101 protein-coding genes, 1 tRNA gene and 2 pseudogenes (2 of these 104 cut by a window edge) are annotated in these 113,699 nt (G+C 64.7%); 54 read left to right on the plus strand and 50 right to left on the minus strand.

Annotated features, from left to right (window positions below; all coding sequences use genetic code 11):
- The 7 genes from ispE to ACNA0R_RS17825 all read left to right on the plus strand — a co-directional run.
- Nucleotides 1-849 carry the 3' portion of a 4-(cytidine 5'-diphospho)-2-C-methyl-D-erythritol kinase gene (ispE, locus tag ACNA0R_RS17795; protein ID WP_415827379.1) on the plus strand. Its footprint begins 78 nt before the window's first position, so only the last 849 of its 927 coding nucleotides appear in the window; the start codon falls outside the window, past its left edge; it ends in the stop codon at nt 847-849.
- Nucleotides 850-923, plus strand: a tRNA-Gln gene (locus tag ACNA0R_RS17800). It begins immediately after the preceding gene.
- A gap of 143 nt (nt 924-1,066) precedes the next feature.
- A complete protein-coding gene (locus ACNA0R_RS17805) occupies nt 1,067-2,017 on the plus strand; it encodes a ribose-phosphate pyrophosphokinase (RefSeq protein WP_415827380.1) in 951 nt (316 codons plus the stop codon).
- A gap of 117 nt (nt 2,018-2,134) precedes the next feature.
- Nucleotides 2,135-2,755 (plus strand): 50S ribosomal protein L25/general stress protein Ctc, encoded by a 621-nt coding sequence (locus ACNA0R_RS17810; protein ID WP_415827381.1) that lies wholly within the window; start codon nt 2,135-2,137, stop codon nt 2,753-2,755.
- A gap of 111 nt (nt 2,756-2,866) precedes the next feature.
- On the plus strand, nt 2,867-3,463 hold the full coding sequence (gene pth / locus ACNA0R_RS17815; protein WP_415827382.1) for an aminoacyl-tRNA hydrolase: 597 nt from the start codon (nt 2,867-2,869) through the stop codon (nt 3,461-3,463).
- 2 nt (nt 3,464-3,465) lie between these two features.
- A complete protein-coding gene (locus ACNA0R_RS17820) occupies nt 3,466-4,233 on the plus strand; it encodes a CPBP family glutamic-type intramembrane protease (protein WP_415827383.1) in 768 nt (255 codons plus the stop codon).
- Between the two features lie 214 nt (nt 4,234-4,447).
- Nucleotides 4,448-4,765: a hypothetical protein gene (locus ACNA0R_RS17825; RefSeq protein WP_415827384.1), complete on the plus strand. Its 318-nt coding sequence runs from the start codon at nt 4,448-4,450 to the stop codon at nt 4,763-4,765.
- Nucleotides 4,766-4,781: 16 nt separating this feature from the next.
- On the opposite strand, the gene ACNA0R_RS17830 is transcribed toward ACNA0R_RS17825, so the two are convergent.
- On the minus strand, nt 4,782-6,065 hold the full coding sequence (locus ACNA0R_RS17830; protein WP_415827385.1) for a TIGR03862 family flavoprotein: 1,284 nt from the start codon (nt 6,063-6,065) through the stop codon (nt 4,782-4,784).
- A gap of 127 nt (nt 6,066-6,192) precedes the next feature.
- Here ACNA0R_RS17830 and ACNA0R_RS17835 point away from each other — a divergent pair, with 127 nt between their 5' ends.
- The 4 genes from ACNA0R_RS17835 (at nt 6,193) to ACNA0R_RS17850 (ending at nt 11,801) form a co-directional block, all read left to right on the plus strand.
- Nucleotides 6,193-7,392 (plus strand): ammonium transporter, encoded by a 1,200-nt coding sequence (locus ACNA0R_RS17835; RefSeq protein WP_415827386.1) that lies wholly within the window; start codon nt 6,193-6,195, stop codon nt 7,390-7,392.
- A gap of 202 nt (nt 7,393-7,594) precedes the next feature.
- Complete coding sequence (gene ychF / locus ACNA0R_RS17840) at nt 7,595-8,686, plus strand: redox-regulated ATPase YchF (RefSeq protein ID WP_415827387.1); 1,092 nt, start codon at nt 7,595-7,597, stop codon at nt 8,684-8,686.
- A 194-nt stretch (nt 8,687-8,880) separates the two neighbouring features.
- Nucleotides 8,881-10,527: a carboxylesterase/lipase family protein gene (locus ACNA0R_RS17845; protein WP_415827388.1), complete on the plus strand. Its 1,647-nt coding sequence runs from the start codon at nt 8,881-8,883 to the stop codon at nt 10,525-10,527.
- A gap of 134 nt (nt 10,528-10,661) precedes the next feature.
- A complete protein-coding gene (locus ACNA0R_RS17850) occupies nt 10,662-11,801 on the plus strand; it encodes a Fic family protein (RefSeq protein WP_415827389.1) in 1,140 nt (379 codons plus the stop codon).
- Between the two features lie 9 nt (nt 11,802-11,810).
- On the opposite strand, the gene ACNA0R_RS17855 is transcribed toward ACNA0R_RS17850, so the two are convergent.
- The 6 genes from ACNA0R_RS17855 to ACNA0R_RS17880 form a co-directional block, all read right to left on the minus strand.
- Complete coding sequence (locus ACNA0R_RS17855) at nt 11,811-13,013, minus strand: MFS transporter (protein WP_415827390.1); 1,203 nt, start codon at nt 13,011-13,013, stop codon at nt 11,811-11,813.
- A 196-nt stretch (nt 13,014-13,209) separates the two neighbouring features.
- Nucleotides 13,210-14,871 (minus strand): efflux transporter outer membrane subunit, encoded by a 1,662-nt coding sequence (locus ACNA0R_RS17860; protein ID WP_415827391.1) that lies wholly within the window; start codon nt 14,869-14,871, stop codon nt 13,210-13,212.
- 11 nt (nt 14,872-14,882) lie between these two features.
- Nucleotides 14,883-16,001: an ABC transporter permease gene (locus tag ACNA0R_RS17865; RefSeq protein WP_415827392.1), complete on the minus strand. Its 1,119-nt coding sequence runs from the start codon at nt 15,999-16,001 to the stop codon at nt 14,883-14,885.
- A 58-nt stretch (nt 16,002-16,059) separates the two neighbouring features.
- Nucleotides 16,060-17,217: an ABC transporter permease gene (locus ACNA0R_RS17870; RefSeq protein WP_415827393.1), complete on the minus strand. Its 1,158-nt coding sequence runs from the start codon at nt 17,215-17,217 to the stop codon at nt 16,060-16,062.
- The gene (locus ACNA0R_RS17875; RefSeq protein WP_415827394.1) at nt 17,214-19,175 is read right to left on the minus strand and encodes an ATP-binding cassette domain-containing protein; all 1,962 of its coding nucleotides are present in this window, start codon (nt 19,173-19,175) and stop codon (nt 17,214-17,216) included. The genes ACNA0R_RS17870 and ACNA0R_RS17875 overlap by 4 nt, the downstream gene beginning before the upstream one ends.
- Entirely contained in the window at nt 19,175-20,194 is a 1,020-nt protein-coding gene (locus ACNA0R_RS17880; RefSeq protein ID WP_415827395.1) for an HlyD family efflux transporter periplasmic adaptor subunit, read from the minus strand. Before ACNA0R_RS17880 ends, ACNA0R_RS17875 begins: the two co-directional genes overlap by 1 nt.
- 148 nt (nt 20,195-20,342) lie before the next feature.
- On the opposite strand from ACNA0R_RS17880, the gene ACNA0R_RS17885 reads away from it, so the two are divergent.
- From ACNA0R_RS17885 to ACNA0R_RS17895, 3 genes are all read left to right on the plus strand, one after another.
- On the plus strand, nt 20,343-21,017 hold the full coding sequence (locus ACNA0R_RS17885) for a CerR family C-terminal domain-containing protein (RefSeq protein WP_415827396.1): 675 nt from the start codon (nt 20,343-20,345) through the stop codon (nt 21,015-21,017).
- An 84-nt stretch (nt 21,018-21,101) separates the two neighbouring features.
- Nucleotides 21,102-23,783 carry an AsmA family protein gene (locus ACNA0R_RS17890; protein ID WP_415827397.1) on the plus strand — a complete coding sequence of 894 codons (2,682 nt, stop codon included), beginning with the start codon at nt 21,102-21,104 and terminating at the stop codon, nt 23,781-23,783.
- Nucleotides 23,780-24,163 carry an MOSC N-terminal beta barrel domain-containing protein gene (locus tag ACNA0R_RS17895; protein WP_415827398.1) on the plus strand — a complete coding sequence of 128 codons (384 nt, stop codon included), beginning with the start codon at nt 23,780-23,782 and terminating at the stop codon, nt 24,161-24,163. Before ACNA0R_RS17890 ends, ACNA0R_RS17895 begins: the two co-directional genes overlap by 4 nt.
- Nucleotides 24,164-24,249: 86 nt before the next feature.
- On the opposite strand, the gene ACNA0R_RS17900 is transcribed toward ACNA0R_RS17895, so the two are convergent.
- The 4 genes from ACNA0R_RS17900 to ACNA0R_RS17915 all read right to left on the minus strand — a co-directional run bounded on the left by ACNA0R_RS17900 (nt 24,250) and on the right by ACNA0R_RS17915 (nt 27,095).
- Complete coding sequence (locus ACNA0R_RS17900) at nt 24,250-25,464, minus strand: benzoate/H(+) symporter BenE family transporter (RefSeq protein WP_415827399.1); 1,215 nt, start codon at nt 25,462-25,464, stop codon at nt 24,250-24,252.
- Between the two features lie 80 nt (nt 25,465-25,544).
- Nucleotides 25,545-25,796: a YfhL family 4Fe-4S dicluster ferredoxin gene (locus tag ACNA0R_RS17905; protein ID WP_415827400.1), complete on the minus strand. Its 252-nt coding sequence runs from the start codon at nt 25,794-25,796 to the stop codon at nt 25,545-25,547.
- Between the two features lie 105 nt (nt 25,797-25,901).
- Nucleotides 25,902-26,405, minus strand: a complete 504-nt coding sequence (coaD, locus tag ACNA0R_RS17910) for a pantetheine-phosphate adenylyltransferase (protein WP_415827401.1) — start codon at nt 26,403-26,405, stop codon at nt 25,902-25,904.
- A 54-nt stretch (nt 26,406-26,459) separates the two neighbouring features.
- Entirely contained in the window at nt 26,460-27,095 is a 636-nt protein-coding gene (locus ACNA0R_RS17915) for an RsmD family RNA methyltransferase (RefSeq protein ID WP_415827402.1), read from the minus strand.
- Between ACNA0R_RS17915 and ftsY the strand changes: the two genes are divergently transcribed.
- Complete coding sequence (gene ftsY, locus ACNA0R_RS17920; RefSeq protein ID WP_415827565.1) at nt 27,094-28,410, plus strand: signal recognition particle-docking protein FtsY; 1,317 nt, start codon at nt 27,094-27,096, stop codon at nt 28,408-28,410. The genes ACNA0R_RS17915 and ftsY overlap by 2 nt on opposite strands.
- Before the next feature lie 180 nt (nt 28,411-28,590).
- On the opposite strand, the gene ACNA0R_RS17925 is transcribed toward ftsY, so the two are convergent.
- Nucleotides 28,591-30,387, minus strand: coding sequence for a CYTH and CHAD domain-containing protein (locus ACNA0R_RS17925; protein ID WP_415827403.1), 1,797 nt, complete (start codon nt 30,385-30,387; stop codon nt 28,591-28,593).
- Between the two features lie 133 nt (nt 30,388-30,520).
- On the opposite strand from ACNA0R_RS17925, the gene ribBA reads away from it, so the two are divergent.
- From ribBA to ACNA0R_RS17955, 6 genes are all read left to right on the plus strand, one after another.
- Complete coding sequence (ribBA, locus tag ACNA0R_RS17930) at nt 30,521-31,699, plus strand: bifunctional 3,4-dihydroxy-2-butanone-4-phosphate synthase/GTP cyclohydrolase II (protein ID WP_415827404.1); 1,179 nt, start codon at nt 30,521-30,523, stop codon at nt 31,697-31,699.
- 88 nt (nt 31,700-31,787) lie between these two features.
- A complete protein-coding gene (gene ribH / locus ACNA0R_RS17935; RefSeq protein WP_415827405.1) occupies nt 31,788-32,321 on the plus strand; it encodes a 6,7-dimethyl-8-ribityllumazine synthase in 534 nt (177 codons plus the stop codon).
- Nucleotides 32,305-32,793 carry a transcription antitermination factor NusB gene (nusB, locus tag ACNA0R_RS17940; protein WP_415827406.1) on the plus strand — a complete coding sequence of 163 codons (489 nt, stop codon included), beginning with the start codon at nt 32,305-32,307 and terminating at the stop codon, nt 32,791-32,793. Before ribH ends, nusB begins: the two co-directional genes overlap by 17 nt.
- Before the next feature lie 33 nt (nt 32,794-32,826).
- The gene (thiL, locus tag ACNA0R_RS17945; RefSeq protein WP_415827407.1) at nt 32,827-33,792 is read left to right on the plus strand and encodes a thiamine-phosphate kinase; all 966 of its coding nucleotides are present in this window, start codon (nt 32,827-32,829) and stop codon (nt 33,790-33,792) included.
- Nucleotides 33,793-33,824: 32 nt separating this feature from the next.
- Nucleotides 33,825-34,331 carry a phosphatidylglycerophosphatase A family protein gene (locus tag ACNA0R_RS17950; protein WP_415827566.1) on the plus strand — a complete coding sequence of 169 codons (507 nt, stop codon included), beginning with the start codon at nt 33,825-33,827 and terminating at the stop codon, nt 34,329-34,331.
- A complete protein-coding gene (locus ACNA0R_RS17955) occupies nt 34,328-34,867 on the plus strand; it encodes a CinA family protein (protein ID WP_415827408.1) in 540 nt (179 codons plus the stop codon). The genes ACNA0R_RS17950 and ACNA0R_RS17955 overlap by 4 nt, the downstream gene beginning before the upstream one ends.
- A 105-nt stretch (nt 34,868-34,972) precedes the next feature.
- Here the strand turns inward: ACNA0R_RS17955 and pyrF are convergent, their stop codons facing one another.
- On the minus strand, nt 34,973-35,791 hold the full coding sequence (gene pyrF / locus ACNA0R_RS17960; protein ID WP_415827409.1) for an orotidine-5'-phosphate decarboxylase: 819 nt from the start codon (nt 35,789-35,791) through the stop codon (nt 34,973-34,975).
- Nucleotides 35,792-36,142: 351 nt separating this feature from the next.
- On the opposite strand from pyrF, the gene ACNA0R_RS17965 reads away from it, so the two are divergent.
- A complete protein-coding gene (locus tag ACNA0R_RS17965) occupies nt 36,143-39,373 on the plus strand; it encodes an autotransporter outer membrane beta-barrel domain-containing protein (RefSeq protein ID WP_415827410.1) in 3,231 nt (1,076 codons plus the stop codon).
- A gap of 64 nt (nt 39,374-39,437) precedes the next feature.
- Here ACNA0R_RS17965 and ACNA0R_RS17970 read toward each other — a convergent pair whose 3' ends face one another.
- Nucleotides 39,438-39,833, minus strand: coding sequence for a diacylglycerol kinase (locus ACNA0R_RS17970; protein ID WP_415827411.1), 396 nt, complete (start codon nt 39,831-39,833; stop codon nt 39,438-39,440).
- Between the two features lie 233 nt (nt 39,834-40,066).
- On the opposite strand from ACNA0R_RS17970, the gene ACNA0R_RS17975 reads away from it, so the two are divergent.
- The 10 genes from ACNA0R_RS17975 (at nt 40,067) to ACNA0R_RS18020 (ending at nt 50,850) form a co-directional block, all read left to right on the plus strand.
- On the plus strand, nt 40,067-40,816 hold the full coding sequence (locus ACNA0R_RS17975; protein WP_415827412.1) for a FadR/GntR family transcriptional regulator: 750 nt from the start codon (nt 40,067-40,069) through the stop codon (nt 40,814-40,816).
- 167 nt (nt 40,817-40,983) lie between these two features.
- On the plus strand, nt 40,984-42,012 hold the full coding sequence (locus ACNA0R_RS17980; protein ID WP_415827413.1) for an L-idonate 5-dehydrogenase: 1,029 nt from the start codon (nt 40,984-40,986) through the stop codon (nt 42,010-42,012).
- 65 nt (nt 42,013-42,077) lie between these two features.
- Entirely contained in the window at nt 42,078-43,052 is a 975-nt protein-coding gene (locus tag ACNA0R_RS17985) for a sialic acid TRAP transporter substrate-binding protein SiaP (RefSeq protein WP_415827414.1), read from the plus strand.
- Between the two features lie 14 nt (nt 43,053-43,066).
- The gene (locus ACNA0R_RS17990) at nt 43,067-43,678 is read left to right on the plus strand and encodes a TRAP transporter small permease (RefSeq protein ID WP_415827415.1); all 612 of its coding nucleotides are present in this window, start codon (nt 43,067-43,069) and stop codon (nt 43,676-43,678) included.
- Between the two features lie 31 nt (nt 43,679-43,709).
- Nucleotides 43,710-45,116, plus strand: coding sequence for a TRAP transporter large permease (locus ACNA0R_RS17995; RefSeq protein WP_415827416.1), 1,407 nt, complete (start codon nt 43,710-43,712; stop codon nt 45,114-45,116).
- Nucleotides 45,117-45,141: 25 nt separating this feature from the next.
- Nucleotides 45,142-45,897 (plus strand): SDR family oxidoreductase, encoded by a 756-nt coding sequence (locus tag ACNA0R_RS18000; protein ID WP_415827417.1) that lies wholly within the window; start codon nt 45,142-45,144, stop codon nt 45,895-45,897.
- A 156-nt stretch (nt 45,898-46,053) separates the two neighbouring features.
- Nucleotides 46,054-46,917 carry a fumarylacetoacetate hydrolase family protein gene (locus ACNA0R_RS18005; RefSeq protein ID WP_415827418.1) on the plus strand — a complete coding sequence of 288 codons (864 nt, stop codon included), beginning with the start codon at nt 46,054-46,056 and terminating at the stop codon, nt 46,915-46,917.
- Nucleotides 46,918-47,012: 95 nt separating this feature from the next.
- On the plus strand, nt 47,013-48,554 hold the full coding sequence (locus ACNA0R_RS18010) for a UxaA family hydrolase (RefSeq protein ID WP_415827419.1): 1,542 nt from the start codon (nt 47,013-47,015) through the stop codon (nt 48,552-48,554).
- A gap of 26 nt (nt 48,555-48,580) precedes the next feature.
- Nucleotides 48,581-49,792 (plus strand): D-mannonate dehydratase ManD, encoded by a 1,212-nt coding sequence (gene manD, locus ACNA0R_RS18015; protein WP_415827420.1) that lies wholly within the window; start codon nt 48,581-48,583, stop codon nt 49,790-49,792.
- Nucleotides 49,780-50,850: an Ldh family oxidoreductase gene (locus ACNA0R_RS18020; protein WP_415827421.1), complete on the plus strand. Its 1,071-nt coding sequence runs from the start codon at nt 49,780-49,782 to the stop codon at nt 50,848-50,850. Before manD ends, ACNA0R_RS18020 begins: the two co-directional genes overlap by 13 nt.
- A 51-nt stretch (nt 50,851-50,901) precedes the next feature.
- Here the strand turns inward: ACNA0R_RS18020 and ACNA0R_RS18025 are convergent, their stop codons facing one another.
- The 6 genes from ACNA0R_RS18025 to ACNA0R_RS18050 all read right to left on the minus strand — a co-directional run bounded on the left by ACNA0R_RS18025 (nt 50,902) and on the right by ACNA0R_RS18050 (nt 57,627).
- The gene (locus tag ACNA0R_RS18025) at nt 50,902-52,422 is read right to left on the minus strand and encodes an ABC transporter substrate-binding protein (protein ID WP_415827567.1); all 1,521 of its coding nucleotides are present in this window, start codon (nt 52,420-52,422) and stop codon (nt 50,902-50,904) included.
- A 183-nt stretch (nt 52,423-52,605) separates the two neighbouring features.
- The gene (locus ACNA0R_RS18030) at nt 52,606-53,232 is read right to left on the minus strand and encodes a GntR family transcriptional regulator (RefSeq protein WP_415827422.1); all 627 of its coding nucleotides are present in this window, start codon (nt 53,230-53,232) and stop codon (nt 52,606-52,608) included.
- Nucleotides 53,233-53,294: 62 nt separating this feature from the next.
- Nucleotides 53,295-54,986, minus strand: coding sequence for an ABC transporter ATP-binding protein (locus tag ACNA0R_RS18035; RefSeq protein WP_415827423.1), 1,692 nt, complete (start codon nt 54,984-54,986; stop codon nt 53,295-53,297).
- Entirely contained in the window at nt 54,983-55,804 is an 822-nt protein-coding gene (locus ACNA0R_RS18040) for an ABC transporter permease (protein ID WP_415827424.1), read from the minus strand. Before ACNA0R_RS18040 ends, ACNA0R_RS18035 begins: the two co-directional genes overlap by 4 nt.
- On the minus strand, nt 55,801-56,745 hold the full coding sequence (locus ACNA0R_RS18045; RefSeq protein ID WP_415827425.1) for an ABC transporter permease: 945 nt from the start codon (nt 56,743-56,745) through the stop codon (nt 55,801-55,803). Before ACNA0R_RS18045 ends, ACNA0R_RS18040 begins: the two co-directional genes overlap by 4 nt.
- A gap of 24 nt (nt 56,746-56,769) precedes the next feature.
- Entirely contained in the window at nt 56,770-57,627 is an 858-nt protein-coding gene (locus ACNA0R_RS18050) for an alpha/beta hydrolase (protein ID WP_415827426.1), read from the minus strand.
- A gap of 192 nt (nt 57,628-57,819) precedes the next feature.
- On the opposite strand from ACNA0R_RS18050, the gene ACNA0R_RS18055 reads away from it, so the two are divergent.
- A complete protein-coding gene (locus ACNA0R_RS18055; protein WP_415827427.1) occupies nt 57,820-58,734 on the plus strand; it encodes a YihY/virulence factor BrkB family protein in 915 nt (304 codons plus the stop codon).
- A 99-nt stretch (nt 58,735-58,833) separates the two neighbouring features.
- A complete protein-coding gene (locus ACNA0R_RS18060) occupies nt 58,834-59,991 on the plus strand; it encodes an FUSC family protein (protein ID WP_415827428.1) in 1,158 nt (385 codons plus the stop codon).
- Here the strand turns inward: ACNA0R_RS18060 and ACNA0R_RS18065 are convergent.
- A complete protein-coding gene (locus tag ACNA0R_RS18065) occupies nt 59,988-61,571 on the minus strand; it encodes an ABC transporter substrate-binding protein (protein WP_415827429.1) in 1,584 nt (527 codons plus the stop codon). The genes ACNA0R_RS18060 and ACNA0R_RS18065 overlap by 4 nt on opposite strands.
- A 16-nt stretch (nt 61,572-61,587) precedes the next feature.
- Nucleotides 61,588-62,733, minus strand: a complete 1,146-nt coding sequence (locus ACNA0R_RS18070) for a C45 family autoproteolytic acyltransferase/hydolase (RefSeq protein ID WP_415827430.1) — start codon at nt 62,731-62,733, stop codon at nt 61,588-61,590.
- 236 nt (nt 62,734-62,969) lie between these two features.
- Between ACNA0R_RS18070 and ACNA0R_RS18075 the strand changes: the two genes are divergently transcribed.
- The 3 genes from ACNA0R_RS18075 to ACNA0R_RS18085 all read left to right on the plus strand — a co-directional run bounded on the left by ACNA0R_RS18075 (nt 62,970) and on the right by ACNA0R_RS18085 (nt 67,501).
- Complete coding sequence (locus ACNA0R_RS18075; protein WP_415827431.1) at nt 62,970-64,430, plus strand: hypothetical protein; 1,461 nt, start codon at nt 62,970-62,972, stop codon at nt 64,428-64,430.
- 96 nt (nt 64,431-64,526) lie between these two features.
- A complete protein-coding gene (locus tag ACNA0R_RS18080) occupies nt 64,527-65,924 on the plus strand; it encodes a hypothetical protein (RefSeq protein ID WP_415827432.1) in 1,398 nt (465 codons plus the stop codon).
- Between the two features lie 41 nt (nt 65,925-65,965).
- Nucleotides 65,966-67,501, plus strand: coding sequence for a hypothetical protein (locus ACNA0R_RS18085; RefSeq protein ID WP_415827433.1), 1,536 nt, complete (start codon nt 65,966-65,968; stop codon nt 67,499-67,501).
- A 175-nt stretch (nt 67,502-67,676) separates the two neighbouring features.
- Here ACNA0R_RS18085 and groL read toward each other — a convergent pair whose 3' ends face one another.
- The 4 genes from groL to ACNA0R_RS18105 form a co-directional block, all read right to left on the minus strand.
- Nucleotides 67,677-69,320 (minus strand): chaperonin GroEL, encoded by a 1,644-nt coding sequence (groL, locus tag ACNA0R_RS18090; RefSeq protein WP_415827434.1) that lies wholly within the window; start codon nt 69,318-69,320, stop codon nt 67,677-67,679.
- Nucleotides 69,321-69,380: 60 nt separating this feature from the next.
- A complete protein-coding gene (gene groES / locus ACNA0R_RS18095; RefSeq protein WP_086063141.1) occupies nt 69,381-69,668 on the minus strand; it encodes a co-chaperone GroES in 288 nt (95 codons plus the stop codon).
- Between the two features lie 517 nt (nt 69,669-70,185).
- Entirely contained in the window at nt 70,186-71,823 is a 1,638-nt protein-coding gene (locus tag ACNA0R_RS18100; RefSeq protein ID WP_415827435.1) for a hypothetical protein, read from the minus strand.
- A gap of 96 nt (nt 71,824-71,919) precedes the next feature.
- Nucleotides 71,920-73,095 carry a dsDNA nuclease domain-containing protein gene (locus ACNA0R_RS18105; protein WP_082988329.1) on the minus strand — a complete coding sequence of 392 codons (1,176 nt, stop codon included), beginning with the start codon at nt 73,093-73,095 and terminating at the stop codon, nt 71,920-71,922.
- A 146-nt stretch (nt 73,096-73,241) separates the two neighbouring features.
- Here ACNA0R_RS18105 and ACNA0R_RS18110 point away from each other — a divergent pair, with 146 nt between their 5' ends.
- Together ACNA0R_RS18110 and ACNA0R_RS18115 are read left to right on the plus strand one after the other, a co-directional pair.
- The gene (locus ACNA0R_RS18110) at nt 73,242-73,805 is read left to right on the plus strand and encodes a hypothetical protein (protein ID WP_415827436.1); all 564 of its coding nucleotides are present in this window, start codon (nt 73,242-73,244) and stop codon (nt 73,803-73,805) included.
- 356 nt (nt 73,806-74,161) lie between these two features.
- Nucleotides 74,162-74,632, plus strand: coding sequence for a GIY-YIG nuclease family protein (locus tag ACNA0R_RS18115; RefSeq protein WP_415827575.1), 471 nt, complete (start codon nt 74,162-74,164; stop codon nt 74,630-74,632).
- 261 nt (nt 74,633-74,893) lie between these two features.
- Here the strand turns inward: ACNA0R_RS18115 and ACNA0R_RS18120 are convergent.
- Together ACNA0R_RS18120 and ACNA0R_RS18125 are read right to left on the minus strand one after the other, a co-directional pair.
- Nucleotides 74,894-75,068: pseudogene (locus ACNA0R_RS18120) on the minus strand (integrase); the annotation flags it as partial.
- Between the two features lie 49 nt (nt 75,069-75,117).
- Nucleotides 75,118-76,208, minus strand: a pseudogene (locus tag ACNA0R_RS18125) (IS3 family transposase).
- 239 nt (nt 76,209-76,447) lie between these two features.
- Between ACNA0R_RS18125 and ACNA0R_RS18130 the strand changes: the two are divergent.
- On the plus strand, nt 76,448-77,080 hold the full coding sequence (locus ACNA0R_RS18130; RefSeq protein ID WP_415827437.1) for an AbiU2 domain-containing protein: 633 nt from the start codon (nt 76,448-76,450) through the stop codon (nt 77,078-77,080).
- A 43-nt stretch (nt 77,081-77,123) separates the two neighbouring features.
- Nucleotides 77,124-78,089 (plus strand): restriction endonuclease, encoded by a 966-nt coding sequence (locus ACNA0R_RS18135; RefSeq protein WP_415827438.1) that lies wholly within the window; start codon nt 77,124-77,126, stop codon nt 78,087-78,089.
- A 242-nt stretch (nt 78,090-78,331) separates the two neighbouring features.
- Here ACNA0R_RS18135 and ACNA0R_RS18140 read toward each other — a convergent pair whose 3' ends face one another.
- The gene (locus tag ACNA0R_RS18140; RefSeq protein WP_415827568.1) at nt 78,332-78,883 is read right to left on the minus strand and encodes a tyrosine-type recombinase/integrase; all 552 of its coding nucleotides are present in this window, start codon (nt 78,881-78,883) and stop codon (nt 78,332-78,334) included.
- 318 nt (nt 78,884-79,201) lie between these two features.
- Between ACNA0R_RS18140 and ACNA0R_RS18145 the strand changes: the two genes are divergently transcribed.
- A complete protein-coding gene (locus tag ACNA0R_RS18145; protein WP_415827439.1) occupies nt 79,202-80,911 on the plus strand; it encodes an AIPR family protein in 1,710 nt (569 codons plus the stop codon).
- 423 nt (nt 80,912-81,334) lie between these two features.
- On the opposite strand, the gene ACNA0R_RS18150 is transcribed toward ACNA0R_RS18145, so the two are convergent.
- The 5 genes from ACNA0R_RS18150 to ACNA0R_RS18170 all read right to left on the minus strand — a co-directional run bounded on the left by ACNA0R_RS18150 (nt 81,335) and on the right by ACNA0R_RS18170 (nt 86,827).
- Nucleotides 81,335-82,486 carry an XAC2610-related protein gene (locus tag ACNA0R_RS18150; protein WP_415827440.1) on the minus strand — a complete coding sequence of 384 codons (1,152 nt, stop codon included), beginning with the start codon at nt 82,484-82,486 and terminating at the stop codon, nt 81,335-81,337.
- 423 nt (nt 82,487-82,909) lie between these two features.
- The gene (locus ACNA0R_RS18155; protein WP_415827441.1) at nt 82,910-83,401 is read right to left on the minus strand and encodes a hypothetical protein; all 492 of its coding nucleotides are present in this window, start codon (nt 83,399-83,401) and stop codon (nt 82,910-82,912) included.
- A 430-nt stretch (nt 83,402-83,831) separates the two neighbouring features.
- The gene (locus tag ACNA0R_RS18160; protein WP_415827442.1) at nt 83,832-84,713 is read right to left on the minus strand and encodes a hypothetical protein; all 882 of its coding nucleotides are present in this window, start codon (nt 84,711-84,713) and stop codon (nt 83,832-83,834) included.
- Complete coding sequence (locus tag ACNA0R_RS18165; protein ID WP_415827443.1) at nt 84,706-85,806, minus strand: type IV toxin-antitoxin system AbiEi family antitoxin; 1,101 nt, start codon at nt 85,804-85,806, stop codon at nt 84,706-84,708. Before ACNA0R_RS18165 ends, ACNA0R_RS18160 begins: the two co-directional genes overlap by 8 nt.
- Before the next feature lie 112 nt (nt 85,807-85,918).
- Nucleotides 85,919-86,827 (minus strand): LysR substrate-binding domain-containing protein, encoded by a 909-nt coding sequence (locus tag ACNA0R_RS18170; RefSeq protein ID WP_415827444.1) that lies wholly within the window; start codon nt 86,825-86,827, stop codon nt 85,919-85,921.
- Between the two features lie 140 nt (nt 86,828-86,967).
- On the opposite strand from ACNA0R_RS18170, the gene ACNA0R_RS18175 reads away from it, so the two are divergent.
- Nucleotides 86,968-87,948, plus strand: coding sequence for a tripartite tricarboxylate transporter substrate binding protein BugE (locus ACNA0R_RS18175; RefSeq protein WP_415827445.1), 981 nt, complete (start codon nt 86,968-86,970; stop codon nt 87,946-87,948).
- 70 nt (nt 87,949-88,018) lie between these two features.
- A complete protein-coding gene (locus tag ACNA0R_RS18180; RefSeq protein WP_415827446.1) occupies nt 88,019-88,894 on the plus strand; it encodes an N-formylglutamate amidohydrolase in 876 nt (291 codons plus the stop codon).
- A 32-nt stretch (nt 88,895-88,926) separates the two neighbouring features.
- Here the strand turns inward: ACNA0R_RS18180 and ACNA0R_RS18185 are convergent, their stop codons facing one another.
- From ACNA0R_RS18185 to ACNA0R_RS18255, 15 genes are all read right to left on the minus strand, one after another.
- Nucleotides 88,927-89,946, minus strand: a complete 1,020-nt coding sequence (locus tag ACNA0R_RS18185) for a histone deacetylase family protein (protein ID WP_415827447.1) — start codon at nt 89,944-89,946, stop codon at nt 88,927-88,929.
- 25 nt (nt 89,947-89,971) lie between these two features.
- The gene (locus tag ACNA0R_RS18190) at nt 89,972-90,676 is read right to left on the minus strand and encodes a GntR family transcriptional regulator (RefSeq protein WP_415827448.1); all 705 of its coding nucleotides are present in this window, start codon (nt 90,674-90,676) and stop codon (nt 89,972-89,974) included.
- Nucleotides 90,673-91,689, minus strand: coding sequence for a DMT family transporter (locus tag ACNA0R_RS18195; RefSeq protein WP_415827569.1), 1,017 nt, complete (start codon nt 91,687-91,689; stop codon nt 90,673-90,675). The genes ACNA0R_RS18190 and ACNA0R_RS18195 overlap by 4 nt, the downstream gene beginning before the upstream one ends.
- A 34-nt stretch (nt 91,690-91,723) precedes the next feature.
- Nucleotides 91,724-92,740, minus strand: a complete 1,017-nt coding sequence (locus ACNA0R_RS18200) for a 2-hydroxyacid dehydrogenase (protein WP_415827449.1) — start codon at nt 92,738-92,740, stop codon at nt 91,724-91,726.
- Between the two features lie 10 nt (nt 92,741-92,750).
- Nucleotides 92,751-94,445, minus strand: coding sequence for an ABC transporter ATP-binding protein (locus ACNA0R_RS18205; RefSeq protein WP_415827450.1), 1,695 nt, complete (start codon nt 94,443-94,445; stop codon nt 92,751-92,753).
- Nucleotides 94,442-95,284: an ABC transporter permease gene (locus ACNA0R_RS18210; RefSeq protein ID WP_415827451.1), complete on the minus strand. Its 843-nt coding sequence runs from the start codon at nt 95,282-95,284 to the stop codon at nt 94,442-94,444. The genes ACNA0R_RS18205 and ACNA0R_RS18210 overlap by 4 nt, the downstream gene beginning before the upstream one ends.
- Before the next feature lie 29 nt (nt 95,285-95,313).
- Entirely contained in the window at nt 95,314-96,288 is a 975-nt protein-coding gene (locus tag ACNA0R_RS18215; protein WP_415827452.1) for an ABC transporter permease, read from the minus strand.
- A gap of 10 nt (nt 96,289-96,298) precedes the next feature.
- Nucleotides 96,299-97,864: an ABC transporter substrate-binding protein gene (locus ACNA0R_RS18220; protein ID WP_415827453.1), complete on the minus strand. Its 1,566-nt coding sequence runs from the start codon at nt 97,862-97,864 to the stop codon at nt 96,299-96,301.
- A 72-nt stretch (nt 97,865-97,936) separates the two neighbouring features.
- Complete coding sequence (locus ACNA0R_RS18225) at nt 97,937-98,728, minus strand: class II aldolase/adducin family protein (protein ID WP_415827454.1); 792 nt, start codon at nt 98,726-98,728, stop codon at nt 97,937-97,939.
- A gap of 466 nt (nt 98,729-99,194) precedes the next feature.
- Nucleotides 99,195-100,073 carry a sugar phosphate isomerase/epimerase family protein gene (locus ACNA0R_RS18230; RefSeq protein ID WP_415827455.1) on the minus strand — a complete coding sequence of 293 codons (879 nt, stop codon included), beginning with the start codon at nt 100,071-100,073 and terminating at the stop codon, nt 99,195-99,197.
- On the minus strand, nt 100,066-101,259 hold the full coding sequence (locus ACNA0R_RS18235; protein WP_415827456.1) for a dihydrodipicolinate synthase family protein: 1,194 nt from the start codon (nt 101,257-101,259) through the stop codon (nt 100,066-100,068). The genes ACNA0R_RS18230 and ACNA0R_RS18235 overlap by 8 nt, the downstream gene beginning before the upstream one ends.
- A gap of 8 nt (nt 101,260-101,267) precedes the next feature.
- Complete coding sequence (locus tag ACNA0R_RS18240; protein ID WP_415827457.1) at nt 101,268-102,086, minus strand: shikimate dehydrogenase family protein; 819 nt, start codon at nt 102,084-102,086, stop codon at nt 101,268-101,270.
- A complete protein-coding gene (locus ACNA0R_RS18245) occupies nt 102,083-103,687 on the minus strand; it encodes an acyl CoA:acetate/3-ketoacid CoA transferase (RefSeq protein ID WP_415827458.1) in 1,605 nt (534 codons plus the stop codon). Before ACNA0R_RS18245 ends, ACNA0R_RS18240 begins: the two co-directional genes overlap by 4 nt.
- A 207-nt stretch (nt 103,688-103,894) precedes the next feature.
- Nucleotides 103,895-104,536, minus strand: a complete 642-nt coding sequence (locus ACNA0R_RS18250) for a TetR/AcrR family transcriptional regulator (protein ID WP_415827459.1) — start codon at nt 104,534-104,536, stop codon at nt 103,895-103,897.
- 102 nt (nt 104,537-104,638) lie between these two features.
- Nucleotides 104,639-105,127: a MaoC family dehydratase gene (locus ACNA0R_RS18255; RefSeq protein ID WP_415827460.1), complete on the minus strand. Its 489-nt coding sequence runs from the start codon at nt 105,125-105,127 to the stop codon at nt 104,639-104,641.
- Between the two features lie 110 nt (nt 105,128-105,237).
- Between ACNA0R_RS18255 and ACNA0R_RS18260 the strand changes: the two genes are divergently transcribed.
- The 6 genes from ACNA0R_RS18260 to ACNA0R_RS18285 all read left to right on the plus strand — a co-directional run bounded on the left by ACNA0R_RS18260 (nt 105,238) and on the right by ACNA0R_RS18285 (nt 110,167).
- Entirely contained in the window at nt 105,238-106,299 is a 1,062-nt protein-coding gene (locus ACNA0R_RS18260) for an ABC transporter ATP-binding protein (RefSeq protein WP_415827461.1), read from the plus strand.
- A 141-nt stretch (nt 106,300-106,440) separates the two neighbouring features.
- The gene (locus ACNA0R_RS18265; protein ID WP_415827462.1) at nt 106,441-107,691 is read left to right on the plus strand and encodes an ABC transporter substrate-binding protein; all 1,251 of its coding nucleotides are present in this window, start codon (nt 106,441-106,443) and stop codon (nt 107,689-107,691) included.
- A gap of 61 nt (nt 107,692-107,752) precedes the next feature.
- Nucleotides 107,753-108,640, plus strand: a complete 888-nt coding sequence (locus ACNA0R_RS18270) for a carbohydrate ABC transporter permease (protein WP_415827463.1) — start codon at nt 107,753-107,755, stop codon at nt 108,638-108,640.
- Complete coding sequence (locus ACNA0R_RS18275) at nt 108,640-109,491, plus strand: carbohydrate ABC transporter permease (RefSeq protein WP_415827464.1); 852 nt, start codon at nt 108,640-108,642, stop codon at nt 109,489-109,491. The genes ACNA0R_RS18270 and ACNA0R_RS18275 overlap by 1 nt, the downstream gene beginning before the upstream one ends.
- 63 nt (nt 109,492-109,554) lie before the next feature.
- A complete protein-coding gene (locus ACNA0R_RS18280) occupies nt 109,555-109,707 on the plus strand; it encodes a hypothetical protein (protein WP_415827465.1) in 153 nt (50 codons plus the stop codon).
- 4 nt (nt 109,708-109,711) lie between these two features.
- Entirely contained in the window at nt 109,712-110,167 is a 456-nt protein-coding gene (locus tag ACNA0R_RS18285) for a YaiI/YqxD family protein (RefSeq protein WP_415827466.1), read from the plus strand.
- A gap of 47 nt (nt 110,168-110,214) precedes the next feature.
- Here ACNA0R_RS18285 and ACNA0R_RS18290 read toward each other — a convergent pair whose 3' ends face one another.
- Nucleotides 110,215-110,889 (minus strand): GntR family transcriptional regulator, encoded by a 675-nt coding sequence (locus ACNA0R_RS18290; protein ID WP_415827467.1) that lies wholly within the window; start codon nt 110,887-110,889, stop codon nt 110,215-110,217.
- Between the two features lie 106 nt (nt 110,890-110,995).
- Here ACNA0R_RS18290 and ACNA0R_RS18295 point away from each other — a divergent pair, with 106 nt between their 5' ends.
- The 4 genes in view from ACNA0R_RS18295 to ACNA0R_RS18310 are tightly spaced (at most 28 nt apart) and all read left to right on the plus strand, a layout consistent with a single transcriptional unit that may run on beyond the window.
- Nucleotides 110,996-111,709, plus strand: coding sequence for an HAD-IA family hydrolase (locus tag ACNA0R_RS18295; protein WP_415827468.1), 714 nt, complete (start codon nt 110,996-110,998; stop codon nt 111,707-111,709).
- A 28-nt stretch (nt 111,710-111,737) separates the two neighbouring features.
- A complete protein-coding gene (locus ACNA0R_RS18300) occupies nt 111,738-112,625 on the plus strand; it encodes an amino acid ABC transporter substrate-binding protein (RefSeq protein WP_415827469.1) in 888 nt (295 codons plus the stop codon).
- 19 nt (nt 112,626-112,644) lie between these two features.
- Nucleotides 112,645-113,355: an amino acid ABC transporter permease gene (locus ACNA0R_RS18305; RefSeq protein WP_415827470.1), complete on the plus strand. Its 711-nt coding sequence runs from the start codon at nt 112,645-112,647 to the stop codon at nt 113,353-113,355.
- A 3-nt stretch (nt 113,356-113,358) separates the two neighbouring features.
- A protein-coding gene (locus tag ACNA0R_RS18310) for an amino acid ABC transporter permease (protein ID WP_415827471.1) crosses the window boundary here: on the plus strand, nt 113,359-113,699 show its 5' portion. 322 nt of this gene lie beyond the right edge of the window; only the first 341 of its 663 coding nucleotides appear in the window; its start codon is at nt 113,359-113,361; the stop codon falls past the right edge of the window.

A 113,699-nucleotide genomic window follows, 5' to 3' on the forward strand; every position in this document is an offset into this window, starting at 1 on the left:
CACCTGTTGCAGACGGTTTTCCGCTTCATCGGCCTGGCCGACACCCTGGATTTCGAATCGCGTGCCGACGGCAGGATAGAACGCGTCGATCCACTGCCGGGGGTGCCGGCGGAGAGCGACTTGACCGTGCGCGCCGCCCGCGCGTTGCAGGCGGCCACGGGTACGCGGCAGGGCGTTTCCATCGCGCTGGAAAAGCGCATCCCCATGGGGGGTGGCCTGGGTGGCGGCTCCAGCGACGCCGCCAGCACGCTGATGGCCTTGAATCGCTTGTGGAACACGGGCTTGTCGCGCGCCGAGCTGATGCGCCTGGCGCTGCCCCTGGGCGCGGACGTGCCCGTCTTCGTGTTCGGCCAGTCGGCCTTCGCGGAAGGCATAGGCGAAGCGCTCACCGCCGTGCCGCTGCCCGAGCGCGCCTATGTGGTGGCGCAGCCGGATGCCAGCGTGCCGACGCCCGTCGTGTTTGGCGATCCCGATTTGACAAGGGATACCGCATGTATCACAATAGCGGACTTTCTCGCTTCGACTGATTCCGGTGCGCTGTTTGGCCGGAACGACATGGAGCCTGTGGTCTACAAGCGTTTCCCGGAAGTCCTCCGGGCCGCTGAATGGCTGGCAAGCTCCGATGGTGGAATCGTTGCGCGGATGTCGGGTTCCGGTGCGTGTCTGTTCGCCGAGTTCCCCGATATGCCGGCGGCGGTTTTGGCGGAGCGAAAAATAGCCGCTACAATGCGCGACGCCGGTAAAATGGCGGATAAGTCGCAGGCAGATGAGCCGCCTGTGCGGTTCCGGTTGGTGCAGGCGAGTCCTGGGTTGATCGAGCATCCGTTGCGGCACTGGATTGCAAGCTAGTGGGGAGTCGCCAAGTTGGTTAAGGCACCGGATTTTGATTCCGGCATGCGAAGGTTCGAATCCTTCCTCCCCAGCCCAACATATATATATAGAAAAAGCTGTTGAACACGCCCGCCTTGCCGGCCCAGGTTCAGCAGCTTTTTTTGTTCGTCCGAAACGAACCATTCGACACGACCCGTTCGGAACGACCTGTTCGAAACGACTTAGCGTCTGCACCATGACAAAAGACAGTTTCATGATTTTCACCGGCACCGCCAACACGCGGCTGGCCGTGGATGTGGCCAATCATCTTGATATGTCGCTGGGCAAGATGACCGTGGGCCGTTTTTCCGACGGCGAAGTCATGGTGGAAATCAACGAAAACGTCCGCGGCAAGGATGTCTTCGTGCTGCAGCCTACCTGTGCGCCGACGAACGACAATCTGATGGAAATCATGGTCATGGTGGATGCGCTGCGCCGCGCGTCCGCTGGCCGGATCACCGCCGCCATCCCGTATTTCGGTTACGCGCGCCAGGATCGCCGTCCGCGCTCCGCCCGCGTGGCCATTTCGGCCAAGGTCGTGGCCAACATGCTGCAGGTCGCCGGTGTCGACCGCGTGCTGACCATGGACCTGCATGCCGACCAGATCCAGGGTTTCTTCGATATCCCGGTGGACAACATCTACGCCGGTCCCATCCTGCTGGGCGATATCTGGCGCCGCAATTTCGCCAACCTGGTCGTCGTGTCCCCGGACATCGGCGGCGTGGTGCGGGCGCGCGCGCTGGCCAAGCAGCTGGAAGCCGACCTGGCGATCATCGACAAACGGCGTCCGCGCGCCAACGTGTCGGAAGTCATGAACATCATCGGCGAAGTCGACGGCCGTACCTGCATCATCATGGATGACATGGTCGATACCGCCGGCACGCTGTGCAAGGCCGCCCAGGCGCTGAAAGAGCGCGGCGCCGGCGCGGTGTATGCCTATTGCACCCACCCCGTGCTGTCGGGCGGCGCCGTGGACCGCATCCAGGCCTCCGACCTGGACGAGCTGGTCGTCACGGACACCATCCCCTTGTCGGAGCAGGCGCGCGCGGTCGGCAAGATCCGCCAGCTGTCCTGCGCCGGCCTGCTGGGCGAAACGATATTGCGTATTTCGAACGCGGAATCGGTCAGTTCGCTGTTTGCCGACTGAACGCGTTCAGGTCTTTTGCTTCCTCGCTGGTCGCGGCGCGGAAGCGAAGCCACGGTCCGCATGGTGCGGCCGTGTTTTTTCAGGGACACCCAGGTGTCCCCATGTTTGGAGTTATCCATGAAATTCAACGCCACTGCGCGTAGCGTCCAGGGTTCGAGTGCGAGCCGCCGCCTGCGCCGCGCGGGCCGGGTTCCCGCCATCGTTTACGGTGCCGGCAGCCAGCCCCTGAACATCGAACTCGATCACAACGAGATCTACCACGCCCTGCGCAAGGAAGAGTTCCACTCGTCCATCCTCGACATGCAAATCGAAGGCGGCAAGGGTGAACAGGTGCTGCTGCGCGCCGTCCAATGGCACGCCTACAAACAGCAAGTGCTGCACGTCGATTTCCAGCGCGTGGATGCAAGCAAGGTCCTGCACACCAAGGTGCCGCTGCACTTCATGAACGCCGAAGTTTCGCCGGCCGTGAAGCTGAGCAGCGCGATCATCACCCACGTGCTGAACGAAATCGAAGTCGCCTGCCTGCCGGGCGACCTGCCGCAGTTCATCGAAGTCGACCTGTCCAAGCTGACGGGCGGCGCTTCGCTGCACCTGTCGGACGTTCAACTGCCCAAGGGCGTGACCTACCTGGCCCACGGCGGCGACACCAATCCGGTGCTGGCCTCCGCGCTGGTCAAGGGCGGCGCCGCTGACGCTGGTGAAGAAGCCGAAGGCGGCGACGCCACGCCGGCCGCCTGATAGCGCAAGTCGCGTCAGCCGGGCGCTGTAGGCCGGGCTGCGCACTACGAACCCCGCGTGTGGAATACCATACGCGGGGTTTTTTCTTTTCAGCATCGCGATCCATCCGTCATGTCCACACCCATCCGCTTGATCGTCGGCCTGGGCAATCCCGGCCCTGAATATGAAACCACCCGCCACAACGCGGGTTTCTGGCTGGCCGACCATATCGCCGACGATCTGCGCGCCAGCTTCGCGATGGAGAAGGGCTTCAACGGTTTCGTCGCCAAGGCTCGCCATGGGGGCGAGAATGTCGTGCTGCTCAAGCCCATGACGTATATGAACCGTTCCGGGCAATCGGTGGGCGCGCTGGCGCGGTTCTTCAAGCTGACGCCGGAGCAGATCCTGGTGCTGCATGACGAACTGGATCTGATGCCGGGCCAGGTCAAGCTGAAGCAGGGCGGCGGCCATGCCGGCCACAACGGCTTGCGCGATATCCAGGCCGCGCTGGGCAGCCCGGCGTTCTGGCGGCTGCGCATCGGCATCGGGCATCCGCGTACGCTGGGGCTGACGCAGCAGGTGGCGGATTTCGTGCTGCACCAGCCGCGCCGCGAAGAGATGACCGCCATCGAGGCCGTCATCGACCGCTGCCGCGCCGTCATCCCCTTGCTGCTGGACGGCGACTTCACGCGCGCGACGCAACAGCTGCATCGCGCGAACGAGGCCTGACCATGGGGCGACACATCGGCGGCACCCTGCCGCGCCTGCGGGCCGATATCGCGGACTTCTGGCGCTTCCTGCGTCGTCCGTCGCTGCGCCGCTTGCCGCCCCGGCGCCTGGGCCGGGCGCCGCGCGCCGACTGGCTGCCGCCGGTACGGTTGCGTCGCCTGCTGGCCTGGGTATCCATGCTGTGGGCCATCAACCTGTTCGCGCTCGGCCCGCTGGCCGTGGCGGTGGCGACCCTGGGCGGCGCGCATCACAAGCTGGAGATGGGCGCGATCCCGTGGTTCACCGCCATCGTGTGGGCGCCGGTCGTCGAGGAAATGCTGTTCCGCTACGGCCTGCGGCGGCCGGTGCAGGCCCTGTGGGTGGTGCCGCTGATGATCTGGCCGCTGCTGCGCGGGCCCAATGTCTGGACCGCGGCGCTGGTGGTGCTGGTCCTGGTGGCCATCGCCTGGACCCAACGGCGGGGCGGCGCGTCGCGCCGCGAATGGAGCTGGGATTGGCGGCGGCGCTATGTGCGCTACTTTCCGTGGATCCTGCATTCGGCGGCGCTGGTGTTCGCCGGCATGCATCTGGGGAATTTCTATCTGAACCATACGCCCTTGTGGCTGACGCCGTTGCTGGTGCTGCCGCAATGGCTGACGGGGCTGGTGTTGAGCTGGATGCGTACGCGCCGGGGCATAGGCGCGTCGATCATGATGCACGCCATGTTCAACGCGGGACCAGTGCTGCTGGTGCTGGCGCTGATGAAGTGGGCGCCCGAAGTCGTGTCGTAAGTGGCCTTGGTTCGGTTGTCTTGATTTGCCTCGCGGTGGCGCGGCGCCGTGCCGCTTGCGTTGCGGGAGCTTCGTGGCAATGCGACGGTTTGTCACGCCGGGAGCCTGCTTGCGTCGCGTCGCAACGGGCGGTCGGGGTCTGTAACCGGACGACATGGGCAGGCGCGGATGGGCACGTACCATCCGGTTATCTGCAACCGGGGATGCATACGCCATGAAAAAACTGATCGTTGCCGGCCTGTTCGCTTGCACCTTGCTGCCACTCGCCGCGGCCCATGCGGATCGCGATAAAAACGAATCCGGCCAAGGCTATGTCATCGCCGACGGCCGCGAGTACAAGGGTGACTACAAGGACAAATTCCACGATGGCGATTGCGAGGTCAAGCGCAAGTGGAAGAAGAACGGCGAGTACCAGGAAAAGCGCAAGTGCAAGCCGCCCCGGTATGTCGAGCCGGTGGTGGTGCCCGCGTATCCGGTTGCGCCGGTAGGGCCCGGGATCACGATCAACGGGACGGCGGTGATCCGGCCGTAAGAGGCCGTCGCCTGGATCAGCTCCGCAGCCAGCGCACAACACCCCGCGCGGTAGCACGACCGCTGGCGATGCAGGCGGTCAGCAGGTAGCCGCCGGTCGGCGCCTCCCAATCCAGCATCTCACCGGCGCAGAATACGCCGGGCAGGTTATTCAGCATGAAGTTGTTGTCCATGGCATCGAAGCGCACGCCGCCGGCGGTGCTGATCGCCTCATCGACGGGACGGGTGGCGGTCAGGGCCAATGGCAATGCCTTGATGGTCCGGGCCAGCCGGCCGGCGTCCAGCATCGCGTCCTTGTCCAGCACTTCGCGCAATAGCGCCGCCTTCACGCCGGTGATGCCGACGCGGCTTTGCAGGTGCGATGACAGCGAACGCGCGCCGCGCGGATGCGAGACGTCCGCCAGGACACGCTCGGCGCTTCGGTCGGGCAACAGGTCCAGCGTCAACGTTGCTTGGCCTTCGCGTTCGAGCTGATCCCGCAACGCCGATGACAGCGCATAGATCAGGCTGCCCTGCACGCCATGCTCGCTGATCACGAATTCCCCGCGACGGCGCGGGGCGGCGCCGCCGCCTGCACAGCTCGCCACGACGTTCTTGACCGGTTCACCCGCGAACTTGTCCCGGAAGATTGGCGACCACGCCACGTCGAAACCGCAGTTCGACGGTTTCAGCGGCTCGATCGCGACGCCATGATCGGTCAGCAGCGGGATCCATGCGCCGTCCGATCCCAGCTTGGCCCAGCTGCCGCCGCCCAAGGCCAGAATGACCGCGGCCGCGTCTATCGTCTTTTCCCCATCGGGCGTGGCAAAGCGCAGGCGGCTGCCGTTCCTGGCATTTCCGGCGCTCTCCGGGTGCTCGGGGTTTCCGGCGTTTCCAGCGTCGGCCCAGCCGACCCAGCGATGCCGCGCGTGCGTCACCACGCCATGCTCGCGCAGGCGATGCACCCACGCCCGCAACAGCGGGGCGGCCTTCATCTCGCGTGGGAATACGCGGCCGGAGGTGCCGACGAAGGTCTCGATGCCCAGTCCCTTGGCCCACTCGCATAGGGCGTCTGGATCGAATGCCCGCACCAGCGGCGCCAGCTCGCCCTGCCGGGCGCCATAGCGCGCCAGGAAGACGTCGAGCGGCTCGCTATGCGTCAGATTCAGCCCGCCCCGGCCGGCCATCAGGAACTTGCGGCCCAGCGAAGGCATGGCGTCGAACAGATCGACGCCGATGCCGGCGTCGGCAAGGACCTCAGCGGCGGCGAGCCCGGCGGGGCCGCCGCCGATCACGGCGACACGAGTAGAGAGAAGCGACATGCCGGGAAGTGTAGACGCTTGGCTGCGTGTAAGCAGTTTCGTGTATCGTGCGAGGCGCTTTTTTATTACGGAGACACAGAGCGGGACGTGGAGGCGCGGTGCCTTCGGAGTCGCGCCGGCATAAGCCATGGATACGTTGCAATCAGCCGCCGACGCATTATTCATCCTGATCGGCGCCATCATGGTGCTCGCCATGCATGCGGGCTTTGCGTTCCTGGAACTGGGAACCGTGCGCAAGAAGAACCAGGTCAATGCCCTGGTCAAAATACTGGTGGATTTCGCGGTGTCCACCATTGCTTATTTTTTTATCGGCTATCAGATCGCCTATGGCGTGCAGTTCTTCACCGGCGCCGAGGCCCTGGCCGCGAAGAACGGCCATGAGCTGGTGCGGTTCTTCTTCCTGCTGACCTTCGCCGCGGCGATACCGGCGATCATCTCCGGCGGCATCGCGGAGCGCTCGCGCTTCAATCCGCAACTGGCGGCGACCTTCTTTCTGGTTGGGTTCGTCTATCCCTTCCTGGAGGGGATCGTCTGGAACGGGCACCTGGGGCTGCAGCAATGGCTGGAGCAGGTCGCGGGCGCGCCCTTCCATGACTTCGCCGGTTCCGTAGTGGTCCACGCCTTCGGCGGCTGGGTGGCGCTGGTGGCGGTCTTGCTGCTGGGCGCGCGCCGCGGACGCTACAAGGACGGCCGCATCGCCGCGCATCCGCCGTCGAACATTCCCTTCCTCGCCTTGGGCGCCTGGGTACTGACGGTCGGCTGGTTCGGCTTCAACGTGATGAGCGCCCAGCCGCTGGACAAGATCAGCGGCCTGGTGGCGATGAATTCATTGATGGCCATGGCGGGCGGGACGTTGTCGGCCTGGCTGGTGGGGCGGAACGATCCGGGCTTTACCTATAACGGCCCGCTGGCCGGCCTGGTCGCCGTCTGCGCGGGATCGGACCTGATGCACCCGATCGGCGCCTTGATCACCGGCGCCGTCGCCGGCGTGCTGTTCGTCTACATGTTCACCCTGGTCCAGAACAAATGGCGCATCGACGACGTGCTGGGCGTGTGGCCGCTGCACGGCCTGTGCGGCGCCTGGGGCGGCATTGCGGCGGGCATCTTCGGCATGCGGGCCCTGGGCGGGCTCGGCGGCGTGTCGTTCCTGGCGCAGGTCGCCGGCACGCTGTTCGGCGTGATTGTTGCACTGGCGGGCGGCTTCGCCGTATACGGAGCGATCCGCGCCGCCGTCGGCCTGCGGGTCAGCGCCGAGGCGGAATTCAATGGGGCGGACTTGTCCATCCACCGGATTTCGTCCACGCCGGAGCGGGAGACGAACTGGTAGCGGCGGAAGCGGGGACGTTGACCGCGGGCCAATCCGCCGACCGGTTAAAATCCCCGGTTTCCTGGCGGACGAAACCTGGGAATCCCGCGTTTCGCACCTGTGCGCCACCCCACATGACCGCTGCCGGATTACCGGCGCGAATCGGGCAGACCCGCCTTGCCCGCATGGGCATGCGGCGCCTCGATACTTTTATAGGTTCTCCATGGCTCTGCAATGCGGCATCGTCGGCCTGCCGAACGTCGGTAAATCGACCCTTTTCAACGCCCTGACCAAGGCGGGCATTCCGGCGGAAAACTATCCCTTCTGCACCATCGAGCCCAACGTGGGCGTGGTGGAAGTGCCCGATCCACGCCTGCAGAAGCTGGCGGAGATCGTCTCGCCCGAGCGCATCCTGCCGGCCACGGTGGAATTCGTCGACATCGCCGGCCTGGTCGCCGGCGCCAGCCAGGGCGAAGGCCTGGGCAACCAGTTCCTGTCGCACATCCGCGAGACGGACGCCATCGTCAACGTGGTGCGCTGCTTCGAGGACCCCAACGTGATCCACGTGGCGGGCAAGGTCGATCCCATCGCCGATATCGAGGTCATCGAGACCGAACTGGCGCTGGCCGATCTGCAGACCGCGGAAAAAGCCCTGCATCGCTATAACAAGACCGCGCGCTCCGGCGACAAGGAAGCGCAGCGCCTGGTGGCGGCGCTGGAGAAGTGCATCGCCCAGTTGAACCAGGCCAAGCCGGTGCGGTCGGTGGATCTGACGCAGGAAGAACGCGCGCTGATCGGGCCGCTGTGCTTTATTACTTCCAAGCCGGCGATGTATGTGGGCAATGTCAGCGATGACGGCTTCACCGACAACCCCCTGCTGGACCGCCTGACCGAATTCGCCAAGTCCCGCAACGCGCCGGTGGTGGCGATCTGCGCGGCCATCGAATCGGAAATCGTCGACCTGCCGGAAGAAGACCGCGCGGCCTTCCTGGCCGATATGGGCATGGAAGAGCCGGGCTTGAACCGCTTGATCCGTGCGGCGTTCAAACTGCTGGGCTTGCAGACGTACTTCACCGCTGGGGTGAAGGAAGTGCGTGCCTGGACGATACCGATAGGCGCCACCGCGCCCCAGGCGGCGGGTGTGATCCATACCGACTTCGAACGCGGGTTCATCCGCGCGCAGACGATTTCCTATGAGGATTACATCGCCTGCAAGGGCGAGCAGGGCGCGAAGGAAGCGGGGAAGATGCGGGCGGAAGGCAAGGAATATGTCGTGCAGGACGGGGATGTGATGAACTTCCTGTTCAACGTCTGACCCGATCAAGCCATTTCAGGGGACTTCACAAGCTTGCACAAAGATCCCTGAATTGCTCCAGAGCCCCGGTTTTACCGGGGCTTTTCGTTTCTGGACCTTGCCCGATGACAGCACAGCACTTCATTTTCGCAATACCATCTGTCCGCTGATCACACCGGCAACCGTTGGGACAAGCGGAGAAGAGGAGCTGGGCAATGGAGACTGCAACACCTCGCGCGCGGTGTAGACGCGCGTTCCTGAAGCATGCGTCGATAGCGACGGGCGCCGCGGTGATGGCGTCGTTGATGCCCTGTATCGTGCGAGCCGCCGATACGGTGGTCGAGACATCCAATGGCAAGGTCCGTGGCACCTTCGACGAGGCGGTGCATGTATTCAAAGGGCTGCGCTATGGCGACACCACAGGCGGCGAATATCGCTTCATGCCGCCCAGGCCGCCTCAAAAATGGGCGGGCATCCAGGACGCCACGCAATGGGGCGCGTCCTGTCCGCAAGTGGCGGAAACGCAGGATCCTTTCTACGCCTGGTACACGACCATACAGCCGACGAGCGAGGATTGCCTGTTCCTGAATGTCTTCACGCCCGGCGTGAACGACAACAAGCGCAGGCCGGTCATGGTGTGGCTGCACGGCGGGTCGTGGTCGAGCTGCGCCGGTACCGCGCCGGGGTTCGACGGGACCAACCTGGCACGTGCGCAGGATGTCGTGGTCGTCACGGTGAACCATCGACTGAACGCCTTCGGTTATCTATGGCTGGACGACAAAGATGAACGTTTCGCCGATGCGGGTAGCGCTGGTGTACTTGATGTGTTGCAGGCCTTGCGATGGGTACGGGACAACGCCGCGGCCTTCGGCGGCGATGCGAACAACGTCACGGTCTTCGGGCAGTCAGGTGGGGCCGCCAAGGTGATCGCGCTGATGGGCATGCCTGCCGCCAAGGGGCTGTTCCACAAGGCGATCGTGCAGAGCTGCTCGGGTGGCATGCGGATCGACAGCCCGGATGAGGCGGCGCGCCAGGCCCACGCGCTGGCCGCCGCGTTGGGCATGCAGTCCGTCAGCGGCGCCGCCTTGCAGCAGGTGCCGATGGACAAGCTGGTGGCCGCGCTGAAAAGCGTTGCGGATCCTTTCCGGCCCGTGGTGGATGGGCGCAATTTCCTGCGCGATCCCTTCTATCCGGATGCGCCGGCCATGTCGGCGCATATTCCGGTTCTGATAGGCAACGCCAATACGGAAAGCACCTATTACCTGCAGGTCGACCCGCGCAACTTCGCGTTGGAGACAGCGGACGTGCAGCGCAGGCTGCAGCGTTTCCTGAAAGCCGATGCCGCGCGCGTCGATGGGTTGATCGAGGCGTATCGATCCGAATATCCGGCCTACGATCCCAGCCAGATTCTGATGGCCATCACCACGGATTACCTGTTCAAGCGCAATACGCTGAAGGTGGCCGCGCTGCAGGCCACGGCAGGGAAGGCGCCTGTCTACGCCTACGTCTTTACCCGGCAGACGCCCATCCAGGGCGGACGCATCCATTCGCCGCACACGGGCGAGGTACCGTTCATCTTCGGCACCGCCAAGGCGGCGGAGGCGCAGGTGGGCAGTGGCGCGGACATCAAGCCGATGACCCGATGCATGATGGCCACATGGGCCACGTTCGCGCGTACCGGCAATCCGGACAATCCGACGCTGCCGCATTGGGAGCCGTTCCGCGATGCTGATCGCCTAACGATGGCGCTGAGCATGGATAGCCAGCTTCTGAAGGATCCAGGCGGCGCGGCGCGCGAGGCGCTGGAGGGCTTGCCTTATTACGAGTACAGCATCTCCCGGGCCGCGTTCGTAAAAGGCTGAGCCTGCCGCGGTGGGGATGGCGGCGTCGGCGCCCGGCGGGCGCGTCCGCGCAGTGCGGCGAATGGGATTCTCATTCGCCGCATAATATGCGGTGAATATTTGCCATTGCGGAGAATCAGCCGCATAATCACCGCGTGAATAGCGGCGATTATCTCTACATCTGGCAGGTACCGGACTGGCCGGCCTGGCGCTACGATGTCGCGGCCCTGGCGGCGCCCATGGCCCGTGTCAGCCGCGCCCAAGGCCTGTTGCTGGGCAGACTGGCCGATGTCGATCTGGGGCTGCGGGATGAAGCGAGCCTGGCGGCATTGACGGACGATGTGGTCAACACCAGCGAGATCGAAGGCGAACATCTGAATGTCGCATCGGTGCGTTCGTCGATTGCGCGCCGTCTGGGTGTGGACATCGGGGCGTTGGCCCCGGTGGATCGCCATGTCGAAGGCGTCGTCGAGATGGTGCTCGATGCCACCGCCAACCATGCCGCGCCGCTTACGGCGGAACGCCTGTTCGCCTGGCACGCCGCGCTTTTTCCGACCGGCTATTCGGGGATGAGCCGAATCACCACGGGAGCCTGGCGGGATGACGCGCATGGGCCCATGCAGGTGGTGTCGGGGCGGGTGGATCGTCAAAAGGTGCACTATGAAGCCCCCCCAGCTGCCCGTCTGACGCGGGAAATGAAGCGCTTCCTGACTTGGCTGAATACCGCCACGCCACCGGAGCCACCGCTGATCCGCGCGGGGCTGGGGCACTTATGGTTCGTGACGCTGCATCCTTTCGATGACGGCAACGGCCGTATCGCGCGGGCGGTCGGCGACCTGCTGTTGGCTCGCGCGGACGGCGGTCCGCAGCGCTTCTATAGCCTGTCGGCCCAGATCCAGCGCGAGCGCAAGGCTTACTACGACATCCTGGAAGCTACGCAGAAGGGCAACCTCGACGTGACGGCGTGGCTGCTATGGTTTCTGGAGATGCTGCACGCGGCGGTGGACCAGGCACATGGCACGGTGGACGCCGTGTTGCGCAAGGCACGCTTCTGGCAACGCGTGTCGGGAGCCCGACTCAACGAGCGGCAGGTCAAGGCGCTCAATCGCCTGCTCGATGGCTTAGAGGGCAAGCTGACCAGCGGCAAGTGGGCGGCCCTGGCCAAATGCTCGCCAGACACCGCATTGCGGGACATTAATGAATTGGTGCTGCTTGGCGTGCTGCTACGTTCGGAGGCCGGCGGGCGCAGCACAAGTTACGAGTTGGTGGACCCGGAAGTGCTGCGCATACCTTGACCTTCCAGTTCAGGCCTTTGCCACGTCCCGCACCGCCAGCCGCCGCCGCGTGGCCAAGGCCACCATGGCGATGACCAGCGGCGGGAAGGCGATCCAGCAGACCATGTCCCAGCCGTAGTTGGCCAGTACGCCGCCGGACGAGAAGGACCCCAGCACCATGGTGCCGAACACCAGGAAATCGTTGAAGGCCTGGACCTTGTTGCGTTCCTCGGGCCGGTGGCACTCCAGCACCAGCGCGGAAGCGCCCACGAAGCCGAAATTCCAGCCCAGTCCCAGCAGGATCAGCGAGGTCCAGAAATGGCCGACCGTCAATCCCGCCAGGCCGGCCACGGCGGACGCGCCGGTCAATATCAGTCCGGCCATTACCACGCGGCCCGCGCCGAAGCGGCCTATCAGGCGCCCGGTGAAGAAGCTCGGGCCGTACATGGCGATCACATGCCACTGCAGGCCAAGGTTGGACGCTTCCTGCGGCAAACCGCATAGCCGCATCGCCAATGGCGCGGAGGTCATCAGGAAGTTCATCAGGGTATAGCTGATGACGCCGCAGATGACCGCGACGATGAAGGCCGGCTGGCGGACGATCTGTCCCAAGGGCCGGCCGGCGGCGCTTTCCGCGGCGCTGGGGATGGGCAGCTTGACGCCCATCAGGATGCCCGCGCTGAGCAGCGCGACCACCGCCTGGGCAATATAGGTGACCGCGAACATGTGGGGCGGCCATACGTACATGGTGTAGGTGACCAGCTGCGGCCCCAGCACGCCGGCGACCACGCCGGCCGCCATGACGGTGGACAGGGCCCGCGCCCGCTGCGGCGCCGGCACGCATTCGGCGGCGGCGAAGCGGAAGGACAGCACGACGGCCGCATAAGCGCCGCCGAACAGCATGGCGAAGCAGAAAATCCAGAAGTTGCCCAGCAGGATGGCCAGGGCCGAAAGCAGGCCTACCAGTACGCCGCAGCCCGTGCCGCCCAGGAACGCGGCGCGCCGTCCGTAGCGCTGGGCGACCGCGCCGGCCGGCAGCGTGGACAGCGCCATGCCGACGACGAAGATGGAAATCGGCATGGTGGCCAGCGATTTGTCCGGCGCCAGCGTGTTGCCGATGATCGCGGCGGTGGCGTACACCACCGTGGTATTGGCGCCGGCCAGCGCCTGCGCGACGGACAGCCGCGCCAAATTGCCTTGGAAGAATGTGCTGCGCAAAACGGTGGTCCCCATCCCTGGTGCTGCCTGTGGGCGGATGCCGCTGTCGCTGCTATGCGGCCTCCCGGGCTGCCCCGGGAATCGATGCCCCTGTAATCGGGTCCGCCGCCGTACGGCGTCGTGCCGTATATGGCGTGGCTCGCCCCTTGATGCTGCTCAGCCGGCACGATACCTTATTTCTGTTTCTTATATCTTTATGACCCTGGTTGATTTAGGGCTGGGCGGCCGGTCCGACTGCGGTTTCCGTCCCTGCGGGAGCGGTGCCGTCGCCGCCGCCGACGGATTTGTAGACGGCGATCAGGCGCGTGAACAACTGATGGTTGCTGTCCGAGAGGTCGCGGCGGGCCTGGATCCACGTGCGCTGGGCATCGAGCTCGACCAGGAAGTCCGTCAGGCCGCGGGCATAGCGCGCACGGGCCAGATCGTAGGCTTCGCGGCTGGCGGCCTCTTTGGCGCGCAGGCTGGTGTTGCGGCCGCGTTCGGCGTCGTAGCCGGTCAGGGCATCGTCGATCTCTTTCCACGCCTTCAGGACCGTCTGCTGGTAGTTGACCGCGGCCTCCTGCTGGGCCAGCTGGCGCAGCACCACGGTGGCGCGGCGGCGGCCCTGGTCGAAGATCGGCAGCGATAGCGAGGGGCCGACGCTCCACGCGCGCGTGCCCCATTCGCCGAAGCGGCGGTCTTCGTACGATTCGTATCCGAAGCTCGCGCCCAGGGTGATGCGCGGATAGAGGTCCGCCACGGCGACACCGATGTCCGCGGTGGCGCTATGCAAGCGTGCTTCGGCTGCGCGTATGTCCGGACGCCGCAGCGCGACCTGGGACGGCAGGCCCAGCGACAGGTCGGGCAGCCGGGCGGGCAGGGCGGCGAGCGAGGTGGCGGGCCGCGCGGCCAATGTCTGCGTCAGTTCGCCAGGCCGTGCATCCACCAACAGGCCGATCTGGTTCATCAGGGCGGCTTCCTGGGCGTTCAGCGCCGGGAGGCGGGATTCCAGGTCCGCCAACAAGCCGCTCTGGCGGCTGACGTCCAGTTCATCGATCAGTCCGCCGCGGGCCCGCGCCTGCAGCAAGGACAGGCTGTCGCGGGCGGCCGCCACGTCCTGGTTCAACAGGTCGCGCTGCTGTTGCGTCAGCCGCAGTTCGAAGTAGTCGCGGGCCAGTTCGCTGGCCACGGCCAGGCGTACGTCGTCGAGCAGGGCGGCGGCATTGCCGACTTCCGCGTCGGCCGATTCGATGGATCGCCGCACACGGCCCCACAGGTCCAGCTCCCAGGATGCATCGAAGCCGCCCTGGTACAGGGTGAAGGGCGAGCTTAGGACGGAGACCAGTTCTTCCCGATTGGCGGGCGCCACCGCGTTGGCCAACCGCGTGCCGGCGGAGTATTCGCTCTGGCGCTGGCGGGTGACGGCGCCGGTGGCGTCCAGGGTCGGCCCGCGCTGGGCGGCGACGGTGATGCGCCGCATGCGGCTTTGGGCAAAGCGCAGCGCGGCAGTGCGCAGGTCCGGGCTGGCCTGCGCGGCGCGCGCCTGCAACTGGTTCAGCGTGGGGTCGTCGAACAGCGTCCACCACTGCGCGGGGAGGGAGGCCGTACCAGGCGTGGCGGTGGTCGATGTCCCCGCGCTTCCCGCCGTCGCCGCGGCGGCAGCGGCCGTTGCCGCGTCTCGTGGCTGGCTCGCGCCCGATGCGGCGGTGGGCGGCGCCGCGGGCGTCGCGGCCGGGGCGGCGGGACGCGGCGCGCTGCGCCAATCCTGCCAGGACGCCGGCGCCGAGGCGGTCGGCGCGTCGTAGTCGGGCCCGACCGCGCAGCCCGCCAGCATGACCGCAACGAGAAAGGAAACAGGCGCAAGACGCAAAAAGGGAGGATAAGAAGTCGGCATGGCGCGGCTCTTCAAGCAAGGCGATGGCGGAACAGCCAGGCCGCCAGCGGCAGGGTAACGGCGGCGATGCAGGCGAAAGGGATCAGGTCGTGCCAGACGTTGGCCAGGCCGGCGCCCTCCAGGTATACGCTGCGCACCAGATCCACCGCGAAGCGCAGCGGATTGGCATACGTGGCGATCTGGAACCCTTCCGGCATGTTGCGCACCGGCGTGGTCAGGCCCGACAGCAGTACCAGGGGCATCAGCAGCACGAAGTTGTAAAGCATGGCCTGCTGCATGGTGGTCGACACGGCCGATATCGACAGGCCGACGCCGACGATGGCGATGGTGAACATCAGCGTGCCGGCGAGCAGCACCGCCAGGCTGCCCGCCATGGGAATGCGGAACCAGAACAGCGCGATGGCCAGCACCAGCGAAGACTGCAGCAGACCAATCGCGATGGAGGGCAGCGCCTTGCCGAACATGATGGTGATGGGCCGGTAGGGCGTGACCAGCAACTGGTCGAAAGTGCCTTGTTCACGCTCGCGCGCCACCGACAGCGCGGCCAGGGTCATCGTCTGCAGCATACTCAGCGTGGCGATCAGCCCCGGTATGATGCTCCAGCGTGTTTCCAGATTGGGGTTGTACCAGGCGCGCATCTCCACGCTGACCGGCGCCGGTCGGGCGCCAGGACGACTGGCGTTGTAGGCCGTGACGATATCGCGGATCTGCCCCGCGGCCGTGTTGGCCGTCGTCGAGTTGCGGCCGTCCAGGACAAGCTGCAGCGGCGCCTGGCCGCCCGCCGTCAATGTGCGTTCGAAGTCGTCGCCGAAGTGCAGCACCAGCAAGGCATCGCCGGCGTCGATCATGGGCGCGATTTCGTCCGCCGACCGCAGGGTCGCCACGCGTTCGAAGACCCCCGTGCCGTCCAGCCGCGCCAGCAGTTCCGTCGATGCCTGCCCGCGCGACTGATCCAGCACGGCATAGGGCACATGGGTCAGGTCGAAGGTGGCGGCGTAGCCGAACAGCAGGCTCTGCAGTATCACCGGCACGACCAGGACCACGCGGCTGGTGGGATCCTTCAGCACGGCCAGGAATTCTTTCAGGCATAGATTGCCCAGCGGACGCAGATAAGCCAGGAAGGTGTTCATGATGTGTGCCCCGGTGTGACTGTCGGCCTTGGTGTTTGCCTCATGGTTGCTCCGCCTATCACCGGTCCAGCGTCTTGCGCGTCAGGCGGCCCACCCATGCCAGCAGGCCCACGGCATAACACGCCAGGATGGCGCAGTCCTTCAGGATCAGCGGCCAGTAATCGCCCGCCAGGAACACGGTTTTAACCAGCTCCATGAAATACGTGGCGGGCAAGGCATGGCCGACGATGTTCACGATGGCCGGTACGTTGCGCAGGTCGAAGACGAAACCCGACAGCATCGTCGCCGGCATGAAGCTGGCCAGGATGGCGATCTGGCTGGCCAGGAACTGATTGCGCGTGACGGCCGAAATCAGCAGTCCGATGCCCAGCGCCACCAGCATGTACAGCGTGGATCCCGCCAGCAGCGCGGCCATGGAGCCCTGCAGCGGTACCTGGAACAGGAACAGCGCCGCCATCAGGCACAGCGCCAGGCCGACCATCCCGACGCAGAAGTAGGGAATGATCTTGGCGAGCAGCACTTCAACCGGACGCACCGGCGTGACGAACAGCGCTTCCAGCGTGCCGCGCTCCCACTCGCGCGCCATGACGAGGGCGGTGAGGAAGGTACCGATCAGCGTCATGATCAGCACGACGAGGCCGGGGACCAGATACCAGGTGCTGTCGTTGGCCGCGTTGAACCACATGCGGTCCACCACGATCACACTGCCATTCCCGGTCAGGGACAAGGCCGCGCCGCGGTCCGCCTGCTTCTGCAGCCAGATGGCGACGGCGCCTTGCAGATAGCCGCCCACCACCAGCGCCCGCGTCGGATCGCTGCCCGAGACCAGGGCCTGCACCGTCGCGTTGCCGGCGACGTAGCGGCGCGAGAAATCGCTGGGGATGCGCAGCACCGCGTCGGCATCGTGCGCGGCCAGGGCCCGCTCGGCGTCGTGCCATGAAGGCGCCTGCGCGCAGGTCAGATAGGGGGATAGCGCGATGCTGGCGGCCAGGTCGTGGGCCTGCGGCGATGTGTCTTCCATGACGACCAGCACGCGGGCGTTCTTGACATCCAGCGATAGCCCGTAGCCGAAGATCAGGATCAGCGCGATGGGCAGGACCAGGCCGATCAGCATATTGGCGCGGTCGCGGAACAGCTGGCGCACTTCCTTGCGCGTGAGCGAAGCGACTCGGCGCCAGAAGCCGCTGTGGGCGTGGGAGCTTGGCGCGCCGCTCATGGGCGGGCCTCCGCGTCGCCAGTGGGCGGCTGGCCGGCAACGGCCGCGCCGGCCGCCCGGGTTTCGGTCGACGAGCCGGCCGTTGCGCTGGTCGACGCGCCGTTGCGTCCGCGTTCGACGATGCCGATGAAGGCGTCTTCCATAGTCATCGTGCGTTCTGCCGTGGCGCCCGCCTGCGCGCGTACTTCATCCGGCGTGCCCAGGGCCAGCAGTTTGCCGGCATCCTGGATCACGATGCGGTCGCAGTACTCGGCTTCTTCCATGAAGTGCGTCGTAATGACGATGGTGGTGCCCGTCTGCGCCAGCGCGGTGATGCGGCGCCAGAACGCACGGCGCGCGAGGGGATCGGCGCCGCTGGTCGGTTCGTCCAGGAACAGGATATCCGGTTCGTGCAGCAGGCCCACGGCCATGGCCAGCCGCTGCTTGATGCCGCCGGGCAGCTGGCCGGCGGCCTGGTCCAGATACTGGCGCAGGGCGAACTGTTCCGTGACCGCTGCGATGCGTTCGCGCAGCCGTGCGCCGTGCAGACCATAGGCGCCGCCGAAAAAACGCAGGTTTTCGGCGGCGGACAGGTCGCCATAGAGCGCGAAGGCCTGCGACACATAGCCGATGCGCGACCGCGCCTGCGCGCGCGCCGTGCGCATATCCATGCCGGCCACGCGCGCCACGCCGCTGCTGGCCGGCAGCAGGCCGCACAGCATGCGAAAGGTCGTGGTTTTGCCGGCGCCGTTCGGACCGAGCAGGCCGAAGATCTCGCCGCGGGCGACGGTGAAGGTGGTGCGGTCCACCGCGGTGAAGTCGCCGAACTTGCGGACCAGGTCCTGGACTTCGATGGCGGGCTGGCTGGATTGCGCCCGCTCCGGTTCGACCGTGCCGCCTCCGCCAGCCGCGCCGTCCGCCAGGGCGGCCGCGCCCTCCGCGAATGTCGAGGCGCCGCCCACGGAGGATGCGTCGCCCAGGGGTGCCGATGTCCGGGGGGCGGCCGCGCCGTCCACGCGGTCCGCATCGTCCGCCTTATCGACCCGCGCCCGCAGCAGCACCATGAAGCCGTCCTCCAACCGCGCCGGCGCCGCGGCCGCGCCGGCGGCGTCGTCTCCCAACGCGCCGACGTCGGCGCCGGGACGCACGATGAACCGTACTTCGCCGCCGCGCGGGACGGCGTCGACGACCTGGTCGCCGCGATCCAGCAGGCGAGCCTGACGCGCGCGCGGCGCTTCGCCCGGCCCGGCCGGGACCACGAAGCACAGCCCTTCCGCGCGCGCGGCGATTTCGGCCGGCGCGCCGCCGGCCAGCAAACCGCCTTCATGCAACACGTGCACGCAGGCGCAGCGTTCCGCTTCGTCCATATAGGCGGTGGCCACCAGCACGGTCAGGGACTCATCCCGCACCATGCGGTCGATGATTTCCCACAGCTCGCGCCGGGACAGCGGATCCACGCCGACCGTGGGTTCGTCCAGCAGCAGCAGATCGGGCGAGCGCACCAGCGTGCACGCCAATCCCAGCTTCTGCTTCATGCCGCCGGACAGCTTGCCCGCCAGGCGGCCGGTAAAGCGCGCCAGGTCGGTCATCTCCAGCAGGCGGGCATAGCGTTCGCGGCGCGCATCGGCGGGCACGCCATGCAGGTCGGCATACAGGTCCAGGTTTTCCTGCACGCTGAGGTCCGTATACAGGCCGAAGCGCTGCGGCATATAGCTGATGCGCTCCTGCACGGCCTGGGCCTCGCGGGTGACGTCATGGCCCAGTACCCGCAGCTGTCCCGCGTCCGGGCGCATCAAGCCGGCCACCAGGCGCAGGAAAGTCGTCTTGCCCGCGCCGTCCGGGCCGACCAGGGCGGTGACGGTCCCGCGCGCCACGTGCAGCGTGACGCGGTCCAGCGCCTGCACCGTGCGACGCGCCGCCTTCACGGCGAACCGCTTGCCGATGTCCCGCGCGTCGATGACCAGGCCGTCGCCCTCCATCAGCGCGCGGCTCCAGCCGTGCCGGGATCCAGCGCGATGGTCACGGTTGCCGGCATGCCCAGGCGCAGGCGGTCCTGAGGGTCGTCGACCAGCACGCGCACCTCGTACACCAGGCTGGTGCGCAAGGTTTCGGTCTGTACGTTCTTGGGCGTGAACTCCGCCACCGAAGAGATATAGCCCACCTTGCCGGTGATCGGCTGGCCGGGATAGCTGTCGGTGACCACCTGCGCGGCCATGCCCATTTTGACGCGGCCCAGGTCGGTTTCACCGACATAGGCGCGTATCCATTTGGGGTCGTACACGGCCAGTGTGTAGACCGGCCGTTGCGGCGAGGCCATATCGCCCGGCTCCAGCAGCCTGGCCCGCACCACCGCGTCGCGCGGCGCCTTCAGTTCCGCCAGGTCCAGGCGATGTTGCAGCAGATCCGCCTGGGCGCGCGCGGCCTGCAGCGCGGCTTCGGCTTCGGCGATGTCTTCCTGGCGCGGCCCCACCTTGGCCAGGCGCAGGCCCTGCTTGCGATTGTCCAACTGCGCCTGCGCCACGCGCAGGCGCGAGGCGGCGTTGTCCAGATCGTCCCGGCTGACGCCACGGCCCGACGTATCGCCGGCCACGCCTTGCAGGCGCTTCAATTGCCGGGCCGCGAGGTCGGCGTCCGCCTGGGCGGCGAGCACCTGGGCCTGGGCCTGTTGCACTTCCTCCGGCCGCGAACCGTTGCGCAGGCGCAGCAGCGATTGCTCGCGCACGCCCACTTCGGCGCGCGCCTGCGCCAGTTCCAGCGCCAGTGTGCGCGTGTCCAGCCGCGCCACGACCTGGCCGGCGCGTACGCGATCGCCTTCTTCCACCTTCATCTCGGCAATGCGGTCGCTGCCGTCGAAGGCCAGGGCGATCTGGCGGATATCGACGTTGCCGTAGAGCGTCAGGCGGTTCGGATCGGACGGGCCGCGATTCAAGGCCCAGTAGATCGCGGCGGCTGCCGCCAGCAGCACGACGACGGCAAGGATGGCGGTTTTCTTCTTCATGATCGGCATCGGTTCCAACGTAGCGGCCGGGACCAGTGGCCTGGCGGTTCTCTAAATCAAATTAGAATTTGAGATAAACTATACCCACATTTTTGCCGCATTGCACACGGCGCGCATTGCGCTGGGTCATGCCTCCGAGCCCGTCCTGATGCCGTCCAAGAGCCCGCCCACCGCGACGCCGTCGCCCGCGCGCCCTCGCGCCGACGGCGAGGCCACGCGCGTCAATATCATCGAAGCCGCGGGCCAGCTGTTCGCCGAACGCGGCTACGCCGACACCACCAGCAAGGCCATCTGCGCCCGGGCGAAGACCAATATCGCAGCGGTGAATTACTACTTCGGCAGCCGCGACGGGCTGTATCTGGCCTTGTTGCGTGAAGTGCACACCCATGTGATGAGCATGGCGTATCTGCGCGAGCTCGCCGACAGCCCGCTTCCCGCGGAAGAGAAACTCGGCGTATTCATGGAGGGCCTGGTCAGCGCCGTCGTCGACACAAGCAGTTGGCATACCCGCCTGTGGGCGCGCGAGATCCTGACGCCTTCCCCGCTGCTGTCGCAGGTCATGCGCGAAGAGGCCATGCCCAAGTTCCAGGTGCTGAGCGGTATCGTCGCCGAAATTACCGGTCTGCCGGCCGGCACGCCGGCGCTGACCTGTTGCGTGCTGAGCGTGCTGGCGCCTTGCCTGGTGCTGCTGGTGCTGGACCCGGGTGTGGATTCGCCGCTGCGGGAACTGTTCGACCGCCCCGCCGGGCAGCTGGCGGCACAGATGCGGGTACTGGCTTTGCAAGGATTGCGCGCCGTGCGCAACGGCGCGCCGGCCGCCTAGCGGGCCCTTTGTTACCATTGCCATTCGTAGAACCAGCCATCACAGGACACCCGGGAAGATCGGCTTCCCGGTCGCTGAATACCCATGAAGACGTGGACCAAACGCATATCGATAGGCGTGGCGGTAGTGCTCGCCCTTGCCGTCGCGGCGGTGGCGGTCTTTCTATTGACCTTCGATCCCAATGCCTACAAGGACAGGCTGCAGGCCTGGGTGCAGGAGCGGTATCACCGCACGCTGACCATAGAGGGCGACATCGACGCCACGCTGTTTCCCAGCCTGGGGCTGACGCTGCAGGGCGTTTCACTCTCGGAGCCGAATAGCAGCGAAACTTTCGCGTCGATGGAAACCGCGCGCATGTCCGTAGCGATATGGCCGCTGCTGTCGCGCCACATCGTCCTGGACCATGCCAGCTTCAGCGGCGTCAAGGCGCGCGTGGTGCGCGACAAACAGGGACGGCTGAATTTCCAGGATTTGCTGGGCGAGCCCGCCCAGGCGCAGAAGCCGCCCGCGGATTCCGCCGGCAAGGACGACCGGCGCGGCCCCGCGCCCACCATCGACATCGCCGGGCTGGATATCAAGGACGGCGAGATCCAGCTGCAGGACGACGCCCGTGGACGCGCGCTGCTCATCTCGCAATTGAATGCGCGGACCGGTCGTGTGCGCATCGACGAGCCCTTCGACGCCAGTGTGTCGGCGCACGTGCAGGGCGCCAATCCGCGCTTCGACACGGACATCGCCGGCAAGGCCACCGTGCGCATGAATCCGCAGGCCCAGCGCTACGAAGTACGCGGGCTGGATTTGAAGGCATCGGGACAGCTCCCCGACGCCGATGCCCGCAACCTGACCGCGCGCGGCAATCTGACCTATGACGGCCAGACCGGCGCCGTGGACGCCAGTGGCATCGAGGTCGTGTTCCAGGGCGATATCGCCAATGTGGACGGCGGTACCGCCAGTGTCGACGCCAGCCTGGCGGCGGAGCGGCTGCGTGCCGATCCGGCCAGCGGGGCTATCCAGACCTCCAAGGTGGCCGTCCGTGCCAAGGGGACGCTGCCGCGCGGTCCGTTCGAATTCGCCGCCGATGCGCCCGCCCTGGATATTTCGCCCACCGCGGCGTCGGGCGATGCCGTCAGCGCGCGCGTGCGGATCGCCGGGCCCGATGGCGTGGATGCGCGGCTGGCTATCGATGGGATCAGCGGCAACAGCAGCAATCTTGCCATTGCCCAGGCCAGACTCGCCGCCGAGATCAAGCAGGGGGATCGCGGATGGAATGTCAGCGCCGCGTCGCCCGTGACGCTGGATCTGCGCCAGCGCGCCGGTGCGATGCCATCGATGGCCGGCGAAGTCGTCGTTGCCGCGCCGGGCCTGCCGGGCGGCGCCATGCGCATTCCGTATACGGGTGCGCTGCGGGCTGATCTGGCGAAGAAGTCGGCCGATATGGCGATCGATGCGCAGGTCGAAGGCGGCAAGCTGACGTTGACGGCGGATGCGACCCAGCTGGGGGCCAGGCCGGCCGTGCGTTTCGCATTGAATGCCGACGCCCTGGACCTGGACAAGCTGTTGCCGGCCGACACGCAGCCGGCCGCGGCCAAGCCGGGGACGGCGGGTGGCGGCAATGCAGCCGGGAATACGGCCGGTGGGGCCGGCACTGCCGCGCCCGGAAGCGGCAAGCCCGACGGCGGCAAGGGCGCCCAAGCTAGGCCTGGCGCGACGGGAGCGGGCGCCGAGGCGCCGGGCAGTACCGCGGCGTCGGCCGCGAACGACGCGGCGTCCGCCGCGGCTGGTAAACCGGTCCCGAACGGCGCCGGCGCCCCAAGCGCGACGGCATCCGGCGCCGCCTCGCCGCCCGCCTCGGCCGCCGCGCAGCCGGGCGCCATCGACCTGTCCGCCCTGATCGGCCCGACTGCGCAGGGCACCGTCAAGGCAGGCCGGCTGGTCGTACGCGGCGTCACCATGCAAAACCTGTCCGCCACCGTCAAACTGGCGCAGGGCAAACTGGACGTGTCCCCGCTAGCCGCCAACCTTTACAACGGCAAGCTGGCCGGCAACATCACGCTGGACGCCACCCGCGACAACGCAGTGGCCACACGCTTTACGCTCGATGGCGTGGCCATAGGACCCTTGCTGACCGATCTGACCAAACGATCGTCCCTGACCGGTGTGGGTAGCGTGGCCGCCAATCTGACCACCCACGGCGCCCAGTCCACCGCCATGCGCGACAATCTCGCGGGCACCCTCCAGTTGCGCCTGCGCGAGGGCGCCATCAAAGGCTTCGACGTCGCCCGCTCGCTGCGCGATTTGAAGCAATTGATACTCGGCGGCAAGGGCGGCGCCAGCGACAGCGTGCCCGCCGATACGTCGCGCGAAACCACCTTCACCCGCATGGATGCCGATCTGAGCCTGGCGGCCGGCGTCGCCACCATCAAGAAGCTGGACGTCGCATCACCGGTGATACGCGTCAGCGAAGGGTCGCCCGCCATCATCGACCTGCCGAAAGGAACCCTGGACGTCGTCGCCAATGTGCGGCTGGCGGAGCCGCCGCCGGTGGACCTGCGCGAACTGCGCGGCGTGGCCGTGCCCGTGCACGTGGCCGGACCGTACGACCAGCTGCGCTATCGCGTCGACTGGAGATCCGTGGCGGGCGACGCCGCGACGCGTGCGCTGGAACGCGCGCTGGGCGGCAAGGGCGCGGACCAGCAGGACAATGAATCGCGCCGGGACCGCATACGCGACCTGGGCCGGATGCTTAAGGGGATAACCGGAAAATGAGCACTCAATACCATCCCGTCGCGCAATGCGGCGGCCTGGACGACCCGCGCGCCGCCGACTACGACCGCCGCTGGCTGGTGGTGAATTCCGGCGGGCAATGGGTCACCCGTGACGCCTGCCCGGCGCTGGCGGACATCACGGTCGAACTGCGTTTCGGCTATCTGGTTCTGCGGGCGCCAGGCATGCTGCGTATCGATATCCCGCTGGACGTCATTGAAGACGACGACAGCGTGCGCAGCGCGGTGCTGGTCGGCCAGCAGGCCGTGGACGTCGTGGATGAAGGCGAGCTGGCAGCGGCGTGGATATCCAATTACACGGGGATTCCATGCCGCTTGATGAAGGTGCATCCGGAGATGGGGCCGGTCCACTGGCCGGATTGAATATCGCCCGCGAAGCGTTTGCCGCTTGGGGTACTCCGCTTGGGATACTCGGCCTATCCCGCGCAAGCGTTCGCCGCTTCGGGTATTCAGGCGTTCCGGACGCGGCTCATGAACGCATGCGCGACCAGGCCGGCCGCCAGTCCCCAGAACGCGGAACCCACGCCCCAGAACGTCATGCCCGAAGCGGTGGCCAGCAGCGTGATCAGCGCCGCTTCGCGGCCCTGTTCTTCGCGCATGGCCGCCGCCATGCCGCCCATGATGGGCCCCAGCAGGGCCAGGCCCGCCAGCGCGGCGATCAGGGCCGGCGGCAAGGCCTGGAAGAACACCGCCACCGCGCCCGCGGCGATGCTCAGGACAACATAGGCCGCGCCATAGGTAACGGCCGCGACGTAACGCCGCGCCGGGTCGGGATGCGCTTCGCGTCCCGCGCAGACCGCCGCGATGATGGCCGCCAGCGTCACGCTGTGGGCGCCGAACGGCGCCGCGACCAATCCCATGCCGCCGCTGACCGCAATGATGCGCGACGCCGGCACGTCCCGGTAGCCCGCCGCTTGCAGCACCGCGAGCCCCGGCAGGTTCTGTGATGCCATGCCCACGACGAATAGTGGAATGGCCAGGCTGATGACGCCGCGCCAGGTAAAGACCGGCGTGGTCCATACGAATTCGGTCAAATGCCATTCGGCGCCGCCGAAATTGAGCAGCCCCTGGGCGCCGGCGGCCGCCAGTCCGATCGCCAGCACGGCCAGAATGGCATAGCGGGGCGCGTAACGCTTGAAAACCAGATAGGCCAGCGCCATCGGCAGCACCAGCGCGGCTTGTCGCCCCATGGCGCCGAAGACGCCGATGCCGAAGTTCAGCAGTACCCCGGCCAGCATGGCGGAGGCGATCTGCGGCGGAATCCGGCGCGCGATCGGGTCGACCCAGCCCAGCAGCCCGCACACCAGGGCCAGCGCGGCCGCCACCACGAAAGCGCCGACGGCTTCGGCGAAGGGCACGCCGGCCAGCGCGGTAATCAGCAAGGCAGCGCCTGGCGTGGACCATGCCAGCACGATGGGCAGCCGGGTACGGATGCTTAGCCATACGCCGCCCAAACCCAGCGCCAGGCAGATCGATCCCAGCCAGGAACCGATGCGGGCCGCGTCCAGGCCCACGGTGTGGCCAGCCTGCACCATCAGCACGGCGGTGCCGCCGAAACTGACCACCACGGCGACCAGACCGGCGACGATGGCGGACAGCGACAGATCGCCGCGCAAGCCGGCGGCATGGGAGGGGGAGTTCGTTGGTATCGGCGTATCTGGCATGTGAGCCCGGTCAGGTACTGCCTGTCAGGTGCGGCCTGTCAGGTGCGACCGGTCAGGTGCGGCCGGTCAGGTGCGGCCGGTCAGGCACGGCCGGTCAGGCGGCGGTATTTTGCCATCAGCGCTTCCTGGCCTTCCTGCCACTGCGGGTGGATCTCTATGCATTCGACCGGACAGACCACCTTGCACTGTGGCTCGTCATAGTGCCCCACGCATTCCGTGCACTTGTCGGGGTCGATGACGTAATAGTCATCGCCCATCGAAATGGCTTCGTTGGGACACTGCGGCTCGCAAACGTCGCAGTTGATGCATTCTTCAGTGATCTTCAGAGCCATGGCGGAGGCGGCGTTACAAGCCGCTCGGGCGGCGCGCGGCGCGCGCGGATACGCCCATTGTAGTGCCGCGATGCAAGCGGCCGGCGCCGGCGCTGCGCTGGGCGGTCAGTGCGGCCAGCTCTGCTCGCGATGTTCCTTGGCTTTTTCCTGCAGCCAGCGCTCGACGGAAGGGAAGACGAATTTGCTGACGTCGCCGCCCAGTTGCGCGATCTCGCGCACGATGGTGCCGGAGATGAACTGGTATTGATCGGACGGCGTCATGAACAGCGTTTCAACGTCCGGCAGCAGATGGCGATTCATGCCCGCCATCTGGAATTCGTATTCGAAGTCGGAGACCGCGCGCAGGCCGCGCACGATGACACGCCCATTCTGTTCGCGCACGAAATCCTTGAGCAGGCCGCCGAAGCTTTCCACGCGCACATTGGGATAGTGGCCGAGGACCTCGCGCGCGATCGCGACGCGTTCCTCGATATTGAAGAAGGGCTTCTTGTTGCGGCTATGGGCAACGCCAACCACGACCTGGTCGAATAGCGCGGCGGCGCGCCGCACCAGGTCCTCGTGACCGCGCGTGAGCGGGTCGAATGTGCCGGGGTAAACAGCGATGATCATGCGTCCTCCCTTGATTTATGGGTATGTCACCTCTCCGAACCGAGGATTATTGATCTATTTCCGCATTGCAGCAAACCGGAGTAGCGCGTAATGGACAGCGCCGGCGCGATCTTTACGCAACATTTCGAATTGTGCGGCGGGCTGCCCCAGCGCCGGCGCCGGGATCTCTGCCGGGGACTGCGCATGCGTCGCGCCCGACAGGACGTCCGGCGATATCTCTGCCTCGCTTTCCACGTAGACCAGGGCATCGTCGGCCAGGATGCCCGGCAACAGGGGGCCGACGCGCTCCAGCCAGCCTTGGTTGAATGGCGGATCCAGCAACACCAGGTCATAGCGCGACGCGTCCATGCGGCGCAGGACCTCCATGGCGTCGCCGGCGTGGATACGTATCTGGCTCGCGCCCAGTTTGTCGCGGACGGCGCGCAGGGCGACTAGCGCGGCCTTGTCCCGTTCCACCATCTGCACGTGGCCGACGCCGCGCGAAGCGGCCTCGAAGCCCAGCACACCGCTGCCGGCGAACAAATCCAGCACGCTTTTGCCGGCGAAGTCGCCATCCCAGAAATAATGCAGCCAGTTGTAGAGGGTTTCGCGAACCCGGTCCGGCGTCGGCCGCAGCCCGGCCGCATCGATCACCGCAATAGGCGTGCGCCGGTATTGGCCGCCGACGATGCGAATATACTTGTTCGTCATGCTGAATTTCTTCAAGAAAAAACCCCCCGCGCCCGCCCCGGAGCCCGCGCAGGCGCCCAAGCCTGCCGAGCCGACCGGCCGCGACGTCCAGAATCCCGCTCCGCCTGCCCCGGCGCCTGAAGCGCCGCCGCAACGTTCGGATGAGCAGGCGCCCTGGCCATCGGCCAGGGTGGAACCCACCATCGACCTGGGCGGCGCATCGGCGCGCATTCCGGGTGCCGGTCCCGCTACGTCCGGCGTGTCGCCGACCGATGCGCCGGCGCCCGCCGTGGACGCGCGTGGCGCACAAGCCGGCGCGGCCCCGCAGGCGGTGCCGGCAACGCCGCCCATCCCGCCGTCCGCCGCCACACCGGCTCAAACCACGTCCGCCGCCGCGGACGCCGCCGAGCAGCCGGGGAAAAAATCCTGGCTGCAGCGTCTCAAGCAAGGCCTGTCTCGCACCGGCCAGAGCATCGGCGGCCTGTTCGTCGGCGTCAAGGTCGATGAAAACCTGTTCGAGGAACTGGAAACGGCGCTCATTATGGCCGATGCCGGCGTCGAGGCCACGGAAGCCCTGTTGACCGCGCTGCGCGCCCGCGTCAAAAAGGAGCGCATCGAAGACGCCGCCAAGGTGCGCGAGGTACTGCGCCAGATCCTCGCCGACCATCTGCGGCCGCTGGAGCGCCGCTTCGAGCTGGGCCGCGCGCGTCCGCTGGTCATCATGATCGCCGGCGTGAACGGCGCCGGCAAGACGACGTCCATCGGCAAGCTGGCCAACACCTTCCAGCGCCAGGGCGCGAGCGTGCTGCTGGCCGCGGGAGACACCTTCCGCGCGGCCGCCCGGCAGCAGTTGATGGAATGGGGCGCTCGCAACAACGTCACGGTGATCGCCCAGGAAGGCGGCGACCCGGCCGCGGTGGCGTTCGACGCCGTCAACGCCGGCCGCGCCCGCGGCGTGGGCGTGGTGATGGTCGATACCGCGGGGCGTCTGCCGACCCAGCTGCACCTGATGGAAGAGCTCAAGAAGATCCGCCGTGTCGTCGGCAAGGCCGATGCGGCCGCGCCGCACGAAGTGCTGCTCGTGGTCGACGGCAATACCGGCCAGAATGCGCTGGCGCAGATACGGGCTTTCGATGCGGCGATCAATCTGACCGGCCTGGTGGTCACCAAGCTGGACGGCACCGCCAAGGGCGGCACCCTGGCCGCGGTGGCGGCCGGCAGCCAGGGCGTGCGGCCGATTCCGGTGTACTGGATAGGCGTGGGCGAAGGCCTGGAAGACCTGCAACCCTTCGTGGCCGACGAGTTCGCCGCGGCCTTGCTGGGCATGTCCAACTGAACGGGCGGGCGCAATCCGCCGCTCACCGCCTGCCGCCTGCCGCCTGCCGCCTGCCGCCTGNNGGTCACCGCCCGCCTGCTCCCTGGCGTGCGACGTGACGGTGTGCCCGCCGCGCAGTGCGCTGGCGCGGCCGCGCCGGGCGTAACCCGAGCGGCCGGCCGCTAATTCACCTCCAGAACCTCACTTCCAGAACCGCTTCGCCGCGCCCAGCTTGGCGAAGGCGCGCTGCGCCTCCCCGGTCAGCTTCTCCTGGCGCGCGCTGATCCATCCCAGGGCGAACCACGCCTGGGGATGGCGGCTGCTCCACTGACGGTACAGGTCATGCGCGACCGACAGGTCGTTCATTTCGCCCAGCACGTCCTGCACCGCCGCCAGGCGGCGCCGATAGTCGCGCATCTTGTTCGCCGGCAGCAGCGATTCGGCGAAACTCAAGCCGTAGCGCAGCCGCTTGGCGCGTTTGCGCAGATCGTGCCGCGACGGGATATCCAATTCGGCGAAACGCTGCCCCTCCGTCAGCACCTGCTGGTGCCACTTGCGCAGCCGGCGCGCCAGCAAGGTCTGTAGATCGCGGGGTTCGCGCGGGGTCAACGGGATGATGGTGGGATGGATGATTTCCAGGGCCTGGGCCGACGTCCCGGGCGCGAAGCCGTTGGCGTTCGCCCTGCCCGCGCCCCGGGGATCGACGCTTCCCGTACTGGCGTTTCGCGCCACGATGTGGCCGGCTTCCTTGTCTTTGATGCCTGCGTCGGCGCCGCCATCCTCCATGGCGCCGTTATCCCCACTGTCGCGAGGCAGCTGGCCGTTTGCCCGCTCGTCGCCGCCGATGTCCGCATCGGCCGCCACGGCGCTTTCCATCGCCTCCGGCGTGGGGCGTACATCCAGCGTCCATTCCAGCATATCCAACAGCCAGCCCTGGAACGCCTTGCCGGCCGCGGTTTCGCGTGCCGCCACGGGTGTCGTGTCGCTCTCCGGGATCGGGAACGTCGGCATCCCGGCTTTGACGAGAGCCGGGATGATGGATTCCTGCAGGACGTCCTGATCGCGGTTGGCCCCGAAAGCCGCGAAGTAGTCGCGCAGGGCGTTCTGCGCGTCATCCGGCGGCAGTTCGGCCCAGCCGCGGAACAGGCGCCAGGCGGATCGCAAGCGGCGTATTCCCACTCGCAACTGATGCACGTGTTCGGGCTGGCCCGCGCCATAAATGTCGAGCGTGTCCACCTCGGCGAGTACCGCGGCGTTGCGCATGATCTGGTTCAGGCATTCGCCCGCCACCGCCGCCAGCCCTTGCGGCGGCGTCATGCCGGCGGACAGCGCAATCGGCTTGGCGAGACGCGGCCCCCAGAATTCCGCGATCGCCGCCTTGCGGGCGTCTTCCGCCAACCCCGGGCGCGCCAGCGTGTGCGCCAGCTGCGCCAGGCTATCGCCGCGTTCCGACTTGCTGCGCGGATCCAGGATCAGACCATGGCGCGGCAGCCAGGCGCGCGCCGTGGCGAAAATGGCGGCGGGGCGGCCGGACATCAGTTCGAATTCGACTTCGGAGATGGGCAGCTCCAGGTCGCCGGCGCGCAGCACGCCGTGGTCGTAGGCGATTTCGACCGTACCCTGGCGCGTGCGGGTTTTGCGGACCAGGCGGATGACGTCCGTCTCGTAGCGCAGCTCCAGTTCGCCCTTCAACGCGGCCAGCGCGTCATGGACTTCGGTGCCGGCATAGACCGACAGATCCAGGATAGGCCCGGGACGCGGATGGTTCATCTCCACCCGGGTGATCGCGTTGGCCCCCGGCGTCTTCAGGGTCTGCACCCAATTGCGCCCTTCGCGGCGCAGGCGGATGGCGATCCGGGCCCGCGCCAGCTCGCGTTCGGGGGTATCGAAATACATCGCGTGCAAGGGCACGCGTTCCGCGCCTGCCTGTTTGAGTTCTCGTTCGACGGCCGCCCCGGCCGCCGCAGGCACGTGCAGCTTCAGTTCCTGTTCCGACATGACGTTCCGCAAAACAAAGTGACCCGCGATAGTACCCATCCGTTAGTCGGATAGTGATGACTTGTCATAAATGAGTCATTTGGCCCCGGAGCGGTAAAATCCGGTTTTTCCGCCCGATGCCGCACCCGCCTTCATGTCCGCCCAGCTTACCTCCGCCGCGTCCGCCGTCGAAACCGAATCCTTCGGCATCGCTTCGGTAGCCGAAATCATCGCCGAGCTGCGCGCCGGGCGCATCGTCATTCTGGTCGACGAAGAAGACCGCGAAAACGAAGGCGATCTGGTCATGGCGGCGGAATTCGTGACGCCGGAAGCCATCAACTTCATGGTCACCCACGGCCGCGGCCTGGTGTGCCTGACGTTGACCGAAGAGCGCTGCCGCCAGCTGGACCTGCCCTTGATGGCCACCCGCAACGGCACGCGCTTCGGCACCAATTTCACGGTATCCATCGAGGCCGCTGAGGGCGTGGAAACCGGTATCTCGGCCGCCGACCGCGCCCGCACCATACGTGTGGCCGTGGCGCGCGACGCCAAGCCGGCGGATCTGGTGCAGCCCGGCCATATCTTTCCGGTGCGCGCCGTCCCCGGCGGCGTCCTGGTCAGGGCGGGCCACACCGAAGCCGGCTGCGACCTGACCGCCATGGCGGGCCTGACCCCGGCGGCCGTCATCTGCGAAATCCTCAAGCCGGACGGCACGATGGCCCGCCTGCCGGACCTGGTCGCGTTCGCCAAGGCCCATGACCTGAAGATAGGCACCATCGCCGACCTGATTCAGTACCGCAGCGAACACGAGTCCATCATTCAACGGCTGGGCGAGCGCGCCATGCGCACGCCCTGGGGGGCGTTCCGGTCGGTCGCCTATCGTGACACGGCCACCCAGTCCATACATCTGGCGCTGGTGCATGGCGAGATCGATCCGCAACGCGAGACCCTGGTGCGCGTGCATGAACCCGCGTCCTTGCTGGACGTCCTGGACATGGGCGCCAGCCAGCACAGCTGGGGCGTGGCGCAGGCCCTGCAGACCGTGGCCGCCGCGCCGGCCGGCGTGGTGGTGCTGATGAACTGCCAGGCGGGAGGCGAACACCTGTCCGAACAGATCGCCGCCTGGGACGAGCCCGCCGGCAGCGCCAGGGATGAATCCCGCGGCGACCGGGTGGGGCTGCGCACCTACGGTATCGGCGCCCAGATTCTGCGCGATCTCAACGTCGGCCAGATGAAACTGCTGGCGCGTCCGCGCAGGATGCCCAGCATGGCGGGATTCGCCCTATCGATTACAGGTTACGATTGCGACCCTCCCGCGTCCCCGGTACGCTAGGCACACAGGCTTCACTGGCGGGTGTCTCCCGACACCCCCCGCTTCCCTCTTTTGCGACCACCGCCGCAACCCTATAAGGCAGTCATCGATGAATCCCTACACCTTATCCCCCGACATGAACGGCGAGGGGCTGCACATCGGCATCGTCCGCGCCCGTTTCAACGAGGAGATCGGCCAGACCGAACTGGAAGCCTGCCTGGAAGAACTGGCCAAGCTGGGTGTCGACGAGCGCGACGTCATGCTGGTTTCCGTCCCGGGCGCCCTCGAACTCGGCGTCACGCTGGCGCGCATGGCCGAAACCTATGAATTCGATGCGCTGATCGCGCTGGGCGCCGTGATCCGCGGCGAGACCTATCATTTCGAAGTCGTCAGCAACGAAATGGCCGCCGCGATTACCCGCATTTCCGTGGAAACCGGCATTCCCATCGCCAATGGCGTTTTGACGGTCGACACCGATGAACAGGCCGAAGCCCGCGCCCCCGGCAAGGGCCGCGACTGCGCCCAGGTGGCCGTGGAGATGGCCAACCTGATCGCCGCCCTCGAACCCGAAGCCGACGACGAAGACGAGGACGAGGACGAAGAAGACTACGAAGAAGAAGAAGACGATGACGACCGCCGCTGATCACGCCGCCCAGGTACGCGCGAATGCGCGCAGCGCACGCCGCCGCGCGCGTGAGTTCGCCCTGCAGGGGGTCTATGCCTGGCTGCTGCGCGGCGGCGAAGGCACGCAGGATGCCGGCGAAATCGACGCCCATCTGCGCGATGCCGAGGATTTCTCGGAAGCCGACGCGCAGTGGTTCAAGACCTTGCTGCATGGCGTGCTGCGCGAGGCGCCGGATCTGCGCGAGCGCTTCACGCCCTTCATCGACAGGCCCTTGAACGAGCTGTCGCCGGTCGAGCATGGCATTCTATTGATCGGCAGCTACGAGCTGGTGCATCACGTGGAAGTCCCGTACAAGGTCGCCATCAACGAAGCCGTCGAGCTGGCCAAATCCTTCGGCGGCACCGACGGGTTCAAGTTCGTGAATGGCGTGCTGGACAAACTGGCGGCGGACGTGCGCGCCAAGGAAGTCGCCGCGGCGGCGCGGCGCTGAGCCAGGCGCCGCCGGCGCCATCCAGGGGTCCGCGTGGCTTCCGAATTCGACCTGATAGACCGATATTTCAAGCGCCCCGCGCCCGCGGGCATGCTGGGCGTCGGCGACGATTGCGCCTTGTTCGACGTGCCTGCCGGCATGCAGGTGGCGACCAGCACCGATCTGCTGATCGAAGGCCGGCATTTCTTTGCGGACGTGGATCCCCGCGCGCTCGGCCATAAATCGCTGGCGGTCAATGTCTCGGATCTTGCCGCAATGGGCGCGCGCCCCATCGGCTGCCTGCTGGGCCTGGCGCTGCCGCGGGCGGACGAATCCTGGGTGGCGGCCTTCGCCCAGGGCTTCCACGCCATGGCCGATCAGGCCGGTTGCCCGCTCATAGGCGGCGATACCACGGGCAATCCCGGCGCGCTGGCGATCAGCGTGACCGTATTCGGCGCTGTCCGGCCGGATGCCGCCTTGCGCCGCGCCGGCGCGCGTGTCGGCGACGATATCTGGGTGTCCGGCACGCTGGGCGACGCGGACATCGCCTATCGGCTCATGAGCGGCCAGATGCCCGCCGACGATGCGCTGCTGGCACGCACCCGCACCGCGCTGGAATGGCCGCAGCCGCGTTTCACCCTGGGCCCGGCCCTGGCCGGTGTCGCCCATGCGGCCATCGACATTTCCGACGGCCTGCTGCAGGACCTGGGCCACATCCTGAAGGCGAGCCGCGTCGGCGCGCGCCTGTACCTGGATGCCATGCCGGTTTCCGCCGCGCTGGCGGACGTCGCGCCGGCACGCGTTCGCCATGCCGTGCTGGCCGGTGGCGATGTTTATGAATTGTGCTTCACGGCTCCGCCCGATCGCGCCGCCGCTATCCGCGGTATAGGCGACGATTGCGGCGTTGCCGTCAGCCGCATCGGCGTTGTCGAGGCCGGCGGCGAACTCGCGGTGCTGGATGCGGACGGCACCCCCTTGCGCGATCTTCCCCGCGGTTTCGATCACTTCCGTTCCTCATGAACCAAACTACGCCGGATCCCGAATCCGCTTCCATGCGGGCACGCGCCCGCGTTGCCTATCCGTCTTTTTCGTGGATATCGAAAACGCCCAGCCGCTTTATCGCCTTCGGCCTGGGATCGGGCCTGATCAGGCCGGCCTCCGGCACCTGGGGCACGCTGCTGGCCTGGGTGCTGTGGCTGCCCGCGGCGCACTGGCTTGGCGACCTGGCGCTGGGCCTGCTAATTGCTCTGGCGATCGTCTATGGATGCTGGGCTTGTCATCGCGCGGGCCAGGAGTTGGGCGAGCCCGATCATGTCGGCATGGTTTGGGACGAGATGGCCGCATTCTGGCTGGTCTTGTGGTTGGTGCCGAGCGGCTGGACGGCGCAGCTTTGCGCCTTTGTCCTGTTCCGGGTTTTCGACATCGTCAAGCCGCCGCCCATCCGCTATTTTGATGCGCGCATGAAGAACGGTATCGGTGTGATGTGGGATGACTTGCTGGCGGCCGCTTATGCGCTGCTGGTCATGGCAATCGCAGTGCGCATGGGAGCATTTCAATGACGACGTTCGACAGCAACACGATCAACCTGGCGGCCGCGCTGGGCAGGGAACTGAAACGCCGCAACTGGATGATGGGTACGGCCGAATCCTGCACCGGCGGGCTCGTCGCCGGGGCCATTACCGCGGTCGCGGGCTCCAGCGCCTGGTTCGACCGCGGTTTCGTCACCTATAGCAACGAGGCCAAGGTCGTCGATCTGCAGGTTTCACCGGACACCCTCAATCTTTATGGCGCCGTCAGCGAACCGGTGGCGCAGGAAATGGCCAATGGCGTGTTGCTGGAATCGCTCGCGGCGCATGTAGCGGTGTCCACCACGGGCATCGCCGGTCCGGAAGGCGGAACGCCGGGCAAACCCGTGGGCATGGTGTGTTTCGGCTTCGCGGTGCGCGCGGGCAGCGGCATCACCACCCGCGCCGCCACGCACGTATTCAGCGGCGACCGCGCGCAGATTCGTGAACAGGCCGTCGCCTTTGCCCTGCTGGGCTTGCTGGAAACGATAGGCGCCAGGGTCGAAGAACCGGCTCCCACGCTGGTGTGATCATCCGCGCGTCTGGGCCAGGCCCGGGCCAGACCCAAACGGCACGGCGTCCACGGCGGCGCCGTGCCGTTGTTTTATCCGCGGGATAAGCCGGGTCCTTGGAAACTAACGCACCGCGTTGATGCTGTCGCGCAGATCCTTGGCCGCCGCCCCGGCCGCTTCCCGCCAATCCTTGCCGCCGGATGCGTACAGGATGGCGCGGGACGAACTGATCAACATGCCCGTGCCATGCGCGTTGCGCGCATTGGTCACCGTGGCCGTCACGTCGCCGCCTTGCGCGCCGATACCCGGTATCAGCAGGGGTACGGTATCGCCGACGCGCTGGCGTACCGCCGCCAGTTCATTCGGGTAGGTTGCGCCCACCACCAGGCCGCATTGGGCCTGGCTATTCCATTTGTCCGCGACCAGCCCCGCCACGCGCAGATAGAGCGGCTCGCCGTCTTCCGTCTTCAGGAACTGCAGGTCCGAACCGCCGGGGTTGGACGTGCGGCAAAGGATGAATATGCCGCGGTCGGTCCAGCGCAGATAGGGCTCGACCGAATCCAGGCCCATATAGGGGCTGACCGTCACGCAATGCGCGTTGTAGCGCTCGAATGCTTCGCGCGCGTACTGCTCCGCGGTGGAGCCGATGTCGCCACGCTTGGCGTCCAGCACGATGGTGCGGTCCGGGTGATGCGTGCGGATGTGCTCGCACAGGGCTTCCAGCTGCGCTTCCGCCCGGGCGGCGGCGAAATACGCGATCTGCGGCTTGAAGCTGCAGGCGTAGGGGGCGGTGGCGTCGACGATGTCGCGGCAGAAACGGAAGATGGCATCCGGTTCGCCGTCCAGTTCATGGGGCAGACGCTGCACGTCCGGATCCAGGCCGACCGTCAGCAGCGATCCGGAGATTTCCCAGGCGGCGTCGAGTTTTTCTTTGAAATTCATCGTCAATGTGGTGATTGGGCGAGTGCGCGACTACGCAGTTTACCGCTGGGGCGGGCAGAGCCCGCCGGGTCCGGGGAAGGGCCTGGAACATAGCCGGGTCACATGTCGATTTCGTGCCGGCCTCGATAGTGTCGACGGAAAGCGACGATATGAAACGCGCGTAAATGACACTATTTGTCGGTGCAGAAAAATTCGGAAATAATCCCGCTGCTCTTCCGTTCTGTGTTCTACCGGCTGGCCGCGGCGACGGATTCCCCCTTCTCACGTCTTTCCCCGCGCTGACGTTTCCAGGTCGGACACCTTTCGAAGCCCCAATCCTGTCCTGGGAGAATGCGCATGCCGGCAAGTGTCGTGAACCGTGCTGTTGATGGCTTGTTCCCCGTACCGGCCGCCTTGCCGGGCTATCGCTTGAGGACATCGGTCCTGGCCTTGGCCATGGCCTTATCGGCCCCCGCATGGGCGGGAAACGGCGGCGCGGGCGGGATAACGCCGGCTGGGAATCTGGCGTTCACCGGCGCCGGCGGCATCACGGGGAATACGGCGCAGGCTCAGGGGGCTGATGCCGTTGTCGGCGGGCCTGGCGCCGATGGCGGAGGTGGCGGCGGCACCGATGTCACCACCGGGTTCGGCGGCAGCGGGGGCATGAGCGTCGCCGGCGGCGCCAGCAACCTGGCGCCCCGCTCGGCCACCGGGCAGGCCGGGGCGATCGGCAGCGCCATCGTCACGGGCACGGTGTCCGGGCAGAATGGCGCCAACGCCGTGCTTCCCGTTCCGAGTACCAATAATGGCGGTGGCGCGGGCGGCGGCGGGGTCGGCGTTACCACCGGCGTCGACCTCGATGTCGTGATAGGGGCTTCCGTCACGGGCGGGGCTGGCGGCAATAGTGTGAGCAGCTCCAGCGGCGGCGCCGCCGGGGGCGGGGGCTCGGGCGTGTTTTCGACGGCGAACGTAAACGTCGCCGCCGGTGCATCGATACGTGGCGGTAATGGTGGCAGCAACGTCGTTCTGGGCGGCGGTGGTGGCGGCGGCATAGGCGTTATCGTTGGCGGCGCCGGCACGCTGACCAACGCCGGTGCGGTGACCGGCGGCAATGGCGGCAACGCCCGGAATACCGGCGCCAATTCGGGGCAGGGCGGTTTCGGCGGCGAAGGTGTCTGGATATCCGACGGCGGCGCACTGGTCAACAGCGCCGGCGGCGTCATCGCCGGCGGGGCGGCGGCGACCGTGACCGGTTCCCGGTTCAGCGAGCCGACGGGTGGGGTGGGCGTCGTCGGGAACAACGCAACCATCGTCAATGCCGGGACGATCTCGGGTGGCGCGAACCGCGCCCCGGGGACGATCGCCAATGCCGTCCAGTTCATCGGCGGCGTGAACGCCCTGGAGCTGCGGGCAGGCTCCACCATCAATGGCAACGTCGTCGCCTTCAGCGTGGCGGATACCTTGAAGCTGGGCGGAAACGCCGATGCCAGCTTCGACGTTTCGACGGTCGGCGCGACGGCGCAATATCAAGGGTTTGGCTTTTTCGAAAAGACCGGCGCCAGTACGTGGAACCTGACTGGGACGTCGACGCAAACCATGCCGTGGACGGTATCGCAAGGCGTGCTCGCCGTCGACGGTTTGCTATCCAACTCGGCGTTTATCGTGAATTCCGGGGCGACGCTGGCGGTGGGCGGCGCCATCGCCGACTCGGTGATCGCGCCGACTTCCGGCACGGTCAATGTGGCGGCCGGCGGCTCGGTCAGCAACTCGCCGTTTTTCTTGAACGGCGACAGCACGCTGACGGTGGCTGGCTCGGTGGATGCATCGCCGGTGACCGCCAATGCCAGTGTGGTGACCGTCGCGTCCTCCGGTTCAGTCGCCGATTCACCGTTCACCTTGAACGGCAGCACGCTGACGGTAGCCGGGGCCATCCAGAATTCTCCCGTGGCGCTGAACGGCGGATCGGCGAATATCACCGGCACGGCGATATCCTCGCCGTTCACCGTCGGCAATGGGGGCGTATTGACGGTCAATGGATCGGCCGGGACGTCCTCGGTAACCGTCGACAGCGGCACGCTGCGCGGCGCCGGCACGGTCGGCGCCACGACCTTGCGGTCAGGCGCCGTCGTCGCTCCAGGCAATAGCATCGGCACGTTGAACGTCAACGGCGCCTACGTGCAGCAGTCCGGCGCGGTGTACCAGGCGGAAGTCGATCCCACCTCGTCGGCGTCCGACCGTATCGCCGTGACCGGCACCGCCACCATCCAGGATGGCGCGGTGCTGAACGTGACGAAGACCAGCCCCGCGCCTTATGTCGCCGGCACGCGCTACACCGTGCTGTCCGCGACGGACGGCGTCAACGGCACTTACACCCTGACCGGCGATACGTCGCTGAGCAGCTTCCTCAGCCTGGCGGGTACATATGACCCTCGCAACGCTTACCTGGAAGTGAAGCAGACACGTTCGATCGCCGACGTGGCGATCACGCCCAACCAGGGCGCCGTCGCATCCGGGCTGGATTCGCTGGCGCCCGGCGCCCCGGCCGCGGTGCCGGTGCTCAATCAGCAGACGGACGCCGCCGCGCGCACGGCATTGGATCAGCTGTCCGGCGAAATCCATGCCTCCGTGCAGTCGGCCATGCTGGAAAGCAGCCATTTCACGCGCGACGCGGTCAGCGAGCGGCTGGGCGATACCTTTACGTGCACGGCCGAGCCGGCCGCGGATCCGCGCGGCGTCGCGTCCGGGCAGGTCGCCGGCGCGTCGGCCTGCGGCGGCGCGCGGCCGACGGGATGGGCGCGCTTCTACGGCAACTGGGGGCATGCGGACGGCGACGGCAATGCGGCCCGGCTGGATCGCTCCGTGGGCGGCTTTTTCATCGGCGCCGATATGCCCGTGGCGGGCACCTGGCGGGCCGGCGTGCTGGCCGGCTACAGCCACGGCTCGTACCGCGTGAACGGCAGCGGCGCGTCGGCCGACAGCGACGATTACCACCTGGGGGTGTATGGCGGCACGCAATGGGGCGCGCTGGGATTGCGCACCGGCGCGACCTACACCTGGCACGACATCAGCGCCGACCGCCGGCTGGCGGTGCCGGGTTTCGCCGATCGCCTCAGCTCGAACTACAACGCGGGCACGGCGCAGATCTTCGGCGAATTGGGCTACAAGGTGCCGCTGGGCAATCGCGCCAACGTCGAGCCTTTCCTGAACCTGGCCTATGTGAACCAGCATGCGGAAGGCTTCGACGAGCGGGGCGGCGCCGACGCCCTGCACGTCGCCAGCCAGGACATGGATACGGGGTTCAGCACCCTGGGGTTGCGCGGCACGTCACACTTCACCTTCAACGGCACGGATTTCCTGTTGAAGGGCATGGTCGGATGGCGTTATGCGGTGGGCGATGTCAGGCCGGTGGCCACCGAATCCTTCCAGGGCGGTTCGTCCTTCGATATTTCGGGGGCGCCGATCGCGCGCAACCAGGCGGTGGTCGACGTCGGCGTGGGCGTGCACATCACGCGCAATGCGACGATCAGCCTGTCGTACAACGGGCAGTATTCGTCGCGCAATACCGATCAGGGCGTGCTGGGCGCGCTCAACATCGCGTTCTGATCGGGGCAGGCACCGCGGATGTGGCCGGCGGCGCCGGCCGCATTCAAGAACACTGCGCAAAAAGTCAGAGCAAGAAGCGGCCGATCGCCACGGCGGCCCAGATGGCCACGGTGAAAATCAGGCAGAGCAGCACGGCCGCGCTGCCCAGATCCTTGGCGCGCCCCAGCAGCGGGTGCATTTCCACGGATAGTGCGTCGGCCAGGGCCTCGATGGCGGAATTGAGCAATTCCGTCACCAGCACCATGGTCACCGACATGATCAGGATGAAGACCTCCAGCACGGACCGGCCCAGCCAGAAGGCGGCCGGGATCAGCAGGATGGCCAGCGCGAGCTCCTGGCGGAATGCGGCCTCGTAGCGGATGGCGGCGCGCAGCCCCTGCATGGAATAACGCAGCGCGTTGAAGATGCGGCGCAAACCGCCGGTGCTTTTGTATGGCGAGTGCTGCGGTGTAGGCGTCATGGCGGATAGGTTGGACCAGCGGAAAAGGCGACGATCGCCGGGGCGGGGCCGGCGGTTCGCGGCAGGCGGACGATAGCGTAAACAAGCGATGGCCGATACCGCGGCGGGGGCCGTATCGCGCGGCAGGCCGGCCGGCCGACCGCCGCAATGATAAGCAGAAACCCTAATTGTTTCATCATGGCGCGGCGCGCAGTATGCGGTCAACTGGTAAGGCCACTTGACCGATCATCCGAATGCCGTTTCACGCCATCGAACCCCGGCGACTGTACCGCCAGATCGCGGACCAGTTGCGGGCCCTGATAGAACGGGGCGAATTCCCGGTCGGCACCCGGCTGCCGCCGGAGCGCGACCTGGCGCTGAAGATGGGCGTTTCCCGGCCTTCGGTGCGGGAAGCCCTGATCGCCCTGGAAGTCGAAGGCCTGGTCGAAGTGCGGATGGGGTCGGGCATCTATGTCCGGGCGCGTGGCGACAGCACGCCGGGCGGCAGCGTGGTGGCGGAAAGTCCGCTGGACACCATACTGGCGCGGCAGTTGATCGAAGGCGAACTCGCGGCGCAGGCCGCGCGCGTCATGAAAGGGGCTGATATCGCCGGCCTGCGGCAGGCGCTGGACGTCATGCGCGAGGAAGCCGGGTCCGGCAATATCCCCGTGCGCGGCGACCGTTTGTTCCATGTGCGCATTGCCGCCGCGACCGAAAACTCGGTGCTGCTGCGGCTGGTGGGCGAGCTTTACGACGAACGCCACAATCCGCTGGCGGTGCAGTTGGGCAGTCATTTCGAGAACGCGGAAAGCTGGGAATCGGCCATCGCCGAACATGAGCGGGTGGTCGAGGCGATAGAGGCCGGCGATGCCGCGGCCGCGCGCGAGGCCATGCGCGAGCACATGGCCCGGTCGCACGACCGCTTCACCGCGCATTGGTCGCCCGCCGATGCGGCGGCCGGCAGGCGCAGGGCAGTATCCAGAACCATGGGCGGCGCGACATAGCGACCGCCCGCAGGAGGAGACAGCATGAACGTGGCGAATGACACGCCGGCGAACCGGCGGCACCGCAGCCTGCCAGATCCGCGGCGGCTTGCTGTTCAGGCAACGACGCCGCATCCGCGCGTCTCCCGCCCGTGTGGCCACGCGATGCTTGCCCTGAGGCAGCGGCCATGAGCATCGCCTGCCGTATTCACGGCGCCCGCGACCTGCGGCTGGAGCCCGACGATCCCGCGCCGCTGGCGCCGCATGACGTAGAGCTGCGCCTGGGCGCGGCGGGTATCTGCGGTTCCGACCTGCACTACTTCCTGCATGGCCGCGTTGGCGCTTTCGTCATACGCGAGCCGCTCATTCCCGGCCATGAGGCTTCCGGCGTCGTCACGCGCGTCGGCGACGCGGTGACGCGGGTCGCGCCAGGGATGAAAGTCGCCATCAATCCCTCGCATCCCTGCGGGCGCTGCGATTACTGCCGCGCGGGCCGCGACAATCTGTGCAGCAATATGCGCTTCCTGGGCAGCGCCAGCGTCTATCCGCACGTGCAGGGCATGTTCCGCGAACGCTTCGTCATGGGCGAACGGCAGTTGACCGCGGTGCCGGAGGACATCTCGCTGGGTGAACTGGCCTGTGCCGAACCGCTGTCCATCGGCCTGCATGGCGTGCGCCGCGCGGGCGAAATGATGGGCCGCACCGTGCTCGTCACCGGCGGCGGCACCATAGGCTGCATGACGGTGATCGCCGCGCGCCTGGCGGGGGCCGCGCGCATCATCGTCTGCGATATCGCCGATCGTCCCCTGGAAATGGCCCGCGCGGTGGGCGCGGACGCGACCCTGCGCAGCGATACCGTCGACGCCCGCGAGCTGGCGGACCTGGCCGATATCGCCATCGAAGCCGCCGGCAGTCCCGCCGCGTTGGCCACCTGCCTGACCGCCACGCGGCGCGGCGGGCGCATCGTGCAGGTCGGTACGCTGCCCGCCGAAGGCCTGCACTTTCCGGCCAACAGCATCATGGCGCGCGAACTGGACTACGTCGGCGCGTTTCGCGCCGGACCTGAATTCGATTGGGCGGTGGCCTACCTGCGCGCGCGCAAGGTGGACGTCCGTCCCTTGATGAGCGCGCAATTGCCGCTGGACCAGGCCGTCGCGGCCTTCGAGCTGGCGGCCGACCGGACCCGCAGTACCAAGGTGCAACTCGTATGTGACTGATGTTCCATTGAACCGACAGGCGGCGCCGCAGAGCGCATCGATGTCCTGAGAAAGAGGAGACACACATGAAGCAAGGCCAGGCAGTCAAGCTCCTGTTCGCCGCGCTGGCGTTCGCCGTATCGGCGGGCGCGACCGCGCAGACCAAGCTGAAGTGGGCGCACGTCTACGAGACGTCGGAACCCTTCCACACGGAGTCCGTGTGGGCCGCGCAGGAAATCGAGAAACGCACCAACGGCCGCTATCACATCGATGTCTACCCGGCATCGCAGCTGGGCAAGGAAAACGACATCAACCAGGGCCTGACGCTGGGCACCGTGGATATCATCATTTCCGGTTCCAGCTTCGCCGCCAAATCCTTTCCGCGCATCGGCGTCACCTACTATCCCTATACCTTCCGCGACCCGCAGCACCTGCTGGCCTACACCAAGAGCGATATCTACAAGGAATTGGTCGAAGGCTACGAGAAAAAGACCAACAACCATATCGTCGCCACCACCTACTACGGTACGCGCCAGACTACGTCCAACCGCCGCATCCAGAAGTGCTCCGATATGCAGGGGTTGAAGATGCGCGTGCCGGACGTTCCCGCGTATCTGGCGATGCCGCGCGCCTGCGGCGCCAACACGTCGCCGATCGCGTTCGCGGAGGTCTACCTGGCCCTGCAGAACGGCACGGTGGAAGCGCAGGAAAATCCGCTGACCACGATCGAGGCCAAGAAGTTCTATGAAGTGCAGAAGTACATCGCGCTGACCGGCCACATCGTCGATCACCTGAACACCATCATTTCAGGGCAGTTGTGGAAGAAGCTGTCGCCCGAGGACCGCAAGATTTTCTCCGACGTGACGCAGCAGGCCGCCGAGCGCGCGTCCAAGCAGATCATCGCGCGCGAACAGCAACTGGTGGAGGAATTCAAGAAGAAAGGCATCACGGTGGACACCGTGAACGTGGCCGACTTCCGCCAGACGGTGCTGGACAAGGTGCCGTTCAAGCAATACGGCTATGAAAAATCCGACTGGGAAAAAATCCAGGCCGTGAAGTAAGCGGAGGAAGCGCCATGGCCACCGATGTACACGTTTCGCCCGTCGGCGTACCGCCGCAGCAGACGACGCAGCATGCGTCGTCCGTCGAAGCCATCGTTTCCAGTTTCGAGGAAGCCGATCACCAGGACGCCGACCTGTCGGGCCATACCTTCGAGGATTGGCTGTGCCTGGGCCTGTTCTGGATCATGGCGCTGCTGGTCTTCCTGCAGTTCTTCACGCGCTATGTGCTGAACGACTCCTTCGCCTGGACCGAGGAGCTCGCCACCTACAGCCTGATCGGCGTGGTGTTCATCGGCGCCGCGATGTGCGTGCGCACCAGCCGGCATATCCAGGTCGATCTGCTGTACCGCTTCCTGCCGCATGTGCTGGGCAGGGTGCTGTCCACGCTGATCGACGTGGCGCGCACGGCGTTCTTCGCCTACGTGTGCTGGCTGGTATGGCGCTACATCCAATTGGTGGGCGACGAGCCCATGACCACCATCGAATGGAACAAGTCGTACGTCTACTGGCTGGCCCTGTTCGGCTTTGCATTGATGGCCATCCGGTCCTTGCAGGTCACCATCGTTAACTGGCGGCAGGGCTATTCCAATCTGGAACGGCCGGAAGCCTACGACAAACTGGACTGAGCCGCCAGGCGACAAAGAAAGGGGCTGGACAATGTGGATATTGATCTGTGCTTTCCTGCTGATGATGATCGTCGGCATGCCCGTGGCGGTCTCCATGGCGGGCGCTTCCCTGCTGTACCTGCTGGTTTCCGGCGATGTGCCGGACGTGGTGGTGGCGCAGCGCATGATCGCCGGCGTGGAGTCCTTTCCGCTGCTGGCCGTGCCCTTCTTCATCCTGGCGGGCAACCTGATGAACATCGCCGGCATTACGGGCCGCATCTATAACTTTGCGGTGGCGCTGGTGGGCTGGATGCGCGGCGGGCTGGGGCACGTGAACATCGTCGGCTCGGTGGTGTTCGCCGGCATGTCGGGCACCGCGATCGCCGACGCGGCGGGCCTGGGTACCATCGAAATCAAGGCCATGAAGGACCATGGCTATAAAACCGAGTTCGCGGTGGGCGTGACGGCGGCTTCGGCCACGCTGGGTCCCATCATCCCGCCCTCGCTGCCCTTCGTGATCTACGGCATGATGGCCAACGTATCCATCGGCTCGCTGTTCCTGGCCGGCGTAGTGCCGGGCGCGGTCCTGACGGTGCTGATGATGTTCACCGTGGCCTACTATGCGCGCAAGAACGGCTGGGGCGGCGACGTCGGCTTCGACTTGCGCCGGCTGGGCGCGGCGGGGCTGGAAGTGCTGATCGTGCTGGCGTTTCCCTTTTCGATCTGGCTGATGACCCGCTATGGCTTGTCGACCAACTGGGCCGCCATCATCGCCTTCGTCGTGCTGCTGGTGCTGGACTGGCGATTCAATTTTTCCGCGGTGATGGCGCTGATGGCGCCGGTCATCCTGATCGGCGGCATGACGCTGGGCTGGTTCACGCCTACCGAAGCGGCGGTGGCCGCCGTGATGTGGGCCTTGTTTCTGGGCCTGGTGCGTTATCGCAGCATGACGCTGCGCCTGCTGGCCAAGGCCACGTTCGACACCATCGAGACGACGGCGTCGGTGCTGTTCATCGTGACGGCCGCTTCGGTATTCGCCTGGCTGCTGACCACGACGCAGGCGGCGCAGGCCCTGACGGACGCCATTCTTAGCGTCACCCAGAGCAAGTGGGTGTTCCTGATGCTGGCCAACGTGCTGATCCTGGTGGTGGGCTGCTTCATCGACACCATCGCGGCGATCACCATCCTGGTGCCCATTCTGCTGCCCATCGTGCTGAAGTTGGGCATCGACCCGATTCATTTCGGCCTGATCATGACCTTGAACCTGATGATCGGCCTGCTGCACCCGCCCTTGGGCATGGTGCTGTTCGTATTGGCGCGCGTGGCGCGGCTGTCCGTGGAACGGACCACCATGGCGATCCTGCCCTGGCTGGTGCCACTGTTCCTGGCGCTGATCGCCATCACCTACGTGCCGCAGATCACCTTGTGGTTGCCGCACGCGCTGGGCATGGGCAACTGATTTCACTGGAGGCGGTAGCAACATCATGGGTCAGCGACTGGCGGGTAAGACGGCGTTCGTTACGGCGGCGGGGCAGGGCATAGGCAGGGCGACGGCGGAAGCCTTCCTGCGCGAAGGCGCGCGCGTGATCGCCGCCGACATCAACCCCACGGGATTGAGCGCGCTGGCGGAGCTGCCCGCTTGCACCGTGCTGGAACTGGACGTGACCGACGCGCGGGCCGTCGAGCGCGCCGTGGCTGACACCGGGAGCGTGGATATCCTGTTCAACGGTGCCGGCTATGTGCATGCCGGCGGCATCCTGGACGCCAAGGACGAGGACCTGAGCTTCGCGTTCGAGCTGAACGTGCGCGCCATGATGCGCCTGATCCAGGGCTTCCTGCCCGGGATGGTGGCCAAGGGATCGGGGTCCATTATCAATATGGCTTCGGTGGCGGGCAGTGTGAAAGCCGTGCCCAACCGCTTCGTCTACAGCACGACGAAGGCGGCGGTGGTCGGTCTGACGAAGTCGGTGGCGCTGGATTTCGTCGGCAAGGGCGTGCGGTGCAACGCCATTTGCCCGGGCACCGTGGAGTCGCCGTCGCTGCGCGATCGCATCGCCGCGCAGGCACGCCAGAACGGTCAATCGCCGCAGGAAGTCGAGGCGTCCTTCGTCGCGCGGCAACCGATGGGGCGGCTCGGCCGCGCCGAAGAGATCGCCGCGCTGGCGGTGTACCTGGCCAGTGACGAGTCGGCCTTTACGACGGGCACGACGCAGGTTATTGACGGTGGGTGGAGTAATTGAGTCCCCCCCCGAAGCGCTGCGCGCTTCCCCCCCGGGGGGGCGACGCTGGAGGACCGGCGGAGCCGGATCCTCGGCGTCCTGGCTTGGCTGGCATGGTTTTATGCGACGATGGGGGCTCGGGACGTGGTTCATTGAATTTACACACGAGGGAATACGATGAAGTTGCTTCGCTATGGCGCCAAGGGCGCTGAAAAGCCGGCCATGCTGGATCGTGAGGGGAAGGTGCGGGATTTGTCTGGCGTGGTGCCGGACATTACGGCGGAGTTGTTGACGCCGCGGGGGCTGGAGCCGTTGGGCAAGGTGGATCCGGCCAGCCTGCCGCTGGTGGTGGAGCCGGGGCGTATTGCGCCGCCGTGGCGTGGCATGGGCAAGTTTGTTTGCATCGGCTTGAACTATGCGGACCACGCGGCGGAGTCGGGGTTGCCGATTCCGGCGGAGCCGGTGGTGTTCATGAAACCGACCAGCTGCGTCATCGGCGCCAACGATCCGGTCGTGTTGCCGCAAGGGTCGGTCAAGAGCGACTGGGAGGTGGAGCTGGGCGTGGTCATAGGCGCGCGGGCGCGCTATGTGTCGGAAGCGGATGCGCTCAAGCACGTGGCGGGGTATTGCATCGTCAATGACGTATCGGAACGCGAGTACCAGATCGAGCGCGGTGGTACGTGGGACAAGGGCAAGGGCTGCGATACCTTCGGGCCCGTCGGTCCCTGGCTCGTCACCCCCGATGAGATCGACGATCCGCAGAACCTGGCGATGTGGCTGGAGGTGAACGGCAAGCGCATGCAGACCGGCAGCACCCGCACCATGATCTTCAATGTGGCGCAGGTGGTCAGCTATGTCAGTCGCTTCATGACGCTGTACCCGGGGGACCTGATCAGCACCGGCACGCCGCCGGGCGTGGGCCTGGGCATGAAGCCGCCTGTGTACCTGAAGGACGGCGACAAGATGCGGTTGGGCATCGCCGGGTTGGGCGAGCAGCTGCAGCCGGTGCATGCCTGGAATCCGGAGCTGATCGACGGTTGATGCGCCGCGCGGCGGCCGCGGGGTGCCGCCGCCGCGCATGCCGCAACGACGCCGCGGGGCAAGCGCGACGGCGGCGGTATCGGGGGGGGGAGAACATGGCAGTGAACGCAATCGATAATCCGGTCATCCGCATTCATGCGGCCGACAACGTCGTCATCGCCCGGCGGCAACTGGTGGGCGGCACCCGCCTGCCGGCCGAAGGCATCGCCGTCGTCGGCCTGATCCCGCCGGGCCACAAGATCGCCGTGCGCGATATCGCCGCCGGGGAGCCCGTGCGGCGCTATAACCAGATCATCGGCATCGCGCGGCAGAACATCGCGGCGGGCCAGCACGTGCATACGCACAATCTGGAGTTCAGCGAATTCCAGCGCGACTATGCCGCCGGCCGCGATGCCCATCCGACCGCCTACGTCGAAACCCCCGCCACGTTCGACGGCATCGTGCGCCCGGACGGTCGCGTGGCCACGCGCAACTACATCGGTGTGCTGACATCGGTGAATTGTTCGGCCACGGTCGCGCGAGCCATTGCCGACCATTTCCGGCGCGACATCAATCCGCGCGCGCTGGCCGATTATCCCAACGTCGACGGCGTCGTCGCGCTGACGCACGGCGCCGGCTGCGCGACCAGCAGCGAAGGCGAACCCTTGAGGGTGCTGCGCCGCACGCTGGGCGGTTACGCGCGCCACCCCAACTTCGCCGGGCTGATGCTGGTCGGGCTGGGTTGCGAAACGAACCAGATCGGCGGCTTGATGGAGCAGGAAGGCCTGCGGCAGAGCCGTCAATTGCAGACCTTCAACATCCAGGACACCGGCGGCACGCGCAAGACGGTGGCGCGCGGCATCGAGCTGGTGGAATGGATGCTGGAGGAAGCCAACCGGGTCCAGCGCACGCCGGTGCCCGCCAGCCACATTACGGTGGGCTTGCAATGCGGCGGCTCGGACGGCTATTCGGGCATCAGCGCCAACCCGGCGCTGGGCGCCGCGGTGGACCTGCTGGTGCGGCACGGCGGCACCGCCATCCTTTCGGAAACGCCGGAAATCTACGGTGGCGAACACCTGCTGACGCGCCGCGCGGTGTCGCCCGCCGTCGCGGAAAAACTCGTGGCGCGGCTGCGCTGGTGGGAAGACTACTGCCGGCGTAACGATGCCGAGATGGACAACAATCCTTCCGCGGGCAACAAGGCGGGCGGCCTGACCACCATTCTGGAGAAGTCGCTGGGCGCGATCGCCAAGAGCGGCACCACCAACCTGGTCGACGTGTACGAGTATGCCGAGCCGGTCACCGCGCGCGGCCTGGTTTTCATGGACACCCCGGGCTACGACCCGGTGTCCGCCACCGGCCAGGTCGCCGGCGGCGCCAACCTGATCTGCTTTACCACCGGCCGGGGTTCGGCCTATGGCTGCGCGCCCGCGCCGTCGCTGAAGCTGTCCACCAATACCGCCTTGTGGGAGCGCCAGGAAGACGACATCGACATCGATTGCGGCGCCATCGTGGAAGGCCGCGCTACCGTCGAAGAAATGGGCGAGCGCATCTTCCGGCTGATGCTGGATACCGCATCGGGGCGCGTCACCAAAAGCGAGGCCCATGGCTATGGGCAGAACGAGTTCGTGCCGTGGCAGCTGGGCGCGGTGATGTAGCGACGGGAATAAGGAGCCCGGGTCCAATGAAGATTACCTCCGCCCGCGTCATCGTCTGCAGCCCCGGCCGCAACTTCGTGACGCTGAAGATCGAAACCGACGAAGGGCTCGCGGGGATAGGCGATGCCACCTTGAACGGCCGCGAGTTGTCGGTCGCCAGTTACCTGACCGATCATGTGATTCCTTGCCTGATCGGCCGCGATGCGCATCAGATCGAGGACATCTGGCAGTACCTGTATCGCGGCGCGTATTGGCGCAAGGGCCCCGTCACGATGACCGCCATCGCGGCGGTGGATACCGCGCTGTGGGATATCAAGGCCAAGGCCGCCAATCTACCGCTTTACCAGCTGCTGGGCGGCAAGAGCCGCGCCGGGGTGATGGTGTATGGCCACGCCAATGGCCGGGACATCGAGGAAACGACGGATGAGGTGCTGCGCTATCGCGATATGGGATACCGGGCGATACGCGCGCAGAGCGGGGTGCCGGGCCTGCAATCGGTTTACGGGGTCGGTCGCGGCCGCATGTTCTACGAGCCGGCCGATGCATCGCTGCCGTCGGAGCACGACTGGTCGACGGAGAAGTATCTGGACCATACGCCCAAGCTGTTCGAGAAAGTCCGTAACGCGGTGGGCTGGGACGTGCATCTGCTGCACGACGTCCATCATCGCCTGACGCCCATCGAGGCTGCCCGCCTGGGCAAGTCCTTGGAGCCCTATCGGATGTTCTGGATCGAGGACCCGACGCCGGCCGAGAACCAGGAGGCCTTCCGCCTGATACGCCAGCACACCGTGACGCCATTGGCGGTGGGGGAGATCTTCAATACGGTGTGGGACTGCAAGGATTTGATCCAGAACCAGCTGATCGACTATATCCGGGCGACGGTGGTTCACGCCGGCGGCATCACGCATCTGCGGCGCATTGCCGACCTGGCGGCTTTGTACCAGGTACGGACCGGCTGCCACGGCGCCACGGATCTGTCGCCGGTATGCATGGGCGCCGCGCTGCACTTCGATATTTCCATACCGAACTTCGGGGTGCAGGAGTACATGCGGCATACGGAAGAAACGGATGCGGTGTTTCCGCACGCCTACTCGTTCGAGGACGGAATGATGGTGCCCGGCGACGTGCCCGGCCACGGTGTGGAAATCGACGAGGCCGTGGCGGGCAAGTATCCGTACCAGCGCGCCTATCTGCCGGTAAACCGGTTGGCCCATGATGGAACCTTATGGAACTGGTAGGAGGCGCGATGCGCCATTGCAATGCCGATGCGCTTGTTGACTGGGGCGCCGCGTGCCTGCGCGCGCACGACGTTCCGCGGGACGATGCGCTGCTGGTGGCGCGCAGCCTCGTGCAGACCAGCCTGTGGGGGATCGACTCGCATGGCATCGCGCGGCTGCCGCATTATCTGAACCGGCTGGCGCACGGATCGATCCTGGCGCGGCCGGCGATCGCGGTACGACGTACGGGTCCGGCGACGGGCCATGTGGATGGCGGCCAGGGACTGGGGATCGTCGTGTCCCATCGCGCCAACAAGACGGCGATGGAGATCGCGGCGGAGAGCGGCGTCGGTGCGGTCGGGGTATCCGACTCATCGCACTGCGGAGCGATCGGCCTGTATACGCGAGAGGCGGCTCGGGCCGGGATGGTGGGGATAGGTTTCACCCATTCCGATGCCATCGCGGCGCCGTTCGGCGGGCATGTGCCGTTTCTCGGCACCAACCCGATTTCCATCGCGTTTCCGCGGGCGGGCGGGGAACCGGTCTGCCTGGATATGGCGACGACGTCGATTCCGTGGAATCGCGTCATGAACGCCCGGCGTGAAGCCGGGGTTCTGCCGCCAGGCGTGGCGGTGGATGCGCAGGGCGCCGACGCGCGGGATCCCTCCGCCGCGAAAGCATTGCGGCCGCTGGGCGGCCCGTCGTATGGGCACAAGGGCTATGCGCTGGCGCTGATGATCGAGCTATTGTGCGGACCTTTGAATGGCAACCCGTTCGGGCCGCATATTTCCCCGATGTACGAGCAACTGGAATTGCCGCGCAGGCTGGGCGCGTTTTTTATCGTGATCGACCCGGCGCGGTTTCCCGGCGGGCCGGCGCTGGCTGGCACCGTGGAACAGATGGCGCGCGAATTGGCGCGGCAACCCGGGGCGCCGCGTATGCCGGGCGACCCGGAGATCGAGGCGCAGGCCCGGCGTGGCGCCGACGGGATACCCATCGAGCCGGGACTCTGGAGCGAGATCACCGCATGGAGCGATCGCCTGCGCGTGCCTTTGCCGGCGATGCGGGATGGGCGGTGAGGGTCGGCTGGATCGGTGGCCGCCGTCCAGCGGACGGTGCCCGTCAGCCGCTCACTGCACGGATGCGCCCCACGCGAACGGCTTGCCTTCCCAGACCGTGAAGCCGTTCAAGCGCTTGCCGACGCCCCAGGGCTGGTTGCCGTTCGACAACAGGATCAACGGCGCTTGCGCCATCATCATGGCATGGAGCTTGTCGAAGATCGCCTGCCGCTTCGCCGTATCAAGCTCGGAGAAGCTCTCATCGATCAAGGCCAGCGCCTGCTTGTCGTCCCATACCTTGCGCGGCTGCTTATCCTTGTCGCCCGAGAACTGCTCATAGCTCAGCGCCGGGTCCAGGCGCGACGAGTAGCTGAATGAACTGATCTGGTAGTTGCCCTTGTTGTAGCGGTCCAGCTGTGTCGCCCATTCCAGTACCTCGATCTGCGCATTGATTCCTACCGCCTGCATCATCGCCTGCGCCATCACGGCCACTTGATAGCTGGGCACATGCGCCCGCTTGTTGGCGTAGATGACGATCTTCTCGCCCTTGTAGCCGGCCTCTTTCAGCAGCTTCTGCGCCAGCGCGGGGTCGTAGTGATAGCTCTGTTGCTGGGCCTTGTCGTAGAAGGCGGAATCGCGCGATACGGCGGATGCGTTCGGCGTACCCAGTCCTTCGGTCGCGGCCTGGACGATTTGCGGGATGTCCAGCGAAGCCGCGATGGCCTGGCGCAGTTTGACGTTCTTGAGCACCGGGTCGCGGGTCTGGAACAGCAGGGTGTGCTTGGCCGAATCGGAGGCGACCAGTATGCGGACGGCTTTCTGGGACTTCAGTTCCGGCACGTCGGTATAAGGGATCTGCCCCGCGTCGATCGCGCCTGATACCAGGCCGGCCTTTACGGTGGACGCGTCCGGGACCACCAGGAACTTGACCTCGTCGACCAGCGGTTTTTTGTTGCCGAGGTAGCCGTCGCCTTTTTCGCCCGGCGGGGAGACGTAGTCCTTGAAGGCCTTGACTACGATGTATTCGCCGCGTTTCCATTCGCCGAACATGAAGGGCCCGGTGCCGATGGGTTTGTCCCAGCTGCCGTCCGCCTTGACCGATGCCTTGTTCAGGATCGCCGTCATGCCGCAATCCGTGCGCGCCAGCGTGTCCAGGAAGACCGCGGACTTGTGATTGAGCTTCATGACGAAGGTCTTGGCGTCGGGCGCGGAGACTTCTTCCACCTTCAGGCCGTTGCGGCCGTCGAATTCGGTACGGCAGCGCCAGTCGGTGGCCGGGTCCATATAGCGTTTCCAGCTCCACATGACGTCGGCCGAGGTCATGGGCTCGCCGTTGTGGAACTTGACGCCGTCGCGCAGCGTGAAGGTATAGGTCAGGCCGTCCGCGGAGACGTCGATGGATTTGGCGAGCAGCGGTCCCACCGTACCGTTGGCGCGATAGCCGACCAGTCCTTCGACCATGTTCAGGACCACGCCGTCGGTCGTGTCGTCACGATTGACGCCGGGGTTGGTGGAGCGGATGTCGGCCGGCTCGGAAATCACATAGGAGGATGCCTGCGCGGATGCCGCGGCGGCGAGCAGCGCCACGGCCATGCTGGCGCGGAATGAGGGGATGGGTTTCACGAGAGCTTCTCCTTACGGCGGCCGCGGGGCTGCGATTTCGGACTGGAACCGAAGGCGCACGCAGGTTCGACAATATTGGCGCCAAAGTTGGGCATTATGGAGAGTCGGCGGACGCGGTGTAACCCGGGACTTTCCCCAGGGCCGCGGCAGGCCTCAGGGCATGGTCTGCATGACGTGTTCGCGGATGATTTTCTGCAGGCGCTTGACGTCCCGCGCCTGCAGCGCGGCAACGATATCGAAGTGCTCGCGCACCGATTTCTCGACGCGGGCGCGCGTCATCCATTGCGTGGCCGGCGCGGCGACGGCGCGGCTGCGCATGTCGTGGATCAGCGCCACCAGTTCGCGGTTGGCGCACATGTCGTACAGGGCTTCGTGAAACTGCAGGTTGACTTCGTACTGCTGCAGCAGCGTGCCGGTCAGTACCAGCTGTTCGAAGCGTTCGGCCATGGCGCGCAGCTGCGCGACCTTGGCGTCGGTGACCTGGGGCATCAGGTCGGCGGCCGCGCCCACTTCCAGCAAGGCGCGGATATCGCGAATGTGGTTCTGGCGCTGTTCGTCCACCGCATGGACGTGGTAACCCCGGTTGGGAACGTGCTCGATGACGCGCTTCTGGGTCAAGTGGTCCAGCGCGCGCCGGACCTCCAGCCGCTTGGCGCCATAGCGCTCCTGCAAATCGATCTGCTTGAGCCAGGCGCCGGTGCCGAACACGCCGGACTGGATATCACGGGCAAGTTGATCGGCCAGCGTAGCCGGGGCGGTGGAGGCTGCCGTCTTCGGCATGATGTCGTTCCGTTATTGGTTCAGGCGGATTTTATGAAATTTGCCTCGACCATGTGCCCCGGTCACGCCGCCGCGGTTGCCGTCGTCGGTTCGGCGAAGCGCCACTTCAGGCGCACGCCGCCGGCGTCCGTCGACACCAGCATGGGAATGGCGGCCAGCAGCCGCCGGGTGTATTCGTGCCGCGGCGCGTCGAAGATCTGGTCGCGCGTGCCCTGTTCGACGATGGCGCCGTCCTGCATGACGATGACGCGGTCGGCGACCTGTTCGACCACGCCCAGGTCGTGGCTGATGAACAGGCAGCTGAAGCCGTGCTTGCGCTGCAGGTCGGCGAACAGGTCCAGGACCTGCGCCCGTACGGTGACGTCCAGCGCGGAGACCGGTTCGTCGGCGATGACGAAGGTTGGGCGCCGGACCACGGCGCGGGCGATGGCGACGCGCTGGCGCTGGCCGCCGGAAAGCTCGTGCGGATAGCGGGCGCCGTGTTCGGCGGACAAACCCACTTCGTCCAGCGCCTCGCTGACGCGGCAGGCCTTGTCGGCGCTGCTCAGGCCCGGCACCAGGCGCAGCGCTTCGCCGACCAGTTGCGCGATGGTCATGCGCGGATCCAGCGACGAATAGGGATCCTGGAATACCATCTGGCAGTTCAGCCGGTAATCGTTCCAGGCGGCGTGGCCGCGCGTCACCGGCTGGCCGCGGAACAGGATCTGTCCTTCCGACGGCTTGACCAGGCCGGCGATGGCGCGGCCCAGGGTGGTCTTGCCCGATCCCGAGCCGCCGACCACGGCCACGACTTCACGCGGGTGGACGGCCAGCGATATGCCATGCAGGGCGCGTTTGGCGGCCGTGCGCGACAACATGCGCCGGCGGCCGGCATAGTCGACCACCAGCTGGCGCACTTCCACCACCGGTGCTTCGCGCGACGGCAGCCGCGCGGGCATGCGCCGCGGCATGGCCTGCAGCAGCTTGCGGGTGTAGGGGTGCTGCGGCCGCGCCAGCAGGTCGGCGGTGGCGCCGCTTTCGACGACCTCGCCCTGCGACATGACGACGACGCGCTCCGTGTAGCGCGCGACCATGGGCAGGTCATGGCTGATCATCAGCACGGCGGTGCCGTGTTCGCGCGTCAGGCCGACCATCAGTTCGAGCACATCGCGCTGGACCACGGCGTCCAGCGCCGTGGTGGGTTCATCGGCCACCAGCAGCGCCGGCGCCAGCAGCATGACGGACGCCAGCATGATGCGCTGGCGCATGCCGCCGGAAAACTCGTGCGGCCACGCCGGCAAGGCGCCTTCCGGATCGCGCAGACCGACGCGGGCCAGCATGTCCAGGATGCGCCTGCGCCGCTCGCCCGCGTCCAGGTCGCGGCGATGCAGGGCCAGTCCTTCTTCCAGCTGCCGGCCTATCGTCATCGACGGATTGAGCGAAGTCATGGGCTCCTGGAACACCATGCCTATCCGCGCGCCGCGCAGCCGCCGCAGCACCGACGGCGATGCCTGCGTGATGTCGGTGCCCTCGACCACGATGCGGCCGCCCACGCGCACCAGCGGCGGCGGCGTCAGGCCCAGGATGGCGCGGGCGGCCTGCGTTTTACCGCTGCCGGATTCGCCGACGATGCCGACCATTTCGCCCGGCGCGATGTCGAAGGACACATTGCGCACGATCTCCCGGCCGCCATGGCCGACGGCCAGGGTCAGCCCCTGCACGCTGACCAGCGCTTGCGCCGCGCCGGTCGGGTCCACCGCGCCGCGCGGGTTCATTGCATCCCCCGCATGCGGGGATCCAGGCGGTCGCGTACAGCGTCGCCCAGCAGGTTGATGCCCAGCAACGTTGCCGCGATGCACAGGCCCGGAAGGATGGACAGATAGGGCGCCTGCGACAGGAAGGGCCGCGCCGCCGACAACATATTGCCCCAGGTCGGCGCGGGCGGCGGTACGCCCAGGCCGAGGAAGGACAGGGCGCTTTCGGCCAGCACCACCCAGCCGAACATCGACGTGGCCAGCACCGTCAGCGGCGCCACGCAGTTGGGCAATACGTGACGCGCCATGGTGTAGAGCTCGGAATTGCCCAGCACGCGGGATGCTTCGATGAATTCCCTTTCACGCAGGGACAGCACCGTGCCGCGCACGATGCGCGTCACCGATGGCGTATACGCCAGGCCGAGCGCCAGGATGATGCCGTACTTGTTGGCGCCCACCACGGCCAGCAGCCCCAGCGCCAGCAGCAGGCCGGGAAAGGCCAGCAGCGCGTTGTTGAACGCCATGATGATGCGGTCGGTCCAGCCGCGCACGAAGCCGGTCAGCAGTCCCACGCAGGTGCCGGCGAGCAGCGCGAAGGCGACCGTCAGCAGGCTGATCCACACGCTGGCCGACGCCCCGGCCATCAGCCGCGACAGTTCGTCGCGGCCGAACTCGTCCGTGCCCAGCAGATAGGCGCCGCCGGGCGCATGCAGGCGCGCCACGAAGTTGATCTTGAGCGGATCGTAGGGCGTCCATGCGACGCCGACGATGGCGGCAATGACGACGATGCCGACCAGGACGCCGCCCACCAGGGCATTGGCTGCCATGCGTTTTTTCATTCGACGGTCACCCTGGGATCGAAGAGGGGATAGCACAGGTCGACGACCAGATTGACGACGACGTAGATCACCGCCACGAACAGCAGGCAGCCCTGGATCACCGGATAGTCGCGCCCGAAGATGGAATCGACCAGCAGCCGGCCCAGCCCCGGTATGGTGAACACGGTCTCCACCACCGCGATGCCGCCCAGCAGGTTGCCCAGCACCAGCCCGATCAGCGTCCAGGTGGGGCCGAAGGCATTCTTGAAGGCATGCCGCATCAAGACCGTGCGCTCCGACAGGCCCTTGGCGCGCGCGTGGGTGATGTAGTCCAGCCGCAGCACCTCCAGCGTGCTGGCGCGCGCCATGCGCATGATGACGCCGATCTCGTGCAGGAACAGGGTCAGCACGGGCATGATCAGGTACAGCAGGCCCGCCTGCCAGTCGCTGGAGACCGACACATAGCCCACCACCGGCAGCCACTGCAGTTTGACCCCGAACAGCAGTAGCAAGAGCAGGCCGCCCCAGAAGGTGGGAATAGACACCAGCAAGGCGGCGCCGGCCACGAGCATGACGTCGGGGAGCGCGTTCTGTTTCCAGGCGGCGATCATGCCGGCCGGCACCGCCACCGCGGTGGCGAACAGCACCGCGGCCAGCACCACCTGCGCGCTGACCAGGAAGCGATCCCATACCAAACCGAGCACCTGTTGGCCGCTGGTGATGGATACGCCCAGGTCCCCATGCAGCATGTTGCGGAACCAGATGCCGAACTGAACCGGCCAGGTCTGGTCCAGGCCCAGGCGCGCGCGCAGATCCGCCAGGCTCGCGGGGTCGGCCAGATCGCCCAGCATCAATTGCGCGGGGTCGCCGGGGATCAGCCGGATCATCACGAAAACCGCCACCGCCACGATCAGCAGGGTGGGCAGGGTCATCAGGACACGGGTCAGCGCGAAGCGCAGCATGGCTACCGTCCTTGGCCGCCGGGCCTATCCGCCGCGGTCCTGCCGCAGCACCTTGGCGAAGAAATCCTGCACGATGTCGACGACTTTGAGGCCATCGTGCGGCACGTTATCGACCACATCCATGTCCACCGTCACGCCCGCGGCCTCGAAAGAGCGGCGCAGCGTAGCCAGTCTTTCCGGCCGCGTGCGGCCGGCATCGTTGCAGCCGGGCATGTAGTACTTGCCGCCGGGCTGGTGCGTGATTTCCCAGGTTTCCAGATCGGCCTTGCCCACCACCATGTGCACGGCGACGCGGCGCAGGGCCTCCAGGTCCAGGCTTTTGCCGAAGCGCGCGGCCATGTCACGCGTGCCCACCCACCAGTCCTTGTCGGCGTCCAGCAGCGTGACCGAACCGGGCGCGCCTATGGAAACCGCGCGCAGCCGTTCCGGATGCAGCAGGGCGAAGCGGTTGACGAACTGTCCGCCGCCGGAATAGCCGAACAGCATGAAGCGGCTGAAATCGCAGCCGTACTTTTCCCCGACTTCGCCCACCATGTCCAGCAGCACGTCGTCGTAGCGGATATCGCCTTCACGCAAATGCTTGAAGCCATCGCGGTTGCCGTCGCCCAGCACTCCGGCCGGAAACAGCGGGCATAGCACGATGCAGTCGTTCCAGCGTGCGAACTCGGCGAAGGAATCCCGGTATTCCACGAAGGCGCGGCCCGTGCCGTGCACGATTACGACCAGTTGCATGGGCCGTTTGGCTTGCGCGATGTGCGGCGGCACGTAGGTGCAATACGAGAAGCGCGGGTCGCCGCGCGAGGCGTAGATGATGCCGGGGCCCAGATCGTAAAGGGCGCGCGCCAGGCTGGCGCTATCGGAGGGAGAGGAATCCTGGGGCATGGGGCGCTCGAAGGGAATACGGCGTGCGACTAAATTGGCGCCAATATTATTGACGGCACGGCGGGGCGACAAGACGGGTAATCCCGTATCGTTGAGGCCCGGCCCGCGGGAACATCGATTGCTGGGCAGCGCCGCGCGGGACATTGCCGGGTATATCCCTGGGTTTCCACGTTGCAGATGCCGAGTTCGCCTATGTCCTATCTCTCTCGTATCCGGGCCACGCCATCCGTGCTATTGCGGCTGCTGATCGCGTCGGGCAAGCAATGGTCGGAACACCGGGCCTCCAGCAAGGGCGCGGCGCTGGCGCTTTACACCATCTTTTCGCTGGCGCCCATGCTGATCCTGGTCATCGCGGTGGCGGGCGCCTTCTTCGGCGAACAGGCCGTCCGATCCGAACTGGTCGGGCAATTGCGTGACCTGATGGGCGACCGGGGCGCCGAAGTCATCCAGATTGTCCTGGCCAGCGCGCACGAGTCCGGCAGCGGCGTGGTCGCCACGATCATGTCGATCGCGGTGCTCATATTCAGCGCGACGACCGCCTTCGCCGAACTCAAGCAAAGCCTGGACGAGCTCTGGGAAGTCCGCGGACAGGGCCGCAGCGGCGTGCACGGCATGGTGCGCAGCCGGCTGCTGTCGTTCGGGCTGGTACTGGTGCTCGCCCTGTTCCTGCTGGTGTCGTTGACGGTGAACGCGGCCTTGAGCGCGGCGCACGATTACTACGGCGAGCTATGGACCAATTCGGCCTTCGCGATGTTGGCCGAGGTGCTGTCCGGCGTGTTCTCCTTCGCGGTAGTGGCCGCGCTGTTCGCCGTGATCTACAAGTTGTTGCCCAACGCCGTGGTCCCCTGGGGCCATGTATTGCCGGGGGCGGTGGTGACGGCGGCGCTGTTCCTTCTGGGGAAATGGGGCATCGGCCTGTACCTGGGGCGCGGCGCGGTGGCGTCGGCCTATGGAGCGGCGGGATCGGTGGTGGCCCTGCTGCTGTGGATCTACTATTCCGCGCAGATCTTTTTCTTCGGCGCGATTTTTACGCGGCAGTATGCGCTGTACATGAGCGGCCCCGAGGATGCCCCGCCGGCCGCCGGGCGTGCCGGCGCGCCGTCCTGAGTATCCCGGGCCCGCCGCGCGGCCCCTGGCTTTCTCCGCCAGCGGTTCAACGTTTTCCGCGCTAATCTGTCCGTCCGTCATCGCTGGAGTCGTCGACCGATGGACACGGAATCACCGGCCGCGTCGCGGCGCTCGCCGTTTTCCTTCGCCCTGTTTCATCTGCAGGATCCACTGCGCCGCATGGCGTTTGCCGTGCGTCACCTGGGTTCGCCCTATCAGCGCTACCGCCATGCCCGCGCCTTGCACGGCATCCGGGTCGCCCTGGCCCTGGTGACGGCGGCGCTGTTGTCGCATGTGCTGGATCTGCCGCATAGCGTATGGGCCAGCGTATCGGTGCTGGTCGTGATCGGCGGCATCCAGCATCACGGCAACATACGCAAGAAGGCGATGGAGCGCGGCCTGGGTACGATGCTGGGCGCGGCGGCGGGCCTGTCGCTGATCCTGCTGGACCAGTTTGGCGTTTCGCGCGCGCTGACGATGGGCGCAATGGCTGTCATCGCGGGGCTGTGCGGCTATTACGCGATCGGTCGCGGCGGCTATATCGCGCTGTTGACCGCGATCACGATGGTCATCGTGGGTGGCCAGGGCGACGATACGATGTCCACGGGACTGTGGCGCACGCTGCAGGTATGTATCGGTATTGCCATCGCGCTGGCCTTTTCGTTCGCCTTGCCGCTGAATGCGAGCTATTCCTGGCGCTACACCCTGGCGTTGAATCTACGGCGCGCGCAAGGCCTGTTGCGCAGGCTGCAGACGGATCAGCCATTCACGCCTGAGGCGCGCAGCGCGATATTTTCGGAACTGAGCAAGCGCTCCATCGCGCTGCGGGGCCTGATGCCGTCCGTTGCGAAAGAAATGAGGCTAAGCAGCGCGCAGATGGAAGCCATCCAGCAGCATCAGCGGGCGATCGTGGCGACACTGGAAATGATATCCAGCGCGCGGCTGCATGCGTCGGCGCAGGATCAATTGGCGCTGTCGCGGGCATTCCGCGGCAGCCAGGGGCGAGCGCTGCGGCGCGGGCTGCTGACGATCGCGCGGGCACTCCGGGCGGGCGATACCTCGGTGCTGGGCCGGAATACGTCCATTGTGGCCGGCGCGGCGGCTGGCGATACGGCCGCCGGCTCGACGGACGCAGGGTCGCAAGAGGCCGGCTGGGTGGCGACCCTGCAAGGGCCCGATTGGGTGATGCGCGAAATGGCCGCGCAGATAGCGCAATTGCGCGAGGCCGTCATGGTCCTGCCCCGGCAGCGTAATTAATCCTTGGATACCTCCCAGGCTCGCGCCCGCTTCAATGCCCATGGCGTATAGCCTTTGACGCTATCCCGGAACGCGCCGACGTCCAGGCCGTTGAACAAGGGCATCATCGGCGCATCCGCCAGGAACAGCTTGTGCAGTTCGTCGAACTGCGCCTGCCGCTGCGCCGTATCCGTGATCTGGGAAGACGAGTCGATCAAGGCCAGGGCCTTGGGGTCATCCCACACCTTGCGTGGCTGTTTGTCCTTGTTCCCCGCCATCATTTCGTAGTTCAGGCTGGGATCCAGACGGGCGGAATACGGAAACACCATCATCTGGTACTTGCCGCTGTTGTAGCGGTCCAGCTGCGACGCCCACTCCTGCACTTCCAGCCGCGCGTTGATCCCTGCCGCCTGCAGCATGGCCTGGATGATCACCGCGGAAGCGTAAGTCTCCGGATAGCGCTTCGTCGCCATCATGACCAGCTCTTGCCCTTGGTAGCCGGATTCCCGTACCAGCTTCCGCGCCAGCGCCGGATCGTACTTCCAGGCTTCCTTCTGCGTCTCGTCGTAGTAGGAAGAGATCAACGGCACCATGGACGTGCTGGGTTGCATCAGTCCGTCGCCCACCGCCGCGACCAGTTGTCCCGCATCGACCGCATGCACGATCGCCTGCCGCAGCTTGACGTTGGACAGCAGGGGGTCCCGTGTCTGCATCAGCAGCGCCGTCAGGCTCATTACCGGCGACGTGGCGACTTTGACGCTCTTGTCGGCCTGCATGGACTTCACATCCGCATACGACAGGTCCTGGATGATGTCGATGTCGCCGCGCTGCAGGCCCGCCTTCGCCGTTGCATCGTCGGGCACGATCACGAAGCGGACTTCCTCCACCAGCGGCCGCTTCGAGCCCGTGTAGCCGTCCAGCTTGCCGTCCTGATTGGCATAGCGCGGATTCCTGGCCAGGCTGATGTACTGCCCGCGCTTCCATTCCCGCAGCATGAACGGGCCTGTTCCGACAGGCTTGTTCCATGTGCCGTCGGGATTCAGGGAGTCGCGATGCACCACGCCGCCGCCGGCGCAGTCCGGTCGCGCCAGCGAAGCCAGGAACAGCCCGTATGGCTTGTCCAGGCGATACACCACCGTATGCGCATCGGGCGCTTCGACCGCCGTCACCTTGGCCGCGCCGCTGCCGTCGAAGTCGCCATGGCAGCGCCACGCCGTTTTCGGGTTCATGAAGTAGTTCCAGCTCCACACCACGTCCTGGGCGGTCAGCGGCGCGCCGTTCTGGAAGGTGACGCCGTCGCGCAGCGTGAATGTGTAGGTCTTGCCGTCGTCGCTGATGGCATACGACTTGGCCAGCAAGGGCTTCAGCTCCGCATGCTCGCCGAAGGCGACCAGGCCTTCGACGATATGCATCACCACCATATCGCTGTTGGCGTCGCGGTTCACGCCCGGCTCGGTGGAGCGGATGTCCGCCGTCATGGCGATGCGCAGCGGCGTGGCGTCCGCCGCATGGGCCCGGCTGGGCGCGGCCGCGCAGCCCAGCACGGTCGATGCCAGCAGCAGGGCGGCGCCCCGGCGGCGGAACTGCGCCTTCGTCTTCATGCCGCGCTCCTTCCCGTCAGCGGGGGGAATAGGTAATGACTTCGGGTTCCGCCTTCAGGCTGTAGCGCGTATAGACGCGGTTCAGCGCCGGCAGCGGTACGACGTCCATTTCGCCGACGGCGGGCTCCATCACGACCATCGCCACCGAGGCCGACAGATTGTCGTGACTGCCCGGACGCGGCGGGCGGCATACCGAATAGGGCGTGCCGAAGTCGTCGAAGAAGGCGGCGCGCAGGTCGTCGCGGGTCAGCGCGTCGCGCTTGTTCAGCAGCCGGCGGACGCGCCAATCGCGGTACTGGCTTTCAGGCGTGCTGGCGCGGCCGGTATCGCGCAGCTTGCACAGCGCGACTTCGCTGACCCAGTGATTGGCATGCACGATCAGGTCGTCCGTGCCGGGGTAGATCGGGAACGCCTCGTCCGTGGTGCATTCGAAGTCGATGCCGAAACCTTCCGCCATGCCCAGCATGATGTTGTTGGAGCAGGACTTGGGCGTGGTCGCCACCGCCTTCACCGCCAGGGCGAAGTGCTGCTGTTCCAGCACTTTGCGGCGGATCAATGACAGCGGCACGCCCAGTTGCTTGAAATCGCGATCCGATTCCAGGTAATTCGCCGTGATCGAAATCCCCTGGCTGTTCAGCCCGCTGCGCGCCAGGCCGCCGGCCTCGACGAAGGTCAGCATGTCGGGACCGTCCTCCTGCCGGATGCGCAGCACGATGGACGTTTCGGCGCATTCGGCGCGCCAGTCCCAGTTCTGGCCGTGCAGCAGGTTGCCGCTGGCCGAGCGCTCCGGCAGGACCAGCGCGCCGGTGCAGCCGTCGCCCGGCTCCAGTTCGGCGGCTTTCTTTTTCTCCGCGCGCGCCTTGGCGACGACTTCCGTGCGCGCGTTGATCATCACGATGTCTTCCAGCGGCACGCCGGCGCCCTCCGCGATGCCCTGCATCTCCTCGATGTAGTGGGGGCCGTAGGCCTCTATCTCCTTGGCGAAGGAAGCGATCAACTGCTTGCGCGCGGCGCCGTCATAGCCCAGGGTCACCAGCGTCTGGCCGTACATGGCCGCGCTTTTGCGCACACGATCCACGGCGGCGCGGCCGTATTGCAGGCCTCGCTCATAGGGTTGTCCGGCGACCGAAATGAAGGGGAATTGCTGCGGTGTGGTGGGCATGGGGTACCTGGCCTGGGGCAGGAAAAATCCCGGCGACGGCGGCGGGCGAGCGACTGCGTCGCGGGGGGAGGGGAAGCGGAAAAAAGTTTATCCGAAATTGGCGCCAAAAATATCAGGGATTGTCCCAGCACGGGATTCGTCCGACGCAGCGCGATTTGATCCGAATGATGGCCGGAGGCGGGAACAGTCCGTCCCCTGTTTGCACGCAAGCGCGGCTTTCTTCCCGAGAGGCATCCATGCAGGTCTCGCTCGACACCCAGATTCCCAGTTCCCTGTACGGTGACAATAGCGGTCCCGCGTCACCGCGGCGGCTCAATACCCGTGATCCGCAACAATATCGACAGGTGGTTTTCGACCAGGTCGGAGCAATCCATCTGGCTCACCGATACGACAACAGCGAGTTGCACGTCCAGATATTCGAGGTGTTCACGCTCTTATCGAGCACGGGTATCGGCAGAACCGTATTGGCGGACCTGAAAGCCCTGTCCGCGCTGGGCGTGCGCATCGCCATCGGTCCGCGCGACGATGCCGACGCCAACAACGTGCAGGTGTCGCCGTATGGGGTGGGCCACACGGTCGACGGCGCGGTCCTGTGGGATTGCGATTTTCCCGGCCATGGACTGAACACGCCGTCGCCGGCGCCGGAAGCATACAGGCGCCTTATCCGCGAACTGGCCCAGGTGCGCAACCTTGCCGCGGAAAGCGTCTGGCAGGGCTGCCCGACGCTACGGCCCGACGACGCGGAATCCGCCTTCATGGCCGAGCTCGCGGCGGCGACCGCGCCGGCCTTCGCCGCGTCGCGGTTTTGCCCGCCTTTTCCCATATGGAGCGCCGAGCCCGACTGGCCGCGAGGACCCACGTATTTCGATCCGCTGGAAACGCTGATGCCCGCCTGGCTCACGGAGGAGGGCAGGTTGGTCCGGGATGAGGTCGTATCCGTACTCCGGCTGGTCCAGGAGACGCCCTGGGGCAGGCGCTTGCTCAATGACATATGGGTGTACGGCCGCTCGCGCGCGGTCACGCTGATTCATTACAGCGCCAGCGGCCGGGAAGGCGTACATAAGGTCAACAACGATACGCCCATCTGGTGCTACAACCGCGCCGCGCTGGAGCGACGCGCGCAATCCGAGGATCTGACCGAACGCGAAGCGCGGGCCAGCGGCGCCTTCGTCGATTTGCTGCGCGTGCGCGGCGCCCTGGCGACGAAACTCGGCATGCTGGAGCACGGCCATGACCTGGCGCCGGCACAAAGGAAATTCGAAGACCAATTGATCGAGACACGCAGGCGGCGAACAGTGCCGCCCGTCGCGCCGCCGCCACCGGCATTGGCCGATCCCGGTTCAGCGCCCGCGCGGCGACCATCCATTCCATCGGTGCGGGCGCCGTCCGGGCCGCCGAGCGCGGCCGCGGACGTCCCGCCGGCGCGGCCCGCGCCGGCGCCCGCGGCGGAGTCCTGGGTCGCGGGGCAGGAGGACATCACCGCGGCCGTCTCGCGCCAGGCGCGCTTCAGCCGCCGGCATCGCATTGCGCGCTGGATGCAGGAGTCGATGCAGTTGGTCTCGGGCCGCGCGCCATCGACGGGGACGCCGCGGGCCGCGGAATCTGCTTCGGCGCATGAGTATGTCAACCAGCCGTCGACTTCGCGCGAACGCGGGTCTTCCTCGGAATACATGCCCGAGCGCCGACCGGATAACTGACGCACGTGCCGCATGGCCGGGAAGAACTGTCGGTCGTCGTGGACACGGGCGCGGTGTGCCCTTGTCGCGGTCCACATTCCTTGACCAGGGGTCATTATGTTTATCTCATCCGAAACCCTACGCACAGGTCAAAGCCAGATCGACCACAGTGCCCATTCGCATAACGAGCGACTCAGTACCAAAGATCCCCTGCATTACGGCAAGGTGTGGTTCGAAGAGGTCGGCGACCTCTGCATGGCCCATGGCTACCGCGACCGTCAGGCGCAGATCGCCGGCATGATCAGGCTGGTGACCGGCACGGGTACCGGCTCGCGCCTCCTGGCGGACCTCAAGGCCCTGTCCACGCAAGGCGTGCGCATCGCGATCGGTCCGCGTGACGACATCGCTCCGGACGCGACGCATATTCCGATGAACGCCGTGTCCACCACCGTCGACGGCGAAGTGCTATGGGATTGCAACTACCTGGGCTTTCTACGGGATGTCGCGCATCCCACGCCGGATACCTATAAAAAGCTGATCGGCGATCTGACGGAGGTCCGCAACCTCGCCGCGAAGAAAGCCTGGCCTGACGTCCCGCCGGTAAGCGGGAAAGATACCGAGTCCGCCTTCCTGGCGGAGCTGGTTTTGCGGGACACGCCCGCCCTGCTTCAGTCGGAAGTCGCCGGACCAGGCGGTACCCCGCGGTATGAGCTTGGCGCGGGCCACATGCCGGCCTGGCGCAATGAGGCCCTGCGCTTCGACAGCTTGAACAACCTGATGCCAGCCTGGCTGACGACCGAGGGCCGGCAGCAACGCGATGATTTGATCGCCGTGCTTAAGCTGATCGATGCCACGTCGATAGGCAAGGCGCTGTTGAACGACCTATGGGTTTACGGCCGTTCGCGCGGCGTCATGGTGGTTCATCGCAGCGGCAGCGGCAAGGAAGGTATCTACAAACTCGCGGACGCGACGGTCTGGCGCTTCGACAAATCCGGCCTGGCGGCGCGGGCGCAATCAACGGCGCTGACGGATCGCGAGGCGCGCGCCAGCGGTGGCTTTCTGTGCCTTCTGGAGGCTCATCGCGAGCTTGCCGACAAGCTGGGTACGCTGGCTCGCTTGAGCGATTTACCCTACCTGCAGCGGCAATTCGAAGCGCAGCTCGTGGACGAGCGCAGGCGCCATCTACCCGCCGATGGCGCCAGGGTGCGGCATGGCGCGGGATCGCCGCCTTCGTCCGTCGCGTCGACCGCCGGTGTGTCCTTGCGCACCGGAATACCCGTGCCGCCGGATGACGGCGGCACCGGGCTCGAAGATGCGCTGGTTACCGGTCGTCCCACGGGCGCTGTCCAAGCTCGCGCGGAAAACCGGGTCCGGCATTGGTTGCAGAACTCCGTGCGGATATTCACCGTCAGCCGTGCCGAAGTGACGACGCGCATCACGCATCCGTCATCCAGGCGCGCCGTGCCGAACCCATATACGCCGGGCCCCGCGCGCGGTACCGGCACTGGCGTGTAGCGCCGGGCATCCCCTATTTCTCAACCTTGTCGGAGCATGCCATGCCCATCGATCGAGTATCACCAAACGGCGGCGAGCCGCTGCCCCTGCCGACCCACCTCATCCCCCCGGATCCGGTTGCCGTCGCGATGAGCGATGCCGGGTACATCCGGGACGATCTCGACGGCCTGTTCACCGCCTTTATCGCGCCGGAGTACGCGTGCAGGAGGGCCGAGTACATGGACTGCCTGAGGCTGATCGACAGCGAGGCCACCGGCCGTGTACTGCTCGACAGGCTGACCCAGATCGGCGAGCAGCAAGGGGCCTATCCCGTGCTCGGTCCGGTCGAAGCGCAGTCTGATGCCACGGCCCTGGACTGGGAGTCACTGGCGCGTTCCACCCAACCGCGGGTTCATCGACGGGATGGCCAGTGTGTCTGGGACCCGCTGGGCCTGCCGCTGGACCGGGCAAATCCGAATTATGCGAGCCAGTACAGAAAGGTCGAAACCTACCTGATAGCGCTCTGCCAGCAGCTCGCCGGCGAGGGCGCGGATCGCGCCATCGGCGCGGGCCAGCATCTGCCCGAGGTTCCGCCGCGACAGGGCATCGTAAGCCAGCCGCCTCCGGGCTACGTACCGATAAAGCCGGCTCCCGTGTTGGACAGGAACGCGCTACCCGGCGAGCCGGCACTGGGCGTCATCATCGAACTATCGGAAGCCGCGGGCCCGCGCGATGGAGCGATCGCCACGCGCCGGCGGCAGGCCCTGCCGCTCTGGGAGGGCAAGACCACGTTGATGAAGCTGGGCGGAAAGTCCAAGCTCCGCATCCGGGTAAGCACCCCGCTGGCGCGGCAGCTCAAGAAGCAGATGACACCGGCCTTGCGCGATACGCTGGCCCCGATCAGGGGAAGCCTCTACGGCTTTCTCTTGCTTGAGTCTCTCGCCACCTGCGCGAAGCAGGGGCAGACCCTGATCATGGCGGAAGGCAACGGCAGATCGGGAGTGACCATGACCGAGAAGGGGGATGTGGTCTGGCTGTTCGATCAGCTCGATCTGACGCGGCGGTGTACGCGGCGAGGCCTGTACGGCGCGCAGCAGGCGGCCTATACCGCGTTCTCCGACCTGACGGCGGTGCGCGATATCTTCGGCAGGCGCATCGGATTCGAAGAGGAATGGATCGAGCGCTATTGGATAAGCGAGCACGCCGGCATGAATGGTTTCTATGGCGAAATCAAGTCCAAGCGCGAGCCGCATCACTATCCGGATGAGACAGGCCCTGAGGGCAGCAGCTTCGGAGTGATAAAGACCTATGACGCCAATGCCGTGCATTGCGCGAGCCTGATGGCCACGGCGGCTGCCCGCGAGCGCGTGGCGGCACCGGGTACCGCTTCGCGCGCATCGGCCTTCCTTGCCGGGGTGCTGCGGCACGCGGCCGCCGCGCTACGCTCCGTCTCGGAAGGTCTCGCCCCTGCCGCGCCGCCGTCCGATTCGCCGGGCGCGCGTCAGGCCTATGAGGCCCTGGTGGGCGGCACGTCTAGCGATGCGGCTGCCAGCCGCGCCATTCCGAATGCGTACCTGCGGGTCGATCCGGGCCGATAATCGGCGGCCAGGAACGCGCGGTGGCGTCCGATGCTTCGGCGCCGATACGAACGCGGGAACGCGAAAGGCTTGCGCGGGAATCATGCATAAAAAAGGCCAGGTCCGAGGACCTGGCCTTTTTGCTTGCGACCGGCCTGCCCGGATGAACCGGGACGGGCCTGCGAGCAGGACTTGCTTAGAAGTCCATGCCGCCCATGCCGCCCATGCCACCCGGCATGCCGGCGGGCGCGGCGGGCTTGTCTTCGACCAGCTCGACCACGGCGGCCTCGGCCGTCAGCAGCAGGCTGGCGACGGACGCGGCGTTCTGCAGGGCGGTGCGGGTGACCTTGGTCGGATCCAGCACGCCTTGCTCGACCAGGTCGGCGTACTCGCCGGTCGCGGCGTTGTAGCCGTAGTTGCCCTTGCCACCCAGCACGGCGTTGACGACCACGCTGGATTCTTCACCGGCGTTGGCCACGATCGTGCGCAGCGGCTCTTCGACGGCGCGCAGGATCAGCTTGATGCCGGCGTTCTGGTCAGGCGTATCGCCCTTCAGCTGGGCAATGGCTTGCTTGGCGCGCAGCAGGGCCACGCCGCCACCAGCCACCACGCCTTCTTCCACCGCGGCACGCGTGGCGTGCAGGGCGTCTTCGACGCGGGCCTTCTTTTCCTTCATTTCGACTTCGGTCGCGGCACCGACGCGGATCACGGCAACACCGCCGGCCAGCTTGGCCACGCGCTCTTGCAGCTTTTCACGGTCGTAGTCGGAGGTCGCTTCTTCGATCTGGACGCGGATCTGCTTGACGCGGGCTTCGATTGACTTGCTGTCGCCAGCGCCGTCGATGATGGTGGTGTTTTCCTTGCCCACTTCGATGCGCTTGGCCTGGCCCAGGTCCTGCAGCGAAGCCTTTTCCAGCGACATGCCGGTTTCTTCGGAGATGACCACGCCGCCCGTCAGGATGGCGATGTCTTCCAGCATGGCCTTGCGGCGGTCGCCGAAGCCAGGCGCCTTGACGGCGGTGGTCTTCAGGATGCCACGGATGTTGTTCACAACCAGTGTGGCCAGCGCTTCGCCTTCGACGTCTTCAGCGATGATCAGCAGCGGACGGCTCGACTTGGCGACTTGTTCCAGCACGGGCAGCAGGTCGCGGATGTTGCTGATCTTCTTGTCGAAGATCAGGACGAAGGGATCGTCCAGCGCGGCGACTTGCTTGTCGGGGTTGTTGATGAAGTAGGGCGACAGGTAGCCGCGATCGAATTGCATGCCTTCGACCACGTCCAGCTCGTTTTCCAGCGACTTGCCGTCTTCGACGGTGATGACGCCTTCCTTGCCGACCTTGTCCATCGCGTCGGCGATGATCTGGCCGATCGACGAATCGCTATTGGCGGAGATCGAGCCGACCTGGGCGATTTCCTTGCTGGTCGTGACGGGCTTGCTCAGCTTCTTCAGCTCTTCGACGGCGGCGGCGACGGCCTTGTCGATGCCGCGCTTCAGGTCGATGGGGTTGAAGCCGGCGGCCACGTACTTCAGGCCTTCCTGGACGATGGCCTGGGCCAGCACAGTGGCGGTGGTGGTGCCGTCACCGGCGTTGTCGGAGGTCTTGGAGGCAACGTCCTTGACCAGCTGGGCGCCGATGTTCTCGAACTTGTCCTTCAGTTCGATTTCCTTGGCGACGGACACGCCGTCCTTGGTCACGGTCGGGGCGCCGAAGGAGCGCTCCAGCACGACGTTGCGGCCCTTGGGGCCCAGGGTGGTTTTAACAGCGTTGGCGAGGATGTTCACGCCGCGAACGATGCGCACACGGGCGTCATCGGCGAACAGGACTTGCTTGGCAGCCATAGTGGTTCCTTACTGGAATTCTGTGGGAATTCTGTCGAATTCGGTATTCGGACGGGGGAATTACTGGATCACGGCGAGGATTTCTTCCTCGCGGATGACGAGCAGCTCTTCGCCATCGACCTTGACGGTCTGGCCGGAATACTTGCCGAAGAGCACCTTGTCACCGGCCTTCAGGTCAACCGGCAGAACCTTGCCGTCTTCCGTGCGCTTGCCGGGACCCACGGCGACGACTTCGCCTTGGTCAGGTTTTTCGGCCGCGCTATCGGGGATGACGATGCCCGAGGCGGTTTTGCGCTCGTTGTCCAGGCGTTTGACGATCACGCGATCATTCAAAGGACGCAGGGCCATGAAGAACTCCTGTAGTTCAGTACGATGTAGGGTTGTCTCTAGGGGCCAGCCGAGGCTGTGTTAGCACTCATCGGCGGCGAGTGCTAATTATAGGGGCGGTTTTTGGGCGTTCAAGGGGGTGGGGCGGCGTTGTTACAACTGGCCGGCTGGGTACGGCTGTCGATGTCGAAGTTCACCTGACTTGGAATTTCGTCAGTGTCGAATGTCATTCAACTTGGAATTTATGTCATCCAAGTTGGAATTCTGGGCGTCCCCAATTTTCGGTGCCGGACTGCTGGGCGAAGTTAGGGAGCAAGAACAATTCGACTGGCGTTCGGCAAGAGATCGGTGTCACGTGACGAATGATCCTCCAAGACGCCATCACTCCCCGTCACGGAAACGCGTACGACCGCTATCGACCCACAGCGGTCATACAGCGGGTCGAGCCCAATGTCTGGTTTGCAGCGAAGTGGTCATTTGATCGAAGGCGCGCCCGGGTATTCATATAATCGAGGCCCGAATACCGGAATATCGATCATCAGCTCTGAGAAATAGGCGCGTCGTACATCTTCTTCAACAACGGCTCCATCAACTTGTCCGTTGGCTCCCACTCCTCTTCGGAGAGCATGCTGTATCTCTCCGTCAGGATTATCTCGCGGTCGAAGTTGAGGTCGGTTGGAGTTTCCAAGCCAACGATGAGCTGCATGCCAACGGGCAAGTCCTTCGCGATGAAGCTCAGGACAGCTGGAAGGTTAAGGTCGTCTTGCGCCTGCTGGTTTGGCGAATCGATAACCACTGGGACGTCGTACGTACCTTCCTTGCCCTGCACGGTGCGCCAGATGGCGGCGTAGTAGGCGAGGATCGAGCGAGGTCCGCCACTGCCCGAGAGAGAGGGCCGGGACGCCAGCTGCGTGGTTTTGGTCGCTACGGAGTGCAGTCGCAGCGCGATGCGGCTGGCCGCGTAGTGCTCGCGGAACTCGGTCAAGATTACCCTCGTGCGCTTGGGAGAGCGCAGCTCCTTCATCCTTGTCTCAAGCGCGTCGACCGTAAGAACCACGGCATCGATAGCCGCCTGAATCTGTTTGCGCTCGGTCTCGAACGCCGCGAAGGCGGACTCAGCGCCGAGGCTTCCGACGACGTCCTTGAATTTCAGCTCGCCCTTGCGTGAATCTAGCAAACGAGAAATGCGTTGGTAATTTTCGTTAAGTGAGCTTATCTCGGCGAAGACCTTCTGCATTCGGCTGCGGACCGCGGCGGCATCTTCTCTTAGCCGTGCGGCGAGCTCGCGAAGGACGCGGGCATCTTCTGCGAACTCTAGCAGGTCGAGGAACGGCTTCTCGTGCTCCGCGTGGCACGTCGGGCAGATGAGCGGCGCCGCGCCTCCTTTGAGCAGGTACTTGGCATCGCTGTCGTGTGCATCGAGAGCGCCGTCTGCAAGATGAATTTGATGGTCCAAGCTCTTGAGGAGCTCTTGCTCGCGGACCGCGATACTTCGTAGTGCTTCTTGTCGAACATTGAGTTCGTTGACCTCTTTGGTCAGCTGCTCAATCTCGGCCGCGAAGTTACCGGGATCGACCTTGGGTCCAGACAGTGGGACAGACCTGCTGAAGCGTTCGATGGCACGATCGAGTAGGCGATACTCTCGTCGGTGTTCATCTAGAACCTTGGAATGCTGGGACTTTTCGGCGCTCGCAGAATAGTACTCCGGCGGGCAGACGCCGGTGAAGTATTCAAGGATAGGCTTAAACGGCGCGCTGAAGCGCTTCATGCCACCGAACGTGTTCCATTCAGCTTGCCAGCTCCCATCCTGGTTCACGTAAAACGGCGCGAAAAAGCATGATGGGTCTGCAGGGACCACCTCGGCTTGTTTCTTGTCAGAGAACACCAAGTTGAAGTCGGTTATCTCACAGAATCGTCTGGACCAGTCGCCGAACTTGGATGTGGAGATGAGCAAGTTGAACCCCGCATCAAAGAGCGCGCGCCGTCCATTCTGGTGAAGGGCGAAGTAGCTCCGGCCGTCAACTGAAAACTCGAGTAGAGAGGCAGCGTTCTCGTCCCATTGTTCGAGTTTTCCCTGTGGCGTCGCGCCGAGCGTCTCAAACAAGCTCCGAATCAGTGTCGTCTTGCCCGTGTGGTTTCTCCCCATCAGCAGGTTCCTGCTTGGATGAAACTCCACGTGACGCGCCTTCTTCTCGCGATGAGAGAGCAGCCAGATGCTTTTGAATCGGAAGCGATGCATAGGTTTTTGTTCTCAAGCTTCGGACGAGGAGTCTTAGTTCTGGTCCACGCATTTCGTTATTGCTCTCATGACAAACCGGCCAATCAGGTCGTTATCGTGGTGTCCGCTGAACTGGGTCTTGAGCGCGGTGAGAGCGGCCTCAATGTAAGGTCGCAGTTTCGATGTGGGCGGATTTACCGCGAGCCATGCATCGCTGAAGTGGTCGATTTCGCGGGAGAGGACAGTTCCCCCAATTAATCGGTCCTGCTGGGCGCGCGTGGCCGCGACGCGAATCGACGAGATGGACATGAAGTCCAATCCCTCGGTTTGAAGCTGGCCCAAGAAATCGTTAAGCAAGGCGCTGCGGTCCGGCACGGTCTCGAGTGCAGCCAGAGCCCCCAGGAACGCACTTCGCGAAAATCCACGCTCCTTAACAAGCTCGTCGAATGACTGGCAGACGTCCGTCCCACGTGTCAGTGGCGAAATCTTCATCACCAACGACTCCACGAAGGCCCTCGCCTGCCCGGCATGGGATGGGCTGAGCTCGCTCAGTAATTCCAGAGCTGCGGCAATCGCCGGTGCGTTCAGATTGTCGGGATGTATAGCGACCTTCTGCAGTCTTATCCGCGTTAAATCCGGTGGCGAACCGCCGGTCGACAACGAGGAGAAAGCGTCGGTCAGCAACTGGACATGGTCCGCGGCTAAGTCTGCGAGCGTGCAGGGCAAAGTGGTCGCTGCTGATCCGCCCCCTGCAAGTGGGAAGTCGCAGCCCGCATTCGAGAGGAATACTCCTTCGACAGGCAGTGCCCCGAATGCGTTCAGGGTAAGTTGTAGCTTGCCGAGTGCGGAGTCCGGGACCCTCTTGAAGTCTGGCGTCTTTGGTGTTTTGGCGGAGGCCTTGCTCGACTTCTTTGGAGCGGTCGATGGCCCCTTGGGAGCGACCGTGCCTGTGAGCACGGACCATGTCCAAGTTCCGGTGTCTTTTTTCTTGACTTGGTAGACCCTAGCCCGCGTTGGCGCGGTCGCAGAATCCAGTTCTGCGACATCCTGCACGGATTCGAAGAGGAGTAGAAAATCCGGCTCATTGGCCTTCTCCAACTCCACCATTCGAACGACAGCCCACCAGCGCGCAAAGTCTACGCCCTTGGCTCCGTGTCCACCACCGGTCTCTGAGTACTTCGGATTGTTTGCGACGGACAAAAGCTCCGCCGCGCCGCTGATTCCGCTCACCGCTCCCTCTCAATTCAGCTTCATTCAGGCGGAGGAGTTCTTCGACACGCTCATCATCGTGGATCGGCAGGCGTTTGTAAAGTCTTGCTACATCTGGGCTGTTTATAAACTACGATACTGCGGCTCCTGATCGGGGATAAAGTGGCATGAAGGAAGATTCAAGTTCGTCGCACTCTGAAGAGCTCGCCGACATGGAACCGTGGGACCGGATGCTCTGGCTCTCTCGGGCCTATTTGGAGGCAAGCGAGGCGTTGTGCAACGCAATGCTCGAAGGCGGTCTTTCATCCCAGTATTCGTCGAGCCGCGTCATCCTTCATTTAGCTCGCCACGGTATCGAGCTCTTTCTAAAGGGAGCCATCGCCGCTCATGGTGCGGCGCCTGAACAACTCGGCCACAACCTGAACAAGCTGTATCGAGAGTACCGACGACTTCACCCAGAGCTTCGCTTCCACTTCGAGGTCCCATGCCAGTTTTTGGTGTCCTTGAACGAGGAGCTTTTTCCTAACGATGCGGACGAGTTCCATAGGGTGCTCGACCAGCGCCATCGGTATGCGACTGATAGAAAAGGTGCGTCATTCGCCAGTCCTGAGATCTTCGACCCGGCGACGATGAAAAAGGAACTCTGGGAACTTCGCCGCGTGTCTCAAGTTATCGAGTGGGTCGAATTACGCCCCTATCTGACCGCAATGTTCGGAAGGGCTGGTAGCTGAGGCATGACGTCAGGTGCCTGTGCCACAAGGTATGGGTAGACGAGTGTCCGCTTTCACCCTTCACCGGACATTGAAGTCAATCAAGCGAATTTCCGCTGCTGGCCGGAAGTGGATTTTCGAAATTGCTCGCTTTCGACCTAAGGCGAAGATGTTTATTGCGCCCCCCGTCCAGCGAAGGTTGCCCGTTAAGTGCCAAGTTTCCACGCCTTCGCAAGGTTATAGCTTCCCCAGTGCAGGCGCTCAGGAAGAACGATTATTATCGCACCGCTCCTTAGCTTTACTACGTCATGCAACGCGCGACACACTAGATCTCGCGGACGTAGCACGCCTGGTAATCTCGCAGACGAGGAAGAATTATGGAGATCGCAGTTGATTGGGACGCACCAGTCCATCTAAAGAAATCGAAAGACAAGGCTCGGATTTATGACCTGGATCTTGAGGAGCTTCCCACCGGGCCAGGGATATACGTCTTTGCAAGAAGCTGGGGAGCGGGGTTCGAAGCTTTGTACGTTGGTAGATCAAAGTCACTTCGGGGCAGGGTTAAGGGGCACCTAAACAGTCTCAAGCTCATGAGCCACATTCGAGATGCAAAGAATGGCAAGCGAGTAATCTTCACGGCGAGGTTGGCCCCAAAACGTGGACAACAGATCGACAAACTGCTAGCTCTTACGGAAAGAGCCCTCATTAGGCACTTCCTTGCGGAGGCTCATGACTTAGTGAACATCCAAGGAATGAGAATCAGAAGACATGAGTTCGTTTCACAAGGTCTCAAAAACAAGAGCTTTGTGCCTGAGTTGATGTACCTCGAGCGAGGTAAGGGGGAATAGTTCAAACAATGGCAAAGCAAACTTGTCGATCAGGCCAGACGACTGACCCAGCAGGCAGCATGCAATGGAGGTTCGCTCCGAGATGTAACAGCATAGCGCCAACAGCGAAATGGGGCGTGCTGAGCCTGTACTACAGGCACTTGATCGAGTCCTCCGACAATGGCCCCGCGAGCCGTCACTCCAACGTTGATCGACCGGTTCTTGACGCAGCACCAGGCCGCTCCTGGCCGGCAAGCGACCGCTCGCCGGCCGGGACGCATCAAGCTCGCTTTGCTCTGCCATCTCAAGCATCGTTGAACTCGACCCCCAGATAGCGAACTGTGCTTTCCAGCTTCGTATGCCCGAGCAGCAGCTGTACCGCCCGAAGATTCTTCGTCCGGCGGTAGGTCAGCGAGGCTTTCGTACGGCGCATAGTGTGGGTTCCATATGCGGTATTGACCTGCCGGTTTTCTTCGGACCACTGAATACTTGGAAAATGGCTGCCGTTATGCGGCGACCAGGCCGCACTGTAATCCAAATGCGTAAGGGGTAAGATTCTTCAGGCTGGAGTGCGGCCTTATCTCGTTGTAATGCCGTCGCTAGGTTTCGATCACGACCTTGGCTTCGATGCGGTTACGGAACCACTCCATCGCCAGGCATTCATCCCTGAATTTTCCATTGAAGCTCTCCGCAGTGCCGTTCTGCCAGGGTTTACCTGGGTCGATTAAGGCCATATCCAGACCTTGCTGGGTAGCCCAGCGCAGCAGTGCACGCGAAACGAATTCCGGGCCATTGTCGGACCGAAGCACGCGCGGCGCGCCCCGTACGCTTATCAACTGACTGAGGACTTCGATGACACGGGTCGAGCGGATCGATCCGGCGACATCGATCGCCAACGATTCTCGCGTGTATTCATCCACGATCGTCAGACATTTCAATTGCTGGCCGTTGGCGCAGGCATCAAATACAAAGTCGTACGCCCATACCTGATTAGCCGCTTCGGGCGCGCCTGGGCGCGGTCGACTTGCCGCAATCCGGCGCCGTGGCCGCTTACGCGGCACTTGCAGACCCGCGCCAGACCACAACCGATAGGCGCGATCAACGCTCATCGACAACTCCTGACGCTGCAGAAATACCTGAATACGACGATAGCCATAGCGTGGGTACTGCGCCGACAACGTCGCCATCGCGGCCAACACCGGCGCGTCGCGCTCAGGTAACCGCGGCTCGTAACGCAACGATGATCGGGCAACCGATAGCAGCGTGCACGCCCGCCTCTGCGACAGCCCGCGATTCACCGCGTAGCCGACTTGCTGACGACGGGCGCACACGCTTACCACTTTTTTGCCGTGATCTCCTTCATCACCTCGATCTCCAGATCACGTTCAGCAAGGATCTTCTTCAACCGTGCATTCTCCTGCTCCAGCTGCTTGAGCCGGCGGACCTCGTCGCTATTCATCTCGCCGAAGCGCTGGCGCCAGTTGTATAGGGTCTGCTCACTCACCCCGTGCGCCTTGGCCACGGCCGCCACCGAGCTGCGATCAGCCTCACGCAGCATGTTAACCATCTGTTCTTCTGTAAACCGGCTTTTCTTCATGACTTTCTCGGTTGGAGGCCATTTTCTCAAGTTTCCGCTGGTACGAAAATCTCAGGGCAGGTCATCCGACCCTGAGCGGACATCTGAAAATAGATCATCGTCGAATATATTTCCATGGGTTGTTAACCATTCCAGACAGCTTTATGATTGACACGTATCGAAGGGGATTTGGCCTCATACGTGTACTTAGGTGAATAAGAAGGACATGAGGAGCCGATTATTCGGTAGCCAGGAGAAAGATGGTCACACGATCGATGGAAGAAGTTCGGGAAGACTACATCTCCAGCATGGGACATGAGCTTGGCCACAGTTTTCACGAGCTGTCCCGAAAGCTAATCGAGCTTCATGTGGTGTGGCAGCAGTACCGGCAACTGTTTGGCGATGAACCAGAGACCGTTCATTTACTCAACCGAACTTCGGGGTTGTTCTTCAAGATTGTCCAGGACGAGCTTTGGGATAGCGTGCTTTTGGGAATCTCTCGTATGACAGACCCGCCCCAGACAGGCAAAAGGAAAAACTTGACAGTCCGGTCGCTGCCAGTACTGATTGATGATTTCACTTTGCGTTCTGAGATACAGGCACTATGCGATAAGGCTTTGACTTCAGCAGCGTTTGCGCGAGAGCATCGGCACAAGCGGATCGCCCATCAGGACCACGACTACGTCAGCACACGCGACTTAGATCCGCTCAACGGAGTCAGCAGGGCTTTGGTGGAGGAGATGTTAGCTGCGCTTAGAGCTGTCTTGAACCGGCTCAATAGTCACTTTAGAGGTAGTCCGGTCATGTATGAGCGCTTCGTGGATGAGAGCGGCGCCCGACTTTTGATTCGTAAGCTGAAGAAGCTGGAGCGGCTGTGTTGCGCAGACAAGTAGATCAGTAAAGGGGTACCCTGCCCTACACCACCGGCCTGGGCCATTGTTCTCCCAAGCCTCATCAAAAACTGTCCGCACCATTGCAATTGAAAACATGGCAATAAAAATCACGCCACACCTCGTCCATCTTGCGTATGAAGCGGCGCTTAGGTCCTTCTGGAGAAAAGAATCCCTTCGCAAGTTTCTGCGACAAGCCCATGTTGCAGAAACGCACTTGGCAACGTGGTCTCTCGAGGAAAGTAAGCGCGATTTCCTCGATCGAACGTTCGCGTCACTTCAACGAAGCGATAGAGGCAAGGCAGTAATCGGTGAAATAGCACTTTTTCTTGCCGAACAGACCACTTTTCCGGACCTCCGAAACTGGGAAGATTCTGCAGCGAAGATCCAAGACGCATCCAAAGCAGTCGCGGAACTGAAGGCGCTTATAGTCCGACAGTCAGAAGAGGTTCGATCTGAACGTGAGCGCGAGGCAGTGAGGGCCAAGGCGCGGGAGGAGCGAGAAACACTTCAACGTCAAAGATCCTCCCTTGCAGGACTGATGCAACGGCTCGACGAACTTTCGCGGCAGCAAGGAACGGCTTCAGGGGGCTATGCCTTCCAAGATTTTTTCTACGATCTGTTGTCATTCACTGAAATCGAACATCGTAGGCCATACAACACAGGCGGCCGACAAATTGATGGCTCCCTCACTATTGACGGAACCACCTATCTCATCGAGTTGAAGTTCACTTCGGACCAAGCAGGCGGCCCAGACATTGATATATTTCGGAGCAAGGTCGAAAGCAAGGCCGACAATACAATGGGCTTGTTTGTCTCCATGGCTGGATACTCGTCAGTGGCGGTCCAAGAAGCATCCGGCAAGAAAACCACTTTGCTGCTTCTTGACGCGTCGCACATATATCTGGTGCTCAGCGGCGGCATGCCTTGCATCGACGTCATTCGGCGGGTTCGTCGGCACGCGTCTCAAACTGGGGAGTCACTCCTTCCGGTTGCATCTTTTGGGGGCTAACCTGACATCGATTGGGGGTCGATTTGCTACTGCGTAGCCAATTCTAGCTACGCTCAACTCGAACCTCCAACGGGCTAGGTCCCCAGTTTTAGTAGCCGTTGCTTCGGGAGGCTGGCGGTCCCTTGATGGTGCTCTCAGTTTTCCTATTTTGGGGCTTGTCAGCCTAGGGCGTTGACCTCTCGCGCTTTGATGCCACCGACCGCTTATAGGCCGGCAAGCGACCGTTCGGCGGCCCGGATGCATCAAACCTCAGTTTGCTCAGCCAACTCAAGAGCATCGTCGACCTCGATGCCGAGATAGCGAACTGTGCTTTCCAGCTTCGTATGCCCGAGTAGCAGCTGTACTGCTCGAAGATTCTTCGTCCGATGGTAGATCAGCGAGGCTTTTGTACGGCGCATAGTGTGGGTGCCATATGCGGTATCGTCGAGTCCAATCGATGCGACCCAGCGATGCACAATCCGGGCGTACTGCCGCGTCGACAGATGTGGCGACGCATGCAACCGGCTGGGAAACAGAAAGTCCGCCGCCTTTAGGCCTCGTACATCAATCCATGCTTCAAGGCTCTCACGAGTTTGCTCCGTGATCTCGAATTGGACCGGACGCTGGGTCTTTTGTTGCATGACGGTGGCTCTCGCGGCCACGTGGCTTCCGTGACGGACGTCCTGTACCTGCAATCGCGTGAGATCGCATGCTCGAAGCTTGCTATCGATTGCGAGATTGAACATCGCGAGTTCCCGGATGTTCGATGCCATCTGAAGTCTCGTTCGGATTGCCCAAATCTCTCGCAGCTTCAGGGGCGGCTTCTGCCCGCTGAGTTTGCCCTTGTTCTAGGGTACACGACGATCGACGGCGGCATTGTCAGATTCCATGACAATCTTCGTTCGAGTAAAGGGAGATTCAGTGTGCTCCTACGGAGGGTCGTTCTCCGGCCAGCAGCCGACATTCGTGGCGAAGCTTTTTGGCAACGTATGAACCTCACGTAAGTACCGAGATCGACCTAGGGTTGTTTTCCAAGAACACGCACGACACTGTCACGAATGTCTTGGAGGTGAATTTTTTCTCCGTTGTCGGTAGACTACGGCCCACAAATCTGATGGGGAACGACTTTGGCAATGCACCGGATCATTCAGGCGCACTTCGATAGCTTCATTAAGAGTTTCGGCCTCGAAGCGGATGATGAGGCAACTCAGTTCGAGAAATTCACAACACACTGTGTGATTGCCAATCGATACAGCAGCACTTTCGATCTGGACGACGTGGTTACTTCCACCGGCGATGACGGCATTGACGGCGTTTCGGTCATTATCAATGAAAGCGTCGCAACCTCCGCCGAAGACACACAGGCGATCTTTACGGCGCCCCGCCGCAATCATGATGTAGATATCATTTTCGTTCAGGCAAAGCGGAGCGAGGCGTTCGACCTTGGAGATTTCCTCAAGTTTAAGGAAGGCATCCTGCGTTTCATTAATCAGACGCCATATGCGGCTACCGACGAGGTCTTGGTTGAGGCCAGAGCCATGTTCGACGTTGTGGTCAAGGAGGTCCCCAAGCTTCGCAACGGTCGGCCGTCGTTAACGGCTCGCTTCGTAAGTACTGGCATATATCAGAAGCCTGATGCACTCGAGACAGCCCTGAGAGACTTTGTCGGCCAATTGACTGCGCTGGGCCTTTTCCATGAAATCGACGTACGCTTTTTGGATCGTGAAGATCTGACCAAGATGTGGGTCAGCACATATTCCGGTATTGAGGCGAGCCTGCCAGTCTTCAGCCATGCAGCATTGCCGAACATTGTGGGCATCGATGAGGCTTACCTTGCAGTAGTGAAGGCAAGCGATTTTGTGAACAACCTGTTGGTCACTACGGATGGGAACCTTCGTGGCCAAGTGTTCGAAGAAAACGTTCGATCCTTCCTTGGCGAGGATAACGTAGTGAACGCATCGATCGCAGCGACCTTGGCTTCGGAGGGGGCCAGCCGTTTCCCTGTGCTTAACAACGGCATCACGCTGGTATGTCCCGAAGTGAAGTTGCAGGGGACAACATTACACCTCACTAACTATCAGATCGTTAACGGCTGCCAAACTTCGAACGTGCTTTTCCAAAAGCGAGATTCCCTTGGCGATGTTATGGTCAATATAAAGGTGGTCAAGACGCAGCTTGAAGACGTCTTCTCTGATTTGGTTAAGGCCACTAACAGTCAGAGCAAGGTCGAGGACACACAATTCTTGTCACTGCGTCCCATCATCAAACGTGTCGAACATTATTTCAACACGTTTGAAGGCGAAGATAGCCGCTTATACCTTGAACGACGTGACCGACAGTATGTCGGCCTTGGAATTCCCGCTGTGCGAATCTCTTCGCTCAATAATGCCGCGAAATGCGTCGCCGCCATGTGGTGTAACAAGCCCGAACTGTCTGGCCGTTATCCAAAACAAATGTATGACGAGCTCACCGACACCATGTTCGCGGACAACGTAAAAGAGTCGGTCTTTTACGCCGCTTGCCTGACCATGTATAGGTTCCACCTGTTGGTTTCCAACAGCACAGTTCCTCAGAATATGAAGCGATTCAAGTGGCACGTCCTAACCATGGTCCGAGCCCACCTTTGCGGAGCTGGAATCGTTCAATTGAACTCAAGATCGGCTGAGCAGCAAGCGCAGAAAATAATCGGCGTTATGCAACAGCACAGCGCGGCTACAACTGAAGTTTTCACGCGCATCGTGGGAATCTTGCAGCGCCTCGGGGATGTTTCGAGCGACCGTCTAAAGCGTCAAGCGATTTTGCAGGAAATGCTAGTCGCAATGGATGCGCAAAACGAAATGTAGGGTGTACGACCATATGGCGCGATGACGTCCGCGTCGGGTCGCTAGCAGACGCTCATGCGTGGGGCCGCAAAATTCCAAGTTGAGTGAAATTTTGCTCGCAAAATTCGAATTTCAATGAAACGCCAGTTCCAAGTTGGTTGACGTGCTTTTTGTAAGTCGTTGACTTTAATAGGCGTGGAATTTCAAATTGGGTGGATTTCGACAGTCAGCCGCGCCGGCATGTCGGCTTCATCCGCCGCGTTGACCGCGTCGTCCGCCCGCTCGATTGGCTGCTTGAGCTCCAGGATCCGCGGATTCCGAAGCTCGCCCGCCCCGACCTGTCCGTATAGTTTGACGAACTGTACGACTGGGCTGACGGCACCCGCGGGACGCTTCCTGGGGTGCCGGTTTTCTTATTGCCGGGCGCCTGGCCGGTCCCCAGCCTTACTTCGACGGCGTGCAGTAGTCCGGATCCTTGAGCGTGACGGCGGTGACGTGGCCGTTGTCCAACAGCGGGACATAGGGGCATTCCATGCGCTTGCCCTTGATCTCGACGGTCTCCATCTGCACTTTCTCGGAATACTCGTGGGATATGTCTCCATTGCGGGTATCGCGCAGGTAGACCTCCATATGCACACGTTGCCAGGATTCGGGCGGATCGGCATCGCATTCAGACGGGTTGCGCGGCAGCAACCGGTCACCCGCGTTCCAGGTGGCGTCTGGGTATTCGACGTGACCATTACGATAGGTCGGCATCACGTAGCAATAACGGATTTTGCCTTTGGTCCGCACAGGCTGGAAAAAGCTCTCGCCCTGCTCCACCTGGACCAGTTCCTTGCCCTTCCATTTCGCGATGGTCACGTAGTGATCGCAGCAACTGCCGCGTTGGAAATCCCACACCAGCTTGTTGGCGGCATCGAAGTTGGGCGATGTCATTTGTTCCATGGTGGCGCTGACGTCGTCGAACTTGCCGGTCGCGGGCTCGTAGATCCATGCGCTGGTGGGAATATTGGGACCGGCGGGCAGGAACTGGGCCAGCGTCAGATCCGGCCAGCCATCGAAATTGATGTCCGGTGTTTCCGGCACGAAGATGCGGCACGTGCCAACCGAATCGGTGGGCAGCGCCTGCACCAGCCTGCCGTCCTTGTACAAGCGGACCTGGGTCACATGCGGCACGTCGGTGGCGCAGTCGCCGCCAGGGTCGGGCATGCGGTCCGCGGCCAGGCGGATTTCATAAGGGAAGGCATGCGCGCCCGGCGCGGGGACCAACGTCACGGGCAGACTGCGCTTGCCATCGGGGCTGGCCCAGGTTCCCGTCCAGCCGGCGCCATCGGGGCGCATCTCCCAACGCCCGGTCACGGGCTTGTCCTTGCCGGCGGCGGTCTGGTCGTATTCCTGCATGCCCACGCCATTGGCTTGCCAACTGCCATCGAGCCGCAACTTCAATATCTTGTTCGAATCGCAAGGCTCGTAGCAGTAGTTGCCGGACACGTGATCGGCGACACGCTTGAATTCGACGCGGATCTTGCGACCGGAGATCGTGCCCTGATAGGACGCCGACCAGGCGGCGAATTCGACAGCCGGCGATGTGGGCATGGTCGTCGTCGCGGCCGGAACGACGGGAGGAGCGGCGGCCGGACCCGTGGTCGAGGCCGGAGCCGTGGCTGGAGCCGGCACATGGGCGTGAGCTGCCGCGCCCTGCGCCTGTGCACGCGCGGCCGGCATTGCCAGCATGGCGGCGGCCAACAGCATCAGCCGGGCGCAACGGCCGGCGCGGCGTATCGAAGCTAAGTCCCGCCCGGAACGGCGGCGAAAAATCGGGCTGCTCATGGCGACGCTTATCTTTGCGGTTGAGCATGGGGATATATCACGCCGCCTCTGATGAGAGTTCGACATTTCGGTCATCCGGTTTGGAATTTGGGACTTCCAGACATGCGAGCATCGACGCGGCTTCTGTGTTCGGCGCGACCTTGTACAGTGGCACCCCACCGAAGAGCACCGAACACGGCGTGACAGCCGCTAACGATCGCCACCCAGGAAGAGCTTGTCGCAGTAGCCGCCCTGCAGGTAGGAGGACACGATGGTCTTTCGGGCGTCGGTGATGAAGGTCATGATGCACGTTTCGCCTTCTTGGGTGTAATAACCCGTTGGCGCGGTATTTTCCTGGAAGATCGGGGTCTGGCCTTGGCCGCCACCGGCAGGAAGCACCCCGACGAGCGAGCTGCCTGTCGACGCCGTTCCGGTCTGGACGAAGCGCTGGTGCTGGGTAGAGCCGTATCGGGTCCAGGCGTGCGAGTAGCGGGGGTTTTGTGGGGTGCCGATGTTCGGATAGGTGGCCGAACCGCCCTGGTGATCTTCCGGGCCGAAGCGCGAGGTGACCTCGTTCAGGTTATGACCAACCATACTTTTCGCGTAGCGGTCCATCTGGTTGGCGGGCGGGTGGTAGACGCAACCGCCCAGCAGGACGAAACCCAGGGTGGCGGAACAGGCGAACAGGTTACGGCGGATCATGGAGTCGTTTCGCGAAGCCCGAAAGTGTGAATTCTATTTGCAGAGCTGCCGGACAGAAATCCTCATCAGCGAGAAAATGTAACTACGGCTGCATTCAATAAGCGCCGAACCGGGCTGTTGCGACCCCGCGGCTCAGAATCCGCGGCCGCTGGAACCTAACGGCCTCATTTCCCGCCGGCTCTTCATGACTTCGCCGATCGGCGTCGAATACGCCATCACGCCGCCGGTTTCTCGCTGCTGCGTCCTTTTGGGGCGCTCTATGCCTGGACCACGGAGGAGCACTTGGATGAGGTGGAGCGGGTGCGCCAGGCGTTCGACAGCCGCGCCGCAACCTGACGGCTACGACCCTAACGTCGGAGAACGTCGACATGTATTTCTTACGTGCACTTTCTCGATTATGAGCTGAGCAGAATTTCACTGGGTCACTACATCACCGCTCAACTCGTGCACGCACCAACTGAACGAATTCGGTAACCAGTCCGCTGACTTGACGCAGTTCGAGCACACGCGCTTCTTCGTCAGTGGTTTCGTAGAACTGCACGTAACGCCCAGGTCCGTCCTTGAGGTAGCCGTCCGTGTATGGATCGGTGCAGAACTTCTCTTCCAGCGTCGCAAGCGCCAACTGAAGCGGCTCGGCATATTGTCCGGTGGCGAGCCTAGCGGCGTACAGTTCGGCGATGGATGTTGGGGCACCGTCGTAGTTCCGCAGAACGTGTACCAGGTCAGCGACGTCTTTGGGTTCGTGCCGATGTCTCATTGCCAGCGCCTTCAGCGCCACGAATGCCGCAGCGTCGGCATGCCGAATGGTCTCCGTCGAGATGCCGGCGCCATCAGGTCTTTGGAAGCGGATGGTATAGGCAACAAACCAGTCCTTGGTCATCGCTGCATAGGGAATCCTGCACGCAGATATCTCTTCGCCATCCAACGGCACGAGCCCTTTTTCGTTCGGGTCGCCGGTGTCCACAAGGAACTCGACGACAACGGGTACGCCGTCGATCGCCAGTTGCCATTGCCAGCTGCTCACCTTGCCGTCCTTTTCCAGCCGCCGGAAGCCCGCCTTCTTCAGTTGGTGTCTCAGCGAGCTATAGTCTTCGCCGGCCATAAGCACTTGGACGTCCAGCACGATGTCCACATCGGTCGTGCCGATATGAGCGGGTCCAGTCGGCGCCAGATAGCGAGGCACCAGCCCACCGATCAAACGCAGGCTCTCCTTGAAGCTCCCGAAGGCTTCGAGGAGCAGGCCAAGCGTGACTTCGCAGGCGAGAGTCACTTTGTCGCTGTAGAGCGCTGCCTTGTTGTACTTTTCAGCCACTGACCATTTCCGCCAATTTCAGCGCCCGACTCCTGAATTCGGCCGCGAGTTCTTTATTTCTGCCGACGCCGTCCAGTAGGTCGAGGTACATCACGAACCGACTTGCAAAGCGAGAGCCCCGTCTTTCTGAATGTGTGTCGCCGAACATGAGTGATGCACCAGTCCGCTCAATGAAGGTCACGTTCGAGCCCTTTTCCGCCTGTTCAAGCTTCAGGTCGGCAGCCCACTGCGTGCTGACGCCCGGCGGCACGATGATAGTCACGCGGTCAATGGCTGTCAGATGCGGAACGACCGTATTCGCCGCGGCGGCGCCGGTCATCAGCCATCCGTCGAACTCAGCTAGCCGTTCAAGCATGTGATCGACGATTCCACCGGTCCCACCAGCGTAGGCATACCAGCGAGTTCGCCTTTCCTCGGGCAACCTGGTTTTCCAGGCTCGGGCCCAAGCATCGAGCAGCTGTTCCGGACGGATAAGCTTGCGTCTCAAAGTGGGACCAGCGCCCGTGACGTCAACCCAGGCTTGCCGTTCGAACTCCTGCATGGTTGTCGATACCGTAAAGGGCGATGTGCCTGCCATGGTCGCGAGGTCAGCGCCCGACACCCATGCCTCGTCACCCTCGCGTCGCCAGTGCTCCAGCAGCGCATGAACCACCTGCTCCCGAGCGCCGCTGAACAGGCTTCGGATTTTTCGCTTCTCGGCCGGTTGGTTGCTCTCCCGCTGGATGTCGATGTGCCTCAAACCATGCCTGAAGTAGAGCGTCCCTGAGGCCACCTCGTAGAAATTGATGCGCGCATTGCGTAGCAACTCTTGGGTACCGCTGCTCAGAAAGATGGCGACGACAATGGGCGCTTCATCTGTTCCAGCCAGGGAGTTGGCACGCGCGGCGAATCTTTCCAGCAGCATGCTGGCATCCCGCGGGTAAGCGCTGTCCACCACCTCTATGCCTAGCGCTGTGGTCTTCTTGTCGTTCCCGAGGTGGGCATGCACCAGGAAGTCGAGTCTTAGTCTCTTTCCCTCAACGTCAAACGCCACTTCCTCTTCGCAGCTCTCGACCCGCAGCCCGATGACTTGGTCAAGGGCGTCGAGAAACAACCGAACGCGGGAGTCAGATACATTTGGCATAGATGGATTATTAGCTGAACAGCAAATATTGTCAATCAGCTAAGTTATGGATTTGGCGCATATTTGCTGTGACGCCTGGTGTTTAGCCACCATCCATTCTCGGTTCCGCCGCCAGCGACGCTTCCATCAGCCATTGCCGGAAAGCCTGCAGCGTAGGGAGATAGGACTTGGTCTCGGGATAGCACAGGTAATACCCTTGCCGGGCGCGAATCTGCAGATCGATGACAGCCGCCAGCTTGCCGTCGCGCAATTCGTCCTCGATCAGGCAGCGTGGGATCAGGGCGATGCCGAAGCCCGCCGCCGCGGCCTGTGAGAGCAGGTTGTATTGATCGAAGCGGGCGCCTTCGCGCGCGCGGCGGGTGTCGCAGCCGGCCTGGGCAAACCAGTCGGCCCAGCCCTCCAGCGCCGAGGTGTGATGCATCAGCGGATGTTCGAGCAATTCCTCCGGCGTCGCGCAGGGCCGCGGGAAAAGCTTGGGGCTGCCGACCGGCACGACGTCGCGGCCGACGATATAGTCGGCTCCGCTACCCGGCCATACGCCTTCGCCGAAGCGTACGGCGGCGTCCAGTTCCGGCGTCGAAAAGTCATAGCCCTGGCGGTGTGGCAGGAATTCGATATGGATATCGGGCCGCAGACGCATGAAGCCGGCCAGGCGTGGAATCAGCCAGCGTGCGCCGAAGGTCGGCATGCTGGTCAGGTGCAGCATGCCGCCCTGGCCCTGGTGCGAAATCAGTTCCAGCGTTGCCGCCTCGATCTGTCCCAGCCCCACCTGAATCTTGGCCAGATAAGCCTGTCCCGCTTCGGTCAGCACCAGCCCATGCCTGAGCCGCAGGAATAGCTCGACGCCGACGAATTGCTCCAGTTGCTTGACCTGTTTGCTCACCGCTCCCTGCGTGACGGATAGCTCTTGGGCGGCACGCGTGAAACTGCCGTGGCGGGCGGCCATTTCGAAAGCCTGCAGGTCTATCAGGGAAGGGCAGATACGGCGCACGGCTGAGCAACGACCCTCAGGTATGAAATATTTTCATAGCATAAGGAGAATTCTTCGTTTGCACAATTTGTTGCGGAAGCCAAGAATCGCCGGGCTTGCGTAAGACCAACGCATTTAAAACACGTCCACAAGGGATATCCATGCTCTTCAAGCAACGCCTCCTCGGCCTGACCGCCGTCGCCGTCATGGCCGCCGTGCCCGTCCTGGCCCACGCCGACGACGCCTACCCCAGCAAGCCCATTCGCCTGATCGTGCCGTTCCCGCCCGGGGGCACCACCGACATCATCGGCCGCCTGTTCGCCGATAAGCTGGGCCGTGAACTGGGCCAGACCGTGGTCGTCGAGAACCGCGGCGGCGCCGGCGGCTCCATCGGCAGCGCGGCCATCGCCAGCAGCGCGCCGGACGGCTACACGCTCGGCATCGCCACCGCCAGCACCCACGGCATCAACCCGGCCGTGTACGCCAAGCTGCCGTTCGACGCCGAAAAGGACTTCACGCCCATCACCAACCTGGCGGCCGTGCCCAACATCATGGCCATCAATCCCAAGCTCGGCGTCAAGAACATGGCCGACTTCATCAAGCTGGCCAAGAGCGAGCCGGGCAAGCTGACGTACGCGTCGGCCGGCAACGGTTCGGTGTCGCACATGATGGGCGAGCTGTTCAAGATGGCCTCGGGCACGAATCTGGTCCACGTGCCGTACCGCGGCGTGGGTCCGGCCCTGAACGACGTGCTGGCCGGCCAGGTCGATGTCATGTATGACAACCTGCCCTCGACGCTGCCGCACGTGCAGGCCAATCGCCTGATCGCCATGGCCGTGGCCGCGCCCCAGCGCGTCAAGGCCCTGCCGGATGTGCCGACGTTCGCCGAAGTCGGCCTGCCCGCCGTCAACGACGCGGCGTGGTTCGGCCTGGTCGGCCCGGCCAAGCTGCCCAAGGCCGTGGTCGACAAGCTGAACGCCGCCGTCGCCAAGGTCGAAGGCGAGCAAGACGTGAAGGCCCGCCTGGAGGCGCTGGGCGCCGCGCCGGCCAACAACACGCCGGAAGCGTTCGCCAAGCAGATCGCCGCCGAGATCGCCAAGAACAAGCGTGTGGCCGCCGAAGCCCACGTCAAGGTCGACTGACCGTAGCAACGGGCCGGGCGAAACCGAAACGTTCCCCGGCCCGTTTTCCCGAATACGAACTGTTCCCCATATGCTGAAAACCCAGCCGCTTTCCTACCGCCTTTACGCGCCGGACAATTACCCGGCCGCTTCCATCTCCGCCCCCCTGGTGCTCGATTCGCCGCACAGCGGCACCACCTATCCCCCCGACTTCGCGCCCGCCATCGATTTCGGCGCGCTGCGCACCGCGGAGGACACCTGGATCGACGATCTCTGGAGCGGGGCGCTGGAGTTCGGCGTGCCCATGGTGGCGGCGTCTTTCCCGCGCGCCTATATCGACGCCAACCGCGCCGCCGACGAAATCGATGCGCTCTTGCTGGATGGGGCCTGGGATGGTCCGCTGAACGAGACCGGCAAGGTCAAGCTGGGCAAGGGGCTGATCTGGCGCATGCTGGATGACGGCACTGCGCTGTACAACCGCAAGCTGAGCGTGGCGGAAGTCCACCACCGGATCGACGCCTGCTGGAAGCCTTACCACGAGGCCGTGGGCCAGCTGCTGGACGCCGCTCACCAGCGTTTCGGCAAGGTGTGGCACATCAACTGCCACTCCATGCCCAGCGTGGCCGGCGCCTACGCAACCGACAAGCCGGGGCTGGTCCATCCCGACTTCGTGCTGGGCGATCGCGACGGCAGCACCAGCGCGCGGGAGTTCCGCCAGTTCGTGGCGGCCTGGCTGCGCGATAAGGGCTACAACGTGGCCGAGAACGATCCCTACAAAGGCGTCGAGCTGGTGCGCGCCTTCGGCAATCCGGCCGCGGGCCGGCACAGCCTGCAAATCGAAGTCAACCGCAAGCTCTACATGGACGAGGTCACCCTGCGTCCGCATGAGGGGTATGCGCGTCTGCAGGCCGACCTGCGGGGCTTGAGCGAGGCCCTGGTAGCCTGGATGCGCGGCCAGATCGCCTGATCTGGCGTTTATCGCCCCGGGGGGCGCGAGCGTCAGCCCCCTTGCAGCCCGCCGAAGAAACGCGTCGCGTTCGATTCCAGTCCCTCGATGTAGTAGCCGCCTTCCTGTACCACCAAGGTAGGCAGCTTCAGCGCGCCTACCTCCCGACCCAGCCGCTCGAAGCCGTCTTCGGTGACCGCGACCTTGGCCTGCGGATCTTTCTCGAAAATGTCGAAGCCCAGCGATAGCACCAGCGCGTCGGGCTGGAAGAGCTCTATCGCGCGCCGGGCCTGGGTCAGGCGGTCGAAGAATACCGACTCGGGCGACCCGTGCGGCATGGGAAGGTTGATGTTGTAGCCGTAGCCCTCGCCCTCGCCGCGTTCGTCCTCGAAGCCGGCGACGGCGGGGTAGAAATTCTGCGGATCGCCGTGGATGGACACGTAGAGCACGTCGCTGCGGGTATAGAAGATCTCCTGGATGCCCTGGCCATGATGCATGTCGGTATCCAGGATCGCCACCTTGGGATACTTCGCCGTCAGGTGTTGCGCGGCGATGGCGGCATTGTTCAGGTAGCAGAAGCCGCCCGCGGCGTCCCACCGTGCATGGTGGCCGGGCGGACGGCAGATGGCGTAGGCGTGGCGCTCTCCCGCGATCAGGGACTTTGCGCCGGCGATGGCGCATTGCGCGGACCAATAGGCGGAATGCCAGGTGTGCTCGCCCACCGGGCAACTGCCGTCGGCCAGATATCGCCCGGCCTGCGCCAGCACGCCGCGCAGCGGATTGCGCTCGCGCACGAAGATGGTGGACATGACTTCATCGCCCCAGTCTTCCGGCATCTGCTTCCATTGCTGGTGCACGGATTGCAGGAAACGCAGGTACTCCAGCGAGTGGACCGCGGCGATGGCCCCCCCGCCATGATCGGCGGGCGCCAGCACATCGAAGCCCAGCTTGCGCGAAGCGGCGACCAGGCCGTCCAGGCGGGATGGAATTTCCTGGGGGTCGCGCATTTTGCCGCGCGAAAAATAGGTGCGGGGATGATGCAGTTTCTGGTCTTCGTGGAAATAGGCTTTCATGTTCGCGTGTCCTTATGCCGCGGCCTTATGCCGGGATTCCATGTTTTTCCTGGTAAAGCGCGCGCACATGCAGCCGCGCGTCTTCCAGATGCAGGCGCATCGCCGCGGACGCCGCGGCGACGTCGCGCCGGCGCAGGCAGTCGACGATGGGCTGATGCGTTTCGGCGACGCGTTGCGGGTCCTGGTAGGCCAGCTCGATCAGCGCCATGATCATGCGCAGCTCCGTGCGCATATTCATGAACAGGCGCAGCAGGTAGCCGTTGCCCGAGAGCTCGCAGATCAAGGTATGGAATTCCAGGTCGCGCATCACCCGCTGCGTTTGGGGCGTGGTGGCGGCTTCGGCCACCATGCGCGCCAGCGCGGCCTGCAGCCGCTGCATGCCGGCCTCGTCGGCGTTTTTGCAGGCGAGTTCGACGGCCTGCAGTTCCATGTGCAGGCGGACCTGGTACAGATCGTCGATTTCGCCGGCCGTGATGGTCCGCACCGTGAAGCCGTGGCGCGGACGGGCGACGACGATGCCCTGGCGTTCCAGGCGGCGCGCGGCTTCCCGGACGGGGGCGCGGCTGATGCCCATGCGCCGCGCCAGGTCGGCCTCGATAATGCGGGCGCCCGGTGGAAGGCGGCCTTCGGCGATCGCGTGTATCAACTGGGCTTCCACCTCGGCCACCAGGTCGGTGGCCGCGATGGACGCGAAGCCGCTATCGTCGTCCGGAATCGTGGTTGTTTTCATCGTGGGGTCGCGGACTCGCTGCTGCTGGGCGCGCTGGCTGGCGCATCGTGCCGGGGCAGGGCGGGGTAGTCGCCTGGTGCCATGGCCCCGCCGGCGCCGCCGGCCGAAGGCCGCGCCCGGCGCAAGGCCAGCCACGCGCCGCTGCCCATGATCAGCGCGATGCCGGCCAGCGCGATGGTATCGGGCGGCCGGCCGAACCAGAAGGTGCTGATGAGGACGGCCAGCATCAGTTGGAGATAGTTCAAGGGCGCCAGGATGGACGCCTGCGCCCGGCGGAAGGCGGCGAGCAGCAGAAGCTGCGCCAGGCCGCTGCAAACGCCCCCCGCCAGCAGCAGCAGGAGCTGCGGCCATCCGGGCCACGTGGTGGGCAGCATAAAGATGGCGGGCGTGCCGGTAATGACCAGGCAGACCACGGCCATATAGGCGTACTGTACCGGCGCGGCCACCAGCCCGGCGAGCCGGCGGGTCAGCAACTGGAAAAACGCATAACTGACGGCGGCGATGGCCATCAGCACGGCGCCCACCCAGGGCAGGTCGCTGCCGGGCCGCACGATGAGCAGCATGCCCGCGAAGCCGGCGATGACGGCCGTCCATTGCATGGGACCGACGCGCTCGCCCAGCAGCCAGGGTGACAGCGCCACCATGATCAGGGGCGAGGTGAAATAGATGGCTGTCGCCTCTGCCAGCGGCATGATGGTCAGCGCCGTCATGAAGGCGGTCGCCACGCAGGCCAACGCCACGCTGCGCGCCAGCAGCAATCCGCGATGCGGCGCGCGCCACAGGCGCCATGGCGTGCCATGGCGGGCGCCTCGCGCCAGCCACAGCATGGCGATCGTGCTGATTGCGATGTAGCGCATGAGATTCATGAAGGGCGACGAATAAGTCGCCAGCATGTGCTTGCAGAAGGCATCGAAGGTGGCGAAGCCGCACAAGGCGGCAAGAAACAGCGCGATGCCGGCGCGTACGGACGCGACGCGGCCATCGCCCGTGACGACCGCGTTGCGGGCCGTCATGGCGGTGGATGCGATGCGTGCGCGGGATTCCATCTCAGTAACCCCTGGCCGGATCGACGGCGACCATGGCGGTATTGCCCAGGGCGATCTGCGCCAGGTTGATCCGGGTCTGGCGCGCGATCGCACGCGCCGGCGTGCGCGAGGCGATGTGGGGTGTCACCTGTACGCGCGGATGCGACCAGTAGGGATGGTCCGCCGGAAGGGGTTCCCGCGTGAAGGTGTCCATGGTGGCGTAGCCCAGCTGGCCGCTGTCCAGGGCTCGCAGCAGGTCGTCTTCCACCACGTGCGCGCCGCGTCCCACGTTGATCAGATGCGCGCCGCGCGGCAAGCGGGCGAAGCATTCGGCATCCAGGATGCCGTGCGTTTCCGGCGTGTAGGGCAGCAGACATACCAGGGTATCGCAGGTGGCCAGGAAGGCCGCGCGCTGCGCATCTCCATGGAACAGCGCGATGTCGTCCGGCAGCCCGGACTTGGCGCTGCGGCTCCAGCCGCTGACACGGTAGCCGATGGCGCGCAAGGCCAGGGCGCAGCGTACTCCCAGCGCGCCCAGCCCGGCTATCCCTACATGGTGCGCGCCTGGCGCCTCCACGGGCTGTTCCTGCCACAGACCCGCGGCGGCGGAGGCCACATAACGGTCCATATGGCGCTGGCGGTGCGTCACTGCCCAGCACACATAGGCCGCCATGCCCGCCGCCATGTCGGGGTCGACCATGCGGCACAAGGGCACCGCGGGCAGGGTTGGGTCGCCGGTGATGTGGTCGATGCCGGCGGCGATGGACTGTATCAGCTTCAGCCCGGGCATCCGGGCCAGCAGGCCGCGCGGCGGCATCCAGCACACCGCCGCGTCGATCTGCCGCAGATCGCCCAGCGCGGTCTCCAGGCGCACGTCGGCTTCCGGAAACAGTTCGGCGAAGGCCGGCAGCAGATAACGCATATCGAGCTGGGTGCTGAGCAATGCGACGCGCGGGCGCCGCCCCTCGAACCCGGCAAGGGGTTCCATGCCGTCCGGGCATCCATTGTCCACGCCACTCATCGGGATATCGGCCATCATCGTTTCGCCTTCATGCTCCAGCCGCCACGCCGGAAGCCATATCCTTCGCCGGCCGCGCCTGCCCGTCCTCGATGCGCTCCAGCCTGGGCACGGCGTCGATCAGCGTCCGCGTATACGCGTGCCGCGGGTTGCGCAGGACATCCGCGGTGGCGCCGTATTCGACGATCCGGCCGCGCTGCATGACGGCGATGTGGTCGCACATTTCCCCGGCCACGCGCAGGTCGTGGGTGATGAACACCATGGCCAGCTGGAATTGCTGGCGCACGCGCGCGAACAGGTCCAGCACCTGGGCCTGGACGGAAACGTCCAGCGCGGAAACCGGTTCGTCCGCGACCAGCAGTTCCGGCTCCATGGCGAGGGCGCGCGCGATGCCGATGCGCTGGCGCTGCCCCCCGGAAAACTCGTGCGGATAGCGGTCGGCGGCCTCCGGCCCGAGTCCGACCAGGCGCAGCAGTTCGATGGCCTTGGCCATGGCCTGCTTTTTCGGCACGCCCTGGGCGATGGGACCGGCGGCGATGGCCGCGCCGATGCGATGGCGCGGGTTCAAGGATGCATAGGGGTCCTGGAACACCATCTGGATGCGGCCTTGGGACAGTTCGCGGAAGCGCGGACCGGAAAGCAGGTTCTGCCCCTTGAACAGGACGCGGCCGGAATCGAAGCCCTGCAGGCCGACGATGCAGCGTCCCACCGTGGACTTGCCGGAGCCGGACTCGCCCACCAGGCCCAGCGTCTGTCCACGGCGCAGCGTGAAGCTGACGTCGCTGACGGCCTGTACCTCGCGGCCGCGGCGGAACAGGCTGCCCGCCGTGACATAGGTCTTGCACAGATCCTGCACTTGCAGCAGATGCAGCGGATCCGGCGCGGGTTCGGCGGCGCGCGGCGTGCCTTTGGGGATGGCGGCGATCAACTGGCGCGTGTAGGACTGCCGGGGGGCCGACAGCACCTGGGTGGCGGGACCGGATTCCACCACGCCGCCGGTTTGCATGACCACCACGTGGTCGGCGATCTCGGCGACGACTCCGAAATCATGGGTGATGAAAAGCAGCGCGGTGCCGCGGCGCCGCTGCAAGTCCCGCATCAGCGCCAGGATCTGTGCCTGCGTCGTGACGTCCAGCGCCGTGGTCGGCTCGTCGGCGATCAGCAGCCGCGGTTCCAGCGCCAGGGCGCAGGCGATCATCACGCGCTGCCGTTGCCCGCCGGACAGGCGGAAAGGATAGGCGTCCACCAGGAGTTCCGGATCGGGCAGGCCCACATCGGCCAGGGCGGCGACGATGCGGCGGCGTTTTTCCGCCGCGGGCAGTCGGATGTGGGCGTCGAAGACCTCGGCGATCTGCTCGCCGATGCGCATCACCGGGTTCAGCGCGGACATCGGCTCCTGGAACACCATTCCCATGCGCTGGCCGCGCAGCGCGCGCAGTTGCTCTTCGTCCAGGGCCAGCAGGTCCTGGCCCTCGAACAGGATGCGGCCGGCAACGGGCTGTACCGCGGGCCGCGGCAGCAGGCCCATGACGGCATTGGCGATCATCGATTTGCCCGAGCCCGATTCGCCGACGACGCACAGCGTCTGGCCGGGCGGGATGGCGAACGAAACTTCGCGCACCGCGAGTTCGCGATCGCCGCCCTTGGGCAGGCGGATGCTCAGGCCCTGTACATCCAGTACCGGGGCGGCATCGCCGCCCACGCCCGGCGTGACGGCCCCGCTCATCGGCTCCTCCCATCCAGCCGGGCGTTCAGGCCGTCGTTCAATCCTTCGCCCACCAGGTTCAAGGCCAGCACCGTCAGCAGGATGGCCAGCCCGGGAAACACCGCCATCCACCATGCCTGCTGCAGCACGCTGCGCGCGGAGCCCACCATGTAGCCCCAGCTCATCTCGTTGGGGTCGCCCAGCCCAAGAAAGCTCAGGCTGGATTCCAGCAGGATGCTGGTGGCCACCATCAGCGATGCCATGACGACGATGGGGGACGCGGCATTGGGCAGGATTTGCGTCAGGATGATGCGCGGGGTGGACTGGCCGGCCAGGCGCGCCGCGGCGACGAAGTCGCGCTGCCTGAGCGTCAGGAATTCGCCGCGCACCAGGCGGGCCACCGGCGGCCAGGACACCACGCCTATCGCCGCCACGATGGAACGCACCGACGGCTGGAAGATGGCGACCAGCACGATGGCCAGCGCGAAACTGGGTATGCACTGGAAGAGTTCGGTAAAGCGCATCAACACCGCGTCGATCCAGCGGCCGAAGTACCCGGCCACCGCGCCGATGCCCACGCCGATCAGCAGCGACACCACGGTGGATACCACGCCGATCAGCAGCGATACGCGGGCGCCATAGATGACCCCCGACAGGATGTCGCGGCCCAGGGTGTCCGTTCCCATTAGCACGCCCGGTTCGGCGCCCGGCGCCAGGAACGGCATCTGTGTCATGTCCCATGGATTGCCGGGGGCGAACATGGGACCGAAGATGGCCGCCGCCGCGGCCGCGATCAGCACCAGCAGGCCGGCCACCGCGCCCTTGTTGCGGCAGAAACGCCGCCAGAATGCACTGCTCACGGGCTTTCCCCTTTTTTAACCGCCAGGCCCTAGCTCAACTCGATACGAGGATCGACCAGCGTGTAGACGAAGTCGGTGATCAGGTTGAAGACCACCGCCATCGCCGCGGCCACCAGGAAGCATCCCAGCAGCAGGTTGTAGTCGCGCTGCATCAAGGCATCGAACATCAGCCGGCCGATACCCGGCCAGGCGAATACGGTTTCCGTCAGGACCGCGCCGCCTATCATGCCGCCGGCCTGGATCCCCGCCAGTGTCACGACCGGCAGCAAGGCATTGCGCAGGATGTGGGCGCGCTGGATGCGCCCCGGCCGCACGCCCTTGGCGCGCGCGGTCTTGACGAAATCCATCTGCGCGACCTCCAGCATGGAGGCGCGCGTCATGCGCGCGTAGACCGCCGTATAGAACAGCGCCAGCGTCAGCGCCGGCAGCACCAGGTGCTTGGCGATATCCCATGCCAGCGCCAGGCCGTGCAGGTCCGCGCCGACGGTGAAGTAGCCGAAGCCGGGCAGTACGCCGAGTTTGACGGTGAACAGCAGCACCGCCATCATGGCCAGCCAGTAGAGCGGGGTGGCATAGAACACCAGCGAGACCACGGTGACCAGGCTGTCCACCCAGCTGCCGGCGCGGCGGCTGGCGAGCGCGCCTGCCATCACGCCCAGTATCAGCGACAGCACGAAGGCGCTTCCGGTCAGCAGCAGTGTCGCCGGCAGGCGTTCCGCGATCAGGTCTATCACGGGCTGCTGCTGGCGGTACGAATAGCCCAGGTCCAGGTGCACGACGTGTTGCAGGTACTTGAACAGCTGCGTGCCCAAGGGCTGGTCCAGGCCGAACTGCCCGCGCAATTGCGCAACGAATTGCGCGTCGGATGCCCCGGCCTCGCCGGCCATGACCGCAACCGGATCGCCCGGGGCGGCGCGTATCAGCAGGAAGTTGACGGTGGCGATCAGCAACAGGGCCACCAGGCCCTGTGCCAGCCGGTTCAACATGAATTGCAGGCGTCTCATCGTTCGCGGGTCAACCGATCCAGGCGCGGCTGAGGCTGTCGTTCAGGCCAATGGCGGAACTGACCGGATCATGCACCTTGGTGCGGTACAAGGTGGGGAACTCGATCTCGTGCAGCCAGGCCACCGGTACGTCCTGCAGCAGGATTTTCTGCACCTGCAGATAGAGGTCGGCACGCTGCTTCGGGTCCACGGCCCGCGCGCCGCTGGCGAACAGTTCGTCCACCTTGGGGTTGCGATAGCCCTCGACGTTGTTGAACGGCGAGCCCTTGGCGATGGTGCTGCTGGTGTAGTTGCGGGCCACGCCCAGGGCCGGGTCGCCGTACTGGTACACATAGGTGAACGCGATGTCGTAATCCCATTCGTTCAGCCGCTGGTTCCATCCGGCGACATCCGAGGGCGTCAGGTCGATCTTGATGCCGGCCTGCATCAGGTTCTGCCGCACGATTTCCGCCTGGCGCTGCCAGGTCTCGCCATAGGGCAGGGGCAGCAGGCGCAGCGACTCGCCCTTGTAGCCGGATTCCGCCAGCAGCTGCTTGGCTTTGTTCAGATCGTGCGGGTACTTGGCCACATCGTCGCTGTAGTACTTGATGTGACTGTTGAAGGGGCCGGTGGCGACCTTCGCGTAACCCTGGTACGCGATCTTTGTCATGGCGTCGCGATTGATCGCGTACATGACGGCCTGCCGGAACTTGACGTTGTCCATCGGCGCCTTGCGGTTGTTCAGCCACAGCCAGGATTGCGGGGCAAAGAACTCCCAGCCCTTGGTCGTCACCGCGGCGCCGGGCAGCTTGGCCAGCCGCGCGACGTCGAAGAACTCCACGGCGCCACCCGGCACGATGTCCACCTTGCCGGACTCGAAAGCCGCCGCGCGCGAGGCGGCATCAGGAATGACATGGAAATAGACGTTATCGACCAGGGGCAGGTCCTTGGCGTGGTACTTGTCGTTCGCCACCAGATGAATGTACGAACCCTTCACCCATTCCTTGAATTTGAAGGGGCCCGTGCCGATGGGCGTGTTGTTGGCCGGGTTCGCAAGAAAGTCCGTGCCTTCGTAGATATGCTTGGGCACCATGGGCATGGAGCCGTTTTCGAACAGGCCCAGGAAAGGCCCGAAGGGATACTTCAGCTTGAACTGGACGGTAAGCGGGTCCAGCGCCTTGATGGTGTCCACGGCCTCCAGGTTGCCGCGCAGCCGCGCGTGCGTCTTGCGCAGGAAGACATCGGCGGAGAACACCACGTCGTCGGCGGTGAAGGGCTTGCCGTCATGCCAGCTTACGTCGGGCTTGAGCTTGAAGGTATAGGTCAGGCCGTCGTCGCTCATGGTCCAGGACGTGGCCAGTTGCGGGTGCGGCTCCAGCTTCTCGTCGTAACGCAGCAGGCCTTCGTAGATGTTGCCGGCCACCATCTGGGCGGGGCCGTTCTGGATGATGCCAAGCATCAGCCCGGGCGGTTCCGGCTGCACGATGACATTGAGGGTGCCGCCTTTTTTGGCTTGCGCCAGCGCGGACAACGGTACCCCGGCGATGGAAATGCCCAGGCCTGCTGCGCCCAGCTTCATTAGCTCACGACGATTCATGACTGGCGGATCCTTCTGGATGGTCGGAATGGAAATGGCACGCCCGATACCCGGGCGCGGGGGTAGGGCGGGTCAATCGCGATAGGACGCGCTGGTCGGCGGTTCCAGGCGTTGCAGCATCGCGCGCCATTCGCGCGCGTTCGGATCGGGGCGTCCCGGCAGGCGGTTGCTGTCGCCGCTTTCGTACTGCCGGGCGGTGCGTTCGGCAATTTCCTCGGACACCGGATGGATGGCCTGGCCGGTGGCCTGGATGGCCATTTGCACGCGGCACGCGCGCTCCAGGTTCAAATGAAGGATGAAGGCCTCGGCCACGGTGGAGCCCAGGGTCAGCAAGCCATGATTGCGCAGGATCATGGCGCGCGAGGTGGGGCCCAGGTCCTCGATCAGGCGTTGGCGTTCGCCGTGGTCAAGCGCGATGCCTTCGTATTCATGGTAGACGACACGGTTGTGGAACTGCAGCGCCCACTGGTTGCAGGGCTGCAGGCCGCAGGCCAGCGAGGACACGCCGACCCCCGCGACGGTATGGGTATGTAGGACGCAGGTGGCGTCATGGCGCGCCATATGCACGGCGCTGTGGATCGTGAAGCCGGCGGGGTTCACATCATGGCCGTTCGGCTCGACGATGCGGCCTTCCAGGTCGATCTTGACCAGCGAAGACGCCGTGATGTCGCGGAACAGCATGCCGAAAGGGTTGATCAGGAACTGGTCTTCCGTACCCGGCACGCGCGCCGAGATATGCGTATAGATGCTGTCGTCCATGCCGTAATGGGCGACCAGCCGATAGGCCGCCGCGAGGTCGACGCGCATCTCGCGTTCCGCTTCGGACATGGAACGCGATCGTTGTCGCAGGGTTTGCACTGCCATGACTCACCTTTGATGGTTGGTGGCCGGCCACGTGGCGGCCGGGAATGCGCTGCACAACTGTCGTCTGTCGACAGCTTGCAGCGCTTCGATGGCGGCGAAAATAGGGATAACCCGCAAGACCAGGGTTATTGCTGAGCTCCGCGCGGCTCGATGGCTGCTGCCAATCGAGGCTTTATGTACATTCAGCGCGGGCGTGATGGATCAGGCGGAACGACACCTGCGGCTGAAGCTGTCGCGTCTGAAAAGGCGAGCGGGCGCCTTTCTCGGAGATAAGACCGCAGTGCTCTCTTTAATCGCGCTCACAATGCCGATCGATTGGAAATCCTTTCGCTTGGTCGGACCATGAGGGATTCGACGGCCGCATCTGCTTGCGATCCGGACGGCCCGCCACGACGGGTGAGGCGAGGACAGGCCGATTCACGATAGCGCCGGAATATTCAACGCCCGGCCGTTCGCACAGGCCTGATCAGACCGCGCCTCGAAATCGCTCCATGCAGGTATCCAGTACCTCGCCGCCGGGACGCTTCCACCAGTTTGTCGACGAAAAAATCTCTACCTCGGCGTGCCCCTGGTAGCCGGCGGCTTCCATCGCCGCGCGGATGCGGCGGATGTCGATGATGCCGTCACCCATCATGCCCCGATCGTTCAGCAGGTCGCGGGTGGGCAGCAGCCAGTCGCATACGTGGAAAGCGAGCAGGCGGTCGCGGCCCGCACGGTGGATCTGCTGTTCCAGTTTGGGATCCCACCAGACGTGGTACACGTCGACCGCCACGCCAAGAATGCGGCGCGCTGTGTCTTCGGCGGCCGGGTCCAGCGCATCGCAGATGTCCAGGGCATGCTCCAGGGTATTGATGCACGCGCGGTCGGCGGCATACATCGGATGGAGCGGTTCGATCGCCAGGGGCATGTTCGCGTCGCGCGCGTGTTGCAGGACCGCTTCGATGCCGTCCGTCACATCCTGGCGTGCTGACGCGATGTCCCTGTGCATGGCGGTACCCGACAGCGCGCCAGGCAGGCCGCCCACCACCAGCACCAGACAGGGCGCGCCCAGCGTTGCGGCCTCGTCGATGGCCCGCCGCGTATCGTCGATGGCTGCTTGCCGGCCCGCGCGATCCACCGCCGGGAACATTCCGCCACGGCAGTAACCCGACAGCCCTACACCGTTTTCGCGCAGGCAGCGCTCGGCATTGTCCAGACCGATCGCCGCGACCTGGTCGCGCCAGGGGCTGATCGTACTGATGCCGCGACGGGCACATTCCTGGATGATGCGATCGAGCGGCCACTGGACGCGCACGGTAGCCGTGTTGATGGACAACCAGCGAAGGTCGCCCGAAAAGTCACGCATCGCCGACGCCATGCGCTGCCAACAGAACACGCATCCGTTGAGCGGCCAGCTCCGGGTCCTCCAGCAGTCCGGCATTGTCGGCCAGGCGCAGCAGCTCGGCCAGGTGGGGAAGGCCGCGCATGCTCTGCTGGCCTCCCACCATTGAAAAGTGCGACTGATGGCCGTTCAGCCATGCCAGGAAAACAATGCCGGTTTTGTAGAAGCGGGTGGGCGCCTGGAATATGTGGCGCGAGACCGCGACCGTCGGTTCCAGGATGGCCTTGAAGCGCGCCTCGTCGCCTGCGCCAAGCGCGGTCAACGCAGCGCTCGCCGCGGGAGCGATGGCGTCGAAGATGCCGAGCAGCGCGTCGCTGTGGCCGTGATTCGGCAGGCTGCCCTGGCCGTCGCCGGCGATGAGCTCGGCATAGTTGAAATCGTCGCCTGTGAACATCCGGACGCCGGCCGGAAGCCTGCGGCGCATGGCAATTTCCTTGTCCTTGTCCAGCAGCGAGATCTTGATGCCGCTGACTTTCTCGGGATGCGCGGCAATGACGGCGATCGCGTGGTCCATGGCTTCATCCAGGTCCGCCGTGCCCCAATAGCCCGCGAGCGCCGGATCGAATGCTTCGCCCAGCCAATGCAGCACCACCGGTTCACGCGACTGCGACAGGATGCGGTCGTACACGCGCAGATAATCGTCCGGTGTTTTCGCAACACGCGCCAGTGCGCGGCTGGCCATGATGATGAGGCGGCCGCCCAGCTTCTCGATCGCCTCCATTTGCAGTTCGTAGGCTGCAATCACGTCGTCGATGCGGCGAGCCGCATCCGGCGGAAGATGGTCCGTGCCGCAGCCGGACACGACGTCGGCGCCGGGCACGTCGCGAGCCGCCTGCAGCGTGTAATCGATGAGCTGCAGTGACGTGGGCCAGTCCAGTCCCATTCCGCGCTGGGCGGTGTCCATGGCTTCGGCGACACCCAGGCCCAGGCTCCACAGGCGCTTCCGATAGGCCAGCGTCGCATCCCAGTCGACCGCGCATTGGCTGGAGGGATCGATATCGGCGTATGGGTCGGCGACGACGTGTGCCGCCGAATAGGCGAGCCGATTGAATCGGCCGGCTCCGGCGCTGCCGGGGTTGGCGGTGCGGCCGCTTAACCGATAGTTTTCCAGCACGCCGTTCGAGCGGGGAAGTTTCAGTGTCAGCGTCATGCGGGTGCCTATGGAGACGTGGGGAAAAAGAAATCCATCACGGCGTCGACCTGTCCTTCGAGCATGGCGGGGCCTTCGTGCGTGATGCAGCCAAGCCGGGCCGCGGCTTCGAGCAAAGGGGTGCGGACAGGCTTCAGGATGATGTCCGCGACTACCGTGCGCGCGGCGAGCCCGGAGATGTCGACCGGCAGCGGATCGCCCTGCTTCATGCCGACGGAGGTGCAGTTGACGACGACATCGAATCCCGCGGCCACCGGATCGCTGGCTTCGATATGCGCGCCGGGCACATGCGCGGCGACCGACCTGAGCAGCTCGTCGCGGCGATTCGCGTCGATATCGTATACGCCGATGCGCGCCGCGCGCTGGTCGGCGATGGCGTTCACGACCGCGCAGCCGGCGCCGCCGGCGCCAATTACCAGCACTTTCTTGCCGGCAAGTTCGATACCGCGCCCAGCCAAGCCGCGCACGAAGCCAATGCCGTCGAAGTTGTCGCCTAGCAGCCGGCCGTCAGGCAGCTTGCGTATCGTATTGACGGCGCCCAGGCGCGCGGCATTGCCGCCGAGCGTATCGATCATGCCCGCTACCTGGATTTTGTGCGGCACCGTCACGATAAGGCCGTCAAAGTTCTTCATCGCGCGGAAGATGGCGATCATGCCGCCGAGATCGGAAGGCGCCACGTGCATCGCCACCAGCACCGCATCGATGCCGCGCGCGCGGAACGCGGCATTGAACAGCCGCGGCGACCCGACCTGCGCGATCGGATCGCCGATGATGGCGTAGAGCCGTGTCGTGCCCGATAACGCCGGCGTGGCCTGCGCCGTGTTCACGCATGCACTCCGGCAAGCGCCGCGACGCGGGGATGATGGCGCGGGCCTTGCGCGGGCATCTCACCGGCAATGCCCATGGGATCGGCACGGAACAGGCGTTCGTCCATGGTGCGCAGATTCGCGGCGATGCGGGGCCGGAAGGCCATCTGGTCCAGGACGTCGCGCTGCAGATCGATACCCGGCGCGATCTCGATCAGTTCCAGGCCTTCCGCCGTGTTCTGGAAGACCGCGCGCTCGGTGACGAAGACGGTGATTTGGCCGCGTTGCAATGCATAGGGGCCGCTGTAGCTGGTCTGTTCCAACTCCGTCACGAACTTCGAATGCTTGCCCTCGGTCAGGATCTCCAGCTTGCCGTCGCCGGTCTGTATCTTCAGCCCGCCGGCGGTGAATGTGCCGCCGAAGACCATTTTCTTGGCGTTCTGGCTGATGTTGACGAAACCGCCGATGCCGATAACACGTCCCGCGAAGCGGCTGATGTTTACGCTGCCGCGGGCGTCCACTTCGACCGCGGAAAGGAAAGCGATGTCCAGGCCGCCACCGTCGTAGAAGTCGAACTGATAGGGTTGGTCGATCATCGCCCAATAGTTGCGGGCCGCGCCTGCGTCCAGGCCGTTGGCGGGCGCGCCGCCGGTCAGGCCTTGTTCGTTGGTCAGGATGATGCGATCCAGGAGTTTTTCTTCGGCGGCGACGATGCCGATGCCGGTGCAAATGCCGGAGCCGACATTGCACACCGCGCCGTCGCGCAGCTCCAGCGCACAACGGCGCGCGACGATTTTGCGTTCGTCCAGCGGCAACCGCGGAAAGGACCCCAGGGGGATGCGCATCTGTCCCGCGAATGCGGGGTCGAGGTCGGTCTGGTAGGTTTGCCACTGATTGGGCTCGACCACGACGGCGTCGACCAGCATCCCGGGAATCTTCACGGTCTTGCCGGGCAGCGCGCCGCGCTGGGCAAGGCGCTTGACCTGCACGATGACGACGCCGCCGCATCGCCGCGTGGCTTGCGCCATTGAGAGCATCTCGCCGAAGATGGCTTCGTCTTCCATCGAGATATTGCCGTCCTCGTCCGCGGTGGTACCGCGCAGGAACGCTACGTCGATGTGGAAGGGCTTGTAGAACAGCCACTCCCGGCCTTTGAAATCCACGAGCTCGACGAGATCTTCGTGGCACTTCGCGCTCTGCTTGCCGCCGCTGATCCGGGGGTCCACGAATGTGTGCAGGCCCACGTGCGTCATCAGCCCGGGCCGGCCGCCGGCGATTTCCCGCATCAATTGCGACAAGGCGCCTTGCGGCAGCGTGTAGGCCTCTATCTCGTTGCGCGCGGCCATGGCCGCGACGGACGGCGCATCGACCACGGTCCCGCAGACGATGCGTTTGAGCAGGCCCGGATGGCCGAAATGCGAGACGCCGCGCTGGTCGCGGTCGCCAAGGCCCACCGGGTGCAGCGACGTGATGCCGCGCGGCTGGGCGCTGGCAAGGAAGCGGCGCTCCACGGCTTCGATAAGCGACTCCGGGATGGCGTGGCCGGAGCCCGAACCGCCGATGAGTATGGTGTCGCCGTCGTGAACGAGCTGTGCGGCCTGGTCGGCGCTTATGACTTGCATGGTCTCCGTCCTGCGTGTAATCGATCGTGGCAAGCGTACCGCCAACTTACTGATACGTCAATAAGTCGACCGGCGCGGCGGTAGCGCCGCGGGCGTGGGACGGCGCCAGGACGGGTCGTGAGGGGAGAGGGCAGTCCGGGCGCGGAATGCCCAGGGTCATGCGCATGAGCCCGGACATGCCGGGCAGCCCGAAGGGCTTCGTGGGGGTCAGCCGCGCGCGGCCTTCGTGGGGGCCTTCTTTTTGGCGGCGGGATGCTTGCCCGCATAGGCGGACAACATGACGCGGGAAAATGCGTCGAAGAATAATTCCAGGCGGTCGAAGCCGCCGGTGCCCTGCGTAAAGACCGAGGAACTGTTGACAATATTGATCAGCAGGAATGCCAGGTCGTCGCGTGGCGTATCGGCCCGGAGTTCCCCGCTGTCCGATGCCTGCCGGACGGCGGACTGGATAGCCTCGTGTATAGAGTCGGTGAAGCGTTCCAGGTCGGCGCGGCCAGCGTCGCTGAGCACTTCGCTTTCCAGGCGCAGGCGGCCGATCAGGCTCCACGATTTGCCGCCATGGCCGGTGCGATTGAACCGCTTGTAGCGGGAATGGTTGTATTCCACTACGCGCCGCAGTTTCTCCGGCAGCGACAGGTTCTCGTCCAGCCAGATTTCGCGATGGCGCTCAATGGCGGAATCAACGTACTCTTTGACGAGTTCATCCACCAGGCTCTGCTTGTTGCCGAAGTGATAGTGAATGTTCGTCGTGGTGATATCGAGCTTGGTCGCGATGTCGCGAAAGCTCGTCCCGTTATAGCCGTTCGTAATGAGCAGGGCGGTGGCGACTTCCTTGATGCGATCGCGCATCAGCGGCTGCCCGGCTGCCGGTCCGCTCGCGGTCTTTTTTCTCGGCACTGTCGGCCTCTGGCGGAAAAACGTGGTTGTGATGAGCCGATATGCTACAGCAACTCAAGCGGATTCCATCATCAGTTGCGTTTCCCCCTCCTGCACAATTTCGCCTCGTTGGTTGAGTACTTTCATCTCCAGCGTCACGATGCCTCGGCCGGGTTTGCGGGTGGCGCGCTTGGCCTTGACGGACAGCTGTGCATGTATCCTGTCGCCGATAAGCAGGGGGGCGCGGAACGACCAGTTCCAGTTCAGCGTGGCGATGCCCTTCAGGCGCACCTTGCTGCGCGTTTTCAGTCCATCCGCCAAGGCCAGGCCCAGCAATCCATGGGCGATACGTCCGCTGAATCCTGCTTCGCGCGCGAACTCATCATCCATGTGCACATCGAACAGGTCGCCCGAAATGCCGGCGAACCCAACGACGTGCGCCTCCGTTACGGTGATGCCGGCAGTACGGTACTGGTCGCCCGGTTCCAGCGTGTCGTAGCCGTATTCGCCGGCGTCGAGCGTTCTTCCGGGCGGCTGGGAAGGAATAAGTTCATCATTGGGCATTGCGGTTTCTCCTCGTCTCGGTCTTATAATACATATTTATCGATAAGTAAGTATACTGGTCCGTGCAGCGGACCGGGCAAGTACAAGAAACGGTGGAACGGAGGTAGGCAATGGCATCGGTAAATATCGTCGATGTACGCAAGAGTTTCGGCGAGGCGCACATCCTTCGCGGGGTGTCCATCGACATCGAGGATGGTGAGTTCGTCATCCTCGTCGGTCCTTCGGGTTGCGGGAAGTCGACGCTATTGCGTACGCTGGCGGGCCTGGAGAAGGCCACCGGCGGCGACATCCGCATCGATGGCAAGGCGGTCAACGACCTGCCGCCGCAGGATCGCGACATCGCCATGGTCTTCCAGAATTACGCGCTCTATCCCCACATGACCGTCGCGGAGAATATGGGATTCTCGCTGAAGATGCGGCGCGCTCCCAAGGCACAGACGGACGAGGCCGTGCAGCGCGCGGCACGGATATTGGGCCTGGAGAAACTGCTGGACCGCTATCCCAGGCAATTGTCAGGAGGCCAACGGCAGCGCGTGGCGATGGGGCGCGCCCTGGTGCGCAATCCCCGGGTGTTCCTGTTCGACGAGCCGCTGTCGAACCTGGATGCGAAGCTGCGGGTGGCGATGCGGGCGGAGATCAAGGAGCTGCACCAGCGGCTGAAGACCACCACCGTCTACGTCACTCACGACCAGATCGAGGCGATGACCATGGCCAGCAAGATCGTCGTCATGAAGGATGGCCTGATCGAACAGACGGGCGCGCCGCTGCATCTGTACGACGAGCCGGCCAATATGTTCGTGGCCGGCTTTATCGGTTCGCCAGCCATGAACTTCCTGCCGGGTGTGGCGCGCGGTGGCGTGTTCGTAGCCGACTGCGGCCTGGCGCTGCCATTGGGCGACCGCCGGCTGGAGGAAGGAAGACGGGCCGTGTATGGGGTGCGGCCCGAACATTTCACCGTCGCCGACCAGGGCGTACCGGTCGAGGTCGTGGTTGTCGAACCCACCGGCCTGGAAACCCAGATCATGACGCACTGCGGCAAGCAGGAAATCGTCTGCCTGTTTCGGGATCGCCTGCTGCCCGAGCCGGGCAGCCAACTACGCATCCTGCCCGACGTGAGCAGGATCCATCTATTCGACGAAAAGAGCGGACGCCGGCTGCCGGCGGCCGGCTAATGTTCCCGCCCAAGAAAAATACTTAGTAGTAAGTAAGTTTCTGTATTGACTTTTCGATAAGTAAGTTTATTCTTCGCTCATGCAGGACGGGCTGGCGCGCGAGCCGGCACAGACCAATAACTTCCCAGCGAGGAGACAACAATGTTCAAGCATGGTATTTCCATCCGTGCGTGGTTGATAGGGACGGCGCTGGCCACGTCAGCGATGGTCTGCGGCGTGCAGGCGCATGCGCAGCAGACGCTCACCATTAACACGGACCGCAGCGGTACCGGCCAGAAGGCCGCTTTCAACAAAATCGTCGCGGATTTCGAGGCAGCCAATCCCGGCGTCAAGGTCAACGTCAACTACAGCGATGTCGAGTCCTACAAGACGTCGATCCGCAATTTCCTGGTAACCAGCCCGCCTGACCTCGCTTTCTGGTTCACGGGAGCACGCATGCGCGCCTTTACCAAGCGCAATCTGTTCGCGGACCTTACCGGCTTCTTCGCCGAGAATAAGCTGAACGAGCCGATGAAGCCGTTCCTGCCGGCGGTCAGCGATAACGGCAAGCTGTATATGATGCCGACCAACCTCACGACCTGGGGTTTCTTCTACAACAAGAAGGTGTTCGAAAGCGCCGGCATTACGCCTCCCAAGACGTGGGACGAACTGATGGCGGCCGCCGCGAAGTTGAAGGCGGCCGGCGTTACCCCGTTCACCATCGGCACCCGTGATCTCTGGGCCAACGACTTGTGGTTCGACTACCTGGACCTGCGCGTGAACGGCCTGGATTTCCACATGCGCCTGATGGACGGCAAGGAGAAGTACACGGACCCTCGGGTGAAGAAGGTCTTTACGATGTGGGGCGACGCGGTCAAGAAGGGCTACTTCCAGGAGAACGCCAGTTCGTATGGATGGCAGGAAGCCATTCCCTTTCTTGCGCAGGGCAAGGCGGGCATGTATCTGCTGGGTCCTTATGTGCTGACCTCGCTGCCCAAGGACGTGCATGGGAATATCGGTTTCTTCAAGTTCCCCGTCGTGGACCCGTCGGTGCCGAATTTCGAGGAGCTGTCCGTCAATGGAGTCGGCATTCCCGAAGGCGCGAAGAACAAGGAATTGGCGCAGCGCTTCCTGGCCTTCCTGGCCAAACCCGACAACATGCTCGCGTTCGCCAGGGCCGGCGCGGTCATCCCGGCGCGCACCGATGTGACGATTACGGACGATCCATTCGCCCAGTCGCAGATCGAGCTGGTAAAACAGGCCAAGGGTTCATCGCAATTCTATGATCGCGACACGGATCCGGAGATGGCGCAGATCGGTATGCGCGGGTTCCAGGAATTCCTGGCGAACCCGGACCGCGAGAATGCGATTCTGGACCGCCTGGAAAAGGCTCGCGAACGCATCTTCAAGTAATAGCCGTTTTGTAAGGCATGCAGCGCAACCCGCCGTCACGCGGGTTGCCACAGGGATAGCAATGAAAGAGTTCTGGGGCCGTAACCAGGCCTGGATAACGCCGCTACTGCTGCTGGCGCTGCCCGCGGGCCTGTTCCTGCTGGTCATCGTGTCGTCCATTGTGCAAAGCATCTGGCTGAGCCTGTTCGACTGGGACGGTACGGGACCCAAGACGTGGGTGGGCCTGGGAAACTACGTTGAGTTGTTCGGCGATCCGCAGTTCTGGGTGTCGCTGAAGAACAATGTCATCTGGCTGGTCTTGTTCCTGCTCGCGCCGGTCTTCGGCCTGGCGCTGGCGCTGTTCCTGAACCAGAAACTCCCCGAGATGCGGTTCGTGAAGTCCATGTTCTTCATTCCGCTAGTGCTGGCGCACGTGATCATCGGCGTGGTGTTTACCTGGTTCTACGATCCCACTTTCGGTTTGCTGGCGTTGGCGTTCAAGGCGCTGGGCCTGCAGCCGCTCGCGATCCTTTCCGACGAGCATTTCGTGACGCTGGGCATCATTGTCGCGGCGCTTTGGTCGCAGATCGCGTTTTGCCTGGTGTTGTTCCTGGCCGGTCTTTCACAGATCGACCACGAGCTGATTGCCGCGGCGAAGATGGATGGCGCGTCCGGATGGCGCCTGTTTCGCCACATCGTGCTGCCGCAACTGCATTCAGTGACGTTCGTCGCGGTCATCATTACGGTCATCATGTCGCTGCGCAATTTCGACATGATCGCGGTAATGACGCAGGGCGGCCCGTACGGCTCGTCCACGGTGCTGGCCTATCAGATGTACGACACGACGATCTTCAGTTTCCGCGCGGGCTACGGCGCGGCCATCGCTACCGTACTGTTCCTGATCATGAGCATCTACATCGCCTTGTTCCTCCGGTACACCTTGCGCAACGAAGCCCGGGAGCAGCGCTGATGTATCCGTCGCCCATTGCCGACCGCTCGCGCGGCCAGCGCTTGGCCTATCGCGTTGCGCTATACATTGCGCTGCTGGTTTGGATCCTGCCTTTGGTTGCCGTAATGATGACGGCGCTGCGCTCGCAGGGCGACCTGCTATCGGGTAACTACTGGGGCTGGCCCAGCCAGTTCTCGCTGGTGTCGAATTACCATGAGGTATTCGAGTCCTCACCGATGGGCACGTTCTTCGTGAACAGCCTGCTCGTGACCGGTATCACGGTCTTCCTGGTGCTGGTCTTGTCGACGCTGGCGGGGGTGGCCCTGGGCAAGTACCGCTTTCGCGGTAGAACCTGGCTGTTCGCCATGTTTATCGCCGGAAATTTCGTTCCGTACCAGATCCTGATGATTCCAGTGCGTAACCTGGTCGTGCATCTGGGGCTGTACGACAGCATCTGGGCATTGATTCTTTTCCATACCGCCTTCCAGACCGGTTTCGCCACCCTGTTCCTGCGCAACTTCATCGCCGCGCTGCCCGAGGAGTTGTTCGAGGCGGCACGCATCGAAGGGGTCAGCGAATTCCAGATCTTGCGGACGATCGTTATCCCACTGGTGCGGCCGGCGTTGGCGGGCGTCGCCGTCCTGGTGTTTACCTTTGTCTGGAACGACTATTTCTGGGCGCTGGTGCTGGTGCAGAGCGATGCGGCCAAGCCGTTGACGCTGGGCTTGGCGGGACTGAAAGGGGAATGGCTAACAGCCTGGAATCTGATATCGGCCGGCGCGCTGTTTGCCGCGCTGCCGCCTGTCGCCTTGTTCTTCTTCATGCAGAAGCACTTCGTGGCGGGGCTGACCGCGGGCGCGGTGCGGGGATAACCGGCCGCTGGCGCGTCCGGCGCGCTCTGTGCCGTGGGTCGCCGACTCGCCTAGAATGCCCGGATGGCGAAAAAAAACGATCTCGAGAGAAGCGGGGCCCTGGAGCGTATGGGCAAGCTCAAGGCTGCCGCGCTGCCCGGACGCTATGCCGGCGCCGCGCCGGCGCCGGAGCGCCGTGCGCGACGCGGTTCGCTTCCCGATGCGGCGAAGGGCTGACGCCATGCACATCTGGGTCGATGCCGATGCCTGCCCCGCCGTCATCAAGGAAATCCTGTACCGCGCGGCGCAGCGGTGGCAGCGCTCACTGACGCTGGTGGCCAATCAGATGCTGCGCACGCCGCCGTCGCCCTTGATCCGGGCGGTGCAGGTGCCGCGCGGCTTCGACGTGGCGGATGACTACATCGTGCGGCACTTGGGCGCCGGAGACCTGGTCATTACCGGCGATATTCCGCTGGCCGCCCAGGTATTGGAAAAACAGGCTTCGGTGCTCAGCCCGCGCGGCGAACGCTTTACGGTCGATACCATACGCGAGCGCTTGTCCATGCGGGACATGATGGAAGACCTTCGCAATGCGGGCGTGGACATTGGCGGACCGGCGGCGTTCAGCCAGGCCGATCGCCGCGCCTTCGGCAATGCGCTGGATCGCCTGATGCTTGCGGCCAAGCGGGACGCTTGAGGCGCAACAGATAAGCCGGGCGCAAGTGCCCGCATCGGTTGCCCCGGCTAGGCCGTGTCGGGCCGCAGGCTTTCGATCAGCTTGGCGCCGGTGGCCAGGATATGTTCGCGCAGCAGCGCACAGGCCGGTTCCACCGCGCCCTTGCGGCATAGCTCCAGCAATTGCCAGTGTTCTTCCTGGGACCTGCCCAGGTGGTCGGTGGCTTCCCAGGTGAAGCGCAGGTAGCGTTCGAAGCTCAGTCGCAGCGTTTCCACCATGGCCAAGGTGCGCGGGCGTGCCGCGGGCGCGTAAAGGGTGCGGTGAAACCGCGCGTTGAGCAGAATGGTCTGGTCGACGCTGCGGACATCGTCCAGCTCCTTCAAGATCTTTTCCGCCGCGTCGGTGACTTCAGGCGTCATGCGCGGGATGGCCCATGCCAGCGCCTGCGCTTCCAGGTGCCCGCGCAACTGAGTGATCTCGTCCGCCTCTTCCGCGCTCAGGGTGGCCACGCGCACACCGCGACGCGGCTCGGCCACCAGGAAGCCTTCCTGCACCAGATCCCGGAAAGCCTCGCGCGCGACCGTCTGGCTGACGCCGAAGCGTGTGGCCACGGCGTCCTGCATGAGGCGTTCGCCGGGCTGCAGCCTGCCATGCAGGATTTCCTCGCGCAAGGCGTCGAGCAATACGGCGGAGGTGCTGCGCGCCACCACGGCGTCGCGCAAGGTGATGTCTGTCGTGTTCATGGAACCGTCCCAATGCGGGGCAGTGTAGCAAAAACTCCCTATTGACGATTATCGATAAACGATTATAGTTAGGTCTGTGACGCAATCAGACCCCCTGGAACTGGCCATGACCCTGAGACTTTCCGACTTCGACGCCATCACCTTTGACGTATACGGCACCCTGATCGACTGGGAGCCGTCCATTACCGCCTTCCTGCGCGGCTGGGCGGAAGAAAACGACATCGACGCCGACGATGAGGCGCTCGTCATGGCGTTCGACCGCGCACGCGCCGAAATACAGAAGGAGCGGCCGGCGCACCTGTACCCGGAGGTGCTCAGCCGCTGCTTCGACCGCATCTGCGCGGAGTACGCCGTAGCGGCCAACCCGGACCGGCGGCGGCAGTTCGCCGCCAGCCCGCACACCTGGCCCGCCTATGCCGATAGCCATGACGGCCTGATGCGCCTGCAGCGATCCGCGCGGATAGGCGCGTTCAGCAACATCGACCAGGCTTCGTTGAACACTTCGTGCCAGCGGCTCGATTTCCGCTTCGACCTGGTGGTCACGGCCCAGCGCGTGGGCGCCTACAAGCCGGACTGGCCGCACTTCGATATCGGTATCGGCGATCTGGGCCGCCTGGGCATTCCGCGCGAGCGGATCCTGCATGTGGGCCAGAGCCTGCGCGCCGACATTACGCCCGCCAACAAGCTCGGCTTGCGCTGCGCCTGGGTCAACCGCCCCGGACGGCTGCTGGGCTTGTCCGGCGAAGGCGCCGCCGAGGCCCGCCCGGATCTCACCGTTTCCAGTCTGGCCGAGCTCGTCGCTGCCCTGACCACCGCGTAGGCCATCTTCCGATACAGGAGCTGCCGTAATGAAACTCGCCCCATCCCTGATGCGCACGCTGGCCGCCGGCGCCACCGTTCTGCTGCTGGCCGCCGCCGGCAATGTGGCGCGCGCCCAGAGCACCGATGCGGTTCTCGACCGGATCAAGTCCAAGGGCACGATGACCCTGGGATACCGGGAGGCCTCCATCCCGTTTTCTTATCTTGGAGAAGACCGCAAGCCCATGGGCTACGCGATCGACCTGTGCATGAAGGTGGTGGAGGCGGTGCGGCAACGCTTGCAGATGCCCGGGCTGAAGACCGAGTACCTCGCCGTGAATCCGCAGAACCGCATCGCGCTGGTGGCCAATGGCACGGTGGACCTGGAATGCGGGTCCACCGTGAACACCTTGGGCAGGCAGGCGCAGGTGGACTTCAGCGCGCCCCACTTCATCTCCACGACGCGGCTGCTGGTCAAGCGCGGCAGCGGCATCAAGGAAGTGGAAGACCTGCAGGGCAAGGTGGTGGCGTTGCCCATCAACACCACGCCGGAGCGCCTGATCAAGGGCATCATCGAAGCGGGCAAGCTCAATGTCCGGGTGGTGCCCGTGCGCGATAACGCCGAAGGCTTCCTGGCCTTGTCCACCGGGCGCGCGGATGCGTTCTCCACCGACGATATTCTGCTGTTCGGCTTGCGCAAGACGGCGCCCGACCCGGACGACTACGAAGTGGTGGGACGCGCGCTGTCGTTCGACCCGTACGGCTTGATGATGCAGAAGAACAGCACGGTGTTCCTCAGCCTGGTCAATGCGACGATCGCCCGCGGGGTGCGCTCGGGAGAACTGCGCAAATCGTATGACCAGTGGTTTGGTCCCCTGCAGGTTCCCCTCTCGCCCGATCTGGCGGCCGCCTTCAAGCTGGCGGCGCTGCCGGACTGACACGGATCCCGTACCCGCCATGAACTACGCCTGGAATTGGTCCGTGCTGGTGCAGCAGCCGTACCTCGGCTGGCTGCTGGAGGGACTCTGGACGACGGTCTGGATCTCGCTGGCCGCCTGGATCATCGCTTTGCTGGCGGGAAGCCTGCTGGGCGTGACCGGCTCCCTGCCGGGCCGCATCCGCCTGCTGACGCCGGCCTACGTGGCGGTGTTCCGCAACGTGCCGCTGCTGCTGCAACTCTTTCTGTGGTTCTTCGTGGTGCCGGAACTGCTGCCGCCGGCCGCGGGAAACTGGCTCAAGCGCGGGCTGCCGCATCCCGAATGGTGGACCGCCGTGGTCGGCATCGGCCTGTTCACCGCCGCCCGGGTGGCGGTACAGATACGGGCCGGTATCCGGGCGGTCGCGGCGGGGCAGCTGGCGGCGGCGCTCGCATCGGGCATGCGCCTGCGGCAGGCCTACCGGTTCGTGCTGCTGCCCCAGGCCCTGCGCCTGGTGCTGCCGCCGTTGACGTCGGAGTTCCTGACGGTCTTCAAGAACTCCGCGCTGGCACTCACTATCGGCGTCTTCGAGATGACGGCGCAGAGCCGGCAGATCGAGAACTACACCTTCAACGGATTCGAAGCGTTCACCGCCGCGACGGCTGTCTATTTGGCCATCGCGCTGACGGTCACCTTCTGCATGCGCGCGCTGGAGCGCAGGCTTGCCATCCCCGGCACTCGGAGCGTCTGAACCATGACGGGACATCTGGATTTTTCAGTGATCGCGGGAGCATGGCCATTCCTGCTCGAAGGCCTGCGCTTGAGCCTGCTGCTGACACTGGTCGCCATGCTGGGCGGGATCGTGCTGGGCCTGGCGCTGGCGCTCGCCCGGCTGTCCGGCCGGCCTTGGCTGGCAGGCGCGGCGGCGGCCTATGTCAACGGTTTCCGTGCCGTGCCCCTGGTGCTGGTGATCTTCTGGTTCTACTTCCTGGTGCCGATGGCGCTGGGGCAATCGGTAGGGGCCCTGCCATCGGCGCTGATCGCGTTCACGCTGTTCGAAGCCGCGTATTACTCGGAAATCATCCGCGCGGGCCT

It is taken from the genome of Bordetella sputigena, from assembly GCF_965137885.1.
In the GTDB taxonomy this organism is placed as follows: domain Bacteria; phylum Pseudomonadota; class Gammaproteobacteria; order Burkholderiales; family Burkholderiaceae_B; genus Bordetella_C; species Bordetella_C sputigena.

What these genes read in the sequence shown, in the direction of transcription:
- ACNA0R_RS17805 (WP_415827380.1), top strand. Translation starts at nt 1,067, where the DNA reads ATGACAAAAGACAGTTTCATGATTTTCACCGGCACCGCCAACACGCGG.
- ACNA0R_RS17810 (WP_415827381.1), top strand. Translation starts at nt 2,135, where the DNA reads ATGAAATTCAACGCCACTGCGCGTAGCGTCCAGGGTTCGAGTGCGAGC.
- pth (WP_415827382.1), top strand. Translation starts at nt 2,867, where the DNA reads ATGTCCACACCCATCCGCTTGATCGTCGGCCTGGGCAATCCCGGCCCT.
- ACNA0R_RS17820 (WP_415827383.1), top strand. Translation starts at nt 3,466, where the DNA reads ATGGGGCGACACATCGGCGGCACCCTGCCGCGCCTGCGGGCCGATATC.
- ACNA0R_RS17825 (WP_415827384.1), top strand. Translation starts at nt 4,448, where the DNA reads ATGAAAAAACTGATCGTTGCCGGCCTGTTCGCTTGCACCTTGCTGCCA.
- ACNA0R_RS17830 (WP_415827385.1), bottom strand. Translation starts at nt 6,065, where the DNA reads ATGTCGCTTCTCTCTACTCGTGTCGCCGTGATCGGCGGCGGCCCCGCC.
- ACNA0R_RS17835 (WP_415827386.1), top strand. Translation starts at nt 6,193, where the DNA reads ATGGATACGTTGCAATCAGCCGCCGACGCATTATTCATCCTGATCGGC.
- ychF (WP_415827387.1), top strand. Translation starts at nt 7,595, where the DNA reads ATGGCTCTGCAATGCGGCATCGTCGGCCTGCCGAACGTCGGTAAATCG.
- ACNA0R_RS17845 (WP_415827388.1), top strand. Translation starts at nt 8,881, where the DNA reads ATGGAGACTGCAACACCTCGCGCGCGGTGTAGACGCGCGTTCCTGAAG.
- ACNA0R_RS17855 (WP_415827390.1), bottom strand. Translation starts at nt 13,013, where the DNA reads ATGGGGACCACCGTTTTGCGCAGCACATTCTTCCAAGGCAATTTGGCG.
- ACNA0R_RS17860 (WP_415827391.1), bottom strand. Translation starts at nt 14,871, where the DNA reads ATGCCGACTTCTTATCCTCCCTTTTTGCGTCTTGCGCCTGTTTCCTTT.
- ACNA0R_RS17865 (WP_415827392.1), bottom strand. Translation starts at nt 16,001, where the DNA reads ATGAACACCTTCCTGGCTTATCTGCGTCCGCTGGGCAATCTATGCCTG.
- ACNA0R_RS17870 (WP_415827393.1), bottom strand. Translation starts at nt 17,217, where the DNA reads ATGAGCGGCGCGCCAAGCTCCCACGCCCACAGCGGCTTCTGGCGCCGA.
- ACNA0R_RS17875 (WP_415827394.1), bottom strand. Translation starts at nt 19,175, where the DNA reads ATGGAGGGCGACGGCCTGGTCATCGACGCGCGGGACATCGGCAAGCGG.
- ACNA0R_RS17880 (WP_415827395.1), bottom strand. Translation starts at nt 20,194, where the DNA reads ATGAAGAAGAAAACCGCCATCCTTGCCGTCGTCGTGCTGCTGGCGGCA.
- ACNA0R_RS17885 (WP_415827396.1), top strand. Translation starts at nt 20,343, where the DNA reads ATGCCGTCCAAGAGCCCGCCCACCGCGACGCCGTCGCCCGCGCGCCCT.
- ACNA0R_RS17890 (WP_415827397.1), top strand. Translation starts at nt 21,102, where the DNA reads ATGAAGACGTGGACCAAACGCATATCGATAGGCGTGGCGGTAGTGCTC.
- ACNA0R_RS17895 (WP_415827398.1), top strand. Translation starts at nt 23,780, where the DNA reads ATGAGCACTCAATACCATCCCGTCGCGCAATGCGGCGGCCTGGACGAC.
- ACNA0R_RS17900 (WP_415827399.1), bottom strand. Translation starts at nt 25,464, where the DNA reads ATGCCAGATACGCCGATACCAACGAACTCCCCCTCCCATGCCGCCGGC.
- ACNA0R_RS17905 (WP_415827400.1), bottom strand. Translation starts at nt 25,796, where the DNA reads ATGGCTCTGAAGATCACTGAAGAATGCATCAACTGCGACGTTTGCGAG.
- coaD (WP_415827401.1), bottom strand. Translation starts at nt 26,405, where the DNA reads ATGATCATCGCTGTTTACCCCGGCACATTCGACCCGCTCACGCGCGGT.
- ftsY (WP_415827565.1), top strand. Translation starts at nt 27,094, where the DNA reads ATGCTGAATTTCTTCAAGAAAAAACCCCCCGCGCCCGCCCCGGAGCCC.
- ACNA0R_RS17915 (WP_415827402.1), bottom strand. Translation starts at nt 27,095, where the DNA reads ATGACGAACAAGTATATTCGCATCGTCGGCGGCCAATACCGGCGCACG.
- ACNA0R_RS17925 (WP_415827403.1), bottom strand. Translation starts at nt 30,387, where the DNA reads ATGTCGGAACAGGAACTGAAGCTGCACGTGCCTGCGGCGGCCGGGGCG.
- ribBA (WP_415827404.1), top strand. Translation starts at nt 30,521, where the DNA reads ATGTCCGCCCAGCTTACCTCCGCCGCGTCCGCCGTCGAAACCGAATCC.
- ribH (WP_415827405.1), top strand. Translation starts at nt 31,788, where the DNA reads ATGAATCCCTACACCTTATCCCCCGACATGAACGGCGAGGGGCTGCAC.
- nusB (WP_415827406.1), top strand. Translation starts at nt 32,305, where the DNA reads ATGACGACCGCCGCTGATCACGCCGCCCAGGTACGCGCGAATGCGCGC.
- ACNA0R_RS17950 (WP_415827566.1), top strand. Translation starts at nt 33,825, where the DNA reads ATGCGGGCACGCGCCCGCGTTGCCTATCCGTCTTTTTCGTGGATATCG.
- ACNA0R_RS17955 (WP_415827408.1), top strand. Translation starts at nt 34,328, where the DNA reads ATGACGACGTTCGACAGCAACACGATCAACCTGGCGGCCGCGCTGGGC.
- pyrF (WP_415827409.1), bottom strand. Translation starts at nt 35,791, where the DNA reads ATGAATTTCAAAGAAAAACTCGACGCCGCCTGGGAAATCTCCGGATCG.
- ACNA0R_RS17970 (WP_415827411.1), bottom strand. Translation starts at nt 39,833, where the DNA reads ATGACGCCTACACCGCAGCACTCGCCATACAAAAGCACCGGCGGTTTG.
- ACNA0R_RS17975 (WP_415827412.1), top strand. Translation starts at nt 40,067, where the DNA reads ATGCCGTTTCACGCCATCGAACCCCGGCGACTGTACCGCCAGATCGCG.
- ACNA0R_RS17980 (WP_415827413.1), top strand. Translation starts at nt 40,984, where the DNA reads ATGAGCATCGCCTGCCGTATTCACGGCGCCCGCGACCTGCGGCTGGAG.
- ACNA0R_RS17985 (WP_415827414.1), top strand. Translation starts at nt 42,078, where the DNA reads ATGAAGCAAGGCCAGGCAGTCAAGCTCCTGTTCGCCGCGCTGGCGTTC.
- ACNA0R_RS17990 (WP_415827415.1), top strand. Translation starts at nt 43,067, where the DNA reads ATGGCCACCGATGTACACGTTTCGCCCGTCGGCGTACCGCCGCAGCAG.
- ACNA0R_RS17995 (WP_415827416.1), top strand. Translation starts at nt 43,710, where the DNA reads ATGTGGATATTGATCTGTGCTTTCCTGCTGATGATGATCGTCGGCATG.
- ACNA0R_RS18000 (WP_415827417.1), top strand. Translation starts at nt 45,142, where the DNA reads ATGGGTCAGCGACTGGCGGGTAAGACGGCGTTCGTTACGGCGGCGGGG.
- ACNA0R_RS18005 (WP_415827418.1), top strand. Translation starts at nt 46,054, where the DNA reads ATGAAGTTGCTTCGCTATGGCGCCAAGGGCGCTGAAAAGCCGGCCATG.
- ACNA0R_RS18010 (WP_415827419.1), top strand. Translation starts at nt 47,013, where the DNA reads ATGGCAGTGAACGCAATCGATAATCCGGTCATCCGCATTCATGCGGCC.
- manD (WP_415827420.1), top strand. Translation starts at nt 48,581, where the DNA reads ATGAAGATTACCTCCGCCCGCGTCATCGTCTGCAGCCCCGGCCGCAAC.
- ACNA0R_RS18020 (WP_415827421.1), top strand. Translation starts at nt 49,780, where the DNA reads ATGGAACTGGTAGGAGGCGCGATGCGCCATTGCAATGCCGATGCGCTT.
- ACNA0R_RS18025 (WP_415827567.1), bottom strand. Translation starts at nt 52,422, where the DNA reads ATGGCCGTGGCGCTGCTCGCCGCCGCGGCATCCGCGCAGGCATCCTCC.
- ACNA0R_RS18030 (WP_415827422.1), bottom strand. Translation starts at nt 53,232, where the DNA reads ATGCCGAAGACGGCAGCCTCCACCGCCCCGGCTACGCTGGCCGATCAA.
- ACNA0R_RS18035 (WP_415827423.1), bottom strand. Translation starts at nt 54,986, where the DNA reads ATGAACCCGCGCGGCGCGGTGGACCCGACCGGCGCGGCGCAAGCGCTG.
- ACNA0R_RS18040 (WP_415827424.1), bottom strand. Translation starts at nt 55,804, where the DNA reads ATGAAAAAACGCATGGCAGCCAATGCCCTGGTGGGCGGCGTCCTGGTC.
- ACNA0R_RS18045 (WP_415827425.1), bottom strand. Translation starts at nt 56,745, where the DNA reads ATGCTGCGCTTCGCGCTGACCCGTGTCCTGATGACCCTGCCCACCCTG.
- ACNA0R_RS18050 (WP_415827426.1), bottom strand. Translation starts at nt 57,627, where the DNA reads ATGCCCCAGGATTCCTCTCCCTCCGATAGCGCCAGCCTGGCGCGCGCC.
- ACNA0R_RS18055 (WP_415827427.1), top strand. Translation starts at nt 57,820, where the DNA reads ATGTCCTATCTCTCTCGTATCCGGGCCACGCCATCCGTGCTATTGCGG.
- ACNA0R_RS18060 (WP_415827428.1), top strand. Translation starts at nt 58,834, where the DNA reads ATGGACACGGAATCACCGGCCGCGTCGCGGCGCTCGCCGTTTTCCTTC.
- ACNA0R_RS18065 (WP_415827429.1), bottom strand. Translation starts at nt 61,571, where the DNA reads ATGAAGACGAAGGCGCAGTTCCGCCGCCGGGGCGCCGCCCTGCTGCTG.
- ACNA0R_RS18070 (WP_415827430.1), bottom strand. Translation starts at nt 62,733, where the DNA reads ATGCCCACCACACCGCAGCAATTCCCCTTCATTTCGGTCGCCGGACAA.
- ACNA0R_RS18075 (WP_415827431.1), top strand. Translation starts at nt 62,970, where the DNA reads ATGCAGGTCTCGCTCGACACCCAGATTCCCAGTTCCCTGTACGGTGAC.
- ACNA0R_RS18080 (WP_415827432.1), top strand. Translation starts at nt 64,527, where the DNA reads ATGTTTATCTCATCCGAAACCCTACGCACAGGTCAAAGCCAGATCGAC.
- ACNA0R_RS18085 (WP_415827433.1), top strand. Translation starts at nt 65,966, where the DNA reads ATGCCCATCGATCGAGTATCACCAAACGGCGGCGAGCCGCTGCCCCTG.
- groL (WP_415827434.1), bottom strand. Translation starts at nt 69,320, where the DNA reads ATGGCTGCCAAGCAAGTCCTGTTCGCCGATGACGCCCGTGTGCGCATC.
- groES (WP_086063141.1), bottom strand. Translation starts at nt 69,668, where the DNA reads ATGGCCCTGCGTCCTTTGAATGATCGCGTGATCGTCAAACGCCTGGAC.
- ACNA0R_RS18110 (WP_415827436.1), top strand. Translation starts at nt 73,242, where the DNA reads ATGAAGGAAGATTCAAGTTCGTCGCACTCTGAAGAGCTCGCCGACATG.
- ACNA0R_RS18115 (WP_415827575.1), top strand. Translation starts at nt 74,162, where the DNA reads ATGGAGATCGCAGTTGATTGGGACGCACCAGTCCATCTAAAGAAATCG.
- ACNA0R_RS18130 (WP_415827437.1), top strand. Translation starts at nt 76,448, where the DNA reads ATGGTCACACGATCGATGGAAGAAGTTCGGGAAGACTACATCTCCAGC.
- ACNA0R_RS18145 (WP_415827439.1), top strand. Translation starts at nt 79,202, where the DNA reads ATGCACCGGATCATTCAGGCGCACTTCGATAGCTTCATTAAGAGTTTC.
- ACNA0R_RS18150 (WP_415827440.1), bottom strand. Translation starts at nt 82,486, where the DNA reads ATGCCCACATCGCCGGCTGTCGAATTCGCCGCCTGGTCGGCGTCCTAT.
- ACNA0R_RS18155 (WP_415827441.1), bottom strand. Translation starts at nt 83,401, where the DNA reads ATGATCCGCCGTAACCTGTTCGCCTGTTCCGCCACCCTGGGTTTCGTC.
- ACNA0R_RS18175 (WP_415827445.1), top strand. Translation starts at nt 86,968, where the DNA reads ATGCTCTTCAAGCAACGCCTCCTCGGCCTGACCGCCGTCGCCGTCATG.
- ACNA0R_RS18180 (WP_415827446.1), top strand. Translation starts at nt 88,019, where the DNA reads ATGCTGAAAACCCAGCCGCTTTCCTACCGCCTTTACGCGCCGGACAAT.
- ACNA0R_RS18185 (WP_415827447.1), bottom strand. Translation starts at nt 89,946, where the DNA reads ATGAAAGCCTATTTCCACGAAGACCAGAAACTGCATCATCCCCGCACC.
- ACNA0R_RS18190 (WP_415827448.1), bottom strand. Translation starts at nt 90,676, where the DNA reads ATGAAAACAACCACGATTCCGGACGACGATAGCGGCTTCGCGTCCATC.
- ACNA0R_RS18195 (WP_415827569.1), bottom strand. Translation starts at nt 91,689, where the DNA reads ATGACGGCCCGCAACGCGGTCGTCACGGGCGATGGCCGCGTCGCGTCC.
- ACNA0R_RS18200 (WP_415827449.1), bottom strand. Translation starts at nt 92,740, where the DNA reads ATGATGGCCGATATCCCGATGAGTGGCGTGGACAATGGATGCCCGGAC.
- ACNA0R_RS18205 (WP_415827450.1), bottom strand. Translation starts at nt 94,445, where the DNA reads ATGAGCGGGGCCGTCACGCCGGGCGTGGGCGGCGATGCCGCCCCGGTA.
- ACNA0R_RS18215 (WP_415827452.1), bottom strand. Translation starts at nt 96,288, where the DNA reads ATGAGACGCCTGCAATTCATGTTGAACCGGCTGGCACAGGGCCTGGTG.
- ACNA0R_RS18220 (WP_415827453.1), bottom strand. Translation starts at nt 97,864, where the DNA reads ATGAATCGTCGTGAGCTAATGAAGCTGGGCGCAGCAGGCCTGGGCATT.
- ACNA0R_RS18225 (WP_415827454.1), bottom strand. Translation starts at nt 98,728, where the DNA reads ATGGCAGTGCAAACCCTGCGACAACGATCGCGTTCCATGTCCGAAGCG.
- ACNA0R_RS18230 (WP_415827455.1), bottom strand. Translation starts at nt 100,073, where the DNA reads ATGCGTGACTTTTCGGGCGACCTTCGCTGGTTGTCCATCAACACGGCT.
- ACNA0R_RS18235 (WP_415827456.1), bottom strand. Translation starts at nt 101,259, where the DNA reads ATGACGCTGACACTGAAACTTCCCCGCTCGAACGGCGTGCTGGAAAAC.
- ACNA0R_RS18245 (WP_415827458.1), bottom strand. Translation starts at nt 103,687, where the DNA reads ATGCAAGTCATAAGCGCCGACCAGGCCGCACAGCTCGTTCACGACGGC.
- ACNA0R_RS18250 (WP_415827459.1), bottom strand. Translation starts at nt 104,536, where the DNA reads ATGCGCGATCGCATCAAGGAAGTCGCCACCGCCCTGCTCATTACGAAC.
- ACNA0R_RS18255 (WP_415827460.1), bottom strand. Translation starts at nt 105,127, where the DNA reads ATGCCCAATGATGAACTTATTCCTTCCCAGCCGCCCGGAAGAACGCTC.
- ACNA0R_RS18260 (WP_415827461.1), top strand. Translation starts at nt 105,238, where the DNA reads ATGGCATCGGTAAATATCGTCGATGTACGCAAGAGTTTCGGCGAGGCG.
- ACNA0R_RS18265 (WP_415827462.1), top strand. Translation starts at nt 106,441, where the DNA reads ATGTTCAAGCATGGTATTTCCATCCGTGCGTGGTTGATAGGGACGGCG.
- ACNA0R_RS18270 (WP_415827463.1), top strand. Translation starts at nt 107,753, where the DNA reads ATGAAAGAGTTCTGGGGCCGTAACCAGGCCTGGATAACGCCGCTACTG.
- ACNA0R_RS18275 (WP_415827464.1), top strand. Translation starts at nt 108,640, where the DNA reads ATGTATCCGTCGCCCATTGCCGACCGCTCGCGCGGCCAGCGCTTGGCC.
- ACNA0R_RS18280 (WP_415827465.1), top strand. Translation starts at nt 109,555, where the DNA reads ATGGCGAAAAAAAACGATCTCGAGAGAAGCGGGGCCCTGGAGCGTATG.
- ACNA0R_RS18285 (WP_415827466.1), top strand. Translation starts at nt 109,712, where the DNA reads ATGCACATCTGGGTCGATGCCGATGCCTGCCCCGCCGTCATCAAGGAA.
- ACNA0R_RS18290 (WP_415827467.1), bottom strand. Translation starts at nt 110,889, where the DNA reads ATGAACACGACAGACATCACCTTGCGCGACGCCGTGGTGGCGCGCAGC.
- ACNA0R_RS18295 (WP_415827468.1), top strand. Translation starts at nt 110,996, where the DNA reads ATGACCCTGAGACTTTCCGACTTCGACGCCATCACCTTTGACGTATAC.
- ACNA0R_RS18300 (WP_415827469.1), top strand. Translation starts at nt 111,738, where the DNA reads ATGAAACTCGCCCCATCCCTGATGCGCACGCTGGCCGCCGGCGCCACC.
- ACNA0R_RS18305 (WP_415827470.1), top strand. Translation starts at nt 112,645, where the DNA reads ATGAACTACGCCTGGAATTGGTCCGTGCTGGTGCAGCAGCCGTACCTC.